Origin of the sequence: Planctopirus hydrillae (genome assembly GCF_001707835.1) — a bacterium.
Lineage (GTDB): Bacteria > Planctomycetota > Planctomycetia > Planctomycetales > Planctomycetaceae > Planctopirus > Planctopirus hydrillae.
The window spans coordinates 1-115,343 of the sequence record NZ_LYDR01000158.1; the positions used below are offsets into that span (position 1 = coordinate 1).

Below are 115,343 nucleotides of genomic sequence, written 5' to 3' on the forward strand. Positions count from 1 at the left end.
AGTGGCTTTTCATCAGCATCCTGAATGCCATTTCCATTGAGATCATTTTCGGCCACGACGGGAATGTTGCCCAGCGAAGAATCGCCTCCCCTCACTGGTGGTGGTTCCGAAATCGCTGATGTTTAACTGGAAGCAGGAAGCCGAGCGATTTACTCCTCAACTTAAAGTGCTTGAATACTCAGGTCTTGACCGGGCGAAACAACGAGAGGCGTTTACCAAATCAGATCTGGTGCTGGCGACTTACGGAACGTTACGCCGGGATATTCACATCCTGAAAGATGTTGATTTCGATTACGTGATTCTCGATGAAGCGCAGGCGATCAAAAACAACACGTCTCAAGTAGCTAAGGCGACACGACTGTTGAAATCTGTCCGCCGAGTCGCGTTGAGCGGTACACCGATCGAGAATCATCTCGGTGATTTGTGCTCGATCTTCGATTTTCTCAATCCCGGTATGCTCGGAAGAAGCAGTCTCTTCAAACTGCATGCTGCAGACCCCAATGATCGAGAAACCCGGAAGGTGCTGGCCCATGGTTTGAGGCCTTTCATTCTGCGCCGCACAAAACAGGCGGTTGCTAATGAACTGCCCGATAAAATCGAACAGACGATCTACTGTGAAATGGGCGAGGAACAGCAGCGTCTCTATGACGAGCTGCGCGACCACTTCCGAGATTCTCTACTGGGTTTGATCGAATCTCAGGGGCTGGCTAAGACCAAAATGCACGTGCTCGAAGCTTTGCTTCGATTGCGACAGGCCTCCTGCCACCCCGCGTTACTGCATAAATCTTCTGACGAAGAAGGGAGTGCCAAGCTCGATGTGCTGATCCCTCATCTCGAAGAACTGGTTGGGGAAGGGCATAAAACGCTGGTCTTCTCGCAGTTTACCAGCATGCTGGCGATTGTTCGCAAGCATCTGGATCGGGCCGGTATTACTTACGAATATCTGGATGGTCAGACCCGTGACCGCAAGGAATGTGTCGAGAGATTCCAGAGCGACAAAGATTGTGGTGTCTTCCTCATCAGCTTGAAGGCGGGTGGGCTGGGTCTGAATCTCACCGCAGCCGACTATGTCTTCATTCTTGATCCGTGGTGGAACCCTGCGGTGGAAACACAGGCGATTGACCGTGCCCATCGTGTCGGTCAAACCCGTCAGGTCTTTGCCTATCGGCTCATCTGCAAAAATACCGTTGAAGAAAAGATCGCTGAACTCCAGAAGCAGAAACGCGAACTGGCCGACGCCATCCTTGAACAGGACAACTCCGTCATGACCAATCTGACGGCTGATGATCTGCGGATGCTCCTCTCCTGATCGTTGGGTATTCCTTCGATCTCGCGCCTTGTCTGTCGATCATTGCCGCACGACCGCCATGAGTCTCAGGCTCCAGGTGGTCGTGCGGCAAGTCATTCTGGACTTGATCGATACGAGTGGATTTTCCTGTTTGAAAGCGATGATTTCGTTTTGAAGAGAGTGGAAATCTCTCAGGACACTCGTAAACTTGTTCAAACAAGTGTTATTCTCTTCTGCCATCGTCTTTCTGGAATAAACTTCATGATTCTGGCTGTAGACCACGTCAATCAGGTCGAAGCACTCATGTTGATCGTGCTCCTCCAGTTGGTCGTCATGATTGCGGCTGCCAGATTAGGTGGCTGGATTTTTCGAAAAGTGGGGCAACCAACAGTCGTGGGTGAAATTGGTGCCGGGCTGATTCTGGGGCCTTCTGTGGTGGGCAGGCTCTTTCCCGACTTCATCCCGACATTCTTCCCGGCCAGCGTCACTCCCATCTTTCAGACATTAGGGCAGTTGGGCCTCATTTTTCTGATGTTTCTGATCGGTATGGAGTTCGACTTCAGCCACCTGAAAAAAATGGGACGAACTGCCGGCATGATTGGTGTGGCCGGGATTGTGCTTCCATTTGCCGGGGGACTTGCTTTAGGTCTCTGGATGCATCCCTACGTTGCGATCGATGTGCCGCTCCTGGGTTTTGCACTCTTCATGGCGACCGCCTGCTCAGTGACAGCCATTCCTATTCTGGGCCGGATCATGATTGAGTTCGGCATCAATCGCTCTCGACTGGGAGCACTCACAATCAGTGCCGCTGCCATGGTCGATGCTTTGATCTGGATCATGCTGGCCACTGTGGCAGCGATTGTTCGCGGAAATCTCCAGTGGAGTTCGGTGCTCGGCATGCTCCTGTTGACGTTAGCTCTCGTCGCCATCGTGATCTTCGTGGTGAGGCCGTTACTGATCCGCTGGATTGAGAAGCTGCTCCCGACCGCAGAATCTCGACTGAATGTGACTTCACTGGCTCTCTGGATCCTGTTGATTTTCGCGATGGCCATGATCACCAACTGGATCGGCATCTTTTCGATCATCGGGCCTTTTCTGCTCGGTGCCATATTGCATGACCAGCATCGATTTCGCGAAGCGTTTGCCAGCAAAACACAGGATTTCGTTTACAGCCTGCTCTTGCCTGTTTTCTTCACTTATACAGGGTTGAAGACCGATATCGGCACTCTCGATTCGCCCTTACTTTGGGTGATGTGTGGCCTCGTCTGCCTCGTCGCGATCAGTGGCAAAATCGTGGGCTGCGGACTGGCAGCCCGTCTTGGTGGCTTATCGTGGCCGGAAAGCGGGTGTGTGGCCATCATGATGAATACGAGAGCATTGATGGGGCTGATTGCCATCAATGTGGGCCGTGAAATGGGAGTGATTCCTCCCAGCGTCTTCTGCATGCTGATCATAATGGCGGTCATCACGACCTTTATGACCAGCCCGATTCTGCGACGACTGCTCCCGCACGTGGATACGAGCGTCGCTTGAACATCCCGCGGATCTACGACTTTTACGTTCGTTGAGATGCCGTTAAAGCGACATCGGGACTCATGGCGCAGCAAGAGAGCCCTGCGACTCTGCCAGGGCTCGATCTATGCACCGTTAAGAAAGAACGGCATAAAAAGCAGCAAAAAATTCAGCTTGAAATGCCTGCGGCGTGCCCAGCTACATTGAGTACGCCTGACAGCGAGTACGCCTGACAGCATGCTGCAATTAGATACCGTATTTTGCTTTACGGATTTTTTTTCGCTTGGCCTTCCAGCGGTTATTAATCTTCTGCTTGGTCGTCAGACTGACCTTGGGGCGGCTGGTTTTGGGGCGATGACGCATGACTCGCGTCCCTTCGAAAACAGAGTGCAGATACGGATATTCTCAACAACAATTGTCTGAGAGATTAACAGAGAAACCATTCGCTGAAAAGTGAATGGATGACAGTTCCTGAGGTTGGTGATATCTTATTTCTCATGAACGATTTACGTCTACATCCCAGCCGTCCGGAACAAAGTGAGCGTGTCCGCACAAGGCTACGGATGTGTACTGGCGTATCGTACGGGCCGCTGCTTTTACCTTTTCGGACACTTCTTTCACCCCTTGCGGGTTTTACCAATCTTCCCTTTCGCAGAGTTGTTCATGAGTTGGGTGGCCTTGGATTAGGTACGACGGATCTCGTCAATGCCCGTGGGCTTTTGGCGGGTTCCGAAAAGACCTTGCGGCTGATTGCGACGCATCCCATCGATCGGCCCTTTGCTGTGCAGATTTTTGGTGGCGAAGCCTCCATCATGCGGGATGCTGCACAGCTTCTGGAGGCTCGTGGTGTCGATTCCATCGATATCAATATGGGATGTCCCGTTCCCAAAGTCGTTAAGACGGGGGCCGGTGCCAGTCTGATGTGTCATGCCGATGCAGCGACTGAACTGGTCAAAGCTGTTGTTGAAGCCGTCCAGGTCCCTGTCACTGTCAAAATGCGTCTGGGCTGGGACGCCAGTCAGTTAACAGCCCCCCGCTTTGCACGTGAGTTTGAACAAGTCGGTGTGGCAGCGGTTGCGATTCATGGCCGCACGAGAGCCCAGGGGTTCAGTGGAAGTGTCAATCGCGATGGAATTCGACAGGTTGTCGAAGCGGTGGATTCCATTCCTGTGATTGCGAATGGCGATATCCGCAGTGTAGATGACGCGATTTTGATGTACGATGAAACCGGCTGTCAGGCGATTTCGATTGGTCGTGGCGCACTGGCGAATCCCTGGATCTTCCGTCAACTGGCCGAGTGGGAATCAACGGGAGATTGGTCGCCCGCAGGAAGCTTTAATGACCGTCTGCTTTTGATGCGCATACAGTTTCGATATTTGCAGGAATGGGTGGGTGAAGAAACAGCCGTCAGTGCGTTCCGAAAAATGTCCCACTGGTACACCAAAGCCATGCGTGTGGGGCCTGCACTCCGGCATGCTGTTCAGTCGGCCAAAACGGGAGAAGAGTTTGAACAGGTTCTCCAGGAGATTGCTTTAGCGGGGCCTCGAGGCGCAACAAAAGATGGTCTGCTCCCTGATTTTGAGATCCCGGTCCCATCCGGGCCCAATGAGCACTGGTAGTTGATCCCGGGACGACAAAGACGAGATTGCCCCGTGCAATTCACTCGATGGCAATTCCAATTCAGTGAACATGAGATTTTACGACGATGAATGATCTCTCCAGGACAGGCCAGACCGAGAATCTGCTCACCTGCCTGGGCTGTAATCTGCTCTGCGACGACCTGGATCTCTCCAGTGGCGTCGCTGCCCTGCAGTCGAACCTCAAGCAGATCTGCCCACGAGGTGCCGATTGGCTGATAAGATCGCAGGAACCGATTGATATTCCTGAGAAATCATTGAAACGCCAGATTCTGGAGGCCATCACCTGCCTTCAGGCGGCCCATGCTCCACTCTGGATTGTCGACGATCAACAATCGCTGGCTGCCAGCCAATCGATTATGGCAACTGCCGAAAAAAGTCGAGGCATTCTGGTCTTGCCCGCATCTCAAATCGCTGAAGGAGCCCATCGGGCAGCCAGCCATGTTGGACAAGTCGTCTGCTCCCTGGGCGATGTTCGTTCCCGGGCCGATACGATCATTCTCTGGGGCTGTGATCCTGCAAGTTCACATCCGCGACTGATTGAGCGTCTTGGTCATCATGATCACCAGGAAACTGGTTCGAATCGATCATTTCAATGGATTTTCGTTGGAGATGTTTCGCCAGCCTCGATCCAGCAACTGACAGCCAGCGGCCAGACGGTTCGCCGTTTCCCGTGGGATAAAGCTCTCACGTTTTCGAAGCTACAACATTTGAGAAGCATGATTTGTCGAAAGAATCAGCAAGTCGCAACTTCATTCGCAGATGCCAGTGTGGCCGAATTTGCAGAACTTCTGTCCTCGACCCGGTATGGATGTCTCTTTTTCGGAGAAGCTTTCTGCCAGCCCGAAATGGCCGCATTGGCCACGGAGTCTTTGCAGCGACTGGTCATCGAACTCAATGATGGCCGGGCATTCCATTCGCAGTATCTGGCCAACCATGGCGATTTCGGAATGGGTACTGTCATTTGCACGTGGCAGACCGGCTATACCGGGGCCATCAGCTTCCAGCAGGGGCAAATTGATCATGATGGCAACCGTTTTTCTGTAGACCGGTTGCTGCAAGAGTCGTGTGCTGACTGTCTCGTGCTGGTCGGTGACCATGCCCTCGACCATCTTTCTCAGCAAACGATCGGCCAGATGGCAGAACAACCCGTCATCTGGTTTCGATCATGCTCCACCGAGTGCAGTTTTTCTCAGCTCGTTGATCTACGCGTCAAGCGCGATGGCGTTGACCAGCGGGCTGTGTTTCACCGGTTGGATCAGCTCACAATTCCCGCCAGAGCCTGGAACGATTCGTCTCTGCCTGATCTTGCAATGGTTCTCGATGCGATCAGGAATGGATTGTCGCGCTGATCCCCGATGATCTTCGAAAATCGTTATCGATTCCCACTGGAAAACCACGTTTTCGGATTCCAACTGACGTTCCGAATACCGCGCTCAGACGATGATGTACTGGCTGATTCGGAAGCCGGGGCCGGCGGTGGTGAAGGGGGTAGCATCAGTTCCCCCGATCCGTCCGATGGTGGGATCGGCTGGAGGAGTGGCATGGGTTCGCCTGTCGCTGGATACTCGGTATAGGGTGGCGTTGGTGGAGCTGTTTGCTCAGTCACTTGAGCGGCTCGACAACCTGTCCAGGTCAGCATCACTCCGCAGAGTGCAACGTGTGCGATTTGAGTGAAGCGATTTGCCCGCATGTGATCTACCTTCCGATGGCTTGGGGATGTACCTGAAGACCATCGTGGGACACGTCATGCTTGACTGCCCTCCGTGGCCGCCCCGATTCCATTCGGCAGCTTTCGATCCTTCACAGAGAGCATCGACAGCCTCCGGGCATCATCTACGGCGAAGTCCGCCGATTCTTTTCTTCCTGGTAGAAAAAGTTCGGCCAATTCCGCCTGAGTAAACTTTGCGGGTCATGACCTGTCACCATGAAAAATGCCCTGCTGAAGATCAACTCCAGCAGGGCGATAGTCATCTCGCTATCTCACAATTCCCACACGCAAACTTAGCTCAGCTTGCGTTCGCGAATCCAATCCGTGTGGAAGAACTCACCACGTGGCTTATCGGTGCGCTCATAAGTATGGGCACCGAAGTAGTCACGCTGGGCCTGGAGCAGATTCGCAGGGAGTCGGCCCTGTCGATAGCCGTCGTAGTAGCTCAAGGCGGCACTGAAGACCGGTGTCGGCAGGCCCAATTGGACGGCTGTGGAAATAACCCGTCGCCAACTGGGTTGTGCTTTGGCAACAGCCGACTTGAAGAAGTCATCCAGCAGCAGGTTTTCCAGAGTGGGCGACTTATCAAAAGCGGTCTTGATATCACCGAGGAAGGCACTGCGAATAATGCAGCCACCGCGCCAGAGCAGGGCGATATTGCCGTTGTTCAGCTTCCAGCCAAATTCCTTGGCGGCAGCATCGAGCTGAACATACCCTTGAGCGTAGCTGCAAAGTTTGGAGGCATAAAGCGCCTGGCGGACATCATCAATGAACTGCTGCTTGTCACCAGTGAATTTCGCATCCTTGGGCCCTTCGAGGATTTGCGAAGCGCGGACGCGGGCATCTTTCTGAGCTGACAGGCAGCGGGCGTAGACTGCTTCCGTGATGAGTGTGGTTGGCACACCCAGGTCGAGAGCATGCTGGCTCATCCACTTGCCAGTTCCCTTCTGGGCGGCAGTATCGAGAATCTTGTCAACCAGGTATTCACCCGTGTTGCCGTCTTTGACCGTGAAAATGTCGCGAGTGATTTCAATGAGGTAACTTTCCAGTTCCCCTTCATTCCAGGACTTGAAGACCTGATAAAGCTCCTCGTTCGACAGCCCCAGAGCATGTTTCAAAATGAAGTAGGCTTCGCAGATGAGCTGCATATCGCCGTACTCAATCCCGTTATGGACCATCTTGACGTAATGGCCGGCACCAGCGTCTCCGACCCATTCACAGCAGGGGATATCGTTATTCGGGCCGACTTTGGCGGAAATGGCCTGGAAAATGTCCTTCACAAATGGCCAGGCATCGGCATGACCGCCCGGCATGATGCTCGGGCCCTTGAGAGCACCTTCCTCACCACCGGAAACCCCGGTTCCAATAAATCGCAAACCCTTTTCACGCAGGTCTTTGTCGCGGCGATTGGTATCGACAAAATCGCTGTTGCCACCGTCGATGATAATGTCGCCTTTGTCGAGCAATGGCTCCAGTTGATCGATCACGGCGTCAACCGGCTTCCCGGCCTTCACCATGATCATGATACGACGGGGAGCCTTGAGGCTTTTCACAAAGTCTTCGAGGGTGTGATACCCCTTCACACGATCAATCGTCCCGGCATGCACTTTGTCTGCGGGCTCGTTCTTCAGCCCACCCACGAATTCATCGGTCGTGGCGGTGGTGCGGTTGTAAACACCGACTGAAAAGCCGTGGTTCGCCATGTTAAGAACGAGATTCTGGCCCATCACCGCGAGGCCAATCAGGCCAATGTCATGCTGAGACATGAAAGAAATTCCCGACTATAAGTGAGTGTCTGATTCCGGAATGCTCACGCAGCAACATGTGGTCTTGTGTTCACAGGTGTGGCTGAACGCGTCATAGCAAGGGGAGTTTATGCCAGAATGTGTATCTGGAGCAAATGAACGCCCGTTTTGGCGACTCAGTCTGACTGAAGAAACTGGAGTGCGAGAGCTTCGAAGCCGGGCTCACGCTGGATGCATGTCAGCAGATCTACTGTTGGCGGGCAGAGTGGAAATCTGTTTTGCGGGCACATTGCGCTTCTCGCGCCAATCGACAACCCATTGGATCACTTCGTAGAAAATGGGGGTCAGGAAAATTCCAAAGAGTGTCACTCCCAGCATGCCCCAGAAAACAGCCGTTCCCAGAGCACGGCGCATTTCGGCACCAGCTCCTTCGCCAATCATCAGGGGGACCACACCCAGAATAAAAGCCAGCGACGTCATGATGATTGGACGCAGACGCAACTGGCACGCTTCCAGTACTGCCTGTTGACGGGGAACACCAGCGGCTCGCCGTGCTCTGGCGAATTCGACAATCAGAATGGCGTTTTTGCATGCCAGACCCACCAGCACGACAAAGCCAATCTGTGTGAAAATGTTGACATCCAGGCCCGTGAGCAGCACTCCCAGAATCGAGCACAACAGGCACATGGGCACCACCAGAATCACCGCCAGCGGCAAAGCCCAGCTCTCGTATTGAGCGGCGAGCACCAGAAACACGAGCACGACCGCCAGAAGAAACGCATAGATTGCGGTGTTCCCGGCCTGCTGTTGCAGATAGGCCAGTTCCGTCCATTCCGCCCGCATATTTTCAAAGAGTTCGCGATCCGCAATGCCCTTCATCGTTTCGATCGTCTCGCCGGAACTGGCACCCTGAACAGAATCGAGGTTGACGGTGGAGGAAGGATAAAGGTTATGCCTGATGATCATCGAAGGGCCGCTGGCCTCTCGTGTGGTGGCCACGGCAGCCAGAGGTACGACTTCGCCATGTGAGTTATGGATCTTCAAGTGCTTGATGTCGTCAGGAGAAAGCCGGAAGTCACCATCGGCTTGAACATTCACCTGCCACGTCCGGCCAAAACGATTGAAATCATTGACGTACAACGAGCCAAAATGTGTTTGAATCGCACTGAACAGATCGTCAATTGAGACACCCATGGCCTTGGCCGCATCGCGGTTCACATCAATATACAGCCAGGGTGTATTGGCACTGAAGCTGGAAAACACGCGGTCAAAAATGGGGTTTGTTTGTGCCTTTTCGATGAGAAGTTTCGATTGGGATTCGAGCGCCGTCAACCCGTTATCGCCACGATCTTCGATCATCAGGCGAAAGCCGCCGGCGTTTCCTAATCCGTCGATCGCGGGTGCACCGAGAATGTTGATCCGCGCTTCAGGGATCGTTCTGGCAAGTTTTTCCTCCAGTTGCGTCGCCAGTGCTTTCGCCATGAGGCCAGGTTCATGCCGATGTTCGAAATCGTCGAGCATGAAATAGAACGTCCCGAAGTTGGGTGCATTGGCTCCCAGTAAAAGCGACTGACCGGCAATGCCCACGGTATGCCGAATTCCTTTGGTTTCTTTGGCAATCTCGTGAATGCTGGCCAGGGTGGCTTCTGTACGATCCAGCGAAGCGGCATCTGGAAGTTGAACATTCACAAGCAGGTAGCCTTTATCCTGAGCTGGAATGAATCCCGCGGGGGCGCGATTGAAAACTTCAACTGTCGCGTACAGCAAGCCCGCGTAAACGAGCATCATCAAAAGATTGACTCGTAATAGACTCGATACCAGCGAAATGTAACCCGCAGTTAAGGCATTGAACACTTGCTGAAAGCCGCGGAAGAACAGGCTCAATAATCGATTGATCCAGCCCGCCAGAGGAACTGCCAGGATCAATGCCAGAATTGCGATTATGGATTTGAAATAAGGCGTTTCGGCGATCGGATAGTCGGCCAGCAGCCGTGGGCCGAACAGATAAGCCCCCAGGACAGCCACCAGCACAATTCCTACGCGGGGGAGCGGTTCAGGGGCATGACCATGCGCGCGGGGCTTGAGGAGCAACACCGCCAGGGCAGGGCTGAGTGTCAACGAGTTGAATGCTGAGATCACTGTCGAAATGGCAATCGTCAGTGCGAACTGCTGGAAGAATTGGCCGACAATCCCGGTGATAAACACACACGGGAGAAAAACCGCACTCAGTACCAGCCCGACGGCGATGACGGGGCCCGCAACTTCATCCATGGCACGAATGGCGGCTTCGCGCGGAGACAATCCCTGTTCAATGTGATGCTCGATCGCTTCGACGACGACAATAGCGTCGTCCACCACGATCCCGATGGCCAGCACCAGGCCGAAAAGTGTCAGTGTGTTGAGACTGAAACCAAAAGCTGCCATGGCCGCAAAGGTTCCTACAATCGCCACGGGAACAGCCACCAGAGGAATCACTGCAGCCCGCCAGCCCTGCAGGAAAATCAGCACCACAATCGCGACGAGGATGACTGCGTCGCGCAGGGCCGTAAAAACTTCACTGACCGATTCTTCGATGAACGGTGTGGTGTCGTACACAATTGAATAGTCGACTCCCGGCTTGAATCGGGTTTTGAGCTGCTCCATTTTCTTGCGGACACTCTCGGCGACTTCGAGGGCATTGGATCCAGGAAGCTGATAGACCGAAAGTGCCACCGACGGTTTTCCATCCAGTGTGCAAACCTGATCGTAGGCCAGGGCCCCTAACTCGGTGCGGGCAACATCACGCAGGCGAATGATTCGGCCGTCGGCATCTGTTTTTACAATGATTTCGCCGAACTGCTGGTCATCGGCCAGTCGTCCGACAGTCGTCATTGTGAATTGAAAAACCTGATCACTTGGCGCTGGTGGCTGGCCAATCTGGCCTGCTGCAACCTGCACGTTCTGCTGTTCAATCGCATGCACGACATCGCTGGAGGATAGCCCCAGGGAAGAGAGCTTATCAGGATCCAGCCAAACTCGCATGCTGTAATCGCGACGTCCCAGATAAGTGATATCACCCACTCCCGGCAAACGGGAAAGTTCATCGCGCAATTGAATCGTCGCATAATTGCTGAGGTAAAGGTTGTCGCGTGAATTGTCGGGCGAGTACAGATTGACGATCATTAATACCGACGGCGATTTCTTCTTGACCAGAATCCCGCGGCGGTTGACGAGGTCAGGGAGCACTGGTTCGGCCAGATCCACACGATTCTGCACCAGCACCTGGGCGATGTTCAGATTGCTACCCGGAGCGAATGTCACTGTGAGTGTGTAGCTGCCATCGTTGGCACATTGCGAGGTCATGTAGAGCATGCCCTCAACACCATTGACCTGTTGTTCAATAGGTGATGCCACGGTATCAGCCACGACCTGAGCATTGGCTCCCGGGTAGATGGCCGAGACTTCGACTGTCGGTGGTGTGATCTCAGGGTATTGAGTAATCGGCAGTGTAAAAACGGCGATTCCACCAGCGAGTGTGATCACAATCGAAAGTACACTGGCAAAGATCGGTCGATCAATAAAGAAGCGTGAAAACATGAAAACAACCTGCCGATATCTGTGCTCGAACCATTGACTGGAACTGAATTGGACAATCCTGCCGGCACTTCAATCTTTGAAATGGTCTGAAGAGAACTTATGTATGGCCTGATGACGAACTTCCAGGGTCATGGGGGCGAAATCTTTCTTCAATCTTGTCGGATATCGAAATCAGGTTCCGGCCAGACCATTGGGCCCATCGAAAGAATGGTTTGAGACGAATCACATCGAGTACCCACTGGGCTGGCTCGCGGATCTTTGATGATCGGAAGAACTCTGCCTCACTCAAATGTTCAATTACGTAAAAGAAGACCGGCGTCAACAGAATGCCAAAGCAGGTCACTCCCAACATGCCACTGAAGACAGCCACGCCCAAGGTTCGACGCATTTCGGCTCCCGCACCAGAGGCCAGAATTAAAGGGATCACTCCCAGAATAAAGGCGCACGAGGTCATCAGAATGGGGCGTAACCGCAAGTGGCAGGCTTCGAGCGTAGCCTCTCGAATTGTGGCTCCTTCATGGCGTCGTGAACGTGCGAATTCGACAATCAGGATTGCGTTTTTGCAGGCCAGGCCAATCAGCACCACAAATCCAATCTGAGTGAAAACATTGATATCCATCGCGGCATAAGCCACACCTGTGATCGAACTCAGAATGCACATGGGGACGACCAGAATGACTGCCAGTGGCAAGGCCCAGCTTTCGTAGAGTGCAGCCAGTACCAGAAACACGAAGGCAATTGCCATGTAGAAGACGAACATGCCCGTGTTACCGGCTTGCCGCTCCATGTAAGAAAGTTCGGACCACTCCGTTGCCAGCCCGATCGGCAGCTCTCGGGCAGCCAGTTGTTCGACCATATCGAGCGTCTCGCCGGTACTGAATCCCGGGGCCACATTTCCGTTGACAGTCGCAGCCGGATACATGTTGTAGCGCGAGATCACGAGAGGATTGCTGACTTCCTTCAGAGTGCAGACAGCGGCCAAAGGGACCATCTCTCCGTGACTGTTACGAACTTTGATACGTTTCAAGTCCGCCACGTCATTTCGGAAATCCGTATCGGCCTGAACAACCACCTGCCAGGTACGCCCAAATCGATTGAAGTCGTTGACGTATCGCGAGCCCATGGTGGCCTGAAGGGCAGCAAAGGCTTCCTGCAGGGGGACATTCAGTTGCAGACACGCCTGGCGGTCAATATCGGCAAAGATCTGTGGCGAGTTCGTTTTGAAGACGGTAAATGCTCCTTGAACTTTCCCGGTGGCATTCATCTTCGCAATCAGTTCGTCGGTCCCTTTCTGCAGCTCTTTAAGCCCCAGATCTTCGCGATCTTCAACCATCAGTCGAAAACCGCCAGCTCTCCCCAATCCACGGACGGCTGGTGGAGGAAAGACACTTACGAGGGCTTCGGGGACATCTTTGGCAAAACTTTTTCTCAGTGATGCGGCAATCTCTTCCGCAGATTGTCCGGTGTGACCTGTCCGATGATGAAACGAATCGAGAATGATGAACATCGAGCCAAAATTTGAACCATAAGAACTCAAGATAAAGGAGTTCCCGGCAATCGAATTGACGTTCTTGACTCCCGGTGTTTTGAGTGTGATCTCTTCAATGCGAGCCACAGTATCACGAGTTCGCCCGGCTGCAGCGGAATCGGGAAGCTGAATGCTGGCAATCAGGTACCCCATGTCCTGCGAGGGAATAAACCCTTTGGGTAACTGGTTGAATCCCCAGCCTGTCAGGAAGAGCAATCCTCCGTAAACGATGAGTACGAGTACTGGAACTCGCAGCAGTTGCCCGACGAAGCGAGTGTAGAGCGAAGTGGATGTTCGAAATGACCAGTCGAAAGCTGCAAAGAACCAGCCGAACAGGAAGTTAATAATGCGGGTGAGAATGTCTGGTCGGTCGTCTTTGCCTTGCAGAAGAATGGCCGCCAGAGCCGGGCTGAGTGTCAGCGAATTGAGCATGGAAAGGATGGTCGAGATAGCAATTGTCAGAGCAAATTGCCGGAAGAACTCTCCCACAATTCCAGTAATAAACGCACACGGAATAAACACTGAGCTGAGAACCAGTCCCACAGCCACCACAGGCCCAGCGACTTCGTCCATGGCACGGATCGCCGCTTCCCGAGGATTCAGTCCTTGCGAGATATGATGCTGGACCGCTTCGACGACGACGATTGCATCGTCCACTACAATCCCAATTGCCAGCACAAGTCCGAACAAGGTGAGGTTGTTAATACTGAAACCCACCACGGCCATCGCGGCAAATGTACCAACAATCGCCACGGGGACAGCAATGAGCGGGATAATGGCCGGACGCCAGCCCTGCAGGAAGACCAGAACCACCAAGGCGACTAGAATGGTGGCATCTCGTAACGCTTTGAAAACTTCATCGATTGATTCGCGGATGAACGGTGTCGTGTCGTAGCCGATTTCGTAAGCGAGACCTTCGGGAAAATCCTTCGAGAGCTCTTCGATTTTCGCCTTGATCAAATCAGCCGTTGTCAGGGCATTTGCGTCTGATAGCTGAAAAATCGCGAGGCCAACTGTCGGCTTCCCATCAAACCGGTTGTTGATATCCTGACTGCGGGCACCCAGTTCGACGCGTCCAATATCACGAATGCGAATCAGTTGATCATGATCGGCACGGACGATGATGTCTTCGAAGGCGGTCTCATTGGTTAATCGTCCCACTACTGCCAGAGGAATCTGCCGAGTCGATGAGCCTGAATGAGGGGGTTGACCAATAGAACCCGCTGCGACCTGGAAATTCTGTTCACGGATGGCGTTAACGACATCATTCGCAGTGAGGTTGCGGGTGGAAAGCTGTTCGGGATCGATCCAGACTCGCATGCTGTAATCGCGCTGGCCAAACAGGAGCACCTCGCTGATCCCTGGAATTCGCGCGATTTCGTCGCGCAAGTGGAGGAGGGCGTAATTGCTGATATAGAGCTGGTCATAGCGATTATCGGGCGAGTTAATGCTGATAGTCAGGAGAATATCCGGGGCACGTTTTTTTGTGGTGACACCTGTGGCACGCACGACATCGGGAAGCTGTGGCCTCGCCAATGAGACCCGGTTCTGCACCAGTACCTGCGCCAGGTTAAGATCGACGCCGGGCTTGAAAGTCACTGTGAGCGTATAGGAGCCGTCACTGGTGCTTTGCGACGACATGTAGAGCATTTCTTCGACACCGTTCACCTGCTGCTCAATAGGAGCAGCGATGGTCTGTGCCACAACCAGCGAACTGGCTCCGGGATAATTGCAATCAACCTGGACAGTGGGGGGGGCGACTGCCGGGAACTGAGCAATCGGCAGGCGGAACAATGCGATCGCCCCCGCCAATGTCACAAGAATTGACAGGACGGCTGCAAAAATCGGGCGATCAATAAAGTAACGGCAAAACGGCAAAGGTGGGACTTCCCGTGAGGCTTATTCCATTTTTTGGAATTCGAAGGATCTCTTTCCTGACCGATCAGGAATCATTCAATCTGTTGAAACGACAAACAAAAAATGACGGTCCGTCTGGCCCCCCGTGATGCGTTAATCAGTCGCTCGATGATCTGCCGTTTTCACTGGTCAATCATGTGAACTGTTCGATCATTTGTACTGGTCAAGCATCTGCATTGGTCAAGCATTAAGGAGTAGGTAGAGCTTCAGGCTGGCCCACAAGAACTTCAGCGCGGACCGGAGGGCTGTCAGTGATCTTTTCTGAGGCATCAACGTAAGGTTTGGGTGTGACGACACTCCCGTTTTTCACACGCTGCAGGCCAGTCACGATGACTCGTTCTCCTGGCTTCAATCCCGATTCGAGGACTCGGAATTTGCCTTCCAGTTTCCCCGTGACAACAGGTCGGGCTTCGACGCGATTGTCGCTGGTGACAACATAGACAAATCGTTCTCCCTGATCAGACGCTAACGATTCCTCTCGAACCAGCAGTGCTGGATGTGGGATACCGATGGGAACGCGAACTCGCACAAACATGCCGGGAGAGAGCAGTTTTTTGGGATTATCAACGATCGCGCGGATCCGCAATGTCCCTGTGGTGGCGGTGACCTGATTATCAACAAAATCAATCGTACCAGTCAGTGAGAATTGCCGATCGTCGGCAAGTGCGATCTGGACTTGAATGGTTTCGTCTCGGGCAGAGCGTATTTTTCCTTCGGCAATCAGCCGGCGGACCTGAAGTACCGTGCGTTCGTCGGCATCAAAATAGGCATAGAGTGGATCCAGACTGACGATTGTCGCCAGAGGTGTGATGTCGGCCTGAACGAGGTTACCAGGGTCGACCAGTCGCCGGCTGATTCGGCCATCAATCGGAGAACGAATCGTCGTGAACTCCAGATTGAGTTTCGCGATATCGAGGTTCGCACGAGCGGCTTCAAGCTCGGACTTTGTTTCCAGTGCCTGATACTTGGCGACTTCGTAATCTTCTGTCGTGGTCACCTTTTGTTCGATGAGTCGAAACGCCCGATCTTCCGTTCGGCGAAGACGTTCAAGCCGAGCTTCCAGTTGAGAAACCGTCGATTGTGCCTGAGAAACAGCGGCGCGAAAGGGGCGGTCATCGATCTGAAACAGAAGGGCATCTTTGGGAAGATCCGCGCCATCTTCAAACTGGACTTTATCGAGGTAGCCACTCACTCGGGCGCGAAGTTCCACCGTCTTAACGGCGGCCATACGGCCTGTATACTCTTCGTAATTGGTAATCGTTCGTTCAATCGGTTGATCGACATAAACTTCGGGTGGAGGTGGCGCTTTAGCGGCGACAGGTTTTTTGCTGCATCCAGAAACCAGGCAAAAGCCAATCAGGATGGCCCAGCCGGCACAATGGCAGCGCTGTGAAAAGTTCAGGAGCATGATGCAATTCGATCTGGAGACATAACGTCTATTGTGGGGCAGGGAGGAATTGGCGTCTTGTCGATCAACCATCAACTTTTTCATCCATGATCCGGAAGACCGACGTGTCCATGGAAACTGTCCATTACGCATACTGCTGTGGGCGCTGGTGATCTTGCCACTTTTGCGAAGTCTGCTGCTTGATTCATTGCAGTTTATTCATACCGGACAATCGCTTAAAATTGTATAGCGCGTGCAATCAATTTCAAGAGGTTGATGGTTCGGCATGTCTGGATGTGTCGATTCGCAGCATCGGACAAAACTTTGTGATTTTATCAGCATGGTCTGGCGATCATGATGGCATGATGCAGGTGATCACGAGAGCCAGTCAGCGGGCAACTGGTATGAACGGAGTGTCTGAAAAACAAGACGATGAGACGAATTCAGGAAGTGGATTCGTTATTCAGGAGAGCTGGTGGAAGTGCTGCCGAGGTAAGAACAGGACTCTGTGCCGATTTGTTGGTTCAAAAAGTGAAATTCAGCCGATTTTCGGGAGGTGATTGATCTCCGGGTGAGGTTAAACAAGGAGACCCCCATTGGGCTTAACTCATCAGGCATTCAGCAATTGATGTCAGTTTCAATTCATCAAACCGCAGATCGCTCCCGAGGCAGATGTTGGCAAAAAAGCCCTTAGAGGGCTCCCAGAAAGGTAGATCGATTTTATGCAACGACTTTGGCCAGTCTGGGCAATTTGTCTTGCGATCTTTCCATCCATGAACCTGATTCTGGCAAGCGAGAAGCCAGTTGCGACCAGTCCTGCCCTTACAGCTTCTCCAACCCATCCGCATATCATAGTGATTGTCGTTGATGATATGGGGTTGGGAGATCTCGGATGCTATGGCGGCAAGATTCAACCCACACCGGCACTCGATCAGCTTGCCAGCGAAGGGAAGAGGTGGACTCAGTTTTACTCTGCCTCCTGCATCTGTTCTCCCTCTCGTGCGGCTCTTGTCACTGGCCGGTATCCCGGTCGGCATAAGATTACCAGTTATCTGCAGACAAGAGCCGGAAATAAGGCTTGTGGGCAAGCCGATTTTTTGAGCCCTACAGCTCCTTCCATGGCGAGAATTTTCAAATCGATCGGGTATCGAACCTGCCATCTGGGAAAATGGCATTTAGGTGGTGGTCGAGATGTGACCAATGCCCCCAAGTTTGCGGCTTATGGCTATGACCATGCGCAAGGAACATGGGAAAGCCCGGAACCTGCCACTCCTCTGGGAAAACAGTATCCACCCTGGTCAGAACAGTTAGAGCCGGGTCAGGTGCACCGTTCCCGACGAACACACTGGCTGGTTGATCAGACTATGGAGTTTCTGCAAAAAGATCCTCAGCAGCCGGCTCTCATTACACTTTGGCTGGATGATGTCCATGTTCCTTTCAGGCCCAGCCAGGAGCAGTTATCTGCTCTCCAGCCAGACTTGGCTCCTCCAGCCAAGGATGTGACGGAGCGTGATCGCTATCGAGCAGTGATGGCAAATCTCGACACGCAGATGGGAAGATTAATCGAAGCGATACGCCAGAAATCCATGGCGGAAAAGACGGTGGTGGTCTTTATGGGTGACAATGGACCGCTGCCCACCTTCGATCAGGAACGGACCAGAGGGCTACGCGGCTCCAAACTCAGTTTGTACGAAGGTGGAATTCGAGTCCCCCTAATTGTCTGGCAGCCTGGAAGAATTCCTGCCGGTGCAGTGGATGATCGAACGGTTCTAACCAGTCTCGATCTGCTTCCCACGTTGCTTGCCTATGCTGGAGGAAGCACTGGCGAGCAGTTGTTGGCCACCAATTCCTGGAAGCTCGATGGCCACAATTGCTCAGGGTGTTTCACACAGGCGACGATAACGCCAGTGATTGAAGAGCAGCAGCCACGAGCAGATTTCTGGGAATATGGACGTAAGTCCGAAGCGTTCGCCTTCCCGAAAGATGCGGCTAATCGCAGTCCCTTTCTGGCGATGCGAGAAGGCCCATGGAAACTTCTGGTCGATCATGAGGGGCAGCATGCGGAACTGTATCAGCTTGAACTTGATCCGCAGGAAACAACCAACCGGTCATCAGCAGAGCAGGCCCGTGTGGCAGCGATGACTCGCCGATTGCTGACGTGGTACAAAGATGTCTACCAGGTACCAACTCCCTGATAGCAAAGTCAAAAACGGCGAAAGCCGAGCATTCAAGCATCTTCTGCAGAAAACGACGAGCCCGTCGTGTTTTTCGACAGGCGATGGAAAAGTTCCAGACAGGCCTGATACTCACTGGTTTCTGGCGGAAGGCCTTGGGCATCGTGAGATTGCAACACCAGATGCTCTGCCCGCTCATAGTTGACCTGTCTGGAGTAACGATCGATCAGTGATTGAACAGACTCCAGGTTGAGCGAATTGGCAATTGGTAAGGGTGAGTTCAACGGATGCCTGGGATTTGACGCAATCAATAACTGCCGTGCCTTGTCGGCCAGATCCAGCCAGCCGGCTCGCGCTGCAGTGATTGAAACCATGAGCAAGAGGCGATTGCGAGGCAGCCATTGCCCCTTCTGGTCTGCCACACTGGCCAGCTTCAGATAATTCCAGCACGCCTGTTCGTGGTTCATCGGGCGGCCTGTTTGCGGTACTGGAGGAAGTCATTCACACTGGAGGTGAACTTCCCAAGATCCCGATCTCAGGTCAAGGGGATTCGCAACCCATCATAGGCCAGTTCCACATGGGGCGGGAGTCGCTTGTTGGTCGTTTCGTAATCGAGATGATGCGAAACGTGCGTCAAAAACGCCCGTTGAGGCTGTGTCAAACGGATGATCTCCAGTGCTTGCGGAATACCAAAATGCGTGGCATGAGGTGTGTCCCGGAGGGCGTCGATAATGAGCACATCCAGGCCCATAAGTCGCTCCAAGCTTTCCTCGGGGATAAAACTGACATCAGTGCAGAAAGCCACATTCCCAATCCGGAAACCCAGAACGGGAAGTTTGCCATGCATCAAACGGATGGGAAGGATATTCAGCCCTAAAAGTTGAAAGGGCTCCAGAGAGAGTCGCTCGAATTTGAGCATGGGGACGGCACCCATGTGCAAATCGGGCGGGGGAGGTACAAACGCGTATGAGAAAGCGGCTCTTAGCTGCTGCTCGACAATTTCTTCGCAGTAGAGGGGAATGGGTCGATTGAGTCGGTAACCAAAGAGCCTGAGGTCATCGAGCCCGAAAATATGATCGGCATGGGAATGCGTGTAGATTGCCGCATGGACGAGATCGATCTTTTCTCTAATGAGCTGAATTCGCAGCTCGGGCGATGTGTCGATCAGAAAAAGACCTTCGGGTGCTTCGACCGCAACGCCTGAGCGTGTCCGGCGATTTCTAGGGTTTTCTGACAGGCAGATCGGACAGTGACACCCAATGATTGGAACGCCATGACTGGTTCCCGTCCCTAGAAGAATCATCGAGCGTTCCACAAACATTTCCCTTGGCACTTAAGCATGGATTTCAACGAGGCAATTGGCAATTCACCGTCATTGTTTGATGAAGTTCAGCGTGCGATTCAATGGATCATACGTATATTCAACTTGAAATCGCGAATTCAGACATATTCGCTGACACCATCCGCCGTAATCAGCAGCAGTCGCGAAGTGAGTGGATGAGTCATCTGGTGATGATCTACAGTCACTCGTTCACGAATCTGTTCAACAGTCTCTTCGCAGGAAAGGCTGACAGCGACGAAAAAATCTCGATTCGGGACACCGACAACACACGACCCACCCAGAAGGAGACGTAATCGCTCGCGGAAAGATTCACTCGCCAGCCGTGCTGCATTATAAGCATCAGGTTTGGTCGGCATGGCGACCGCCGGTCCGTGCTCACTCTCGATAACGGTCATTTCCATCGGGTGGGCTTCAAAATGTCGATCGAGATTTTCCAGCGCAATCGATCGCAGCTCCTCGTAAGTCATCTCCCAGTCTTCAAGCTGTGCTGGCTGCACATACCAGTACGCCTGCTCTTCATCGACAACGTATGTCATCGCCAGATCTGCTGCGAACCCTTCACAGACGAAACCCAGTTCGTTGGCTTCGCGAGTTGCCAGTTGCAAAGGGCCACCTTCCCAGTGATCCGTATCAAACAATCCTGGCCCGACGGCATTTCGAATCGATTTTTGAGGGTAAAGCATGGGAATCAGCCGATGAACCACGCTTTCTCGTCTGGGACGAAAGTTGCCGGAGGTCTCTTTTTGCAGGTTGACCAGAGTTCCCACGGCGTTTTCAAGAATCGCTTCAAAGTAGTTGGGGCGATGCAGGTACTCGCGGTAAAAATTCACAAGGCTGACTGTGCTCCCTCCCAGATGAATCTGCAGATCACCAGCCTGCTGGCAATTCAAATCGGGATGAGCCTGCCGAATAAAGTCGACAGCTCTGGCAATAAAGACATTCGGTGGATCGCAGGGTGCAGGATTCAGCTTCAGAGTCTGGATCACGACTTGTGCTAACGTCTGAAACTCATGATCAACATCAGTCCCCTGTAACAGTTCTGCGACCAGCAGCAGGTGCCCTTCAGCAACAACTGTGACTTGAAACTTCTGCCAGTTCCCGCGCTCCCACAAACGTTTCCAGAAACTCGCAGGTGGCTGAAGAAGCGTCTCGCCGCAATGCCAGCCAGTATTGTTTCCAGGGTGTGCCGAGCCTCGCACCTGCATGCGGCGGCGGTGCGCGTACTTATCGATGAGCAGCTTTTTAAGTGCTGATTGTGGTTCGGCTGGCTGATTGGACCACGAGACGGTTAACGAGAGTGTCGCCTGGCCTTCTGCAGGGCGGAGCAGGACGTGTCCTTGCCGTTCGATGAGACTCCAACTGGGGGGAAAAGCCAGTTTGTACCACCCGAAAAGGCCGATGTGGGATGTCCAATGTTCTAATGGTTCAGCGTTATCCACGCCTGCTGATCCTTAGCTCAACTTCCAGAAAACGGATGCTACCTTGATTGTACTAATCCGACTGGCTGTCGTCGCAAGAAAATCCGAAATGCGGGAAATGAAGGAGTGTTTCGCATGGCCATGGGGTCACGCAATTCCAGGGGTGGCAGTGTTTTTTTGTATATTTTTGTGATTGCATGAAAGTTAAGCGAAGAACCAGCCCATTTGCTTAAGAGATCAGCCATTCCGCATCGGCCGTAGATGCTGCCGTGAGAAATTGAAGAGGGCAAACGTGCGAAAACAAGTTCAATTCTTGCATTTCGCGGGTGTTGTGCCGTTTGTTCAACGAATGGCGCATAAATTGCCCACTGATTAGACAGCCTGCACAGGGGTGAAAGGCTGGCAGTGTAGCCGGGTGTGGTCGTTTGGCTTTACTCGGGCGAGCGCCTACACTGCCAGTCTTTCACCCCTGTTGGCGTTTTGATCTCTCGTTCTCCCGAGAGTTCGAGCTGAGGATGTCTCAGTTTTGATGGAATTTATCTGCCATCAGCTTTCCGGGTGATGTCCAGCGGACGTAACCTCACATGTTTGATACACTTCAGTGGGCAATCTGGTCATTCAGAGACTGCTGAATCAGGTGACATGTTGGGGACGGCGAACGTGCAGAGTTCATCTCATCCAGTCAGTCGTGACGATACTGACAGCCTGAAAATTTGCTCTTTTGAGAGCCGCCGTGGCGAGGAGATGGCTTCGCTGATTGAGCGAATGGGCGGGCTCGCCACCATTGCACCGTCGATGCGTGAGATTCCTCTCGGAGAGAACCCTGAGGCGTTCCGATTTGGGGAACGATTACTCAACCACGAATTCCGCCTGATGGTATTTCTCACCGGTGTGGGGGCGCGAGCTTTACTTGAAGTCCTAGAAACGCGATTTCCCAGAGAAGAGATCCTGGCTGCCTGGGATCGCTGCGTGACGATTGTCCGCGGGCCTAAACCTCATGCCGTGCTGAGAGAGTGGGGTGTGCATGTCGATGCGCGTGCCCCCGAACCAAACACCTGGCGAGAACTTCTTTCAATCCTCGATGATTGGGGTGCACTTCAATCTGTTTCAATGGCTGTGCAGGAGTATGGTCAACCCAACGAACTGTTGTACAAAGAACTGCAGCAGCGCGGTGCCATGGTGACCAGGGTTCCCGTCTATCGATGGGCTTTACCAGAAGATTTGAATCCACTCGAACATGCAATTCGTACCTGTGTGCAAGGTGAGTTTGACGCTCTCTTGTGGACCAGTGCTCAGCAGGTACATCATGTGCTGGAAGTCGCCGATCGAATGGGGTTGAAAACCCCGTTTCTTCAGGCGGCCAACCGGTGTGTGATTGGTTCGATTGGCCCTACAGCGACAGAAACGCTCATCGAGCAGGGGCTTGCTCCTGACTTAGAACCAGAGCATCCCAAAATGGGCCCACTGGTCAAGCTGGTTTGTGAAGCTGGTTTGCCGATCGTGGCCCGAAAACAGCTAATTTCCAAAGACTGATGGATGAACTTTATGCCTGGGTACTGCTGAAATTCTCGGCCTGATTCGTCTATGTTGGTTGTTGAGGGCATTCCTGAAGTTGATCTGAAAACTCGATGGGCTGATGCCAAAAATCTTCCTGTGAAAGTAACTCCTCTGATGATGACAACGGAATTGGCTGACAGTCGCTTTATGCGAGCCGTTCGCCGTGAAGCGACTGATACCACTCCCATCTGGATCATGCGTCAGGCAGGGCGATATCTGCCCGAATACATGGCTGTTCGCAGCAAAGTAACCTTCCTCGAACTTTGCGAAACCCCCGCCCTGGCGGCCGAAGTCACGCTGACTGCGCGAGAAGTGCTTGATGTCGATGCGGCGATTCTGTTTGCCGATCTGTTGCCCATGCTTCGTCCCATGGGCATTGATCTGGAATACGCCAAAGGGGAAGGGCCTGTGATTCATAATCCCTTGCGGGCTCCTGCAGATTTGCAGCGATTTCGCGAACTCGAAGATTTGAGTTCCTTAGGATTTGTTTACGATGCGATTCGCCTTATTCGCAAAGATCTTCCCGGAAACATCCCTTTGCTGGGTTTTGCCGGGGCGCCATTCACATTGGCTTCATACGTTCTGGAAGGGGGGGGATCTCGCAATTATCTGCATACCAAACGATGGATGTATAACCATCCGGAAGAATGGCACGAACTGATGGGGAGACTTGCGCGGACGATTGTCAGATACCTGCTGGCTCAGGCGGCTGCGGGTTGTCAGGCTGTGCAGATCTTCGATAGCTGGGCGGGCTGCTTGTCTCCCTGGGATTATCGGGAATTTGTCCTGCCTCACACAAAAGCCGTCATTCAGGAGTTGATGCCGCATGTGGCAGTCATCAATTTCATGACGGGAAATCCGGCACTCCTGACGATGCAGAATGAAGCGGGAGGAAGCCTCCTCGGCATCGATTGGCGGCACGATATTGGTGATGTCTGGAAGCTTGTCGGTGACTCCAAGGGGATCCAGGGCAATCTCGATCCACTGATCCTTGAGGCGGATCTTCCTATTTTGAAGGCGAAGGCCGATGCAATTCTGGAGGCCAGTCGAGGTCATCGTGGACACGTCTTTAATCTCGGGCATGGTGTGTATCCGGAAGTCGATCCTGAGAAAGTGAAAGAGTTGGTACGCCACGTTCATGAGTCAGGTGCTCGTTAAAGTCGCAATGATTCCTGCCAGAAGACCTCTATTCGTGGACGAATTATGAATGCTCCTGGCGGATCTGGTGAGGGCGGGTTTAAAAGAAGTTCTCCCGGAAGATCTTCTTCGCCCTTGCGCATCGCCGTTGTGGGTGGTGGCCTGAGTGGGCTGGCTGCTGCACATCGCCTGGTCGAAATTGCTGCTGAGCAGAACCGACGATTTGAGATCACGTTGTTTGAATCGCAGTCTCGGCTGGGTGGACTCGTTGGGACTGAATCAATTGCCGGCTACCAGATTGATCTGGGGGGCGATTCCTTCATCACCGATAAACCAGCGGCATTGAATCTTTGTCTTCGCCTCGGGCTGAAAGATTCTCTGGTTGGTATGAGTAAAAACTTCCGAGGGGCCTACATCCTTCGTGGAAAGAAGTTATGCCTTGTGCCAGAAGGGGTCAACCTGATGACTCCTTCCAAGGCTTTGCCCATCCTGACGACATCCCTGTTATCTGTCTCAGGCAAACTGCGCATGCTCGGCGAACGTTTTGTTCCACCCAGGCAAGATGAGAGCGATGAGTCGTTGGAAGCGTTCGTTGTGCGAAGGTTCGGCCGGGAAGCTTTTGATCGACTGGTGCAACCCCTGGTGAGCGGCATTTATACAGCCGACCCGTCCAAGCTGAGTATTCAGGCGGCACTTCCTCGTTTTCCAGCGGATGAAAAACAATATGGCAGTTTGATTCGTGCAGCGACCGTTCGTGCTTTGCGGAAGCGGGGCTCTCCCCAACAGCAGGCCACAGGAGCACGTTATGGATTGTTTCTCGGCTTAAAAGGTGGCATGCAGGAACTGGTGGACTGGTTACTTTCAAGAATCGTTGGCCAAATTTCCTTAAGACTGAGTACTGAAGTCACTCGAGTCGAACATAAAACTCAAAATGAAGATGCTGCTCATCAAGGTGAGGTCGTACTGCATACCAAAGGTCGACGACCGGAAACTTTCGATACGGTGATCCTGGCTCTCCCCGCCTGGAAATCGGCAGAAGTTCTGGCTACAGATCACGCGGGTCTTTCCCAGGAGCTTTCCCGAATTGAATTTGCTTCGAGTGCGATCGTTGTCACGGGGCATCAGGAATCGCAGATCAAAAAACCTCTGGGAGCTTTCGGTTTAGTGATGCCGCGGGTCGAGCGTCGCAAAATTCTGGCGGTCTCATTTTCGCATCGGAAGTTCCCCGATCGCGTTCCTCCGGGTTGTGCTTTGTTGCGAACATTTGTCGGCGGAGCGCTACAGCCAGAGTTGTGCGAACTGGACGATCAACAGTTGCAGAAACTCGTGCATGAGGAGTTGCAGGAGATATTGGGAGTTGAAGGAGAACCGGTAGTTTCGCGGATCGTGCGATATCCTCGGGCGATGCCACAATTTCATCTGGGCCATCGGGAACTCGTTGCAAGGATTCGCGGACAGCTTTCACTGACACCTCGAATCGTACTGGCCGGTAACTCTTACGATGGTGTGGGAATTCCCGATACCATTGCCAGTGGCGAACAGGCCGCCGAACGCATTGCGGACTTCGACACAAAAACAGAAAGCCCCCAGCCGTAAGGCAAGGGGCTTTCCAGTAACCTCATGTCGACAGCCAGGAAAATCGAGTGGCTGTTGAGGCACTTAACCAGGATTACTCGGCTGCGAGCTGCCTCAAGACCTTATGGAGAATTCCGCCATTGCGGTAATACTCCACTTCCACAGGCGTATCGATTCGGCAGGTGCAGACGAACGAAATCATCGTGCCGTCGGCCTTGTGGGCCATCACTTCCACGGGTTGCAATGGCTTGAGAGAATCATCGAGTTGAACATCGAAGACCTCAGTTCCATCCAGTCCCAGGTGTTCTCTCGATTCTCCCTCGCGGAATTGCAGGGGCAACACACCCATGCCAACCAGATTCGAACGGTGGATACGTTCAAATGAGGTGGCGATGACAACCTTGATGCCCAGAAGGTAAGTTCCCTTGGCTGCCCAGTCGCGCGATGAGCCAGTTCCGTATTCGGCTCCAGCGAGTACAACCAGCGGTGTTCCTTCAGCCTTATACTTGATGGAGGCATCGTAGACGGACATCTGTTCGCCCGTACCAAAGTGAACCGTCACGCCACCTTCAGTGCCGGGGCAGAGCAGGTTCTTCAGGCGAATGTTGGCAAATGTCCCGCGAGTCATGACGCGATCATTGCCACGCCTTGCACCATAGCTGTTAAAGTCGATGGGCTTGACGCCTTCTGACTGCAGGAACAGACCTGCAGGAGAAGTCGCCTTGATGTTACCCGCTGGGCTGATGTGATCGGTCGTGACGGAGTCTCCGACTGAGAGAAGACAGCGGGCATTATGGATCGAGGTGATCGGGGACGGAGTTGCGGGCATATCGACGAAGAAGGGCGGTTCCTGCACATAAGTGCTCTTCGTATCCCACTGGTACAGGTCGCCACCTGCGCCGCCGATCTTCTGCCACTCTTCAGGACCCTTGGTCGCAGCTCCATACTCGCGCTGGAAGACGTCGGGAGTGATGGCGGCTTCGATGGCGGCTTCGATTTCTTTTGAGGAGGGCCAGATATCCTTCAGGTAAACGGCTTCTCCCGATGAGCCTGTCCCAATGGGATCTTTGGTCAGATCGATATCGGTCGTTCCAGCGATGGCATAAGCGACCACCAGCGGCGGGCTGGCGAGATAGTTGGCTTTGACGTCGGCATTGATTCGACCTTCGAAGTTTCGGTTCCCCGAAAGGACAGCCGCAGCGACCAGATTTCCATCTCGAATTGCCTTGGAAACTTCGTCTGGCAATGGTCCGCTGTTCCCAATGCAGGTCGTACACCCATAACCCACGGTGTTGAAGCCCAGTTGATCCAGTGGCTGATCCAGCCCGGTCTTGGCCAGATAGTCAGTCACCACCCGGCTGCCTGGAGCCAGACTGGTTTTTACCCATGGTTTTCTCGTCAGTCCCTTCTTGACCGCATTTCGGGCGAGCAGGCCTGCGCCAATCATTACCGAGGGATTGCTGGTGTTGGTACAACTGGTAATCGCCGCAATCACTACGGCGCCATCACCAATTTCGTAAGACGATCCATTCTGTCCAACCTTAACTGGTTGCGCCGGTTCGGTCTTTCCAAAGGCCTTGGCCAGATCGTTGTGCCATTGCGACTTCATGTCTGTCAGCAGGACACGATCCTGAGGACGCTTGGGGCCAGCCATTGAGGGAACGACGGTTGAAAGATCGAGCGACAAGGTGCTTGTAAATTTGGGATCCGGTGTTTCATCCGTACGGAAGAGACCCTGGGCCTTGTAATACGTTTCAACCAGTTCGACTTCAGCGTCTGTGCGACCAGTGCGGCGCATGTAGCGCAGAGTTTCAGCGTCAACGGGGAAGAAGCCAATTGTGGCGCCATACTCAGGAGCCATGTTGGCAATCGTCGCCCGGTCGGCCAACGACATACTCGAAAGTCCGGTGCCAAAGAACTCGACAAACTTCCCAACCACGCCATGCTTACGCAGCATTTGTGTGACGGTCAGAACGAGGTCTGTGGCTGTGGCACCTTCGGGAAGCTTGCCTGTCAGCTTAAAGCCGACGACTTCAGGCATCAGCATGTAGATCGGCTGGCCGAGCATGACGGCTTCTGCCTCAATACCACCAACACCCCAGCCCACGACACCCAGGCCGTTGATCATCGTCGTATGGCTGTCGGTCCCCACAAGGCTGTCAGGGAAGGCAAAGCCGTCTTTTGTGAGCACACCTTTGGCGAGATATTCCAGGTTGACCTGATGGACAATGCCGGTCGCTGGTGGAACCACGCCAAAATTGCTGAAGGCCTGCTGCGCCCAGCGGAGCAATTGGTATCGTTCCAGATTGCGTTCGAACTCAAGATCAATGTTCTTTTGTAATGACTGTTCGGTGCCGAAGTAATCGACCTGAACTGAGTGATCGATCACCAGATCGCACTGCACCAGCGGATTGATTTTGCGGGGATCTTTGGACATTCGCTGCATGGCAGAGCGCAACGCTGCCAGATCGACAACCGCAGGAACCCCGGTGAAGTCTTGCAAGACCACTCGACCTGGGAAGAAAGGAATTTCGATCTGTGCTGGTGCCGCTGCATTCCAGCCAGCCACTTGACGCACATGCTCGCTTGTGACAACAAACTCATCGACCTTACGAAGGCATGCTTCCAGCAGCACGCGGATCGAGAAGGGAAGTTCACTCAGCTTCGCCAGGCCCGCTTTTTCCAGCGCCGGGAGGCTGGCGATGTTATATTCGCCAGATGATGTACGGATTTGACAGATTGAATGAAACGGATCGGCAGCAGCCATAAATGAAACGGCTCCGGAAAAAGTTATAAGTCGAGGTTCAGCCCATCACCTTGAAGGTCTCTGGAACCTGTCTGTGGATGGTATCATTGCGAAATGGGGTAAGGAAAGCCTTACGTCGATTCCGCCGAAAATTGTGCCAACTGCCCGCAGAATGCTCCGCTGCTGATCTGTCGAAGTTTAGGGATTTCGCGATCGGTGTGTCAGACTTTGCGGGTTGCGCAGATCGCATTGTCTCATTTGGAATTGAGCAAGTTCTGTGCATCAGGACTGCGGGTTGGCTGCTGGGGGCTTGGGTTCCGATGAACCGACAGGATCCGAATCAACTTTCGTCGGTGGTTTGTCAGTTTCCCCAGTCGCAGACTTCTCCACAGTTACAGATTTCTCCAGAGTGGCAGTATTCTCTTTGGGGGCAGGATTCAGCCAGAAGCGGCGAAAATGCACGACGGCCCCTTCGCTCTGGAGAGCAAGTCGGCCACTGGTTTGATCTGTTGCCAGAACTTCCCCGACTCGAGTTCCATTCACAACGACAGCCAGACGGCCACTCCGACTGCTCACTTGTAAAGAATTCCACTCACCGAGAGGGCGGGAGAGACCCTTCACGTTGATGGTCGTATTCGAAGTTGCGGCTCCAGCCGGGAAGATGCTTCCGGCTGCGGGGGCATGCAACTGGATCTGTATGGAATCCGGCCAGATTCTCTCTTCCTTGTCGGTATAGACCAACAGGCCACTGTTTCCATTCGGGTCGTCGGGATACTTCCACTCAAACCCCATGTCAAAGTCAGCGAATTTTTCGGGTGATTGGAGATATCCAAAAGGTTTACCTAGACAAATGAGTTCGGAATCTTCCTCGGTAGCGGCTTTCTGCACTTTCCAGACATCGTCTCGCCCTGTTTTTTCAACCGAAAAAATCAGCCAGTTTTTCTTGATGTCCGAGACAGACAGTAACTGCCTTTGTGGTGAGTCCGCCGTGATTGCAGCCGCTCCAGTTGTGGGAGGAACGGGAGGCTGCTGGGGTTGAGGTCGTTGACTGGGTTCCTGAATCCCTGCACCTTGAATCCCTGCGCCTTGACTGATATTCGATGCTGATTTGGTTTCATCCCCCATAGAAGGGGTGATCACGGCACAAAGACTCACACAAATCCAAAGTCCAATCGTTCGACGAAAAGTCTGACACGAAAGGCTTATGACGATCGAACGATCATGCCGGGGTCGGCTCTCAAGTTGGAGCGTATTCACATTGAACCTGATGTGATGACGAGCGCGTGCTCAATTCTTTTGATGAACTCTCTCAATAGCACGATACCAAAGAAACATCTCGACGGAACTAACTATTCATTTGAGAATGGGGCATCGATTCAGGAATTTCCACTTTTCAGGGCATCGAGAGCCTTTGTGACCAGACTCTTCACCAATTGAGGATCAGCACCCCGGGCTTCGCGCATCACCTGGCCCAGGAGTGAGCCTGCGGCAGCCTGTTTACCGCCGAGATAATCGGCCACAGGTTTGGGGTTCTTTTGAATGACCTGCTGAATAATGTTCAGGAGCAACTCATCATTCTGAACAATGGCCAGCCCGCGTTCCTGGATGACTTTCTCCAGTGTTTCGTGGCTGACTGTGTTTTCTTCGCTGTATGATACCAGTGCGTCAAGAGCTTCCCGAGCCGCCTTGAGTGTGAGTTGCTTGTCGCTCACTTTCTTAAGGATTGTCCCCACAAGTTCAGCGGATACCGGGAATTCCCCAATCGAACATTTGCGTTCATTGAGAATGCGCTGGATCTCCTGAGTGATCCAGTTGGAGGCTTGTTTGGGTTCAGCCCCATGCGTGACAATCTGTTCGAAGAAATCGGCGAAAGCACGCCCTTGTTCGATGATCACGCCGGCGTCATACGGGCTCAATCCCAATTGCGTCTGATAGCGTTGACGGCGATCCTGTGGACGCTCCGGGAGATCAGCTTGCCACAATTGGATCTGATCTGCTGTCACAATCACCGGAACCAGATCAGGGTCGGGAAAGTAGCGGTAGTCAGCAGCTTCTTCTTTGCTGCGTTGTTCAATGGTAACGCCACGCTGTGGATCATAGCCAAAGGTTCGTTTGGTTCGATCGGCGATTTCCTCAAGGTGGCCATAAGTTTTCAGTTGTCGGGAAACTTCGTACTCACAGGCCTGCTCGAGAAAGCGAAAGCTGTTGAGGTTCTTGATTTCGACAATCGGGGTTTTGGTCGTTATGCCCGAATCATGATGAAGATGCAGGTTGATATTCGCATCGCAGCGCAGATTTCCTTCCTGCATATTGCAGTCGGAAACCCCTAAGTAGAGTAGCAGCAGCCGGATTTCTTCCAGCAGCATGCGAGCTTCCTTTGGTGATCGAAGATCTGGCTCTGTAACAATCTCAACCAGAGGTGTTCCCGCGCGGTTCAAATCGACCTGACTCTCTGATCCCCGGCCCGATTCATCGTGCACGTTCTTGCCTGCATCATCTTCCAGGTGAGCCCGGATGATACGCACTTTACGAGTCAAACCTTCTGCGCCGGCCACTTCTGGATCGGCGGGAATCTCCATCAGGCCCGAATGACTGAATGGCAAATCGTACTGGCTGATCTGATAGCCTTTGGGCAGATCCGGATAGAAATACTGTTTGCGATCCCATTTGGTGAAATGAGCGATCTGGCAGCGGAGACCCATGGCAGCCTTGACGGCCATTTCGAAGGCCCGTTTGTTCAAAACTGGCAAGGCACCCGGAAGCCCCAGACAGACAGGGCAGGTGCGGATGTTGGGCGCATCGGGTGTGAAGTCGGTCGCACAACCACAGAAGATTTTCGTTCTCGTCTGAAGCTGAGCGTGAACTTCAAGACCGATAATGACATCGTATTTCATGCCATGGCTCTCAGACAGAATTCAAAAACAGACGGAGGGGAAACAGTGGAAAGATCATCGGACGACTGGTTGTCCATTGGCCATTACCCGCCTGCAACTGGCGGCAAACGATCAATCCAGGGGCGGTCGATTTCAAGCATTCGAGCGGCACGCAAGAGGCGGCTTTCGGTAAAGACCGGCCCTTGCAACTGCAATCCCACTGGCAGGCCACTGGCCGTCCAACCGGCAGGTATCGAAATTGCCGGAATCCCGGCCAGATTCGCAGCGATGGTATAGATGTCTGACAGATACATGGCCAAGGGGTCGTCTGCCAGTTCACCCAGCTTGAAGGCGGGTGTGGGTGTCACCGGGCCGGCAATCACATCGCACTGCTGGAATGCTGCATCAAAATCCTGGCGGATCAAACGCCGGATCTGCAGGGCTTTGACGTAGTATTTGTCGGCATATCCGGCTGACAAAGCATAAGTTCCCAGCATGATGCGACGTTTGACTTCCGAGCCAAAGCCTTCTCCCCGACTGGCCGCATACAGAGATTCCAGATCTGCAAAGTTTGGACTGCGATAGCCATAGTGGATGCCATCAAATCGGGCGAGGTTACTCGATGCTTCCGATGGGGCGATAATGTAATAAGTGGCTACCGAATACTTGCTGTGAGGAAGCTCGACAGGAATAAGCTTCGCACCGCGACTTGCGTAAACTGCCAAAGCCTCTTCGACGATTTTCTGAACCTCGGGATCGAGCCCTTCACCAAAATACTCTTTAGGAACTCCAATCCGGAGATCAGTGAGTGGAGTATCGAGTGTTTGCAGATAATCTTCGGTCGGTGTGTTCACACAGGTGGAGTCGTGCGGGTCGTGGCCGGCAATGGTCTGCAGTAAAGCCGCGGCACCGAAAACATCGAGTGAGAAGGGACCAATCTGCTCCAGAGAACTGGCAAAAGCCACCAGTCCGTAACGTGAAACTCGGCCATAGGTCGGCTTGAGACCTACAACTCCACAAAGGGAAGCGGGCTGACGAATCGATCCACCTGTATCACTCCCCAGTGAGCCCGGGACCATGCGTGCTGCCACGCTTGCGGCAGAACCACTGCTGGAACCACCCGGCGTGCGTGTGAGGTCCCAGGGATTATGGGTTAACTGGTATGCGGAGTTTTCACTCGACGATCCCATGGCAAATTCATCGAGATTGACGCGCCCCAGAGGAATGGCCCCTGCGGCATTGAGGCGATCGATGACCGTTGCTGAGTAAGGCGAAACATAACCTTTGAGGATGCGACTGGCACACGTGGCTGGTTGACCTGCTTCGCAGATGGCATCTTTGATGGAAATGGGAAGACCATCAAGGGGGCCTCGAACTTCCCCGGTTGATCTCCGAAGATCACTGGCTTCTGCTGCCTGAAGTGCCCGTTCACGGTCGATGTGCAGGAAGGCTCCAATCGAGCCATCTCTTTTATCGATCGCGTTAAGGCAGGACTCGACGATTTGGCGGCTCGTGGTTGTTCCTGAATTCAATGCCTTGAAAAGAGATCCAAGTGAAGAAGTTCCAGTGCCACTACCTGTTTTCAGGGAACCGCCGGCTTCAAGAGTCACCAAAATTCTCCTTCAGGACACTGTCTCTCAATCGAAATAAGTCAGACCATTTCAGCAAGCAAGACATTCTGTGTGATGGGACCCGTTCTGAGCTTAGCCAAGAATATTGGGAACCAGAAACGACTTGCCATCTGTTTTCGGGGCATTTGCGAGAGCCAGCTTTCGAGGAAGAGATTCCACAATAAGATCGTCTCGAAACACATTCTCGCAGGGAACGGCGGAAATCATGGGTTCGATGCCTGTCGTATCCACTTCGCGGAGGACCGTCATGAATTCGAGAATCTTGCCAAGCTGATTCGCGTAGATCGCGAGTTCATTCTCGGTGAGCTTCAGTCGCGCCAGGCGAGCAATTCTCGCCACATCGGAAAGTGGGAGAGCAGGGCTGGTTTCCGTTGCCTGTTGTGGTTGAGTCATCAAGCGGTGATCTCCCAAAAGGTTGGGTAGTACAAGTATGGCCAAGCTCATCATGAAGTTTGGCCCACTCATGATGAAATCAGGACAACATGGAATACAAGCGAGGATGAAATACAGAAGCCCGACCAATCTTCCTCAATCGTATGAGGAGAATCGTCGGGCTCATAAACTAATCGTCAGGGGCTTGACTGTAAACTCGCTGATAGATTCAACAGCGATCAACCGACACCGCGTGAGTGAGTCATCGCCAGAAATTGATCACTCGTTGGGTTCTTCAGGCAAACCCGAGAGAAAAATCGACGAGAAATTCAGATGCGACTATACCGGTCAATCCAGCACACTCGCACTATCAAACATTCGGGCTAAGCAGTGGGAAGTGTGAATGGCTTGCGGACAACCTTCTTGGCCACAACCCCTGAGCGGATGCACTTCACGCAGACCATCATCTTCTGGCTGCTTTCGCCAACCTGAACGTTGACAGATTGCAGATTGGGGCGGAAGACACGACGGGAAATCCCCGTAGTCTTGCGACCGTTACCACCCAGGTACTTCGCCTTACCACGCTGTTGAAGCGTGTTGCCGAAAGTCACTGATTTGTTACAGAGATCACATTGAGCCCCCATGGGGTCATCCTCTCGTCTGCGGAAGTCCAATTCGCCGAAATGCGAGTTTTCAGTCCGAAAACACGCAAGAAAGATTTTCAAGTATAACTGCTCAGAGTCAGCTTGCAATCGAGCCGCCACGATTTGCTGGCCTTTCCGGCGACAGCATGACAAATGGGCATGGATCACCCGGAGGTCATCATGTGGTCACCAGTCCGCTTCGAACGGGAATCGGCTTTAGCAAAAAGTTTTACGACTTTCTGGATCTTGCGGTTTGTCGCGGTTTACACAGGTTTCTGGCTACTGGTTTGTAAAAAAGTGCTGGGAACCACAGTCGGCAGATTTTGCCGAAGATTCGCTGGTGAATTGCAAGTGTCTGATTCGTAGAGAGTTGTGTTGAATTGCACGCGGAGATTTCTTTGGATTTTCATCATGGCATGCAGATCGCATAGAGATTCTACCATGCCAGGCAGGCACCCATGACAACCAGGTTTGTTGTCGGGTGAGTCACAAGGAGGAGTGACAATTGTCCACTGGAGCGTAGAGAACGGAGTCGATCATGCTGGTGTTGACACGCAAGAAATCGGAATCAATTCACCTCGGAAATGATATCGTCATTAAGGTCGTTCAGACGGGGAAAGGAGCTGTCAAAATTGGCATTGAAGCTCCCGCTCATCTCCGGATCGTGAGAGGTGAACTGGCAGAAAATGGATCAGCCATGCTGGATGCCGCCTTTGCCGCATTCAAAGCCAATTTTGATGCAGCACAACCGGAGGACGACCATTCTCAAGAGCTGGCCGAAGTCGTTGAGTGCTGATTTCAGGTCAATGGGGTGGGTTCTCATGGGGAGAGGATTGAACCACAATTTCGGCAGGTAACAGATGCCCCATTTTGTCTCGTTTAGTTGCCATATAATGGCGACGATTTTCATCATCCGGGGCGATAATAGGAACCTGCTCAACCACATCGAGATCGAAGGCTGGAAAGGCCTGCATTTTCTTAGGATTGTTCGTCAGTAATCGAATACTCGATAACCCGAGGTCTTTAAGAATCTGCAGGCCGATCATGTAATCCCGGCTGTCGGATTTGAAGCCGAGTTTGTGGTTGGCTTCGACCGTGTCATAGCCTTCATCTTGAAGCATGTAGGCTTTCAGTTTCGCAGTCAGACCAATTCCACGCCCTTCCTGCGGCAGATAAATCACAGCGCCGGCACCGGCGCTGTTGATCATTCTCATTGCCAGGTGAAGCTGGTCGCCGCAATCGCAGCGAAGAGAGTCCAGAACGTCACCTGTAAAGCAGGAGGAGTGGACGCGCACGAGAGGGTTAGTGGCTGATGCCAGGTCTCCCCATACGAGCGCGAGTGGCTGTTGATCATCGTGTTCGACACGATAAGCAATCACTTTGAATTGACCATACTCCCGGGTATTCAGGGGGACTTCCGCTTCTCTGGACACCAGTTGCTCCCGCAACCGGCGATAGCGGATGAGCTGCTCGATGGAAATAATTGGCATTGAGTGTCTGACAGCGAGTTGTCTCAATTCAGGGAGTGCGGCCATACCCTGGCCAGATTCGCTCAGGATTTCAATCAGCACACCCACTGGCTCCAGCCCGGCAATCTTCATCAGATCGACAGTAGCTTCGGTGTGTCCAGAACGCCTTAAGACACCACCCTCCTTGGCCAGTAGAGGATTGATATGGCCAGGCCGGACAAAGTCATGCCGCGAGGACTTCGGGTCGGCCATTGCCCTGATCGTCATGGCCCGGTTTTCACTGGAAACACCAGAACCTGCATGACGATGGTCCACGGGCGTCAGAAACAAGGTGTGATTCGGAGCATCATTCTGTGAGCTGTCCACAATCGGAACCAGACCTTGTCGATCGGCCGCTTCTTTCGTCAGGGGAACACACAGAACACCGGCTCCGTACCTGAGCATGAAGGTGACCATTTCTGGCGTGATCGATTCGGCAGCACAAACGAAATCCCCTTCGTTTTCCCGCTCTTCGTCATCGATCACAATAATGATTCGACCATTTTTGAGAGCCGCAATGGCTTCATCAATCGTGCTCAGTCCTTCGATTGGCTGACCTGTATCCATAGGAACCTGTGTCGTGGCAAATATCCTCGCACTACTCGCATAGATGGACAATCTTCTATGGAATGTTTGCGAAAGTCTGTCTGAAGCGGGCAATGGCACTGATGCGGGGAACCAGATTTCTGCTTTGCAATTGCTTTGTTTTCGAAAGCTAAGCAGAGATCTGGCGGGACTCCCTATTGTATCATAGCAGTGCCATCGATCCGTTGGCACCCAGGCGCAGTCAGATTGGATGCAGCGGTCACAGCTCCGGGAAATGGCGGGCCGTCGAAGACTCGAAAGCCGCTTATCTGGGACGAGACAGCGTTAAACTGCCAATGACTGGAAAAGGTTCGTCATCCAGATCGAGTTTGACAGTAATCTCTTCACCATCGATATCGAGAATAGTCATGACACAGTTTTCGAGGCGAATGACATCGCCAACTGCGACTTCCATTTCGCAATAGTGCACCACGAGTTCTCCGAAGAGCGGGACTCTGCCCATGCCGCTGGCGGGTTCGAAATTCTCCAGCTCTGTGAGAATATAGCCACGAGGTGATTTTTCACCAATCCCTCTTCTCAATCTCTGGAATTGCGAGCCATTAACCAGCATGGACTCACTAATTCATGAGAAAAACGTGATTCCCTCGGGAAGTGAGATCAACAAGTCTTGTCAAACATAATTGACTCGTGAAATACACTCGTGGAGCAGCAACTCCAGCTTCTGCAATCGTTCGGGATCACTGATCTTCTGATGACGCTTGTCGGTGATATAAAACACATCGACCACCTGATCCAGATGCGTGGAAATTTTGGCCAGCACAATCGAGAGTTCAAGCTCAAAAAGCTGGCGACTGATCGAGTAGAGCAGCCCGGGGCGATCATGAGCGAAGATATCTACAATCGTACATCGCTCAGACGATTCATTATCGATTAACACCTGCTCAGGAAGATCAGAAAACTGGCCCGCGATCAGTGGTCTGGAAAAAATCGTGCGCCGCCGACGTTCAACAAGCTGATTCACATTGGTTTCACCCGTCAGCACACTCCGGATTGTGCGGCAGACTTCATCAAGGCGGAACTGGGGAACTTCATTTGAGTGATCGATATCGTTCACCCTGAAGCTGTCGATGATCACGCCTTCGGTTGTCGTCGAGATCTGGGCAGAAAGAATTTCCATTCGCTGGGAAGTCAAGGCCCCCGCAATCTTATGGAAACATCCTTCCGCAACACTTTCCCGAGTGATAATTCGATACTCGACGGAGTTGGTTTCGGGTTCATAACGGCCTGAAATATGAATTTCGTCTGGTCTGCGTTCCATGACAATTCGCAGATCCGATGAGATTCTCTCGACCGAATTTCCCTGCAGGTAATGGCGCGGAAGTGTGGTAAAGAGTTGCTTGACCACTTTGGCAATTCTCTCTTTTTCTTCCCCGGTTGTCGGACGGGAAAGTTCATCCACCACCGCTGAGAGAACTCTCGACTGGAGATCAATCATCTGTGGCATGTCGCTGTTGCCAGAAAGTGCCTGCATCGCACCACTGAAAAGGTTATCCAGCAGTTCGGCCTTCCACTCGTTCCAGACTCCAGGGCCAACTCCCGTGATATCTGCCGCCGTTAAGACATAGAGCATTCTCAGACGATCAACAGTACCCACTTCATGAGTGAAACGGAGCAGAACATCAGGGTCAGTCGTGTCCCGGCGAAAGGCCAGATGGGCCATCATCAGATGCTTGTGGACGAGAAAGACAACAGTATCCCGGTGATACGATGCCATGCGAAACCGCTGAGCCGCTTCAATGGCCAGTCGTCTGCCAACTTCTGAGTGATCTTCTTCGTATCCTTTGCCGGCATCATGCAGCAGCAGTGCGAGAAACAGGACATCACGATGTCGAATTTCACGGAAGGCTTCTCCGAGTGGCGATTGTAACTCGGCAAAGGACTCTGCTGCTTCGATGGCCCTCAACGTGTGTTCATCAACCGTAAACTGGTGATACTGATTGAACTGTAAAAGACACCTGACATGCCGGAAGCAGGGGAGTACCAGTTCCAGCACGCCGGTTCGGTACATGCTTCGCAGAATTCGGCTCACGCAGCGGGAGCGGCTTAAGATGTCGAGGAAAATCCTTCCCGCTTCGACTGTCAACGTTTCGGGGAGTTCGCGCGTTCTGGTACTGACAAATTCTTCAAGATCGTCGGCGAAAGGTACCTTGTACATTGCGGCCGACCAGTAGAGCCTGAGAAGGTCTTCCAGCGATGCCAACTGGTTGCGAAAACGCCGGGGAACATCGATCTGGTCCGGGCTGATTCGATAAATCGTATCGACCCGGTGAGTGACGACAGGTCTCCAGAGGACATCCTGCCAGCGCGAGGGCAAATGCTTTCTCACCAGTCGTGTGGCCAGTTCAGAGACAGTACTCGTGTGTCGGAAATACTCCTGCATGAATTTTTCGACGGCGAGCTGCCCACCACTGGCCTCGATGCCGCGATCCTGGGCAATTCGTACCTGTTCACTGCGGGTGAGGATATCGTTGGCCCGCCCTGCAGCTAAATGCAGTGTCAGTCGAATCGAGAGCAGATAGTCATAGGCCGTCACGAGTCTTAACAGTTCATCTCGCGTCATTAAACCAGCCAGACGCAAAGCTTCCGGGTCACTTGAACCAGTTCTCAACTGGCTGAGCCAGCGAATGAGATGGATATCCCTCAGACCACCGGGAGAGCGTTTCACATCAGGTTCGAGTTCCTGGTTGGTGGCACCATGGGCAGCTTGTTCCTTGTCTCTTTCGGCAATCGATGAAGAGAGTATGGTGTGCAGTCGACCTCGAACGACATTCCATTGGAATTTCCGCATCAGATCATCGAAGAGTGGTTTGTGGCCGACAAGCAATCGGGCTTCCAGCAGCGAGGTGGCAAACTGAGTGTCGTCCCGGGCCATGCGAATGGCATCGGGGATCGAGCGGGTGCTGTGCCCCAGTTTGAGTCCGGCATCCCAGCAATCTCTCACAAACTGTGCGGCAAATTCATGCCACCTCTCACCTCCGGCAGTCCGATGCACAATCAGCAAATCGATATCCGAATAGGGGGCCAGATCGCCGCGTCCGGTTCCTCCCACAGCAATCAGGGCAATTGCGGAGGATAATTCCGCGCGAAACTCGGCCGGGTATTCTGTGAGGATGCCGTTCCAGAGCTGGTTGAGAAGATCATCCACCTGTTCGGAAAACCAACTGGTGATCTGCAGGCCCGTGGAGTGCTGGGCAATTCGAATGGAGATCTGCTGTCTGAGTTCGTCCAATCGTTGCCGGGCGGCCGGCAGACGAAGTGCACGCTCAGTGGGCAGAGTTTTGCAGGAGGCTGTAGTCATGAAGCGTCAGTGGCAGCAGTTGTTTCGTCAAAGTTGATGTTCAGGAGAAACCTGATAATCGTTAAGGCAGAACCAAATCGTATTCTCGACAATAGGGAATTTAGCACAAGTGAAGATCACTCTGACGAAATCGGCCGATTTCAATGCGAGAAAAATAGAAATTGAAGGACGACGAATCGCTGGAATCGATACTGTCCAGAAGGCGGAGCTTGAAGAGCGAATGAAAACAGCGGCGCAATGATTGTCAATTCAATCATTCGCCGCTGTTGACGGTGATCAATGCATGATCGCGGATAGCTCGACCGGAGGTTAGATCGCTTCCGGTCCGGTTTCGCCAGTACGAATTCGAACCACTTCGGCCAGCGAGGTCACAAAGATTTTTCCATCACCAATTTGCCCGGTTCGAGCCACATTGGTGATGGTCTCAATGGCCTTGGCAACTTCAGTGTCAGAAACGACCACTTCGAGTTTGACCTTGGGGAGGAAATCGACGGTGTACTCGGCGCCGCGGTAAGTTTCCTTGTGGCCGCGCTGACGACCGAAGCCTCGAACTTCAGTCACGGTCATCCCCTGGATTCCGATCTGAGTGAGGGCGTTCTTGACGTCTTCAAGCTTGTAGTGACGCAGCACTGCTTCAATCTTCTTCATGCGACCAATGCCTTCCTCTGAAAGAACGGAAGCCGGCAAATCCACCCGCACTGGTGGAGTGCCCCGGCGTTTCGGACAATAAGTCCGAATGTGACGACTGCTCAGCGACTGATAGCCATTTTTGCGGTGAGCAGCCAACGTCCGCAAAACTGGCAGGTATCAGCGAGATTCGTCACTCCCGCCGACTATACACACAACTCAGCAGGTTTTGTGCCCGATTTTGCCCTAAATTTTGGAAGAGGGCAGAACTTGATGGCGATCCGGAGGGCATCGCATCAACCGGCTGCCCTGCGAGGATTGACTCTCAACGAATGAGTGGAAGGCTTGTCAGACCGCCTCGTCACCCATTTCCCCAGTGCGAATCCGAATCATTTCGTCGATGTTGGTGACGAAAATCTTCCCATCGCCAATCTGGCCCGTTTGTGCTGCAGCAATAATCGTACTGATCACCTTGGGCTCTTGATCATCCGAAACCACAATCTCCAGTTTGACTTTCGGCAGAAAATCGACGGTGTATTCCGCTCCACGAAACGTTTCCCGATGACCTTTCTGTCGCCCGAAGCCACGAACTTCACTGGCAGTGATGCCCTTCACACCCGCTTCTGTCAATGCTTCCTTGATCTCCTCGACTTTGAAATGGCGAACGATGGCTTCAATTTTTTTCACAAGACCATTCCTTCACGTGGAAATCAGGGCGTAGAGATCGGCAAACCGCCAATCGAATTCGGCAGCGTGAGGCTGTCGAATTCCCGGGATCACTGCACGAACAACCAATAATCGCATTTTTCCTGGAGGGATTTCGACAGGGATCAAATCAGGATTGATCCACTTCGAATCCTCGATTGTTGTTACGTACTGAAAAATGCGTGCCGCTGAATCAGAGGGTCTTGTTTTGATACGGATCACCGTACCAAATGTGGCTTAGTGGTGGTGAGGTTCAGTGGAAGATGTAGCCTTCTTCGCCATGCTCTGCGATATCCAACCCCTGGAGTTCTGCCTGCTGAGAGACGCGTAACCCCAAGCTGGAATCGATGATTTTCAGTAAAATGACCGAAATGAATGCGGCGTAAAGGGCTGTGACCAGGGCCGCGATCACCTGATAGAGAATCTGCTCGGGATGTCCATCAATTAATCCCAGCGGTTCAGTCCCTCCTTTCATCATGCGAGTCGCAAATACACCCGTCAGAATGGCACCCAGCAAACCACCCACACCATGAATTCCGAAAGCGTCCAGCGAGTCATCGTACTGGAAGGCATTTTTCAGGCGGGTACAGGCGAGGTAACAAACCGCTCCTCCCATGATTCCCATTAGTAATGCACTTAATGGTGAGCAGGTCCCACAGGCCGGAGTAATCACGACCAACCCAGCGACAGCACCTGAGCATGCTCCCAGCAAAGTCACTCGGCCATGGCTCAACCATTCCATCAAAGACCACCCGAGAAGACCGGAAGCAGCGGCCATGTGAGTCGCCGTAAATGCTGCAACAGCAAGGGGATTCGCTGCCAGGGCACTCCCGGCATTAAAGCCAAACCAACCGAGCCATAACAACATCGCACCCAGGGCGGTGTATGTCAGATTATGGGGAGGCATGGGTTCCTGACGAAACCCTAACCGGTTGCCAATAATAATGGCACAGATGAGTGCTGAGACCCCGGAAGTGATATGCACTACGGTTCCACCCGCAAAATCGAAAGCTTTGCACCATGGGTTCGTGGTATTGAACTCGCTGAACCAGCCAGTATCTGACCAGATCCAATGGGCAACGGGGCAATAGACGAATGTGCCCCATAACACAGAGAACCAGCAGACCGATGCAAATCGCAATCTTTCGGCAAAAGCACCACAAATCAGCGTGGGTGTAATGATGAAAAACATCATTTGAAACATGAAATGAGACATCCGCGGGATGGTTCCGACGGCAGGAATCGTCTGGCCAGATTCACCATTTGTCGGCAGAACTCCATTCATGGCGACGAAATCGAAACCCCCGACGAATCCGAACGAGTAGGGGAGATCGGGGGCAAAAACGAGACTGTAGCCATAGAGCAGCCAGATCACTGACATCAGTCCGGTCAGACTGACGCATTGCATCATGATGCTGAGAATGTTCTTCCGGCGAACCAGACCTCCGTAAAAGAGAGCCAATCCGGGAATGGCCATTGCCAGGACCATGGCCGTGGCAATCAGTACAAACGCAATGTCTGCTGGGACAAATGGTTGCGTCGCTTGTGCAGTTGTGACATCATTTGCGGGCACACTTCGGGAACCCCCGATTATCAAGGCCAGAATTGTGATTATTGTTAATCGTGCTGACCATGGGCCCTTTTTTTGTGCAGTCATCGACACAACAACCCTTCTAGCGAGATTTTTTTGAGGTTTTTCAGCGAAACGCAAAGCCAACATTTGATGAGTTTAACCTGTTGCTTTGATTTTGGGCAGCGAGTGCCACACTTTCAGTCATGGAGAAGCACGACCCAGGATGTTGTTCAGTTGGCAGCGGATCTGCTGGAGTGACAGTAACGACCTAACGACAGATCGACCGAGAAACTTTTGATGACTTCGTTGGCACTCATTCCCGTCGCAATCCTGGTGAGTTTCATTTCCAGCCAACTTGCTTTACGGGAAGCGGCACTCTGGGGGATTTCCCTAGCGAAACCGATATCGAAGCCGTCAGCTTTCCTGTGGGGGTTGCTCTTCTGGGTGGGTGCGGCCGGATTATGTATCAGCGAAACCTGGGGAGCCGGCATTAGTAGATCTCCCCGGCAGTTCACTGTCGAAGGGCGTGGGAATATCGAGGGCGCCGAACTCGCCAGCAGTGATTTCGAAGCGGATGTAAAAAGAGGATTTTCAGACAGAGTTCACCGGTTCCTGACTGGGGGAATCACTCCTGCCGATGTGATCGCGATCGTCTTTGTGACTCTCATTGTGACGGCCATGCGTGTCGATCTGGCAACGATGACGATCCCGGATCTGATCACTCTGCCGGGACTGATTGCCGGACTTGTCTTCTCACTTTTGTTCCCACTGCATGAGCTTGTTCCTGTCTGGGGAGTGTCGTCTCTCGATTCAACTTCGGTCTCATTTGATGCATTAGCAAGTCAGCGTTCATTCTTCGCCGAACAGGGAAGGGCGGTATTACGATGGTTTGCTGGAGTCGTTTGCGGTGCTGGTGTGATCTGGCTGATACGACTGGGAGCTGGTTGGTCTCTGCGAACAGAGGCTCTGGGATTTGGTGATGTCACTTTGATGGCGGCAGTGGGCGGGTTTTTAGGGTGGCAGGCTACTTTATTATCACTGATGCTTTCCCCCGTCATCGGCATCGGGCATGCCGGGATCGCCCGCTGTTTTGGAAAAGCTGTGCTGATTCCCTTTGGCCCCAGCCTGGGAATCGCGGCTTTTGTGATCGCCTGGAATTGGAGTTGGGTCTGGTCTTGGGCCTCGACTTATCTGAATGACCCAGTGATGGTACTTGTCCTGGGAGGTCTGTCTCTGGGGGGATTTGCTGCCGGTATGCTGTTGCTGAGAGTCGAAAAAACGCCTCTCGAACAGCCGGAAAAGTCGCGCGATAAATCGAAAAAGTCAAAGCGCCGCCGAAAGTGAGCCTGGATCTGGCTTTGGTGAAACCGGCATGACTCCAATACACGGTCACTTAGTGCTGCCGGAAGTCGGGATCATCGATCCAGTTTTTGACCCGCTGAGGATCATCGAGCAGATCCTGAAGTTCATCGACTTCTTGCTCCCATCGAGTTCGTTCGTGGGCCGGATCAATTTCGAAATTGGCAGGCGTCACAGGTGCAGAGGTTCCCGACTTTTCTTCGGGAGGAAGAAACCTGCTCTCAGAGATCTCTTTGGGCAACTCGCGGAGAATCTGGCGTGGATCGACGTTTTCAAACTCATCGAGCCAGAATTCAAGATCTTTCTGCTGACTGATTGTGGCTGGAGGTGATTGATCGTCCGCATGTGGCTCATGCTCGCGCATCATTTCACGCTGGGTATAGACACGCAGAAACTCTTCACTATCAATCGAGCGTCCATGACGTCGTTTGACAGCCCGCTGCAAACGGTGATCACTCGAAACCAGCAGCAGTTGTCGGCTGGCCGAATGATTGGAAATCAAAATCTCAATATGGTCATCGGCTTCGGTTCCAGGTTCAGCAAATTCGACATTCATACCACGATAAATGTGGCGTTGAATGCTTCCCGGCGGTGCTTCCCGGGCATCGAATACAACGGTCGCTCGTTGCCGTTCGTCTTCGGTGAGGAGTTCACTGAGTTTGAGCAGCAAGCGGTTGCGGCAGCGTTCGAGATCACCTCTGGCATACCGGACGCGCGCAATTCCTGCGGCGTGCATCAGGTTATAGCCATCGATCAGATGGTAGTATCGTGCCATGACAAATCATCCGCGTGCTCACAAACTCTCTGGCACGCAATTCTTATTGAATCGGGGCACTTAGAGCCTGCCGATGAATTATTGGCGTGAGAATCGAACTTCACCACCAACGATTGTCATCATGACGCGACTTCTGAGAGTTTTTCCCTGAAAAGGAGTGTTATGACCTCGTGAATAGAATTGTCTGGTATCGACAATCCAGTGAGCTGCCGGGTCAATCAGTGCCAGGTCTGCTGGCCGACCGATATCGAGCGTCCCCGCATCAATCCCGAGGATTTTTGCAGGATTCACAGTCAACAGTCGTAAAAGATCTGGCCAGTCAAGGAGTCCCCCATCCACTAGAACCGTGGCCACCACAGCCAGTGCCGTCTCGATTGAACTGACGCCAAATGGCACCTGATCAAATTCGCGACTCTTCTTTTCAGAAGCAAACGGTCGATGATCGGAGCTGATTGAATCGATGGTTCCATCCCGCAAGCCTTCCATTAACGCATCGACATGTTCCTGGCTGCGCAGTGGAGGAAGAACTTTCAGATTCGTATCGTAGTTCACCAGCGAAGCATCGGTCATGGCCAGATGGTGAGGTGTCACATCGGCTGTGACTCGAATTCCCATCCCTTTCGCCCGTTTGAGTTCTTCGACACTGTTTCGTGTCGAGATGTTCATGAGATGGACGTGTCCGCCAGTCAGTTCAGCTAAAGCGATATCCCGGCCCACCATAATCTCTTCGGCAGCGGCAGGAATTCCACGTAAGCCAAGGACCGTGGAGAAATAACCTTCATGCATCAGGCCACCAGCCGAAAGCGTGGCATCCTGGGGGACAGCAAAGATCGGACGATTCAACATGCGGGCATATTCCAGAGCCCGCCGCATAATCTCGGCACTTTGAACAGCTCGATTGGCGTCCGTAAAGCCGCCAGCACCGCCTGCTGCGAGTTGTCCCAGATCAGCGAGTTCTTCTCCTTGATGATTACGGGTAATTGCACCTAAGGGGACCACCCGGCAATAGCCCGCTCGTTCGGCCTGGAGAATGACAAACTCAGCACTGGCCCGGTTATCAACGACCGGGTTCGTATCGGGAAGGGCCGCAATCGTCGTAAAACCACCAGCCAGGGCGGCTTTTGTTCCTGATGCCGTTCCCTCGTCTTCTTCACCACCGGGATCTCTCAAGGCCACATGCAGGTCGACCAGTCCTGGCGAGACAATCATCCCTTGAGCCATGATGACTTCATCAGTCCTGGGGTTCCCTGTTGTGATCTCTGCAATCGCACCATTTTCGATCACAAGATTCAGCAACTGATCAAGTTGATTGGCGGGGTCGATCACGCGGCCCCCTTGAATCAGCATTGTGGCCATGAATGACTCCGGGGATCTCTTACCAACAGGCTCAAAACTCAGTGATCGCACGATTCAGGGTGATTCATTTCCGCGTGGCTCATTTCTCGATGCCACCCGGCATTTTTATGGAGAAGTCAGGGCCTGTTCTCTTGCGAGTTGCATCAGATACAAAGTGGCCATACGCACAAACAGGCCATTTGTCACCTGATCGAGAATCACACTGTGCGGGCCATCGGCGACATCAGGCGTCAGTTCGACGCCACGGTTGATGGGGCCGGGAGCCAGGATGAGAACATCGCTTTTTGCGCGGGCAATTCGCTCCGATGTCATCCCATAGAACTGGGCGTATTCATAAATCGAAGGAAAAAACGCGCCACGCTGTCTTTCAAATTGAATTCGTAACAGATTGATCACGTCAGTCTGTTCCAGGATCTCATCGAGCCGATAACTCACCTCGACTCCCAGTTTCCGGATTTCGGCTGGGATCAAGGTGGCTGGGCCGCAAACGATGACTTTAGCACCGAGTTTTTTCAGCCCCCAGATGTTCGATCGGGCCACTCGACTGTGCAGAATGTCTCCCACCAGTGCGACCGTTAAACCTTCGATACGGCCCCGCTGTTCGCGAATCGTGAACAGATCCAGCAGACCTTGTGTCGGGTGCTCGTGTGTGCCATCTCCAGCATTGACCACACCTGTGCCAAGATGTTTGGTCAACAGAAAGGGTGTGCCTGAAGTGCTGTGGCGAACCACCATGTGGTCAACACCCATGGCTTCGATGTTTCGAGCCGTGTCAATAAAGGTTTCGCCCTTCGAGAGACTGCTCGCTGCTGCCGTAAAGTCCACAGTATCGGCACCCAGCCGACGCGCTGCCAGGTTAAAACTCGTTTTCGTGCGAGTGGATGGCTCGAAGAAGAGATTACAGATGGTCACTCCCTTCAGCAGGGAATGCCGTGCTTCTCCGTGACGGGCCATCTCTTTAAAACGAGCCGCTTCGTCGAGAATTGTTGTAATCTCGGCTGCGGAAAGATCTTCCAGCCCCAGCACATGACGCCGCGACCAAGTTGATTTCATGAGGTTTCAACTATCCTGTGTGACTGGAAACTGGAAGCAGAACGCAGCCCAAACCGCAGAAAACTATTCGCTGGAATCAGTTGTTTGCTCATCTCCGGGAGTCGATGTTTCGGATGGGTTGGCCTGATCGGCCGGTCTGTCGTCGACCTGTGCTTTCGGTTCGATATCCAGCTTCTCTTCGATGGTTTCCTGGCAGAGATCGGCCGGAATCCGCGCCATCGATGCGACGCGATCGCCTTCTGTCAGCTTAATGACTCGCACTCCCTGAGTGTTGCGCCCGATTTCGCTGATTTCCGCTGCCCGCACGCGTTGAATTTTGCCACCCGCGGTCACGATCAGCACGTGATCACCTTCCCGGACAGCGAGAATCTTAACGACTTTTCCATTGCGTGGGATGACTCGAATATCCCGGACACCCAGACCGCCACGTCGTTGACGTCGATACGACCGGGATGAAGAGCTTGATTCTTCGCCCTCGTCGCCACCTCCCTCTTCGCTAATGGCCTCTTCAGCATCGGTCTCTTCAGGCAAGGCCTCCGCGATTTCGTCATCGGCCACAACGCTATCTTCTGAGGGGATCGCGTCTTCGACGACGGGAGCTGATTCGATAAAGCCGAAGGGAGTTCTCTTTCCGTAGCCTTTTTCACACATCGTCAGGAGAGTCATGGCCGGATCAGCGACCACCATCCCGATCACTTCGTCGTCTTTTCGGAGTTTGATACCGCGAACGCCACTCGTGTTGCGACCCATGGCCCGGGCATCCGCCTGAGAAAACCGGATGGCCATCCCGTTGGCTGTGGATAGCAGAATATCTTCCTGAGCAGAGACGATACGGGCTTCGATCAGTGCATCGCCATCTTTCAGGTTGATCGCAATGATCCCCCCCTTGGTGGGACGCTTGTAAGCATCCAGCGAGGTCTTTTTGACAATCCCCGCCCGGGTGGCCATCACGAGGTAACGATTTTCTTCAAACGTCCGCGTGTTAACACATGTCGCGACCTGCTCACCTTCCTGAAGTGAAAGCAGGTTGACCAGTGCGCGGCCTTTACTTGTCCGGCTCTGCAGGGGCAGATCATAGACTTTCTGCCAGAGGACGCGTCCTTTATCAGTAAAGAACAGCAGCCAGTCATGAGTGCTGGAAATGAACAGATCCTGGATGGCATCTTCATCATCAGCTTTCGCGCCCATGATTCCGCGTCCACCACGGTTCTGCGCCTGGTAGGTATGAATGGGCAAGCGCTTGATATAGCCGCGCTGCGACAATGTGACGACCATCATCTCTTCCGGGATGAGATCTTCCTTATCGACATCGCTGAGTTCATCTTCAGAAATTTCAGTCCTGCGGGCGTTCCCGTACTTGTCACCAAGTTTCTGCATTTCCTCACGAATGACAGCTCGAATATGAGCTTCATCACTCAGCAGATGGAGATAGCCAAAAATGTCTTCGATAAGCCTTTGGTGTTCGCCGCGCAGCTTCTCCTGCTCCAGATTGGCAAGCGATCCAAGCTGCATCGAAACAATGGCTTCCGTCTGGTTTGCGGAGAGTGAATAGGTTTCACGCACTCCCTGTTCAGACTGAAATTCCATAAAACCGGCATCGCCCAGAGCACGGGCGACCATGGCGGATGGAACAAGTATGGCTTGCAATCGCTCTTTCGCTTCAGCCCGCGAACCAGAAGATCGAATCGTCTGGATCACTTCATCGATGTTCAACTGGGCGATGAGTAAGCCTTCGATCGTGTGCTTACGCTTGCGGGCTTCTGCCAGTTGAAACTCGGTCTTACGGCGAATGACGGTGATTCGATGCCGGATAAATTCTCCAATGAGTTCCTTGATGTTCATCGTCTTGGGACGATTTCCCGACAAGGCCAGGAGAATCACGCTGAAAGTCGATTGCAGTGGAGAATACTGGAAGAGCTGATTGAGAATCACCTCTTTGTCAGCATCCCGCTTGAGCACAATATGCAGACAAACCTGCCAAGCCGGTGTGGTGCGGTCTGTCAGATCGACAATGCGGGAGATCCCTTTGATTTTGTCGTCACGCACGAGCTGTTCGAGTTTCTCTCGAATACGGTCGCGGGTTTCGAGATAAGGGATCTCGGTCACTTCAATAATGTCGGTATTTTTCTCTGTAAGAAAGCGGGTTTTTGCCCGGAGTGTCAGTGTGCTGCGACCTGTCAGATATCCCTGACGAATGCCGTACCTGCCACAGATGATCCCTCCTGTGGGGAAATCCGGGCCGGGGAGGACTTCCATCAGTTCATCAATGGAGGTCTCAGGGTCTTCGAGCAGGCGAATGACGGCCTGAGAAACCTCGGCCAGATTATGGGGTGGAATGCTCGTGGCCATACCCACAGCAATACCGCTGGAACCGTTCACCAGCAGATTCGGAAATCTCGAAGGAAGGACCACTGGCTCGCGGTTGCGCTGATCGTATGTCAGCACGTAGTCCACGGTGTCTCGCTTCAGGTCGTCCAGCATCTCGGAGGCCACAGCCGAGAGCCTGGCTTCGGTGTATCGCATGGCGGCAGGTGGCAGGCCAGCCAGCGAACCAAAGTTCCCCTGCTTATCAATCAGCGTTTCCCGCATGTTCCAGTTCTGTGCCAGACGAACCAGTGTCGGGTAGATGGAGCCATCACCGTGGGGGTGATAGTTGCCGCTGGTATCACCACAGATTTTTGCGCATTTGACTCGCCCGGAGTTTGGCCCCAGATTCAAGTCGTTCATGGCCACCAGAATGCGGCGCTGAGAGGGCTTGAGTCCATCACGGGCATCAGGAAGTGCCCGGCTAATGATCACGCTCATCGCGTAAGTGACATAGCTGGTTCGCATTTCTCCCTCGATGGGTACCGGGAGAATTCGATCCGGTTGCGGCGTAAAACTGGCCGACGGCACGTCCCCGTTTGACAATGCAAACACTCCTGAAATGAGCACAGTGATGCCGAACTCTGTTCGGCGCTTTCGGTGTTATCGTAACTCTATACAGGATCCTTAGTTATGGAATCCTGCAGAAGAGGTGACTACACTGCATCAATGAACCTTAAAGGATACCATGTCGGGACTTTCGTCACAATTAACTCAGCAGTTCAAAAAGCGAATGTTTCATCGATCGACTGCGGAGAGAATATGAGAGCCTTATGGCTAAGGCAGGTTGACCAAAGCCATCACTGAGGCTTTTTTTTAGAAAGCCGGAATGTCAGTCTGATAAGACGTGATTTCAGGCATTCATCCTGATGGTAGAAACGTCGACTTCAACTCAGTGCTTGAAGAACGAGTCTTAAGTGGGAACCAACAACTTCCTGATTACTCCATTGGTGTTCGGTCAACCTGATCACTCACCAGGATGTCTTGTGGATGGAATCACATGTCGAATCAATCCGAAGGAACTTCAGCGCCTCGATCAGATTCGACGAACTCACCGTCTGACGAGAATCACTTGAGCAAGACTTCCTCACGATCTGTCAACGTGGAGGAGTTGGGTGAGACTCTTGTACAGAATTCAGAACTGCTTCAGAAAAGCTGCTGGTTGAGCGAACAACTCATTGATGCTCAGGCGGTGATCGCTCCTGCTGCAGTACCGGGTTTTCGGATTCTCGAAAAGCTCGGAGAAGGGAAGTTCGGCTCGGTCTGGCTGGCCAGAGAGACCAATACAGGCAAGCAAGTTGCCATCAAGTTCTACACGAATCGTCGAAACATCGATTGGGCACTCCTCTCGCGAGAAGTCGAAAAGCTGGCGGTTCTCTACACATCCCGGCAGATTGTCGGATTACTGGAAGTCGGGTGGGATTATGATCCGCCTTACTATGTGATGGAGTATTTGCCAAACGGTTCATTGGCCATGTTGCTCGAAGAGGGGCCACTCCGGCCGACAGAAGCCGTTCACATGGCGAAGCAGATTGCCAGGGGGCTCGTGCATGCTCACGGCAGTGGAATTCTGCATTGCGATCTCAAGCCCGCCAATATTCTGCTCGATCAGGATCTCGAACCAAGACTTTGCGATTTTGGACAATCGCGACTGGTTGAAGAACAAAGCCATGCCCTGGGAACACTCTTCTACATGGCTCCCGAACAGGCAGACCTCAAGGCCATTCCCGATGCGCGCTGGGATGTCTATGCCCTGGGGGCGATGTTTTATCATATGCTGGTTGGTGAGCCCCCTTATCGATCGGACGAATTTGAGAGCCTGCTCAAGCAACAAACGTCACTTGAGGGACGGCTGGCAGCATACCGGCAATTTGTGAGGGAACATCCGGCCCCCAATCGACATCGGACAGTTTCCGGTGTTGATCGCCCATTGGCTGATATCATCGATCGATCTCTGGCCATCGATCCCGCACGTCGATTTCCGAATGCTCAGGCGTTTCTTGATCAACTCCAGATCCGCGAGACGCATCGCTCTCGACGACCTTTGTTTCTGCTGGGAATTTTGCTGCCAGTCATTCTCTTACTATGTATGGCTCCTTTGGCCGTTGAAGCCATTCGGGTCTCTGTCACCACCGCCCGGGTTCGACTGACTGATCGCGCCCTCGAAAGTGATGTGGTTTCCGCCAATCTGCTTTCTCGTTCCATCGAACGGGAGATCCTGGATCGTTTTGATGAACTGCTGAGAATTGCCCAGTATCCACGGGTCCAGAGAACCGTGGCGTTACTGGCCGACAGGCCCCCGGCAGAAAGAGGGGAACTCAATGAATTGATGACATCGCTGAAAATGGAAGTTGATGATCGTCATCGGGCGGAAGGTCGCCAGTTGGACGATAGCTGGTTTCTGCAGAATACCACAGGAGTTCAGATCTGGAGGGAACCTGCCAGTGAAATCAGCCTCGACGAAAACTTCGCTCATCGAGATTACTTTCACGGTCTGGGCGAAGAGTTTTCTCCCGGGCAACTACCGGATGATCTTCAGCCAATCTCGAAACCCCATCTTTCGATGGTCTACACCAGTGCAACGACGGGCCGGTACAAGGTCGCACTCTCAGTACCGATCTTCGATTATGACAAACCCGATCAAGTGATAGGCGTATTGGCCCGCTCGATTTATCTGGGAGAGTTACTTGTCGAATACGATGATCTCTTGCGGGATCAGTACGCCAATGGTGTCAGTCGAGTGATTGCCCTCGTCGATCATCGTGAATGGAAATTGCTGGCTCACCCGTGGATGGATGACGAGCATCTTTCGAAACTGACACTCCAGCAGTTCTTATCGCTCTCGCTCGATCCTGATGCGAGAAATCGGCTTCAATCATTACTCAAGCTGAATCCCGGCTCGATTGAAGCAGCTCAGTTTGATCGCACACAGCATTATGTCGATCCTGTTTCTCAGTTTGATCCTGAGCAGTATGGCGGTGACTGGCTGGCAGCTTTCAGTCCTGTCGCCAGTACGAACTGGATCGCCATAGTTCAGGAACGAAAAACCGATGTGAATGCTCCTGTTGAGGAAATGCGTACCCGACTGTTTCAACTGGCGTACTGGGGAGTGGTGCTCGTTTTCGGAATTGTCGTGACCACCTGGTTGACGCTCATCATGGCGCTATCTGAAAGACCTGCCAAACGCCGCCGATTATCAAAGTTCGGATTGCCTGGACTGAGCTTCCATTCATCGAACTCGTTAACCGCTGAAAGTTCAAAGGATTCGAAATCATCCGGGCCTGTCTCTGGATGACGTCAATTCCAATGGAAACTCATCGCGGTCTTTCTACGAATTGTTGTCTGAGGTTGATGGAGTTGGTGCACGCGAGGTTGGCAAGTTGAGGTTGGGTTGAATTTTGAGGGCAGGGATGTACGAAGTCATCGCAACGAATGCTGAAGGTCACCTGTGGGGGCGATTTCCTTTGCTGGCGAACAGGCCGCTGACTGTTGGGCGGGCTCCGGAATGTGACATATCCATCCCACATGATCCTTACGTTTCTCGGAAGCAGGCCACACTCCAGTTACAGAGTGATCATCTCGTTGTCAGTCGGCTTACGGAAGCCACCAATCCGGTTTTTTTTCAAGGTAAGGAGATCGATGTCTGCCGGGTTGAGATCGGTCAATCTGTTGTCGTAGGCAGTACGATCCTGCAGGTTGTTGCACTGCACGAGAACGACGCGGTTCAAGGGTTCACACCCTCAGCCGCAGAACCGGCTGTCTCGCAAGTCAACTTCAGTTCACAGGCACTGAAGAAAGTACGTTACCCGGACGCGGAAAATCGAATTGAAGTGTTGACGCATTTGCCTGAAGTGATTGCCGGTGCACGGACAGAAGCCGAACTTTTTGTCAGGCTGTGCAAACTGCTGCTGCGAGGGATTGTCAATGCCGAAGCCGCAGGGATTGTTGAGTTGACGAGAGATGATACGGTGCGTTTGTTGCACTGGGATCGTCGTCGTGAAACGGCCGGTGAGTTTCGACCCAGCCGTCGTCTGGTGCAGGAGGCCCTGGCTTCGAACCAGCCCCATAGTGTGCTCCAGGTGTGGGATCCCCAGCAGACGACTCAATTGGATCATACTTTTACTGTGGATTTCGATTGGGCAAGTTGTACTCCGGTCGAAGGGCTCTCACTGCAGAAGACCGGGTTTTATCTGGCAGGCCAGCGAAATCTCCCAGTCAATGAAACGGCATTCGATCTGGATCGCACTCATCTCGATGCCGACGTCAAGTTCACAGAACTTGTCTCACAGATCATTGGTGCCGTTCTGAAATCGAGGCGTTGGGAGCGACAGCGATCTGGACTGAGACAGTTTTTCGCTCCTCCGATTCTGGCAGCCTTGGGCGATGATCTTGATACCGCGCTCCTTGAACCGTGCGAATGTGATGTCACGGTGATGTTCTGTGATCTAAGAGGCTTTTCACAAAAGGCGGAAGGTGCCAGTGATGATCTTCTCGGGTTACTTGATCGTGTCAGTCGTGCACTGGGAGTGATGACACAGCAGATTCTCTCGCATGGCGGAGTGACGGGTGATTTTCAGGGAGATGCCACCTTGGGATTTTGGGGATGGCCATTTCCTTCGACCGATCTGGCTGTGAATGCCTGCCGGGCCGCACTGGCCATTCGCTGCGAATTTGACAGCAAACGGGGCCGAAAAGACCACCCGCTCTCAGACTTTGCCATGGGAATTGGCCTGGCTCATGGGCGGGCGGTGGCAGGAAAAATCGGGACACTCGAACAGGTGAAGGTGACTGTTTTCGGGCCCGTGGTCAATCTGGCCAGCCGGCTCGAAGGGCTGACGAAACAGCTCAGAGTTCCGATTTTGCTCGACGATGCGACAGCACAACTGATCAGACAACGATTACCTCCGGAAATCGGGCGGCTGCGCAAGCTGGCTCGTGTGTTGCCCTATGGCATGGATCGACCTGTGGACGTCCATGAGCTGTTACCTGGAGAAAAGGATTATCCACTCCTTTCTGACAGCCAGATTCAGACTTACGAACTCGGCGTCGAAAAGTTTATCGAAGGGGATTGGGAGGAGGCGTACCGGTGCCTGCATTCCATGCCCAGCAGTGACCGGGCACAGGATTTTCTGATTCATCAGATCGCGATGAATAATCGTCAACCTCCCAAAGATTGGGATGGAACCATTCGGTTCCCCGGAAAGTGATGAGGGAAAAGACGTTGTCGTCGATTGTTGTCTGCACGCTCGCTCAGCCATTGTGCGATTGAGGCTCAATTCCACTTATAAGTGATTTGTTTTGAACCTGAATTTTTTTTAAGTCAGCTATACTGGGGACCACCAGACTGGCCAGCAGAATCGATACAGATCGTCAACTGGCGATGTTGCACCGCGGAGACATCCCGGGAATTGTAGAAAAAAGTCAACTCAAGGCCGGACGCTGGCCGTTCGTGTTGTAGGATTACACAAGCACTTCCTGATCCTGTCGTGCAGAGTGTCTGTCGTCATGGGTGATACGCCTGACTGATAGCCATTCGAATTGAGTTGAACTTCCTCATTCCATCATTTTTTGGGTGTATTGTTTTCGATGAATGAGCTCCCATCGAACGACCGCCCGCGCGTTCTGGTGATCGATGACGATCCGCTGTTTCGCAGTCTGATTACGACTTTACTGCGTAAAGAGTATTTCGTGGCTGTGGCGGCTGATGGGGCCGAAGGTTTCTACAAGGCGGCCGAACATCCACCTGATATCGTCCTGATCGATGTGCAGATGCCCGGTTGGGATGGAATCAAAACGCTTAAGCATTTCAAAGGGCACCCCAGCCTGTCCCATGTCTCACTGGTCATGCTGACTTCGGATAGTACGCGCGACACAGTGATGGCCGCCATACAGGCCGGAGCTCAGGATTACATCGTTAAAACCAGTTTTTCAAAAGAAGATCTTTTCAATAAGCTGGCCAGGCTCGACCCGCGGCGAAAAATGGTCATGCAGAGAGTTGAAGCTCAGGCTGCGGCTGCTCTCGGTGTTTCCCGCGCGACAACAGCCTCACCGGCCACAGGCTTTGCAACTCAAAGGCCAATCACACCGGTCTCTCATGCTGCAAATACTCCCGTTTCGCCGCTCTCAGCAGTTGCTCCAGTGGTGACGCAGACAGCGGTCAATACGCGAACAGTTCCCCCTCCCAATCATCGCGAGGCCTTCGGTGTCACAGCCCGAATGTCTGAATCTCAGGCTTCACGACCTGAGGTCACCAGCGGGGCCTCGGCTCTGGTCACTGCTCATTCAGAGGTGGGAGCAGCGACTCGATCGGGCGATCAATCGGGTGCTGTTGCCGCTTCTGCAAAGCCGGCTGCTGAAGACCAGAATCGAGAAACGCTGCTTCGAGATCTGATCGATAACTGGGAATAACATCGCCAGCTCTTTATCCCACGCGGGATGATTGTGTGGATTGGCCGGGCACCATCGTGTCTTGTCGCTCATGCGAGAGCATGCACGTTCTTCGATCGGCTTAATCAGCCTCGCTGCATCGCTCAGCTCCCTTTCCCTGATGAATTTCATTACCATCGAGCGCTGGCTTTCGCATACGATGCTTTGCCGTCTTCAGGCATTTCTGCTTGTCAGAGTGGAATCGCAGAGCGACGGTCACCCTGTGTGATCTTCCGAAACGGACGGATCACCCAAAATGACTTCTTTTAGTATGGTTCAGATCGTGGGAACGAGCATGAATTTGTCGGATCAGTCTGTCTCAAACAGCCGTTGCCATTTCTGGCTTCTGGGATCCCTGGGAGCTTTATTGCTCACCATTTCGGGCTGTGGTGCGGCCGCTTATGAAAATCGAGTGGAAGAAACCGCCAAGTATTTCCGTTACCTGGAAATTCTCGATCAGAACCTCGGGCCTCTCTGGCGCGATTCCGGCATTGAGCTCAGGGTTCCCAAGCAGTTTCAACTCATGCCGAAACCACAAGTCCCTAAGGCCGAAGAGGGCAAACCTGCACCCGTCGTGATAGATCATCGACAACCGGATTACATGAACTTTGAGTTTCCAGGATTGATCGGTGCCTGGCAGACAAAAGTGAATGCCACCGTGAATGGGGCTGCTGCTGAGCGCAAAGCCTACATTTATGTGATCAGCAATTACTCGATGTTTTCACAGGCCAACCAGATTGCAAAGGCTCCTGAATTCTCGCAGAGTTTTCTGGATCGATTCTGGCAGTCATTATCGATTCCAGAAGATCAAAGACGTGCCCTTCAGGAAAAATATCCGAAGGTGCAGGGCTATCAGCCTGAGAAAAACTTCACGGTTATCAACCTCCGGCCCAGCCAGCCAATTGATGGTGTTCAGTACCTGTTTGATGTGTACCTGATTCAGCAGCAGGACGTTCAAGTGGCTGTGATTGTGGCGACACCTGCGGATTCGGATGCCAATATCTTCCTCGGCAAAGGCATACCCCTCATGCTGGAAACGATGGCCCTGACTGGTGAAAAGCCACGTGCTGGTGGTAAACCGGCAGCACCACAATCGAACGCTTTTTAGATCGATGGAAAAGACCACGATTTCACTGGGAAATCATGGTCTCTGGTCGGGCGAGAATTCTGTCTAAGAGCGAACGACGGCCCCGTGGTGCTCCAGGCAGGAATTCATCACGTTCTTCTGGATTTCATCGACCTCTTCGCTGGTCAATGTCCGTTCGTAAGAGCGATAAACCAGTGTTGCCAGGTAGGACTTTTGTCCTTCGCCCAGTTGTTTACCACGGTATTGACCACTGAAGCGGACAGCTTCCAACAGTGGCCCGGCCGCAAGCTGGATGGTCTTTTCAAGATCAATCCATTGAACTTCTTCGGCCAGCGAGAAATTCAGATCACGAATCATGGACTGATATTGTGGGATCGGACGGAACTGCGGAGCGGCCTGAAACAGGGCCTCCAAAAGTGCCATATCGACTTCTGCAACAGTCACCTGATCTTTCATCCCTGCCTGCTGGACAATTTCCGGGTGCAGTTCTCCGCACCAGCCCCATTGCTTTCCATTCAGCCACAATTCAGCACCCCGATAGGGAGCAAATGCCGGCAATGATGATTCGGTCGTCTCCAGGCGAATATCTGATCGGCAGGCCATCGCGACTGCTGCCAGAATCCCCTTGAGATCCAGAAATGACAGACCACTGACACAGCCTAAAACCGCGGGTTGCTGAGCACAATCCGCGGTGATTTCGCTTCCCAGATAGACACGGGCAATTTCGAAGAGATTCGCGTCATGATTTCCACGGCGGATGTTCTCCCGCCGGACGTTGAGGAGCGAGGGGACGAGACTTTGCCGCAATAAATTCTCATTGCGCCGCCGCGAGTGATCGACCATTAACGATGTGGTCACACTCCGGGGAGCAAACCAGTTCTGCTGAGATTCGCTGGTAAAGGCCACCGTCATGGCTTCGAAAAAACCAGACCCCACCAATGACTGACGAACCTTCTCTGCCACTCGATCGGCTGTTGTCTTCCGGCTGGAGCATAGAGGAACAGGCACATTTTCGGGGATGTTTTCGTAACCGTGAATCCGGGCGACTTCTTCAATCAGATCGATTTCTCGAACCAGATCCCGGCGGAACGACGGCGCCAGCACAGTGATTGTCTGGGGCGTAGTGGAACTGATCTGGCAACCCAGTCGCTGCAGAATTTGCGAAACTTCCGTGGATGGAACTTCGATCCCTAAAATTTCTGGAATACGGGAGAATCTCAGCTCAATCGGCTTTCCAAATGCAGGAGCAAGTTCACCCGCAATGACCTCTCCAGAAAGAACTTCGCCACCAGCCAGTTTCTGGATCAGCGAGGCACAGCGCGCATTGGCCCAGGCAACCCCGTGCTGATCAAGTGCTCTTTCGAATCGATAGGACGAAGGACTGAAGAGTTCGAGAGAACGAGAGGTGTTTCGCACACTCAAAGAGTTGAAACTGGCGGATTCCAGCAGAATTGTGGTCGTTTCGTCAGATATTTCGCTCTCAAAGCCACCCATGACTCCTGCCACAGCGACGGGGCCTCGCTGGTCGGCAATCACACCCATTGTGGAAGTCAGCCGGTACTCGCGCTGATCAATGGCTTTCATCGTTTCACCATCGCGAGCCTTGCGGACTGTCACTTGTGAACCAGCCAGTTTCTGGAAATCGAAGGCATGCAATGGCTGGGCACACTCGAACATCACATAGTTCGTGGCATCGACCACGTTGTTGATGGTGGCGATCCCGAGACTTTTCAAACGATCAACCAGCCATGCGGGACTGGGCCCGACTTTGACGCCACGAATCACTCGGGCGACGTAGACGGGGCAAAACTGTTTGTCCTCGATTGAGACTTGAATATGGTCGGCGGCTTGATCAGCACATTCCTGCAGCTTGATTTCGGGCTGGCACATCCCTTGCTTCGTAATGGCCGCAATTTCGCGAGCCACACCGAGGTGTCCCAGGCAATCGGGCCGATTGCTGGTGACTTCCAGATCGATCACCGTCTGAGAATCACGCTGCTCAACAAACTCGAGGTTAAGCCCGGCATGTGTCAGGCGATCCCCGAGTTCTTCAGGTGAAAGGCTGATATTCACGTAGTCTTTGAGCCAATCCAGATTCACCAGCATCCAATTCGCCTCTCGCAGATGTCGATCACTCGATGAACAACTCGATCCACTCACAGCCAGTTCGAGTCGTCATATTGTGTGTAGACTTCCGTAGAGTCTAGCTTTTGATCGTCTGGCTGCCCAGCTTGCAGGATCAAGAGGGGCTCGCTTCGTCTTCAGGCTTTGTTGTGGCAACGCTTGCCGCTGGATTTTCTGGCCGTTGAGAAGCGAGCAGATTCCGAGCCTCGATTTTTCGTTCGGATTCTGTCACGCAGGCGGCGATCACCAGATCGCCAGCGACGTTCACTGTCGTGCGGGACATATCGAGAATTCGATCGACGCCCATGATAATGCCAATCGCTGAGCCCGGGATGCCGACCGATTGCATGACCACCACGATTAAAGGGAGCGAACCGCCGGGAACACCCGCAGTGCCAATTCCTGCAAGGACCGACATCAAGACGACTTGAATCTGCTGTGCCAGGCTGAGTTCCACACCCATCACCTGGGCCAGAAACAAGACGACGACCCCTTCAAAAAGTGCGGTTCCATTCTGGTTTCCTGTGGCCCCCACGGTCAGCACGAAGTTCGACACTCGCGGAGGAAAACCCAGATCATCGGTCGCGACTCGCATGGCCGTTGGTAGAGTGGCGCTGGAAGAAGAGGTTCCGAAAGCTGTCAATAAAGCTTCTGCTGAGCCTCGGAAAAATGTCATCGGTGACATCCGGGCAAAGACAATCAGCACAATCGAATACGTCACAAAAAGATGCAGAGCCAGACCAGCGATCGCTGTCAGCACAAAGCTGGCCAGCACTCGGAGAATATCGAAACCTAAGGTCGAGGTGATCGCAAAGACGAGGCATCCTGCACCGACGGGAGCCAGCTTCATGGCAAAATTGATGACGACCGAACTGACCAGTTGAAGCCCTTCGAGCCAGCCGATAAAGCCTGCTGCCTGTTGGGGATTGGTCGTAAAGGCCATGCCACAAACGAGTGCAAACACCATGACGGCCAGCATGCCGTCCCCTTTGGACGAACCATCCACAGCTCCTACCATTTCCTGAAGCGGATTTTCCGGAAACAGATCAATCAGGACGTCTCGGATGGGCTTGGTCTGCTGGGATTGTTTCACTCGCTTCTCAGCGTCAGTCGAATACTTTTCAGAGAGTGCGATTCTCTGCTCTTCGCTGATGGCTTTGCCTGGTTGGAATGTGTTGACCAGAGTCAGGCCAATCAGCACTGCTGAGACCGAAAGAATGGCAGTAAATCCGAGTGTTCTCAGCCCCATACTGCCCAGCTTTTTCAGATCGCCAATTTCCACAACGGCGAGAGTCAGGGCCGAGAAAACCAGCGGGAGCACAATCATGAACATCAGGCGGAGAAAGAGTTTCCCGAAACCTTCGGCCCAATAGACAGCCGCCTGGCTCCAGAAGAGCACTCTCGATTGAAACAGGTTAGGGGCGGCTCGATCGGCAGCGGGAACCAGAACCAGTGTTGCGTAGTAGAGCAGCAACCCTGCCACAATCCCGACCAATAACCCAATCAGAATCCGCCAATGGGATCCGCTTTCTGAGTGGTGTTCCGGTTTGGCAGCATTCACGGACTCTGCGGGAGACGTCAAGAAATCACCTTCGATTCTGTATGGACGGATTTCGAGCCGTCGTTAACAAAAATGTTCAGTTGGGCTTGAGCGCGCCTTCGGAGAAATAGGGAGTCTCCATGACCATCGACCATTTGGAGCGTACCAAAAAATGGTGTCATGGACGCCAAACTAAACTCAGGAATGGGAGATGTAAATTCGCGGCAGGCAACAAAGTTTCAAAAAACTGATTCCAGTGCGAATCTGGGCTGGTGGCGAAGAGTTGTCTTTGTAAGGATGCAGCATAAGTCAGTAAGACATTGCCGTGAGAATTGTGGCTCTTAGAAACACTGCACGAAGTCAAGGCGTGAGTTCGTTTCTTGGAAACAGATTCTTGAACAGTCATTCAGGGAAGATTTACGTCATGGTTGACGTTCGTTCACAATGGTCTGTTGTTGGGGATTTCGTGCCGACCCATGCCAATTCTCTCAAGGATGGTCTGGCCTCCGGAACACTCATGGAGTTCCCTGCCGATCCAATTGCCTGCATGCAGAGGTTGTTCCGAGAGCAGGGCGATTATGCGACTTTGCATGGCGATGGGCAGAAGCTGAGTTTTGTCTTTTGTGCCGAGGGGAATCACCAGGTCTTGAGTGATCCCGTCAACTTCCATTCCCGATTCTTTGCTTTGCGAGGTGGCCGCAACTCTCCACAGCGCCGACTTTCGAGCGGTTTGTTGAGCATGAATGGCGAAGAGCATCGTCGGAATCGCCGCCTGGTAATGGACGCTTTCAGTAAACGGGCAGTACCGCTTTATGCCTCGACGATTGTCAATCTGACAGAAGAACTGCTTTCAAAATGGGAACCCGGTCAAACGGTTGATATCAATCACGAAATGACGGAGTTCATGCTGCGTGTGACTTCGTCGATTCTGTTTGGTGTCGACAATCCGGAAATGGCATACCGGATTGGTCGTATGACGGATCAATGGGTTCGTATGAATCACGAAGCCGGGATTGGAGCGATGATTTCCAGCCCGGAAACAGCCGAGCGCTACAATGAACTCCTCGGTTTTGCTGCCGAATTGGATGCTGAAATTGCGGCGATGATCGATCTCCGTCGCCATAAAAAGACCTCCAGCCATGATGCACTCTCGATGTTACTGGCGGCTCATGACGGCGAAGGCTCCATCACCGATGAGCAGTTGATTGGCCATACCGCCTTGTTGTTTGCCGCTTCCCATTTAACGACCGCCCACACCTTTGCCTGGACGATTTTTCTGCTTTCGCAACATCCTCGGGTCATGACAGACCTTCATCACGAACTGGAAACGTTAGAAGGTGCCGCTCCACTCGGGGCAGCACTTGATCGGCTCGACCTGACAGAGCGGGTGATTAAGGAAAGCATGCGGTGCCTGCCCGCTTCGGCCTATTCTCAGAGGTTCTCGACGTGCCAGCAGAAGCTCGGGAATCTGGATCTCTGCACGGGTGAGACAGTCATTTTCAGTCAGTTCATGACTCATCATCGAAGTGATCTGTATGTTGATCCCTACGCTTTTCAGCCCGAGCGATGGAAGACGATCAGCCCGAGTCCTTATGCCTATCTTCCTTTTGGTGCCGGCCCCCGCATGTGTATCGGAGCCGCACTCGGCATGTTGATTCTGAAAACCGTCATGCCCATGCTCTTGTCGCGATTCAAATTCCAGCTTCAGCCCTATGCGGAAATCAGTGGCAAAGTCATTTCGACAATGCTCGGGCCGATTACTCCAGTCCCCATGACTATTGAAGCACAGGACGGAAAGTTTGAATCTGTCCCTGTGCGAGGAAACATTGGTGAACTCGTCGATCTCGATGAGTGTGTATCAAACCAGAGTCAGGCCGCGTAGACGTCCTGTCGACGATGAGCCTGCGGTTTAGAAGTATGCTCGAAGTGCTGACTGGCCAAAACAAAAAAATCTCCGGGAGCAATTGCTCCCGGAGATTTTTTTGTGCATCAACCTTCCATGGATGAGGAAACTCTTCCCTCGGAAATCGCCTGGTAGTTTTCATCGAACAGTTGCTTGAGCTTCCTGGCGGCGGTTTCGTAGGCCGCCTCATCGTTCCAGACCCGCCGGGGTGTCAGCAGTTCGTCAGGCAGTCCTTCAATGTGCGTGACAGCCTGGATCCCAAAGAATGGATCTGCAGCAGTGGGGGCATTGTTCAATCTGCCATCATGAATCGAATCAATGATTTTTCGAGTGTATGCCAGCTTGATTCTTTTACCGACGCCATAGCCTCCACCGGCCCATCCTGTGTTGACGAGCCAGACTTTCACGGAATGCTTGCGGATTTTATCAGCCAGAAGTTCTGCATAACGAGCAGGCTTCCAGACGAGGAAAGGCCCGCCAAAGCAAGGCGAGAATGTCGCCTGGGGTTCTTTGACACCCATTTCAGTCCCAGCCACCTTGGCCGTGTAGCCGCTGATAAAATGGTACATCGCCTCTTCTGTGGTCAGCTTGCTGACAGGAGGCATGACACCAAAGGCGTCACAGGTCAGGAAGATGACGTGCTCGGGATGCCCACTCATCGCGGGAATCTTGGCCCCTTCAATGTATTCGAGAGGGTAGGCACCGCGGGTGTTCTGAGTAATGCTGGCATTGTCGAAATCGACGTGCCGGTGCGCATCGTCGTAAACGACGTTTTCGAGCACTGCTCCAAAGCGTAAGGCCTGGAAGATTTCGGGTTCACTCTCTTTCGAAAGGTAGATCGCTTTCGCGTAGCACCCACCCTCGATATTGAAAATCCCCTTGTCGCCCCAGCCATGTTCATCATCGCCAATCAGCAGACGCTTGGGGTCTGCGGAGAGAGTTGTTTTTCCCGTGCCAGAGAGACCGAACAGGACAGAGGAACTCCCTGTCTTTTTGTCTTCAGTGGCTGAGCAATGCATCGAAAGCACTCCCCGCCGGGGGAGCAGATAGTTCATGACTGTGAAAACGCCTTTTTTCATCTCACCGGCGTATTCCGTACCGAGAATGACGATTTCGCCCCGTTCGAGGCTCAGGTCAACGCTTGTCCGACTGGTCATGCCGGTGGTGAAGCGATTGGCAGGGAATCGCCCGGAGTTGTAGATCACGAAATCGGGCGTCCCAAAGGTCTCCAGCTCTTCGTCAGTCGGCCGAATGAGCATGGTGTGCATGAATAAGGCATGGTAGGGCCGCGAACAGATGACGCGAATTTTCAGTCGTTGCCGGGGATCCCAGCCCGCATAAGCATCGACAACATAAAGCCTCGACTGGGTGTTCAGATAATCGATGGCTCGCTCTCGATTGATCAGGTAGGCCCGCTCTTCCAGAGCAAAATTGACCGGGCCCCACCAGACATCGGCTTCCGATTGCGGGTGCTTGACAATTCGCTTGTCTTGCGGAGACCGACCGGTTTTATCTCCGGAGTAAGCCATCAGCGCGCCAGTGCTGCTGATGGATGTTCCCGGGTCAAAGCGTATGGCCTCTTCGTACAAGCGAGATGGACTGGCATTTCGGATCACCGTTTTGACAGTAATCCCATGGTGTGAAAGATCCATGTTCTCAATGGTCATCGAAGACATATCGAATCCTGAAAAGGCCGATGAATTAAGCGTTTTCGTCTGTAGACAAAGGCTTTTGTTCCATCGGTAGATCGCCTGAAGCTAACTGGGGCGCCACAGCGGCCAGGCCAACAACGGGGTAAGTTTCTCGTGGCTTCAGCCCACGGTCAAAGACCTCCGGGCTGTCTGCAGGCATGGCGTCGACAAACTGACGGACGGAAAGCGTCCATCCAGTTAATATTGTCCAGAACACAGCGAGAAAGATCGCGTGATTGACAATCAGCAATCCGAATGACAACGTCTGCTCCCAGGTGGTCGAGACGGAATTCGGTGTTACGGGTGTTGCCCAGGCCATGCCTGCAGTCATTGCGCTGGCGATTAACAACTGGACGCAAAACATCACGGTCCAGGCCATGATGACAGCGAGCAGGCCAATGAGTACTGCCGGGAAAAAACCCGTTGTCAGATAACTGACAGAGCGGCTGATTGCTCCAAATCCGTCACAATCATCAGTAGCCCAGCATGTTGCCAGAATTGGCCAGGCATAAGCGACGAGGAGCAGGACACCACCGGCAATCAGGCTGACAGCAATAGTTAAAGGCGATTCCAGAGCAGAAATCGTGGCTCCCGCCACTGGAATTCTGGTCATGACAGCCAGGACTGATAGTCCCAGTTGGCAGGCGAAGTACGTCAGCAAGAGCAGGCTGATCGCCGCAAAGAGCGTCCACCAGCCCCGGGCCGCTTCCTGTAAGAGCGGGATGAATCCGACGTCACGTAGTGCCAGCTTTCGAGAGGTCGATCTGGCAATCATCAGTCCTGTGAAACCGGAGATCCCCCAGTTCAAAAAGACTTCCACCCACGCCAACCATGAGGAGGAATTGGGCCACAAGAGTGGATAGGCCAGGGGAGGGAATGCGATTTCGAAGAGGTTTATGGCCAGGAAATGCGACGTAACCGGCGAATTGCCATTGTTTTGAAGTTTCGTAACATCCTCTCGGAATACTGCAGGCTCAGGAAAGCCTCCTCGAAAATTGGGCGCAGGAATCAGGGGTCGCTGTTGCCGACTCTCCAGGGACAACGATCCCGGGGTCTTTTGTTGCCAAGGAACGGACAGGTTGAGTGAGAAACCTTGCAAGATCAGGCTTGCAACGAGCGCAATGGCCAGGATGTTGGGATGAAACGCAATTCCAGCCACAGAGGGGAGGAAGCGAATTGCAAACACAACCCGATCAATCCAATCTCCGGAACTTTGAAAATTTCGCGTTGCCAATCGTCCTGATTCCAATGGCCCCATGAGGCCCTCGCGAGATTTTGAGTCTTCAAGTAAAACTCTGCTGGTTTTTGAAAAGCAATTCTCCGGAAGGTACTGAAAAACCGGCAGCAATACAAAGCTGGACCAAACTCAATTTCAAAGCGGGAAGCAACTTGTTGAAATTCGAGATTCAGACTGCCGATTTGTTACAATGAAGTTCTTTCCTTGGTAAATTTGAATTCGATTGACGTTCGCGGGATGAGTGTCTCAGTCGATGAGATTGGTACTGGTCACAAGGTAGACTCCCTGTCGGAACGATTTGATGATGAGTTATTCACATCAATTGTTATTTGCGAAATCTCTGCAGGGTTGAGGCGGGAAGAATGTCGGAACATCCATCAATTGCCCAGAGTGTTGTCCAATTTTCTGCACAGGAAGTGGCTCAATTGGCACAAGAGGACCAGGCCGCAGGTCGGCTTGTCGGCCAACTGCTGGGAGGTTTCTTTGTGATTCTGGTGGCCATGATGGTGGGCTGCGCCTGGTGGACTGCATGGCATTTGCCCCCCTCTTCTGACCCACAGTCGGGGTTACGAGAGGTCGTGATGCCTGCCGCTGGAAACTGAGTTTTTCATCAGAAAACATCCTGAAACGCAGCCTCAGCAGGCTGCTGTTGACGAATTCTGCAAACTCGCCGACGATCGTGGCTCCATGAAGAGTGGGTATGTAGCGTCAGTTGGTTTGATGGATTCAAGAGCGGGGTCAGGGATGATTCGGCCTCACAGGCTCGCCTGCTATACCTGCCTGGTCTGCTGGCTGGCAGGCTTATTTCCCATGGTGCTGCGCGGCGATGATTGGAAATCTCGTCATGAAGCCGGGAATCTCTCCATTTTCGCCGAATTTGCCTTAAAAGATGTGCAGGGGCTCGTGGATGAATTGGCTGCACTCCAGGGAGAGATCGAAGCGACGTTAAGGCTCAAGGCCAATAATCAGCCGATCGAAATCTATCTTTTTGCCAGTCGCGGGTCGTACGTGAATCACGTTTCGGTCCGCGTACCCAATGCCGTCAATCGGCAGGCACTGTATGTGCAAGGAAAAGACGCCGGGCGCATCTATGCCTATCGTCATCGAAATATGGATATCGATGTGAGGCATGAGGCGACCCACGCGATTTTGCACAATTGCCTGCCATTCGTGCCACTCTGGCTGGATGAGGGATTTGCCGAGTATTTTGAAGTCAGGCAAGCGGAGCGTAAGTCGCAGAATCCACACCATTCATCGATCAAATGGATTCGCCGATTTGGTGGTCGTCCTGATCTGGCCGCTCTGGAAAAGAAGAGAAATCTCTCCGAGTTTGATGGGGGGGATTATCGAGATGCATGGTCTGTTGTGCACTTCATGCTCCATGGGCCACCGGCAGCCCGCAAGATTCTCGATGATTACTTTGAGACCATCAGTGATGGGGGCGTCCCCCAGCCTTTCAGTCAGGCATTTCCAGCTCAGCTTGGCAACTGGGGCAGCTTGTATGCACAACATTTCCGTTGATTACCCATCATTGCCAGGCCATGGCCATCTGGTCTATTCGCGACTGGTCGATGCAAAAATTGCATTTCGGGCAGGCGATGATGCCTTGTTCGAGTTGAACAACTTCATTTTGCAGCAAGCTTCATCGAAACTTCGATTGCCCAAAATCCTCTGAGCGTATAACGTGCCAATAGGACTGATATTGTGGAAATTGCAAGGCAGCAATTTCCACCACGGAGGGATTGGCATGTGGTTGGATATCGATAGACCGTCAAACGCTCGTTTTGTCAGGGCCAGTCTGCTGGCTGGCTGTGCGGGATTACTTTTGCTGGCAGTTTCAGGTCGCACTCTGGCACAGCAAGCCCCGGCGGCAGTCAATCCCCCGACAGAAATCAGTGAAGCCCACCCTCTGGCACCTGCCTTAAAGCTGGCTTATGAGTCCCGCGAAGCGCTGAAGGATGTGGTCGATTACGACGCGACATTCAGCAAGCGGGAATTGATTAACGGAAAACTGAAACCACAAGTCTGCTATGTTCGCATTCGCAAGCAGCCTTTCAGTGTCTACATGAAGTTCATCAAGCCCAATGAAGGGCGTGAGGTGATCTTCGTCGAGGGGCAGAACAAAAACATGCTGCAAGGCCATGAAACGGGCGTCCTGTCGATGATCGGGACGGTTTCACTCCCGATTGATGGTCCCGACGCCATGGCTGAAAATCGCTATCCGATTACCATGCTCGGCATTCACAGCCTGCTGGATCAGGTCATCAAACAGTGGGAGAGTGAAGCCCGGTACGGTGAGGTCGAAGTCAATTTTTATCGGAATGCCAAACTGGGCAAAGACATTAATGTGGAAGTCATTGAGTCAACTCATCCCAAGCCGCGGAATCAGTTTCGATTTCACATGACCAGGCTGTTTCTCGATAAAGCCACCAGGCTGCCACTTCGTGTTGAGCAGTACGGCTTTCCTCAGTCGGGAGATCAGTCTCCACCGTTGGTTGAAGAGTACTCCTATGTTTCGTTGAGAACGAATCTGGGTCTGAAAAACATCGATTTCTCGGTGGATAATCCTCAGTACAAATTCAAGTAACCTCTCGTTTGAACCATCCCGAGAGTTCATGGATTTGCCAATCAGTATGCTGCGCAAGCAGCTCTCGTCGAATGGAAACATCGACGAGTAAAGTTCAGGAAGGCGATCAGTGAGGGTTGTCGAGACGATTGCCGAATGTCGCAAGGAGTTGTCAAAGCTGCGGCAATTTGGAGGACGAACCGGGTTCGTACCCACCATGGGGGCGCTCCATGCCGGTCATGTCAGCTTGATGGAGATCTGTCGCCCGCAGGTGGAGATTTCAGTCGCCAGTATCTTTGTCAATCCGACTCAGTTTGCACCCACGGAAGATTTGAGTCGTTATCCGCGACCGCTGGAACATGATCTGGAATTGTGTCGAGCGAGTGGTGTGGATCTGGTCTTTGTGCCGACTGTCGCTGAAATGTATCCGCCGCTTTCTCAGACCACGGTGTCGGTCTCTTCTTTGACGACGCTCTGGGAGGGGCGATTGCGGCCCACACATTTTCAGGGTGTGACCACGGTCGTGACGAAACTTTTCAATATCGTTCAGCCCCAATTCGCTTTTTTTGGCCAGAAGGATTATCAGCAGCAGGCGATTCTCCGGAGGATGGTGCAGGATCTGGATCAGCCTGTCAGAATCCGAACCTGCAGCACGATTCGAGAATCTGATGGCCTGGCAATGAGCAGTCGCAACGCTTACCTGACCAGCGAGCAGCGATCTCAGGCAACTCAGATTTATCGTGGTCTCGCGAAATCCGAAAACCTCTGGCAGGCTGGTGAACGATCCCCAGCCGTCCTGGAAAATGCCATTAAAACAACAATCGCCGAAGTCCCGGCTCTCGACATCGATTATGTCGCTATTGTCGATCCCGAAACATTAAAACCACTGGAGACGATTGATACGGGAGCTGTTGCCCTGGTGGCCTGCCGGTTAGGAACCACCCGGCTGATTGATAATCTGCTCCTGGGGAATGCGAAACAGATCGTTGAGAGTGATTGATACACTTTCTCCGCTTCATTCGATTCTGCTAAGAACGTCCAGGCCTTCTGAAAGATGAACCATGCTCCAGGTCTTGTTCCGTATCCCCTGGGATCATCTGACGATTGGGGGCGTGGAGATTCCCACCTTTGGGTTGGGGATTGTGCTCTTCGTCTGGGCCTTATTGGGAGCGGTTATTGTTGGCCATATGGCGTGGCAAGGCCGGGTCTCTGACCTGCTTCGAGATCCACTGGCCGTGGGAATCTGGGGAGCTGCGGGAGTGGCGATCTGGATGGCTCCCACGATTGGGCCAAGATTTGCGCCCGAGGGGATCCCGTTTTTTGGTTATGGCCTGATGCTGTTTATCGGCTTTACGACGGCCGTGTTCCTGGCCACCAGGCGAGCGGCAGAGCAGGGGTTACCACCTGAAAAAATCTGGGATCTGGCGGTGGCGATTTTTATTCCCGGGTTAATTGGCGCCCGTCTTTTCTTTGCCGTGCAGTATCCCGGGAAAGTCTTCACGGGGAACACACTGCTGGAAAATGTGCTGTCGTTTGTGAATTTATCCCAGGGAGGAATTGTCCTCTTTGGCGGGTTACTGATGGGAACAGTCGCCTATTTTGTGTTCTGCTACTGGAACCGGATTAATCCACTTCAACTGGCTGACATCATCACACCATCGATCTTTGTGGGCGTCGGTTTTGGCCGGATTGGTTGTCTGCTCAATGGTTGCTGTTACGGAGACGTCTGTCATCTCCCCTTTGGAATTCAGTTTCCAGGCTCGAGTGTGACCTACAGCGAATTCTTGTACCGGGGTGTCATCAGTCCTGTTGAATTGGCTACTCCCTGGCTGCAACCAACACAAATCTACAGTGCGATCGATGGATTTATCATCGCTTTGGCAGCGTATTTGTACTACCCGTACCGCACCCGGCATGGCGCTGTGTTTGGCCTGGCGGTGCTGACGTATTCCATCACACGCTATCTGATTGAACTCCTGAGAAGCGACGAAGAGGGGCAATTTTCGACCTCGCTGACGATTTCGCAATGGGTGAGTTTAGGTGTAGGAATTTGTGTTTGCGCACTTTTAGTGTATGTGTTCTTCTGTGCACAAAAGTTGCAGCGAAAAAGACTCACAGAGTCAGTTCCCAGTTGAGTTTTTATCAAGTTGACTAAATCGTACGGCCACGAGTGGTTTCTCTGGAACTTCTCTGGGGAATCTCAAGACTCACATTCCAGACACGCTGAATTCACGGCTGTGTCGTGATCGGTAATGACGACTGCTCCAGTTCCTTTCTGGATTGATTGAGTTCCGTGCAGACGCTCACTGACGAAGAATTGATTCAAGCCGCACAAACCGGTCATACGGAGGGCTTTACCCTCCTTGTGAGACGGTACGAGCAGCGTCTTTTCCGGTCGATGACGCGAATTTCGGGCTCTCCGGAGGATGCTGAAGATATTTGCCAGGAAGCGTTTACGCGCGCCTGGCGAGCGATCTCCAAATTCCGTGGCGAATCGCAGTTTTATTCGTGGGTGTTTCGAATTGCCTTGAATCTGTTGCGCTCATCCAAAAGGCAATTGAAGGCTTCGGTCTCACTGGATGCCGTGCGGGACGCGATCGGCGATGATCTGGAAGATCAACGTGCCGATGTCGATCCCAGTCACAGCCTGCAGGTGCGAGATCAGCAACGGGTCGTGCAGGCAGCCATGGACGCCATGGAAGAGTCGTTTCGAACAGTGCTGGTGCTCACCGATCTGGAAGAGATGAGTTATGAAGAAATCGCTCGTGTCGTGGATTGCCCGGTCGGGACAGTCCGCAGCCGGATTCATCGGGCAAGACAAGAATTTCGAGGTCGAATGGAGCGACTGTTAAGGCAGGAACAAAGAGCCTGTTAAAACTGGCAGTTGGGTTGGAAACAGAAGCATGTTGAGACCGGAAGAAACTGAAGCAATCTCCGCCTGGGTGGATGGTGAATCCTCCTCCATGGAGTCGTTGGAAGTCGAGAAGCTGTTGAGCAGTTCGGCCGAAGCCCGCGACCTGGCTGAGGTCTTTCGTCACCAGAAGTCACTCCTCAAGGACGATGCGATCCTTCAGGGCAAAAAATTTCAATGGAAGCCGCAATTCTCGACAGTATCGTGGAAGCAGTCGGGTTGGTCGCGCGAAGCGTGGGCGGCCTTGTGTGCGTCGCTGGCAACTGCGGCTGTGTTTGCAATTGGATTTCGGCCAAACACTCCGGGGTCTTCATTTTTTGCCGAAGGCGTGATTGCCGATAACCAGGTTTCTCCTGCGTCTTCCGGCTTTTTGGATAGACTTGAAGGTCAATGGATCAAAGGTGATTCAGAGTCGTTGGCCCGTGGCGGGGTGGGAAGACTGGAATCATTCTCCGTAGAAGTCGGGTCGGCCAAGCCTGCCGAGCAGGATGCTCCCGCTGCCAGTCGAAAGCAGGATCAAGTCGCCCATTCCCTGGCAGCTTCACGTCATGCGATAAAGCCGCCTTCGGTTGTTACCAAGGATTCGACCAGTGCATCTAACTCATTTTTCATGGATCAGCAGACTGCTCGAAAAGCGGGAGAATCCAATCAGGTATTAACGCAAAATCAGCAGGATCGTGTCCCGGTCAATCGGGTTTCCATTGGTGATCTGGTCCCCTATCTGGCGGCAGCTCCCCGGATGGTGGCAGTGCTGGAAGTTGATGCCAGGCAACCGGAAGCCATGTCGCTAAAAGTTTTGGATCGGCTGGCTGAGAACTCGATTGTTGTTGGCGATTCTGCTGCAGAGATCAGGCAGAATCAGATGATCATGCATCAACCGGTGCATGCCTCAGATGTCGACCATCAGTCAGCGTTTGGTAGTAGCGAGAATTTTGCAGCGAATGCAGTTTCAAGCATGGCAGCAGATGCGAATGTGCTCGACAAGCCGTTGCCGAATGCGCGCCCCTACCGAGTTCTTGTTGAATCTCCGGAAGTTTCGCCAGTCAATGAAAAATCGAGTGCGATCGTGGCCATTTATCTCGATGTGACCAAATCGAGCCTGGCTCGAGTGTTGACTGAACTCGAACAGGACGGATTACTCGCCGAGGCTCGACTCCGCTCACCTTTAGAGTTGGAGCCAACCTTGGAACTGACCAGGAGCGTGCGAACACCGGTTGACAACGATTTTGTTGCTGATTTGAAGCCGGCAACACCCGTTGCACCAAGTGAATCCAACCCTCAGATTGTTGCTGAAGCTGCGATTGCCATGGGAGCTCCTGCAAGAGCAGGGCAGCCCCTTGAAACCGAGAATGTCCAGAAGTCACTGAGTGAGATGCAACCTGCTCAAGAAGAGCATTTTCAAGCAGGTCTTCTGAATCTGACGGAGCGCTGGTTTACTCAGCAAATTAGTGGATCTCCAGAGCATGGTCTCGCTCTGGCAGTTACCGAGAATCAATCCGCACAAACAACCAATTCCATGAAGTCTGCAAATTCTCCAGAGCGCATGTTGAGACATGTTCAGAACGACATCACGGAAGATCAGAAACCTGAGCAAGAACGCGTTCATGCTCCTCTGTTGGTTGAGGCCGTACCGATCCCGCTTCCCCAATTGAATTACTCGACTGGGCCAGAGTCTGGGATTGCTTCAGAAAGCCACGCCGGGTTGCCTCGTCAAATCGCTGGAATGGCGACGCCAAATCAGCCATCGCTGGCGAAGAGGAATGATCCCCAACATCTGGCTGAAAGCCCGGTGGCTGCTAAAGAACAATCTCCATCTGAAGCGAATCTGAACACCTCTTCGAATGGAGTTTGGAACGATCAGACGACGCGGCAATCTTTTGCTCTACCAAAGTTACCACAATTGGATTCAGGGTATGCGTATCGGCAAGCTGTTGAATTTCGCATGCCAGAACCCAGGTCGGACGCGTATCGGGCTTTATCAGAGAACCACACCCAGCGTTCAAGAAACTCTGCAACGATGAGTTTTCACGCTGAGCCTTCAGCAGGTCAATTACCTGGGTCAAATGCCCCGATGGCAGCGGCATTGCCTGTCCCTTTAGCGACACCGCTGGCTGCGGGGAGCATTTCCGAGACCATCAGTGCGCTGGCTCCCGAGAACCGCATCTTCACGGCAGACCAGTCTGGAGAAAATTCGCGTTCGAGATGGATCGAGACGACATTGCCTCCGGAGGTTTCTGATACCGATCGTGTCCGTTTACTGCTCATTCTCAAGAATCAATCGGCCAAACCATAAAAGGCCAGGGCGTTGTCATGGAACAAGCGTCGTTGCTGTTCGATGGAGCGATGAGTGACAATTTCCTTAAGGGCTGATATCCAACGCCCAAGCGATGATCTGGTCGTACAGACGGGCCAGTCACTGGCAAACATGACCCGATGAATTCCAAAAGTTTCAATTGTGGTCTCAATGACTGGCTTCAGGTCGGCGGGTCTCCAGTTTTCATCTTGAGTACTCGCGACGATTCCTGAGATCTTGCAGACGACGTTTTCCTGATCGGCAAGAGCTTTAAGGCCATCCTGCCAGAGGTTTCGCAACTCGGGGCTGGCTCCGTGGACGGGCATGTTGCCACAATGATCAAGGATAAAACGAGTCTCTGGACAGGCTTTGGCGACCAGCGCCGCATCCTTCAATTCACCGGGTCGAATACAAAAGTCGAAGCTCAGGTTGTGCTGACCCAGTTGCTGCATGCTGCGAATAAACTCAGGCTGAGTGCAGGTGCCTCGGGGTGTGTCATCAGCATGCAGGACTCGGCGCACCCCCTTGATCCAGCGGTTTTTGCTCAAATAGGTCACCCATTTTTCAAAGCCCGGTGTGCCTGGGCAACCTGAGACGACGGCACCACACATCAGGTTTTGCGGGTCTTTGCACAGCGCTGTGACATACTCGACCTCCTGGGTCTGCTGCTCAAAGACGACATCTACTTCCATGTAGATGCTTTTGACGATCCCTAAGCCTTTGGCTGCTGCCTCATAATCGTGTGGTCGATGGCTCTTCCCGAGAGGTTGTGCTGCGGCTAAAGCCTGAGGATCCTTTTTCAGCCATCGCAGTTCGAATAAATCGAGATCCCACAGATGCTGGTGCGTATCGATGATCGGGAAATCAGTGTCGGACGAAGTTGAGTTCGCAACCATCATTTCAAGAACTCCCTGAAGAGGCTCTGGCCGAGGTGATGCTGTTCTGATCCGAGGTGTGGAAAAAGTTTAAGGCAAGGAAAGAAAATCCTTTCCGAAGCATCAAAATACTCAGCACCAACGATTGTTGCAGCCATAAGGCGTTGCTTCGGATCTCCCGGGATCATGAAAACGGCAGTTTTTGCTGCCAGAGATCAGGTCTGGGAGCTGGCTTTTCCCGTGTGACGTTCCGGTTAGGTAAACTTTAACGGTCACTCTTCAAATTCTCTTCGTAACGGTTGTGACTTCAGCAATCAGTTGTTGGTCTGCGTGCCGATTCCCCTCTCAGGCAACGAGGAGGACTTTATGACGGCTGCGACGACAACACTTCAATCTTCGGTGGATATCACTGTTCAGCCACCGGTTCCCGTGCCCACCATCCGGCTGGCTCTGATGGCTTTTCTCGTGCTAGGTGCGGGAGCAACGCTGACTGCCGGTTTAGATCTGATGGAGTCAAAGCATTGCCAGGGGGCGCTTGAAGCGCAGATTTCGGTCGTACGTGCCGAACGTTCTGCACAGATTTCGCAAGTACACGTCACGCCGGGGGCTGTCGTTGCCGTTGGTCAACCATTGATCACTGTGCTTGATCCGAATGTGATTGAGCGAATTGCAACACTTGAGCAGCAACTGACTGAGGCCAAAGCCGAAGTGGAACGCTCCAGGGCCGAAGCGGCTGTCGATCTCGAATGGCGCCGAAGAGAACTCAAAGCTGCCGAGTTCGATGCTCAATTGCGAGCCGCCGAGCTGCTGCAATCTCAGTTCCAAAAGCAGGTGGAGCATGTGGCGTGGCAGGATTACCTGAAGCGATTGAATCCGGTGACGACGTTAGTCAGTCTGAAGGCCGAAGCCGGGTCGATCATTTTTGACAAATCGCTTCCTGATGAAGAACGTCTCCGGGCACTGGTGGCTCAGGATGCCGCAGCGACCACTGTGGAGGCCATTTCTGTTCAATTGCAGATCTGTGAGAAGCGTTTAATCGATCTCAAAGAGCTGGATAAAGATCTGGTTCAGTTAATCCAAAAAGCTCATGGTGTAGAAGTCGCGAAGGCTAAAGTTCAGCGAATTGAGTTTGAATTGTCTGACCTCACTGCGAAAAAGCAGGGAGTCACCATTCTCAGTGAGAATTATGGAACAGTCAGTGATTTGAATCTCAAAGCAGGAGATATCGTGACTGCGGGCCAGAAACTGCTGGATCTTGTTGATCAGGATCGCAGATACCTGCTGGCGTCGATTCCATCAAAGGATATCTCACAGGTTTCGAAGGGGAGCAAAGTCGAGCTGATTTTCCCCGGCAATCAGATACGACAAGGAACGGTTGTCGATATTCCTTTAAGGGCTGAAAGCGTCGTGGCCAGCTCTGTGCATGATGTGCCGATCGATGTACGGGTGGAAGCGAGTGGACGCGAATGGCCCGACCTTCCCCTGGGGACACGAGTGCGTGTGAACTTTGGTCGGAAGCTGTAGCGATCCGGAATACTCGAACTGGCGTTCCTGTGGTGAACATGCCATTGAACGAGAATGCAAGGAGAGAAGGATCGCCTTTAGAAAATCCGTCTGCATTCGATCTCAACTGACTGCGAATGGCCCGGGAGAAATCTCGGGCTTTTTCATTTTTGATAAACTGTCTTTACAGAAAAGCAAGATTTGTTTTTTATCTTCAAAGATCGAGCTCGAAGGTGGAGTAAGGCCTGAATCTGCATTTTTGTAGCGTGGGCCCCGGGAGTCAGGAATGCAGATATCTAACCAGGTCGTACTGGTCACGGGTGGAGGAAAAGGGATTGGTGAGGCTCTGGCGATCAAAGCCTCCCAGCAATCCCCTCGTGTGGTGATTGTGGCAGATCGAGACCAGAGTTTTGCAGAATCTGTTTCTGCACGTTGCGAGTCTGCCGCTGAAGCGATCTGCTGTGATGTCTGCGTATCCTCAGAATTAGCAAAACTGACAGATCACATCATCGAGAAGTACGGTTCGATTGATATTGTTTTTTCCAATGCCGGTGCAACAGCCAAGGGTGGACTTGAAACCTCTCTGGACGACTGGAACAAGCTCTGGCAGATCAATGTGCTCTCGCATGTCGAGCTGGCGCGATTGACCATTCCTCACATGGCTCAAAAGGGGAGTGGTGCTTTTGTTGTGACAGCATCAGCGGCTGGAGTTCTGACGGAAATTGGTTCCTTGGCGTACTCTGTCACCAAACATGGGAGCATTGCCATTGCCGAATGGCTGTCTGTTCATTACCGACGACAAGGGGTACAGCTTCACTGCCTTTGTCCCGCAGGAGTCGCGACTGACTTTCTGGACCTGGATGATCCGATTCATCAGTTCCTGCACATGAGTGCTTTGACGGCTGAGCAGGTCGCTGAGGCCGCTTTTGAAGCGATTGAGCTCAATCGCTTTCTTGTATTGCCGCACAAGGAAGTTCTGGAGTTCTTCCAGTTCAAAACGCAGGATTATGACCGCTGGCTGCATAACTTCTCGCGAGTGCAGGAGCGGCTAGCCAAACTGGCCTCTAAAAATCAGAGTTGAGTGACTGCTGAAGAGAGGGGTTTGCGGCCGCCAAAAGCAGCAAACGAGACGTTCTTGTGCAGAATTTCCAGTGATTCAAAGCCGACAGCACTCAGCTTGAAAAGCTGATCGACAACGGGTTTGGGCGTATCTTCTTTGGCGATGTAATCGAAAACATGCTGGCAATAGGCAGCATCTTTTAGTTGGGTGAGATAGTCGCCGTAGATCGACCTCATGACGAGTTCGATTTCATGCGTCGAACTGTCGACCAGATCAAAAATCCAGTACCATCCGCCTGGCTGCATCGCGTTATAGATTTTTCGGAAGACGAGGGCCCACTCGTCCTCAGTTCGTAAATGATGCAGGACGGCCGCAGCGACCACGAGATCAAATTTCTGTGGAGGAAGCTCCAGCTCTCGAATATCACCCTGAATCGAAGAGATCGTTTGAGCGGTGGAGGTTTCCAGTCGAGAGCATGCCCGGTGGAGCATCGGTTCACTCAGGTCGATTAGGGTCACGTTCATCCTGGGGATCGTCTGGAGCAACTTCAAAGAAAAGTTGCCAGCCCCACAGCCAATATCGAGCAGCTCTTGCGCATGGGGTGTCGTCACCTGAGCGACGCGTGCAATCAGATCGAGGCAATACGCCGCATCGATCGTCGACGTCTGGCCTGTCTCAAGGTTCGAGAATCGCTCGACATCCTGATCGAAGCGATTCCGGATCTCTTCAACGGAGGATTTGCTGGTTGCAGGATGCATGGCTTAATCCTGTTCATCATGTGCGCTGGCAGGGCCTGCATCAAAATCGAGTTCGCCATCATAGAGCGTTTCTTCATCCTCGAAATCGTCGATTTCGGAATCAAAAACTTCCTGCATTTCGTTGCGGTCATCCTGGTTTTGCGGCTTAAGTCGACCTGCAGAGTCTGTCTCTCGACTGCGGAAATACAGCTTGATAGGAACTTCCTTGAAGGGAAGTTCTTCTCGAAAGACGCCCAGCAGGTAACGCTTCCAACTGTCATCCAGCAGGTTAGCGTCATTACATTTTAAGACGATGGTGGGGGGCTCAGCAGCCACTTGAGTCGCATAGTACAGCTTAACGTTACGATTCTGCCGCATCGGTGGCGGCCAGTTCTTGACCGCTTTTTTGACCAGCCGATTGAGTTCGCCTGTGCCAATACGCATCAATGCCTGCTTGAAGATTGACTGTGCAAGATTGATCAGCTTTTTGACGTTCTTCCCGGTCATCCCGGTAATGAAGGCCAGAGGGACATGCCGCATGCTGGCAAAGTTCTGCAGCAGGTACTCATTCCAGGCTTCCATTTCCTGGTCGCCATGCAGATCCCATTTATTGACCACAAAAATACAGGGTTTGTGATACTCGTAGATCTCATGCACCAGTTGTTTATCGACGCGTGAGATGGGCTGTGTGCAATCGAAGAACATGAGCACGACATTCGCACGGCGGATACTGCGTTTGGCTCTGGCAAGGCCATACCACTCGATATCGTTCGCCAGAGACTTTCGCTTGCGAACGCCGGGTGTATCAATTGCGACGAACGATTTCCCATCGAGTTCAAATCGCACATCGACACTGTCGCGCGTCGTACCGGGAATCTCACTGACGATCATTCGCTCCGTCTCAGCCAGCGAATTCACAAACGTGCTCTTGCCCACATTCCGGCGACCAACAATCGCCAGTTTCAGCTCGGGTTCGGCGGTATCCTGCTCTCCCTCCTGCTGTTCGTCGGCATTGGCATCCGGAAGATTCTCCAGGATGGCAGCCATCAGGTCATTGCGATTTCGATTTCCTTTAACACTCGTGACCACAATCGGGCCGTCGGCCAGAGCGTAGAAGGGCCCCAACTCAAGATCGAGCTTCGGCGAATCGCACTTGTTAACGACCACCAGCTTGCGTGTTGAAATCGGCCGCAGCCGTCGTGACACTTCGAGATCGAGTGCCGTTAAACCGGCTGAACCATCGACGACAAACAGGATCAGATCCGCTTCCTGAATCCCCACGTTGATCTGATAGTCGATCTCGTTACTGAGGTCGTCCACATCGACAATTCCAATTCCGCCGGTATCCACCAGTTCGAAATAACGATCCCCTTCATGCATCAGATACATGACGCGATCACGTGTGACACCGGCGGTAGGGTCAACCACCGAGATTCTCTTCTGGGCCAGCCAATTGAGAATTGAGCTTTTGCCGACATTGGGTCGACCGACGATAGCAACTTTGGGAATCGACATAAAACAGTTTCACTTCGAGCACTAAAGCAGACAAATTCTGGAAATCGCGCGAGCACTTTCCGCAGGAGTCGGTTCTCGACAAACCAATCGTTGACTCTTTAAGCGGCCATCTGATTTCGTGGCCGCTTTCGTAACGATTTGTGCATTATCGTCTGATCCAACGGGAGAAGATGCAATCAATGCAAAGGTGAATCAGACAACTCATATTCGTGAAGAATAACGAATCGATACGAATTTCGCATCTGCCGGGCTGATTTGTGATTCGGTCCGATCGAAGTCAGAATCTCGTCTGGGCTTGCGAATCTGCCAGGCATTCGTGCAATTCTGTCAACCCGGATCGAATCAGCGAGAGCGGTTGGTGGAAAACTCAGCGAACAGGTTGAAGAGCGAATTTTCCTTTTGGGTGGACGATTTATGCCTGAGAGTCGGGAACGGTGGCGATCTTTCGACGAAGAGATCAGGGAGTGGGGACCTCAAGGTTCTCGAAACGCCTGTTCTCTGGCAGAGGCGGAGAGCTATTGTCGAAAGCTGGCCACGGGACATTACGAGAATTTCCCACTTGTTTCGCTGCTTTTGCCTAAAAAACTGCATCAGCCATTTTTTAATGTTTATGCCTTTTGCCGCTGGTCGGATGATCTCGGAGACGAAATCAACAATCCCGTTCGATCATTGCAGCTTCTCCAGTGGTGGCGCGAGCAGATGGTCTTATGCCACCAGGTAGCCAGCGGCCAGGAGTTATCCGGGGAAATCTCTCTCACTCATCCAGTGATGATTGCTCTACAAAAGACCATTCAAGAATTCGAAATTCCGTTACAGCCGTTTGTTGATCTGATATCTGCGTTCGAGCAGGATCAGTGCCAGACGAGATATGAGACATTTGAGGATCTGCTGAACTATTGTGAGAGAAGTGCGAACCCTGTCGGGAGACTCGTGTTGTATCTGGGCCGGGATGTTTCGGAGCAGAATTTCATCTGGTCAGATGCGATTTGTACGGGATTGCAACTGGCAAACTTCTGGCAGGATGTTGCGCGAGACTATCAGATTGGCAGGATCTACCTTCCGGTGGCAGAGATGAAAGAGTTTGGTGTTTCTGAGGAGACGATTCGAGAGCGAGTTTCGACGGAAGCATTCCAAAAGTTGATGACTTTTCAAGTGGAGCGAACGCGTCTCTTTTTTGAAAAGGGAAAGCCGCTTGTGAACCATGTCACCAACGACTTGCGGTTGGACGTCGATTTGTTTGTTCGCGGCGGAGAATGCATTCTCGATAAGATTACCAGGATCGACTATCGGGTTCTGGAAACCAGGCCCAAAGTCACCAAGTGGGATGGTGGACGATTGCTGATCATGGCGCTGGGGCGAAGTTTTTTGAATCGGTTATTCAGGCGTGATTTCAAATCAGGGTAGGGACTTGTGCGTTCATTCTCCTGAACAGCTCTCATCCCAGGAAGCCAGCACGCAACCATCAAGAAGCAGTTTAGATTCCAGGGGGTCATCCTCAGCAGAGAAACAAATTTTCATTTGTACTCCTGCGCGATTATCGTTTTGATTTGGGAAACAGTCTGCGGAAATCCAGAGGTTTTATGGCTCCTGCCCCTGCATCCGAGAGTTTACCGCAGTCTGCCCGCCCGCTCAGTTTGGCGGAATCTTTCCATTGGGCTGAAGAGGTCACCAGGCGATCCCGATCCAATTTTCGCTGGTCGTTTTTCACACTGGATCGTCAGCGGCGACAGGCCATGGAAGCCTTATACAGCTTCATGCGGCTGACTGATGACCTGGGGGATGACGAGGGGCTATCGATCTCTGAGCGAACTGAGCAACTGATCGCCTGGCGAAAAATGCTGGACGCTGCCCTTGCTGGCGAGAGTCAGCCACATCCTTTAATGCCGGCTCTGGTGGACACGATTTCCAGGTACAAAATCCCGGCCAGTTATCTGCATGATGTGATCACTGGAGTCGAGATGGATTTACATCCAGTACAACTCAAAAGCTGGGCCGAGCTGGAAAAGTATGCCTATCATGTCGCGGGAGCTGTGGGGCTGTGCTGTATTCACATCTGGGGATTCAAAGGGGATCAAGCACACGCCCGGGCGCTCGCCTGTGGCCGAGCCATGCAGTACACCAACATTCTGCGCGATGTGAACAGTGATCTCGCTCTGGGGAGAGTTTACCTGCCAGAAGAATTACTGCGTCAGCATCAATATTCTCTCGATGATTTGAAACAGAGGGCGTACACGGCACCGTTTGTCAGTGCGATGCGGGAGTTTGCCAAGGTGACCAGGGCTAACTACATGGAGGCCGCACTGCTGGTGAGTGAACTGGAGCCACCGGGGAGGCCGATTCTTCGAGTGATGCTCGATACTTACCAGACTTTGCTGGAACGGATTGAACATGCCGAATTCCGTGTTTTCGAACAGCGAATTCGAGTACCCGTCTGGCAGAAACTCTGGTTTGTAGGCCGCACTTTCCTGCCAGGTCGATTTCGCAGGATGTAAGGGGGGATCGACGATTGAACCTCACTTTGTGTGCGATACTTGCGACTATCATTTCCAGCCAACTTTGAAGGCTTGCTGATTAGAAGTGTCGCTGGGAAATGGCTGGTTGGAGATGGGGTGGCAGGCGTTGAATGTCTTTATCTGGCCCTTGCGATCCGGTGGATGGTCAACCAGGCGATAGTTTTTATCCGTATAAAGTCTGTGTGCGGTAGCTGTTCCTGCAGGATGTCCGCCGCCATGCCAATGACCGCCCCCAGAACGACGACATCACGCTGATGGTCTTCAGCCGACTTGGTTGAAATGGTTACTGAATGTGAATAGTGTCGGAAAGATGATTTGAACATCATCCCTCCGACGCTGTTTTCGTTAGCAAATATCTCACGTCAACTTTTTAAGCTATGGGCATCCCCGAGATTAATAATGCGTGAAGGAGAAGAGTCGCATGCTTGCTCAGAGCCGCAAGCATGGCACACAAATCAACCTGAATTCTGAAATTCGTATCACAGCCGAGGTGCTGCCGGTTTGATGGGTGTCTGCCAGGCATTGGCCCCTGAGACTTTGATCTTCCGCTTGTAAACCCGATCACCTGCCGTGATGAACAGCGTATCAAACTCGGGGCCGCCAAAAGTCAGATTGGAGACTTTCCCATTGGGTGAAGGAATGATGCAATTCACCCGACCCGCCTGATCGCAGACCTGTAGCCCCATGCGAGTGGCGACCCACAATCGGCCGTTCTTATCGGTTCTCATGCCATCTGCACCACTGTCGTCAGCAGTATCTGGCATGTGCAGATGGTAGTACTTCTGTTTGTACGAGAGTGTTCCATCCGGCTGGATCTGGTAGCTGTACACCCAGTGTGATTTGGAGTCCGAGACATACAGCAGGCCCTGATCCGGTGAGACGGTAATTCCATTGGAGAATTTGAGTCCGGTATCAACCACTTTGGCTTCACCTGACTTGGGAATGAACCAGATCTTGCTCGGCTCAGTCCCTGACCAGCCCGGCTCTGTCACATAGATATTGCCACTATTCAGGACTACCAGATCGTTGCCGCGGAATCCTTTGGCGATCTCTGTCACCTTCCCATCAGGACTGGTCGCCACAATCTGCTGAGATTTTCCAGCGACGGTATAGAGTCGGCCATCAGGGCCAAAGGCCTGTCCGTCTCCGTTATTGGTCTCTTTGCGAAAGACTTCAACACCCTGGCTGCCAACTTTGTAGGTCGTCGAGTTCGGGACATCATTGAAAAAGACTTCGCCCTGGGCATTGACTGCCGGACCTTCAGTGAACTTGTAGCCTTCGCCCACCAGTTCCCACTCTTCGCCGGGAATGAGAATCTCCTGCAATTGCGGAGAGCCCTTGCCAACTTTGATACCTGCGGTGTGATCCTTCCAGAGCCATTTCATTGCCTCGGGAAAAATCTCGGTCGCGTGCTTGCCATTGTGGCCGCCATCACCCCAGGAGTGGTTCACTTCATACCCGGCGAAAACGAGTGATCGCTCCATGGCCTGATTGGCGATCCACCAGTCGCCGCCATAAATGTTCAGATCGTTTGTGCCGTCTTCGAGAAAGACTCTCAAAGGTTTCGGTTCGTACTTGCGAATCAATGTCGGATAGTTCTGGCCTCCGCGCAGACCGACATAAGTTCCAATGGCACTGAAGACCCGGCGGAAGGAGTCGGGGCGTTCCCAGGCGACTGTCCAGGCGCAAATGGCCCCACTGCTGGAACCACCAATCGCACGATCATGTGGGTCTTTCGAAAGCTTGATCGGCCGACCATCACTGGTTTTCAGTTTTTCGACTTCGGGCAACAGTTCGTCGATCAGGAATCGAGCATAACCATCACCGAGGCCATCATATTCAAAGCTGCGATTGAAGCGATCGAGTTGTGTTTCCCCGTTGACTGCGGGAACCTTCCCGTGCATGACGAAGACACCAATCGTGACTGGCATGTCGCCCGAAGCAATCAGTTGATCAAACACCGCCGGTGCGTTGTATTGAATTCCATCCTGATTCACGTAGAGTGCGGCGGGCTTTTCGCCCGTATACTGCTGAGGAACGTAGACCCAGAAATCCCGTACAGTTCCCGGAAAGATTCTGCTGGAACGAAACTGGTGCTTCGTCACCTCGCCTTTAGGAACATCGGCAGCAGATGCTGCATGAGAAACCAGACTTTCAAGCAGTACGAAACCTGCAAATACCGCGCACGCGGTTTTCATCCATCGGCTCAACACGACACCCATCATCTTTGGACTCCTCGCAACACATCAGTCATTCACGATGCGTCCAAAGTCTAGCAGGATTGCGATTTCAATTCCTCATGATCGATGTGCAATCCGCTGATCCCCATCGATCTTCCGAAGAACAGTGGCCGAGCATTGCGAGAGGAATCAATTCCTGGTGGCGAACTGCCATTGATCGGCCTGTTCGAGAACGGCTTTCGCTCCGTCACCCTGGAGCCATTTTTTGGCCTGCTCATCATCTCTCAAGTAATAATCCCAGAAAGCGGTCGTCAGCGAGAGAATGACCATGTGATGATTGGGATTCCGCCCCGTCCCTCTCAAAGTACGAACTCGCAGCTCTCGCTCACTGAAGACCGAATGTTCTGCTCCCTCGAGAACGAGTTCATAGCGGTCGATGGTCTCGGGCAGGGCAGGGTAGACCTTCCGACGGGATTCGGGCGTCTGCCCACCCACCGGAGAATCATCTTTGGTTCCCGTCATCAGGAGCATTGGACGATCAACTCGCCGGAAGGCCTCCTGGGGTGAACCTGCCAGAGGGATCGACGGGCTGTAGGCAATCCCGCCTGTGATTTCAGGCACTTTGAATTGATTTCCCACCCGTGCATTCCCTTGTCCCAGAACTCCCTGCGTGGTCTGTGCCCCGAAGGAATGCCCCGACATCCCAATTCGCCCCAGATCCATGCGCCCTTTCAGGGGATGCCCAGTCATTTTGTTCCACTGAGCTAACGAATCGACCAGGGCTTTGACATCCTCACAGCGAAGTTTGAGATTCTCATAATTGGCGGCCTGCTGCATGGCGGGCATGATTTCGGCTGGCTTCTTTCCCTTCCAGACCGATTCATCACTTCCGGGATGCTGCAGAAATATGCAGACATAACCGCGCCCAGCCAGATGTTCCCCGAGGTAGCGATTGTTATCACACGAGCCGCCCAATCCATGACTGAAGAGTACAACTGGTTGAGGCTCGATCTTTTCCGGCAGATAAAAGCGCAAGGGAATCGTTCTTGAACGCGTCTTATCAACGAGCGAATAAGTTTCGGTCGAAACTTTTCCACTTGTTGTCAGTGGCGAATAATCAGCACCTGACGCAGCCGGTAAAGTGAGTGTGGTCGAGGAAATCGAACACAAGACAGCGATCATCAAGAAAAGTTGATGGGTAATGCTCACGAGACTCCGCCTGTTCCAGAAAGGAATTGGATTCATAGCTGGCAGCAGTGCGAGCGCAACCTGCTGAGCAACTCGTAGTCATTCAATTCCTATCTTTGAACGCGGTTTCGCACCAAATGCATGCTTTTGAAAAAGAACCGGTTCAAATTGCAGCATCAACACATTGATGGGCGAAACTGTTTACCGGCGCAAATCATCAGGCGATCAAATCTTTGACGACGGTTCCATGAACATCCGTCAGTCGGAAATCTCGCCCGGCATAGCGGTAAGTCAGCTTTTCGTGGTCAAACCCTAGTAGGGCCAGGATTGTGGCCTGAAGATCATGGACGTGAACCTTCTTCTCAACCGCCTGAAATCCGAAGGGGTCGGTGGCTCCATAAACCTGACCACCTTTGACTCCACCACCTGCCATCCAGACAGTAAAGCCCCAGTGATTATGGTCCCGGCCATTGATCTTACCGGCATTTGAGCCAGCCGTCGGCATCTCGACGACCGGGGTGCGTCCAAACTCACCACCCCAGATCACCAGTGTTTCGTCAAACAAACCACGCTCTTTCAGATCAGTCAACAACTGGGCGATCCCGCCATCAATCTGCCCTGCCAGACGACGATGCCCCTCTTCGAGATCATCATGATTATCCCAGGGCTGCCCTTCGCCATGCCAGAGTTGAATAAATCGCACACCCCGTTCCACCAGGCGTCTGGCAATCAACAATTGACGCCCCTGCACAGAATCCCCATAAGCTTCGAGAATGTGCTTGGGTTCATTCTGAATATCGAAGGCATCCGTCGCCTCCATCTGCATACGATACGCCAGCTCAAAGGAATGAATGCGTGCATCCAGAGCGGCATCTTCCGCTCGCTTCGCCTGATGCAATTGATTCAGCTTCTGCAGCAAATCGAGTTGCCGGCGCTGTTCAGGCAGTGAAGCGACATGACTTTTAATGTTCTCAATGAGCTTCTCAATATCGCGATGACGCGTATCGATGTGAGTTCCCTGATAGACACCCGGTAAAAAGGCCGATCGCCAGTTTTGTGTGCCGGTGATCGGTAGACCATTGGGGCACATCGCAATAAAGCCCGGCAGATTCTGATTTTCACTCCCCATGCCGTAGGTCACCCAGGCTCCCAGACTGGGGCGGGGCAGGCGGGCATCGCCACAATTCATCAGCATCAATGATGGCTCATGATTGGGAACATCTGCATGCATCGAGTGAATGATGGCCATATCGTCAATGTGTTTGGCCGTCTTGGCGAACAGTTCGCTGACATAGACCCCGTTCTGGCCGTACTGCTGAAACTTGAACGGCGAGGCAAGGGCAGCGCCTGTTTTGCGCTCTGTCTTTAACGTCTCGACGGGGAGTGGCTTGCCACCATATTTCTGTAGCTCAGGCTTATAGTCGAACGTGTCCACATGAGATGGCCCGCCATTGCAGAAAATGTGGATAACGTGCTTGGCTTTCGCAGGGAAATGGGCAGGGCGGGGCTGCATGGGGGATGAAAACTGCTTAGGCCCGGCAGAAATTTCCGCCATGGCCTGCTCCGTCGTCATTCCTGCCAGAGCCAGTGCACCAAAGCCACAACCCGATCGAGCCAGAAACTCTCGGCGTGATGAATAAATCATGGTTAACCTGCCTTATCGATCAAGGGCTGCGAAATTACTTCTCGCCACTTCTGATACGTAAATTCTCAATTCATTGACTGGGCGACATACCAGTTGAGAGCTTTTGAACACCACGATTTTTCAATCGACAAACACGTACTCATTGGTCATCAGTAGTACTTGAGCCAATTGCTGCCACGGCGTGAGATGCTGATCTTTTTTCTCTGCGTTCTCGGCAGGTTTTCCAGTGGAACCTGTCATCACAAACTCAACGGCCAGTTTCTTTTCTTCAGGTGTAGGGACCCGGCTGAGAACCCGCTTGTAAAGCTCGGTGACCGCTTTATCTCCATCGTTGGCGGGGACCTTGATTGAAGCGGCCAGCAATCGGGTCTGATCGGCCACAAACTCGGAATTCAGGAAGAATAACGCCTGCTGAGGAACCGTCGTTTGCGGGCGAGCGGGAGCACTGGCATCAGGATCGGCAAAATCAAAAGCCCGGAAAGTGCCCGGTAGATCATTACGGTTAATCAGTGCATAGACCGTTCTTCGATGCTCTTTGGGGTCTGTCAGGCTGCCAAAGGGCCGCCCTCCACGAGATTCATCCAGGGTTTGTGAAACAAACAGCATCGAGTCGCGCATGGCCTCCAGGCTGAGTCTTTGGCGGGGCATGTAGCTGAGCAGTCGATTCTCGGGATCAACTGTCAGCGACTTTTCTGAAGGTGTACTCGCCTGTCGATAAACGGCTGACTTTAAAATCAGACGATGCAGTTTCTTTACAGACCATCCCGAACGAATGAACTCGCGGGCCAGATAATCGAGCAATTCCGGATGGGAAGGGGGTTCCCCGCGAATTCCGAAATCACTCGCTGTACGCACCAGTCCATTACCAAAATGCTGCTGCCAGACACGGTTCACCATCACTCGAGCTGCCAGATGCTGAGCAGAACCTGTGATCGCTTCTGCCAATTCCAGGCGTCCGCTCCCTTTTGTGAAGGGTGCGCCCGCAGGATTCAAAACCTTCAGGAACTGCCGCTGAACTTCATTTCCCTGTCGGCCCGGATTACCTCGCTGGAAGACACGCTGGCCACCGATTTTCTCGCGATCCAGCAATACCATCGCTCTGGGCGGAGCACCGGGGGAAGTGACCTTGAGTTCTTCCACCTTGCGGCGTTTGGCCCGCAGGTCGTCGTTCATCGCACGGTCAAAAGCCTGTCGAGCTTCGTTAATTGTCCATTTGGTCGGTGAGGCATCTCCATAGAGCACCACCCGCAATTGCTCTTGAGATCCATCCACGAAGGCCTTGGAATCAGGATTCTGCTTGAGATTTTCCTGCCACGCTCCGTCAATCTCCCGGAACAATTCGCCATACAGGCGAGCCAGATCGTATAGGTTGGCCGGCTTTTTCTCTTCGAGTTTTTTGAGCAGTAGAGGATGAACTGGCTTGCTTTCTTCACCCGAGGCTTTCGCCTTTGTGATCAGCTCATCGAGCCTGGAAGAAAACTCGCCGGCCTTGAGCCCGAAGGTGTCGTACCAGACACCGAACACCAGTTGATTTCGGTCACGATGATTGTTCAACCAGTCGCGCCACTGATTCACCATGCGCGGCTGCGGTTCCTCGCCTTCAATCTTCATCTGAGCGTCATCACGTGCAGGGGATGACTGCTTGATCAACAATTGCAGAATCTCTCCCACTCGATGCCTCATCGAGTGCTGGACTTTCTCAAAGTACCTCTGCTCGGCCTCATCGACAACTTTTTCCCGCTTTGCCAGTTCTTCGAGAAATTCCTTATAGACCTGCGAATCCCCTGGCTTGCCAATCTCGGGAAGCTCTTCCGGCTCATAAGAGGCCTGGAAAATGCCGTAGAACCCGTAGTACTCATCGATCGAGACCGGATCGAACTTATGATCGTGGCACCGGGCACATTGCACTGTCATGCCCAGAAAACCACGCATGGTCACATCAATGCGGTCATCGATAATGTCATGCGTATTGTTGAGATAACGCCTGCCGGTCGTTAGAAAGCCCAATGCGGCCAGATGCATCTTGTCCGGCCCGGCATCCACCTGATCGGCTGCCAACTGGTACTTAACGAATTCGTTGTACGGCATGTCGCTGTTGAACGCCTGAATGACCCAGTCGCGGTAGGTATAGGCGTATGGGTAACGATGCTCATCTGTGAAAACATACCCTTTAGTATCGGCATATCGAGCCACGTCGAGCCAGTGGCGCCCCCACCGCTCGCCATAACGTGGAGAATCGAGCAAGCGATTGATGACCGTCTCTTCGGCACTCGGCGAACGATCTGCCATGAAGGCCTGAACTTCCGCAAAAGTCGGTGGCAGACCATGCAGATCAAAGGTCACTCGACGAATCCATTTCGCTTTATCGGCAGCGGATGACAGATCGAGCCCCGCTCTCTCCAGCTTATGAAGAATGTACTGGTCGACAGGTGTTTTGACCTTGGAACGATTTTTTACTGAGGGAGGAGGGGATTCATTGAGTGGTTGAAATGCCCAGTGCTTTTCACGAGCCACTTGAGGATCGCGGAGATTATCACCAGAGGGCGCCCCATCCTGTTCTGATTTCGGCCAGACAGCACCCGCGTCAATCCAGCGCTTCAAGTCGGCAATCGCGACTTCGGATAACTTCCCTTTCGGAGGCATCTGAATGTCATCGTCGCGGTATTCGATCACCTTGAAGAGTCGGCTCTCGGCACTCTTACCGGGAAGGATTACATGGCCGGAAGAAATTTTGGCTCGCGATGAAACGATGGAATCGAGGCGGACATCGCCTTCCTGTTTTTTGGGGCCGTGACAATCCAGACAATGCTCGACAAGGAGCGGACGAACACGGTTTTCAAAAAACGCCACCTGGGCGGGATCAGCCGCGTCATCGGCTTGAACGAAGGCAGGTATCGAATGAGCAACGAGCATCAGGAGGAGCAGGACTGCGGACTGCACGAAATGGCGGCCCCTGGAATTGCTTCCAGTCGTGCCTGGTTCGATCAGACGAAGCTCTCGGAGTGTCAACATGAAGTATCACCGTCGGCAGGGCAGGGGAGAGTCAAAGCCAGGAGGGCAAATCATCGGCAGGAGTTTCATGCGAATATTATCACATCAAACTTTCTTTACTTATTGTGTCGGTCATTTCGCCGATCATCAAGGGAAAATTATGTCCGGCCGATGCAATCCTCATGATGTCACAAGGTCAACAGCCATAAAGCAACGAGCCCACCAGAATCTCTCCTGATGGGCTCGCTTGAGGCCTCAATTCATTTCGAAGGAGCCGTTACGCCTTTGCCAGACGTTCGGCTTTTTCCTTCTTGCGTTTTTCGACCACTTCGTCGACCAAGTTACGTGGCAACATGGAGTAGCGGCTGAATTCCATGGTGAACGTGCCCTTACCCTGCGTCATCGAACGGAGTTCGTTGGCGTAGTCGAACATCATGGACAGAGGAACTTCAGCACTGATGACGGCAGTTCCCAGGTTGGTATCCGAGGAATTGATCACACCACGCTTGCTGGAGAGCTGCCCTGTCACTGAACCCTGGAATTCTTCGGGAACTTCCACTTCGAGCTTCATGATCGGCTCGAGCAGACCGATATCGGCCTTCTTGAGCGTATCACGCATACAATCGAAACCGCAGATGTCGAACGCCATTTCCGAAGAATCGACGTCGTGGTAGCTGCCGTCCTGCAGAACCATACGGACATTCACCACTTCGCACTCGCAGAGAGGCCCCTTGACGATCCCGCGCTGGAAGCCCTTATCTGTCGGAGCGATGTATTCCTTAGGAATACGACCACCGGAAACTTCGTTCACAAATTCATATGGCAGCACGCTGTCCTCAGGCAATGGTTCCAGGTAACCCACAATGTGAGCGAACTGGCCCGAACCACCGGTCTGCTTCTTGTGCTTCCAGTTGAATTCCACCTTCTTGGTCGGTGTTTCGCGGTAAGCCACACGTGGCTGACCAACGATACATTCGACGCCATATTCTCGCTTGATGCGCTCTACATAAATATCGAGGTGCAACTGCCCCATACCGGCAATCAGCGTCTGACCGGTTTCTTCGTCAGTCAAAACGCGGAAAGTCGGATCTTCACGGCGGAAGCGTTCCAGAGCTTTGCCGAGCTTGTCTGCCCCATCGCGCTTCACTGGCTCGATCGAGAGACGGATCACGGCGTCAGGCACGAAGATGCTTTCCAGCGAATAGTTCGTACCTTCTGCGCAGAACGTATCCCCCGATGCACAATCGACACCCACCAGAGCCACAATGTCACCGGCTTCACCCGATTCAATATCTTCACGGCTGTTGGCGTGCATGCGCACCAGTCGGCCAAAGCGCACTCGCTTGCCCGTGCGGGTGTTAACATAGCTATCGCCCTTAATAATCTTGCCCTGATAGATACGGGTGTAAGTCAACTGACCAAACTGCTCGACCACGGTCTTAAAGGCCATGCAGACGAGTGGCTTTGAAGGATCCGACGAGAGCGGTACCCGGTTCCAACCTGGCTGAAGGGCCGAAGTATCCGCAGGCGGCTTCATGTCGTTATCCATGGCCGACAGTTCGCGATCGAGCGGGCTGGGCAGGTAGTATGTCACTGCATCGAGCAATTCCTGCACACCCTTGTTCTTGTAAGCCGACCCCATCATGACGGGAACGATCTTATGTGACAGCGTGCAATCGCGAATGATCGGACGGAGCTGTTCAGCGGAGAGTGGCTGCTCTTCGAGAATCGCCATCGCCACGTCATCATTGAACATCGAGAGTGTCTCGAGCATGAACAAACGAGCTTCGGCAGCTTTCTCAGCGTATTGAGCAGGAATTTCTTCATAGCGAACAACTTCGCCGTCTTCTCCATCGAAGAACGCGGCGCGCATTTCCACAAGATCGATGACGCCTTCGAAAGCGGCTTCACGACCCATGGGAATCTGCAGAGGGCAGGGGTTGACCATGAGTTTATCGCGGACCATCCCGATGACCTTATCAGGATTGGCACCAGTGCGGTCCATCTTGTTGATAAATGCAATACGGGGCACCTTGTATCGCTTCATCTGGCGGTCGACAGTCAGCGACTGACTCTGCACACCACCGACGGAGCAGAGCACAAGAATCGCGCCATCGAGCACGCGCAGACTGCGTTCCACTTCCACGGTGAAGTCCACGTGGCCAGGAGTATCGATCAGATTGACGGTGTAATCCTTCCACGTGACTTGCGTCGCTGCGGAAGTGATCGTGATCCCTTTTTCGCGTTCGAGTTCCATGTGATCCATGGTCGCTCCGACGCCGTCCTTACCTTTCACTTCGTGAATCGAGTGAATACGGCCGGAGTAAAACAGAATGCGCTCGGAGAGCGTCGTTTTGCCGGAGTCAATGTGGGCCGAAACACCAATGTTGCGGTAACGGGATAGATCCATGATTTCAAAAATCCGTGAAAGGGACAGAAAACAACCAGATAATCCGAAACCCTGGTATGCCTTGGCAGATCAGCCGCCAGAGGAACTTCAGGAAACAAACCATCTGATCGACAGAAAGTGAGTGAAAAACCATTCCTGCAATCACTGGGTCTGAGGATAAAACCCTGATGCAGAAAGAACTTAGGGTTCGGGCATTGTTAGAATAAACAATGCGGTGCGGGGCAGCATTCAGTGGAATCGCAGTGATCAGTCAGACCACTGTCGTGATGCACGAGAGAGAAGGGCTCCTCAAAATGACCCCGACACTCGCGCACCACGGAAACTACATGGGTGGAGGAACTTCCCAAATCAGCATTCTCGATTTTCCCAACTGAATTCCCACTTCAAAAAAACAGACTTCTCGAACATCCCCTGAATCATCAGGCAAAAACCTGTTGAGGAGAGAAGCATGAATCCTGAAGTGCACAATAGTACATCGCTGTCTGAGATAAACCAGACTGCGGATATTTACGAGTACAATATCTTTCCTGCGATCTTTCGTGAAGTCTCGATGGGCTTGCGGTAGAAAACTTGTTCAAAAATTCCCAACTCTCTCTGGCAAAAGGATATCCAGCCGCTATTCAGCGGACATTTCCTTCCCCTCGGGAGCCTGATCGGCATGTCCTGTGTTAATCGCGAGAGCTTGCTGCCACCGTTTGAAACGCCTCCACGACTCGTGGCAAACAATCGCCGGGGATATCCAGATGTGTGCACAAACGAATTTTCTGGCGGCCAAAGGCCAGCACAAGGACACCTTCCCGCTGCAAAAGTTCGACGAATCGATCAGCAGGGCCCCACTCCCTGGCAATTTCGATGATCACTATGTTCGTCGCGACAGTCTTCAGATCGATCGAGAGGTGGGGAATCCTGGCGATCTGTTCCGCTAACCAGCGTGCCTGCGCATGGTCGTCTTTCAATCGCTCAACATGATGATCGAGAGCGTACAACGCGGAAGCAGCCATCATTCCGCCTTGCCTGATTGCTCCTCCAAAGAGCTTTCGGGCACGCCTGGCCCTGGCCATCATTGGCCGGCTTCCCACAAGCATGGAACCCATCGGGCAGCCTAAGCCTTTAGAAAAACAGATCGAGACGGTATCGGCGAACTCGCAAAACTCCCGTGGGCTGTAACCCGCAGCCTGACACGCATTGAACAAACGCGCGCCATCGACATGCACTGCCAGTTGACGGGCATGGGCCCAGTCGGCGACTTCACGAAAAACCTCAAGTGGCCAGGGTCTGCCGCCACCCCGATTTGTTGTATTCTCAACGCAGACCACTTTGGTGATCGATTCATGCTGATCGTGGCCGTGAATCATCCCCTCCAGTTGTTCTGCACGAAAGATACCCCCTTCGCCATCAATCAATCGACAGGTCACACCATGCAGGGCAGCAGGGGCTCCCTGTTCGTAATAAAAAATGTGTGAGGATCCATCGAGCAGGATTTCGTCGCCACTCGAGCAATGTGCCCGCAAAGCCATCTGATTGGATTGAATTCCTGAGCAGGCATAAACGGCTGCTTCCTTACCCAGCATTTCCGCCACACGCTGTTCGAGCCGATTGATGGTCGGATCTTCGCCGAACATATCATCGCCCACTTCAGCTTCCGCAATCACCCGTCGCATCTCGGGAGTCGGCCGTGTCACTGTATCGCTGCGTAAATCGATTCTTCTGACATTCACTTCGACGAACCCTTAGATTTCGAATCACCTGTCATCGAGCACAATCCAATCTCTGGAGAGACAATTCACTCAGAAGTTGGGCTCTCGTGGACTTCAAGAGACGCTTTACCTACCATACATTACGCATTCTCGATTCGCTGATCGGTCAAGACAGAGATCACATATGACAGAGATCAGGCAGGACAGAGATCGGATCACACCGAAGAGAATGCCAGTCATTGCCCGAAAGCGAAAGCTCAGGCAGATGACTTCCTGCGATGATTGAAATTTAACCTCGGAATCACCTCCCATGACCGCTGGCCCTGGCGCCGATTGGCTTCCCGTTTATGAATATGGTACGGAGTCAGCAGAAGAGGCTTTACTGACTCTCCGAAAAAAATTGAGCCCGCGTGGAGATATTGTCTCCGATGCAGGTCGTGCAAGAACCATCGAACTCTTCGGTGCCCCTCTTTCGCCCCGTGAAGTGGCAACTCGCATTCTCTCTGAAATCAAAGAGCAGGGGAGAGCAGCTCTGCTGAAGTATGCCCGCTTACTCGATAAGCCGGATCTTCAAGACGGCGATCTGCGTGTTCCTCAAGCAGAGATTGAAGCTGCTCACGCTGCGGTCGATCGACAATTCCTGTCCACGATTCGCCGCATTCGCGAAAATGTTTCTGAGTTCCAGTCGCGGATTCTTCACGAGGATGTCCGTCTCGTCAGACAGGACGGCCTGGCCCGGGTCGAGCTGACTCAAAGGTATCTGCCACTCAAAAGGGTCGGCATCTGCGTTCCTGGCGGTGCCGCAGCTTATCCCTCGACAATTCTCATGACGGCTATCCCTGCCCAGGCCGCAGGAGTTCAAGAACTGGCAGTCGTGACGCCTCCCACAAAATTTGGTGCTTACAATACCCACGTTCTGGCCACCTGCGCTGAACTGGGAATCACAGAAGTTTATCGTGTGGGAGGAGCACAGGCGGTTGCCGCACTGGCTTACGGCGTCGAAGGGATTCCCCGGGTCGATAAAATCGTAGGCCCGGGCAATATGTTCGTCGCACTGGCCAAACAACTTGTTTTTGGCGATGTCGATATCGACAGTATTGCAGGCCCCAGTGAAGTTGTCGTGATTGCCGATGATTCCGCCACAGCCAGCTTTGTTGCCAGCGATCTGCTCTCTCAGGCCGAACACAGCCCCGGATCGAGTATTCTGATCACTTGGCATCGCCCGCTGATCGAAGAAGTACAAGCGGAGATTCATCGTCAACTGGCTGATTTGCCCAGGTCTGAACTGGCCTCATCGAGCCTGCGGGATTATGGCGCGATTGTTCTGGTCGATTCGCTCGAAACGGCCTGCCGGTTGACCGATGAACTTGCCCCCGAGCACCTTCATCTGTCAACGAAATCGCCTGATCAGTTACTGGAGCGGATTCAAAATGCCGGCGCGATTTTTTGCGGGCATTATACTCCCGTGGCTCTGGGAGATTACTTTGCCGGGCCATCGCATGTCCTACCCACAGGGGGAACGGCCCGATTCGCAAATGGGCTCTGTTCGAATGACTTCCTCAAGCGATCATCGGTGATTCGCTTCAATCGTGACGCACTGGATGATGCTGCACAGGATGTTCGCACAATCGCGACTGTTGAAGGACTGACAGCTCACAGTCAAAGTGTCGATATTCGCTTGAAAGACGAGTAAGCCCTTGTTGCCACCGAACGGATTCGTACTCAGGGATGATGATCCCGAGAATCAGTCATTAGGATCCAATGTGTCTGCCACCGATTTGAAAGACTGGCCCCACCTGCTCAAAGCCTTCGACGAGGGTGTAGCGACCGGCCTGCATCGTGGCCTGCAGATTTACATCTCTCAACATGGACAGCCACTCCTGGAAGCAGCACTGGGAGAGGCTGAACCGGGCCTGCCACTCAGCTCCGAACACCGTATGCTCTGGCTTTCTTCCGGTAAGCCGCTGCTTGTTTTAATCTTTGCCAGACTCTGGGAACGTGGCCTGGTAAGAATCGATGAACCGATTTGCCACTGGATTGAAGAATTCGGTACTCATGGAAAAGAAACCATCACCTTCCGGCATGTTTTAACTCATACGGGCGGCTTTCGAGTTCTCGACCTGGGCTGGGAAACAAAGTCGTGGCAGGACGTGATCGAGTTAATCTGCCGGACATCGCTCGAAGCCAACTGGGTGGTCGGTGTCACGGCTGGATATCACACCATCAGCAGCTGGTTCATCCTGGCTGAAGCACTCTCACGGGCAACTGGGCTCTCAGTGAGAGATTTGTTCGATCAGGAACTTCGCTATCCCCTCGGCTTGCCCGAGTTGTCTATCGGCTTATCCGAGGAATGGTACATCGAGAACCAGTCGTCGGTGCCGCCGATGTATGCTCGTATCAAAGGGGAATTGCAAGTTCTCGATTGGCATCAACCTCCAAGAGCCATCTGTATTTCGCCGGGGAGTAACACCCGTGGACGAGCACGAGATCTGGGTGCCGTCTATGAAATGATTCTTAAAGAAGGGGAGGCGGCTGATGGTTCGCGTTACCTCCAACCCACGACGATCGCTGCTCTGACAGCCAGGCATCGAGTCGGCCTGTTTGATTTGACGCTTCAGCACATCGTCGATTTTGGACTGGGTTTCATCATCAACTCGAAGGCCTATGGTCCTGAAACAGTACCGTACAGTTATGGACTCTGGACTTCCCCTCGAACGTTTGGTCATGGTGGTTCTCAATCATCGATTGGGTTCTGTGATCCGGAATCCGGGATTGTTGTCACCTGGGCCACAAATGGAATGCCGGGAGAAGGGTGGCATCAGCGACGAAATCGAGCATTACAGCATGCCATCGGACTCGACCTGTTTGAGAGATTTCCGCAGCTCAATACGGGAGCCAGCATTTGAAAGGATTGAGTTGTGACATCGTGATTCTTGGTGCCGGAGTCGTGGGCTTATCGATGGCTCTCGAGCTTCGTCGTCAGGGTCTGGGTGTCATTGTTCTTGAAAAATCGCTGCCTGGACAAGAAGCGTCCTGGGCAGGCGCGGGCATGCTCCCACCAGGCTATCGACTGGATCACTCTTCCTCTGAAGCTCGACTGAGAGCCATGTCTCATCAGCTCTGGAATTCCTGGGCTGATCAACTCTCCTCGGAAACTGGGATTGATATTGGCTATCGCAGGCAAGGTGCTGTGGGTCTGATACCAAGTGGGGATTCGCAGCGTCAACTCTTTGATGATTATGCCCAAGAGGGGGTAATCGTTGAAAAACTCTCCTGCGAAGAACTGAGGTTTCGATTTGGCTGCCAGTCCTCGACCGAGGAAACAGGTTTTTTCATTCGAGAGTTTGGTCAGGTACGAAATCCCAGATATCTCCGCGCATTGCAGACAGCCTTTCTGCAGGCCGGTGGCATCATCAAATCTCAGACGACGGTCGCTCAGTGGAATATCAGCACTTCTGAAGGGATTCGCTTAACCACTACCAATGGCGAAGTGATTTGCGGCGACAAACTGATTCTGGCCACAGGAGCCTGGACGCAACATCTTCTGCGGCGTTCCTCTGATGTCACGAACCCGGGCATTCGCCCCATTCGCGGACAGATTGCCTTACTCAAGGAAAGCATCCCCACGCTTTCTACGATTATTGAACGTGGCAAGCAGTACGTGGTTCCCAGGGGTGATGGTTATGTGCTGATTGGTTCCACCGAAGATGACTGTGGATTTGATCGATCCACTCAGCCGGAATCGATTCAGCAACTGGTTGCATTTGGCACTCGACTTGTCCCGTCTTTGCGTGATGCCCAACTGGAAAAATCCTGGGCTGGACTGAGGCCATGGAATGGTTCTACAACTCCCTGGATCGGCTGGATGAGTGAAGCAGGGTGCGGAGCCCATGAACGGGTTTTGATCGCTGCCGGACATTTTCGTCATGGCCTGCAGATGTCTCCGGCCACCGCCCAACTGGCCCGACAGTTGATCCTGCAGCAACCGACAGCGATCAGTTTACCTCCCATCTCTCCGGAACTGGCCTTAGCACAGCCGGCATAGTCTAGCCATCGAGGATGCGGCATGAGAGCAGTCGTTCAACGAGTGACAGAAGCCCGTGTCAAAGTGGCGGGCAAGATCGTGGGCGAGATTGGCCGAGGTCTAATGGTGCTGATTGGTGTCAGCACGCATGATACAGAGGTCGATGCAGCATGGTTGGCGGACAAGTTGGCGGGTCTCCGCATCTTTGAAGACGAGGACGGAAAAATGAACCTTGCCTGCGCTGAGATCGGGGGAAGTGTTCTGGCTGTCTCTCAATTCACACTTCTGGGAGATGCTCGTCAGGGCCGGCGTCCCAGCTTCACTATGGCCGCCAGACCAGAACTGGCAGAGCCACTTTACGAGCAGGTCGTTTCCATTCTCCGTGATCGGGGGCTTAACGTGCAGACAGGTCAGTTCCGTACGGAAATGAAAGTCGAACTGGTCAACGATGGGCCAGTCACCATGCTTCTCGACAGCCAGAAACCCTTTTAAGTTTTGCCGGGCAAGTTCTTCCTGGTCAGCCGCCCGAGTCCTCATCGATCTTTCGCTTCAACGAGCGATCAAGAGGGGAGCATCTCCTAGGAGCCACTCGACTGGTTCAAACCCAACGGCAAATTCAGCACAACGATTTCCAACTGGATTTCGGGGTCGAAAAGCAACATAACGGACATTATCGGACGTTGCAGTTGGGGGTGTTTTTTGCGATACGGAATGGACTGGCTGGCCTGCTCATGAAAAAAGACAGCCCGGTGGCGGCTTGCCTTCCGGGCTGTCTTTTCGTGCGGCTTGAAGCTGATCCTGTCTATCAAACAGATTCGCCTCTTACTTGCAAACTTGCCTCTTATTTGGAGTGACCCACCAGAGTCTGCTCTGCCGTGGGCGTTTCCTGGCTGATCTTGGCCTGGACCACTTCGTCAAACTCGCCGATCTTGCGGAACTTCTGATATCGCTGTTCCAGAAGTTCGGGCCCGCTCAACGGCAAGAGTGCTCTCAGTTGTCGAACGATTGTCGCCTTCAAGTTGGTGGCCATGGCGCGATGATCACGATGGGCTCCACCTAATGGTTCAGGGATCACTTCATCGACGATCCCGAAACGGAGCAAATCTTTCCCGGTGAACTTGAGTGCCCGGGCGGCCTTGTCAGCAAACTTCACATGCTTCCACAAAATCCCCGCACAGCCCTCGGGACTGATCACGGAGTAATAAGCAAACTGAAGAACTGAAACCGTGTTCCCAATTCCAATCCCCAGAGCACCACCAGACCCCCCTTCACCAATCACCACGGAAATGATCGGAACGGGCAATCGGGCCATCTCGCGAAGATTGTAGGCGATCGTGTAAGCCTGGCCCCGCTCTTCGGCACCAACGCCTGGATAGGCGCCTGGCGTATCAATGAGGCACACAATCGGCAGACCGTACTTGGCGGCCATCTGCATCTTCAAAAGAGCCTTACGATATCCTTCGGGATGAGCACAGCCATAGAAGCATTCATTTCGCTCTTTGAGTGTGCGACCTTTCTGCTGGCCGATGAACATTACCTTGTAATCATCCAGCTTGGCGAAACCAGTGATAATGGCCCGGTCGTCGCCAAATGTCCGGTCTCCGTGCAGTTCGATGAACTCATCACAGATCAGTTCGATGTAATCGAGAGTTTGTGGTCTCTCAGGATGGCGGGCGACCTTGACAACATCCCAGGCGTCAAGATTCTCAAAGACTTCTCGCTTCATCCTCGCCAGCTCAAGTCGGACAGTACGGATGGATTCAAGAATCGCCGGCGTGGGATTCGACTGCGATTCCAGTTGCGAGAGTTGATCCTCGAGCTGAAAGATCGGGCGTTCAAACGGGAGCTGAAATTGCGGTGACATAAAACTTCCATGGCATGACAGACACGGCAATTGCTCCGCTGCTGCCAGTCAGCGGGTTGCTCCGCATGACCGGCCAATCGCAATCACTGGGTGAAAGTCAATGGTCGTCAAAAATTCACAGGGATGCCGAGGTCTCCCAATGACGGAGAATTCAGCGAATCTCCCAATTTGGGATTACCGTTAAGTTAATCAGTTAGATCACATCCGGCAATTCCGTCATGACTTCAAGATCATCATCGCTGGAACCCGAACCTCGAGCTGTGGGATGGGGAGCGCTTGGCCGCGGAGGCACCTGCCCTGGCCCGGGTGGCTTTGGCGGCATGGCCTGAGGAGGTCGTCCAGCCATTGGCGGATTCTGGGAAGGCATGGAAACCCCTGCCGGTGGCGCATTCGGAATGGGTGCTGCCGATCCTGCTGGTCGCGGCATCTGGGCTGGGAAACCCGGTTGTGCCGGGCGGGGGGCTCCTTGAGGAGGAATTCCCGGTTGTGGCATTGACCCAGGTGGCATTGACCCAGGTGGCATCGACCCGGGTGGCATCGACCCGGGTGGCAGCATACCAGGTGGTACAGAACCTGGCGGCATCATGCCTGGTGGAACCATTCCGGGAGGTACCATTCCCGGGGGAACCATGGCCGCAGGGGTCATCCCGGGTGGATAAGCATTGGGAGGCAAGTTACCGGGTGGTCCATAAGGTGATGGTGCATAAGGGTTTTGAGGCATCGCACCGGGTGGCATCATGCCGGGCGGTAAACTCTGTGGAGGCATCCCGCCCGCTGGCTGTGGCCGCTGAGCTGTGGGCGGTGGACTCCCGGGCCTTGTTTGTGGAGCTTGTGCGGCAGCCGCTTTTTTTGCCTTAGCCTGTTTACGACGTTCAAGTTCGGCCGCGTGACGAGCCCCCAGTTCGGGGTTATCGCGGATCATCTGCTGGCGTAAGACATCGGCGCGGCTATCGACCTGCACTTCCCCGAGCGTCTCAATAATTTTGGCTTCTTCACTCAGCTTTTCATTATCGAGAGCCTTAGGAACGACATCTTCCTTAAAGATGCGAATTCGTCTGAGCTCAGAATTGATTTCCTGGAAATCCTTGTATCGATTCTGTGGTTTCTTAGCCATCAGCTTCTGAATCACACGATCCATCTCGGGTGTGACATTCGGATTGAGCGACGAGGCCATGGGTGGTTCCATGGCAATATGCTTCTGCAGCAATTCCTGAGGTGTGGAACCTTGGAATGGCATTTTTCCACCAGTCACGATTTCAAAGAGCGTCACCCCATAGCTGTACATGTCTGTCTGGAATGAGAGTGTACGCTTCAGAATGGTTTCCGGGGCGAGATACATACGCGTCCCTTGAATGACCTTCACACTACCGCCACCCATGAGTTTTGAAAGTGCACCAGGCGGATGCATGGCCAGAGAGAAGTCGATCAGCTTCACTTCACCGGCCCGATTCATCAGTACGTTTTCCGGCTTGAAATCTCGATGAATCCAGCCTTTCTGGTGCAGGTGAGCCATCGCCTGGCAAGTCCCTTCAATGTACTTGGCAATTCGCGATTGCAGAGCGGCCGGCTCCCCCTTGATCTGCAGCTTCACGTTGACGGCGCGAAAGTATTCCATCAGCAGATAGGAGTGATCCCGCCCGATGACGAGTTTCTCGTTGCGAATGATATTCGGGTGATCGAGCGTCTTGCCGACGGCGGCTTCCATCCGCAAAGTGGCTTTGGCAGCAGCTTTGTCAGGGACGTTAGCGAGCATGAGCTTCATGGCCAGAGTGCGGCCCCCCGGGCCACCTTCCTGAACTTCCCATACTTGAGTCGTACTTCCTGTCGCGATGGGACTGATCAGTTGGTACTCATCGATCATATTGCTGTCGTCGTCACTCAAGGGTCTGCTCACTGAATGGAAGATTGGTCGGGAAATACAACAGCGACAGGTCAACCTGAGGAATAGGCGATCACGGCCTCCTCTGGTGAAACAGACTCAGGCACCAGAACATGCCGTCAATCCATTCCATCCAGCATAGGCCAATTGCCACTCCGCGGAAAATTCCACATAGGTAAGTTCCTCCACTTAGAATAATTATGCTGATCAGCAGATTTCCAGCAGGTTATTGCCTGCTGGGAAAAATGATGACCAAGTTCAAAGAAAAGGGCTCGCAGAGAATCTCTCTGCGAGCCCTTCCAGCGACCACAACTCTGGCCATGAAATACTTGTCAAAAAACCTGAGCACCTTGGAACTTCAATTCGGGCTGACTGACATACCTCGCTTTGAAAAAACGCTGAAAGGGTCAGCATTGCTGACACACGAAGTCGCACCTGGAAATGGGATTAAAAGCCGACGTCAGAATTTCCTGGTGGTGGGGTGCGGCCAGGAGTGGCAGGTGTCGCCCCTGGTTTGGTCGTCAACTGGCTGGGTTGAATCTGGAATCCATCACCGAGAGCGTGAGAAGATTCATAAACCACCTCGTCACCTGCCAGGAATGCTCCACTGACAAACAGACGACCAGTGCCAACCGATGCCAGCAGATTGACAGGGATATCACGAATGACATTCAGCCTCACAACCTGAACTTTGCGGCCACCATCACCGGAATTGAGTATTGCGGCTGCCGGAACTTCGACCACATTCTGCCTTGGAATCATCGGGGGATAGACAGTCATCCCGGATTTCAACTTTCCATCAGTGTTTTCGAAAATCACAATCGCACTTGTGACTGTCTCGAATAGATCTCGCAGGTTGTCAAACCTGGGATTCAATGGGAGGACAGATTCGATCTTCCCTTCGAGTTCATTCCCTTCAATTCTCAGCTTTACAGTTTTCCCGACTTCCGCCGCGGCCCGTTCGACAGGAACTTCCACCACAACCTGGGAAGAATCGGCCACAATTACGACTGGTTGCCCTGCCCTGACAAACTCGCCTGTCGCGACGAGATATCGCTCGATCTCGCCATCAAATGGTGCTCGAATCGAAGTCTGATCAAATACGAGTTGTGCGAGATCGAGTTCTGCCCTGGCAGCTTCGAGCCTGGCATCGCTGATGGCCTTGGCTGATTCTGAGCCATCTCCCGATTTCTGCTCAAGTGTCGCGACTTTGAAAAGTGCTTTGGCACGATCCAACTGCAATTTCGCCCGTGTATTCTCCAGACGGAGAATTTCGGATTGTCCAGCGACTTTAGCGCCAGGCTTTTGTGTGATCGATCGAATCACGCCATCGGCGGGAGCAACCAGTTCGACTCGTGATTTCGGTACGAGAGAAAAGTTGATGCGGTACTTCTGGGGGTCGATCAACTGCACCCCTTCCCGCTTGATCACAATCTGATCACCAGGGCTGGCAATGGGCTTTGCCTCACCTGTTTCAGCTGCTGGAGCAGCGGGAGGCTGGGCGAGACCTGGTGCGGGATCAGTCAGGAGGAATGTTGCCCCCATCATCGACAGCGAAACACTCTGCCTGAGTGCTCTTAAATCAAACGCCATGAAGACGGCCTTTCAAACGGTGGCGCTCACAAATCAATTCTCCAACTGGCAGAACATGAAGTTCTCCATCTGGTAACGCTACGTTGACTCGTTCCATAAAGTCAATTCGCAGGTCGATTTGAATCGAGGAGATGAAGGAATCTTTGCAATAAACACTCTTGCAAAAATTCCTGGAGCGAATGGATCGTTGTGAAAGTCTGCCCAGAATCAAGGACCAACAAAGCCTCTATTCTTCATAAAGCTTCGGTTTGCGGCGGCGAGGCTTGGCGGAGCGGTACTCTTCGTACTCAGGTGCAGTTGCCGGCACCTTCCCACTCATGGATTTCGTCGCTTTGACGATCGAGTAGCCGCGAATCAGATCGCTGGTCACATTTTCAAACAGTAACGGCAGCGATTCGACATACCAGGCGGGTGCTTTGGTAACGATATAGATTCGACCACCCGGAATGAGAATGCGGAACGCCGTCTCAACAAAAATCCCGGCAATTTTGTAGTTTGAGAAATAAGGTGGGTTCGCGTAGACGACATCGACGCTGTTGGATTCGAGTGATTTCCCGGTGGCATCCAATCGAGTCTGGACTCGGCTGGTTCCATTTTCCTGAGCGGCCCACTGAGTGCATTCAATGGCCCGTGGATTCGAATCCACTGCCAACACGTCCAGCTCCGGATGTCGCAAGGCGGCAGCAACAGCCACTCCTCCACTGCCGCAACCCAGATCCACAATCTGTCCCTTTTCCATCGGTTCAATCACCGAGATCAGCGTGCGTGCTCCCACATCCAGCTTTCTGTGGGCAAAAACGCCGGGGCGACTTTTCATGCGAATCAGTCGCTCACCGTCTCGAAACATGAATTCACAGTCATGGTTTTTGAGTTTCTTCGGGGACTCTGTCTTGATTGCCAGATAGGTCACACCTTTACGAGTGGGCCTTCGAGTCACCTTAGGGAAGAATCGCTGAATCTCCGTATGCAACCACTGATCATCTCTCATATCAGTTGTCGCAATGAGAGTTCCCCCATCGACCAGTCGAACACATGCCTGCTGTAACAGATCTCTGGTCAGTTCCGCTTCACCTGTTTTCGGTAGCACCAGACAGATGGTCTGGTACTCGACTCCCGGAAAATCGGGTTCGCAAACGAGCTGCAAATTGGCAGGCACACCCGCTGGTGCCAAAGCGGCCTGATCACGCAAATGAACATCCAGAAACCAGCAGGTGACCTGACTTTGTGGCCTTGCAATTGCGAGTGCAAAAGCAAATTGTGCCCGCCCAGAACTGTTGCACAGGATTTTTTCACCCTGAACATCAGCCATTGCATCGACCATTAATTGTTCGGCTGGTCGAACCTTCGGGACATACTGGGGAGCCACCTCCCCTCTTCGTAAACGGCGCGGCGAATTCATGACGAAGTTCTTTCCTATCGGGCCCATCGGGAGTCAGCCCGCTGTATTCATTGATTCCAGGTTGTTGGATCGGAATCGAGTCTGCAGCCGGAACCTGTTGATCGTTTGAGATTTTTTGGTACGGATGCTTTAGATTCCCGTGCCGCTTAGCGCCAAAAATTCAGGCTCAGGCGGTCGTAATGTAACACTTCAGGTAATTGGATTCCGGACATTGCAATGATTGCGGATGATCTGGCGAGGGGCCGCGCGCCTCTAAAATTTTCAGTTCACGCCGAGCCTGCCAGGCCGCTTCACGAAGAACCTGCTGAAACAGGTCATGAGTTACCAATCCGCTGCAACTGCAGGTCACCAGCGTTCCCTGTGGCTCAAGAACATCCAGTGCCAGTCGATTCAGTGAGTGATAGCCTTTGAGACCCGAATCCAATGTTGACCGGCTTTTCACCAGTTTGGGTGGATCCAGGACGATGGTTTGAAACCGGACCCCCTGATTACGAAACTCAGTTAATACTTCAAAAGCATCGCCATGGCGGACTTCGTATCGGTCGGCAAGACCATTTCGTAAAACGTTTGCGGTAGCATTCTCAACAGCGATCTTCGATGTATCCACACCAATGACATGTGTGACCCGCCCATGTCTCAGGGCGTTCATGCCAAAGCCCGCCGAGTAACAGCACAGGTCAAGCATCTGACCACTGGCAAACTGAGCGGCTCTGAATCTGTTCTCTCGCTGATCCAGATAGAACCCCGTTTTTTGCCCGTCGACCAGATCCACATGGTAAACCAGCCCATGCTCTTCGACAGGTATGAACGCTGGAGGGGTTTCGCCTCGAAACAATCCATCAATCAGAGGCATGCCCTCGGCTTGACGAATCCCCTTCTCTGTCCTGAGCCAGCAACCACTGGCTTGTGTCTGCTGCATCAGTTCATCAACCAGCAATTCCATGCGGGATTGAAGAGCGTGCGAGCCCAGTTGAGCCAGCAACCAGCCTCCGTAGCGATCCACAGTGAGCCCCGAAAGAAAATCGGCCTCGCTGGAGATCAACCGTGCACCATTCATAGCCGTTGGAGCTGGCATGAATTTCCGGCGCAGGTCACACGCCATGCGGACTCTCGACCGCCAGAAATCTTCGGTGAGAGGTTGATCTTCATTCCATGAATAGATGCGAACTCGAATTCGACTGGAACTGTTGTAAAGGCCATAGCCCAGAAATTTTTCATTGGCCCCAACCACGAGAACTTCATCACCAACTTGTGGCTGACCTTCCACGCGGTCGATGGCAGAATCAAACAGCCAGGGATGCCGGGAGGCTCCTCGCGAAAATTGACGACTGGTGACAACCCGAATCAAACGCCCCGCCCTTCTCCACTCACGAATATCAGAAGACTTCCAATTGACGAATCAGGTCGCTGTTTCGGATTGTTTTCACAGTGCAGCCAATGGCCGTTTCAGAAAGTTACCGAGAACGCAGTGCCGCCTGCTGCTGGTCAACTTCTTCAACATAGGCCAGCAGACGATCGCGTTCATTAGTGAGATGCCTCACACGCAGCAAAGACTTGACCCGGGTCGTCAGTTCGAGTCGATTGATGGGTTTGGTCAGGAAATCATCGGCCCCTGCCTGAATGGCCTTTTCGATATCCCCCATCTCATTCAGAGCTGTCACCATTAGCACGGGGAGAGACTTTGTTGAGGGTTCACTGCGCAGCTTGGCACAGACCTCAAAACCACTGAGTTTGGGCATCATAATATCCAGCAGTACCAGATCGGGCTGCCACTCCCGGACTTTTTCCAGCGTCTGTTGCCCGTCATAGGCCATGGCGATTTCGTATTCATCGCTGGCAAGATAGGCATCGAGCAACTCGCAATTCTGCAAATTGTCATCAGCAATCAGGATTCGAGAAACAATTGTCATCACTTTAATCCGCAATTATCAGTTCGTAAGTCGGCATGAGTATTGCGATGCTGCCCATCGAGCTGCAAGGTTTCACAAGGCCGCTGGTGTGCGAGTGAGCTCACAATTCACACCCTGAAATTCCGCAAGATCATAGATTCTAACGACTTTGCCCTATCTTCGAAATGCAGTGAGCCTGCCTGAGCAGGGAGTCGGAACGAGTCACTCGGATGGATGCTCGTCATCTTCATCGCCGACTGAAACAGTACTGAGGGTGTACAGGCCTCCCCCGGCCATCAGGATGGCAATCATCCACCAGAGAGTGCGATTCATGAACCAGATCGAAGGCATCCAATCTAAGGACTCCACGGATTCCAGTGCATTAAGAAGCAACAAAACACTTCCAGCCAGCAGCAAAAACCAGCCCATGCTTCGCCACGAATTCAAAGAAGTCTCTGTCGTTAATGTCTGGCTCTCCTGAGATGCATCTTCCATAAAGCGGTTCCTGATCGTCGAAAAGTCACGCACTGACAATAATGCCGAAGGCCCCTTGATCCACTTCCATCGAGCAATTCTTCAGCAGAAGCTGTTCGACCCTAGAACTGGATGAGTCAGAGTGTTAGCTTAATTTTTGCACAAATCACATCCGTATTTTTCCACCCTCTCACATTTGACCTGCGTGCCTGGTGGGGACACTTCTCCGCCAGTCATGGCCATCGTAGTTTTCTGTCAGTAGGTGATGACGTTTTCTCGTGAAAGACCAGCGGATCAGTCAATGCCCGCCAAACTGTCAAGTGAATCATTCCTTGCAACTATTCGCCGTAGCGGTCTCATTGAGGACGACCGACTTAACGTTTTGTATGCGGAATACACGGAACGATTGAATGGTGAAGCGGATTCCACAGATCTGGCTCAATTTCTTGTCAACCGGAATGCGGTGACTGCCTGGCAGGGTGAAAAGCTGCTTCAGGGAAAACATAAGGGTTTTTTCCTGGGGAAGTATCGCCTGCTGTCACTCCTCGGCCGGGGAGGCATGAGTTCGGTCTATCTCGCTGAACATATCGTGATGCGCCGCCGGTGTGCGATTAAAGTGCTCCCGCAAAAACGAGTCTCTGACACGTCGTATCTCGGAAGATTTCACCGAGAAGCTCAGGCGGTGGCTTCACTGGATCATCCCAATATCGTCCGCGCTTACGATGTCGATCATCAGGCCGATCGCGATACGGATATCCACTTCCTTGTGATGGAATTTGTTGACGGACAGAGCCTGCAGGAACTGGTATTAAAATCTGGTCAGGTGCCATTTGCCGATGCCGCAGACTACATCCGTCAGGCGGCTCTGGGATTATCCCATGCCCATGGTGCCGGTCTTGTCCATCGGGACATCAAGCCCGGGAATCTGCTCGTCGATCACACGGGCGTCGTGAAAGTTCTCGACCTGGGACTCGCCAGGTTCTTCAGTGATACTGGCGACGATGCCCTCACGATTCAGCATGATGAGAAAGTTCTCGGGACAGCCGACTACCTCGCACCAGAGCAAGCGCTCGACAGCCACTCTGTTGACGCACGTGCTGACATCTACAGCCTGGGCTGCACACTTTATTTTCTGCTCACGGGCTCCCCTCCATTTACCGAAGGGACTCTGGCGCAGCGATTGATGGCTCATCAGACCAAAGAACCGCCATCGATAGAGAGCAAGCGACCAGATGTTCCTGCCGACCTTGCTGCCATTGTCCGCAAGATGATGGCCAAATCTCCAGCCGACCGGCCTGCTTCGGCCAAGGCGGTGGCAGAGATCCTGGAAAACTGGCTGAAGCAGTATCGCTCTGGTGGAGTCGCATCTGGTGGAGTCTTTTCTGGCGAAGTCTTTTCTGGCGGAGTCTCTGCCGAAAGCGATGTTGCACAGCCGGACAATGTTCATCCCGTCGCTATGGCAGGCCTGGAATTCAGTCCTCAGGCACCTCTCCCGACCGATATGAGTATGGCTCCTGCCGGGGATGAACTCTCAGCGTTCCTGACCTCGTTATCGGGTGGAGTTTCTACACCCCTCGCTGAACCGGTACCACAGCGAAAAACGCCAGAGGTCGCGAAGCCCTCGACGGATTCGGCCAAAGGAAAAAAATCATCCAGCAGCACAAGTCAGCCAGTCCATGATTTTCAGTTTCTTGAGCCACTGAGCCACTCGCCTGACGAGGGGAATTCTTCAAAATCCAGCTCGGTTTTTGGGAATGAGGCTGCATCGACTGCCCCATCAAAGGCTCCATCGTCGATCAAGCTTCCCTCATCGAAGACTTTGCCAGCGAATCAGATCCCAGTCGATGCCACAGTCGCAAAATCTCCCACAGATCACGTGGGTTCGAAGAGTCTCGAAACTCCAGTTCCCCCAAAATCAGCCTCCGGGATACAGCGAGCTGCGGGCAGTTCGAAAGCCGCATTGGAACCTCCAGAAGCCAAGCCTGTCGCAACCCCTCCACAGATTCTGGCGACCAGCGAAGCTCCCATTCTCGAAGCGATCCCTCTTCGTGAAGGTTCTGGCAATTCCATACCTGAAGCCATTCCTGTTCGACGTACTGCGAAAGTGATTCGGCCAGCGGCAACAACTCCCTCCCCCGCAAAAGTCATTTTGGAAGCCATCCCGATTTCCCCTACCGATCTGGAGAGCGAACCCTCACAGATCATGGCGGATGTCGAGCAGCCGATCCGAGATACGTCCACTTCGAACCGCAACAGCAGTTCACGCTCACAATCCAGTCGTCACAAAGGAACCGCGAAGAAACTTCCCGCCTGGGCAATGCCGGCTGGCATCGCTGTTTGCCTCGTCCTGGTCATCGGCGCGGGCTATGCGATCTACAGTAGTAGTAATGCTCCTGTAAAAGCGGTTGATTACAGCCGCCCCGACCCCACATGGATTGATCGACGTGAAGCGACAGTGGGGCCTCAAGGTGAGTTCAAAAGAATCTCTGACGCGCTGGCCAAGGTGCGAGCCAACTTTAAACCTGGTGGAGAGAAAGACAGATTCCGAATTGAGGTCGCTGCGGGGATCTATCCCGAGCGAATTGTGCTCGATTCACGAGGAAGTGGCCGAAAATGGCCTGAGAATATCACTGTGGCTGGGGCAGAAAATGCAAAAGTTGTGATTCAGGGTGGGACACAAACTGGCGATCCCATCGTGAAGATTCGCGATGTCCAAGGTTTTCAACTTGAAAACATCACAATCAATGCTGAGAAGCACGAAACCGCCATCGAAGTCGGAGATTACCTTTATGGGACACGCCTGACCAATCTGAGCATTCTGGATTTTTCAAACGCTGGCATCATTGGGAAGGATGTTTCCGGTCTTCTGGATAAGGAATTCACAATCAATGATTGCCTGATTTCGACGAAGTCGGAGAAGGCCGTCGGTGTGCGGCTGGAAGCTAAAGAAACGTTAGCCGACGTGAGTTTGCTTAAAAATCGATTCCGTGGCCCGATGGCTGCCGGTGTGCTGATTGAAGCCTCCAGTTTTGCTTCGAAAATCCAGATTCGCGAGAATCGTTTTTTCGAATGCGAAAACTCGATCGAGTTTGCCGGCGAAGCTTCATGGCTGGGGATTGCCGTCAGCAATAATACGATTGCCGCTGGTAATCAGGGAGTTGTCTTTGCCGAACAACCCGGCTCAGACAGCGTGACACTTTCGATCAGACGAAATCTGTTTGCGGGTCTGAAAGGCGCCGAGATTCGTATTCAATCGAATTTCAGTGCGGATGGCTGGAAGAAAGCGACTGAAGGGAGAACTCAAGGGAATGTGACTGACCGCCTCCCGCCCTCACCTGCCCCAGGTGTGATTGATCTGGCAGCGTCGGGTGGCAGCCGTGTCGGCAGTAAAATCAGCTTCAAATCGATGGAACCCGCTGATCCCGGTTTCCTTCTTCCAGCGACTCCATCGATCCCCAAGCCAACAGATAAAGCATTGGAACGAGAACTGGATCACACCGGCGCTATTGGGCAGTAAATCCTTACCCTGTAAAGAACTACGGTAAATCTCTTCTCCTCGTTACTGACCCTGGTTGCGGACAGGTGAACAGGCCTTCCGCCTCATGGTCATTCTCGCAAACCACTTTGCCGCAACGTGTTACGCCAAGAAAAACATGTCTACGCGGTCCTGGATGCGGTCTCCGATTCGGCAGACTCGTCGTAAATTCCATTGAGCTGGTCACTTAAAGTGTACACTTGCGACGTGTCTTCTCAGCCCTGAGGATAGAGGGAGTGGCTGGGAAAAGTTTCCGGCCTTTCCGAGAGCAGGCAGGAGGCCAGCGAGAACGCTCAGCGAGGAGCGACAGAACCTAAGGGCAAGAAAACAGCCCAGAAGTTGACTGTCTATGAGATTCTCTAATCATCATCAATCTGCTCGCAAGGCAGTCCCTCAGGCACGAGAACGTGCAGAGCGACATCAGCCAATGGGTCGTAAGGCCAGATCGGTCGTGAGGCCAACCGCAGCCCATCGCAGTCGATCGACTGGCCGCATGGATCGAGCCGGACAATTCTCTGCCCCGGAGACCTGGCATGATCCGGTGGAACAACAGCAGTTTCGATGTGTCATCGAACCAGCCGGAGATTCCTTTCGTCATGTGGTGACGGAACAGGAAATTCGTGATCGACTCGCCGAGCTGCCCGAACACTTTGTCACCGATCTGCAGGTGGTGCAGTTGAGCCGCATGACGCGCAAACGAGCGATCTTCCCGCTCTACGGCATGCAATGGGGCCCGAATGTCTATCTCTATCCGTTAGAAGAGAGTCTGATTGAGCGTTACGCACGTATGCCCAAGCCACAGTTTCGCATCGACTCAGAAATGTACGGCGGGAAATGGGAAGAAGTCGGCGGTATCTGGCAACTCACGTGGACAGAACAGACGATTAAGGATTTCTATCTGAATAACGTTCTGATTCACGAAATTGGTCATATGAACGACCATCGCAATCGTTCATATATCGACCGCGAACGTTATGCCAACTGGTTCGCCATTGAGTTTGGCTACCGTGCTTCGCGTGGGCGAAGGGTCTGACAAGCATCGATTCGTCGCATCAAGCGACTGGAACTATGCCACAATCACTTTTTCTTCGCTTTGCGATTTCCCGGGGCTGCACCCTGGGTACTCAGGAAACTGGCACCCATTGTCCGGGCATCCTGCCGATAGACGGCCTGCAGTGCGGCGGCTGGAGTATCTCCACCCTGAATTCGTTTCACGAAACTCCCGAAGTTCGATGCGCCACCATTTCGCATGAGGAACTCAACAATCGCATAGCCCGCAGGCCCGACATCCGCTGGCGAGAACGTACCATCCTGGAACACATCCTGTGGTTGCTGAATGCTGTATTGCATCGCTTCGGCTGCCCTTGGCTTGAGGGCAACCACATACGGGTTGCCTTTACCAATCGGGCCGGACGCTGCCAACGATAGGCCGGTTCCTCTGATGAGCCAGTCAGGAAGATCTCCGCCCCCCTTGAGTAATGCAGCAGCCGCTAACTGCTCGGCCAGATTGAGTACTGCCCCTGGAGATTTTTCTGTGGGATCGTCGCCCACATCGTAAATGGCCACAAGTGCCGTTTCGAGTGTCGGTGAGACATCGGCATGACCAATGATTTCCTTTGGTACTTCTCGTCGGTTGATCGTCTGATTGAATTCTTCGTAGCCAAAGCGTTCTTTGAAGACGAACACCGCCAGCTTACCCTTCCAGACAGGTGTCTCTTTAAAGCCAAAGGTTGCTTTGAGAACCTTGAGAAACTCACTTCCCGACTCCGCCAGCTCTTTCAGACGAGCCGTATCGACATCCCCAATCATGATGAACTCGTCCGTCTCATGGAGATTCGGTTGAGTCGAACTGAGTGCCATCTCCCATTTCTCGTTAGTATCCTTGCGTCTCCGTTCAAGGAGCTGTTCGGGAGTCATCTTGGCCAGTTCCCGAGCTCGAATTTCCTCTGGAGTGGGGACCAGTTGCATCAGTGGTCGTTTGGCATCGGGGCCATCGAATTTGGCGCCTTCTGTGATCCACGTGCGCAAATCTGCATGCCACTTTCTGGTAATGCGGCCCTGCCCTGCCGGCATGACGGGAGCTTCGTCAGCATTGACCAGTCGCCACAACCGGCTCCCTTCGAGGCTGCCAGGGACAATCACGCGGCCACTTTCACCACCTTGCATCATGCGTTCAAACGTCGCGACACTGAAGCCACCTCGCGGATTGTTCCCTAAATGGCACTGTCCGCAGGTGGTGACGAGAGTCGGGGCGACATCGTTGATGAACGAGACTTTTTCGTTGCCAGTTGGCTTGGCGACTTCAACGGGGACCGGCGCTGGCTTTGGTTTCCCGTCTGCCATGGCGGCCAGAGACCCCAGCGACGCGGTTTTGTCCATTGCGTCGTACTTGGCACCTTCTGAAATCCACTTGGCAATCACCTGTATCTCGGCAGTTTTGAGTGCCTCTTCATTCTTGGGCATTCTCAAGCGGTTGTCCGTGGTGGTCAGCCTCAGGACGAGAGGACTGCGGAGCGGATTGCCAGCGACAACCAGGGCGCCATTCGTGCCGCCTCGTTCCATCCCGGCGAAATTATCCATCCGCAAACCACCCCGCGGATTGTCTTCTCCGTGGCAGGAGACGCAGTTGGCCTCAAGAATCGGAGCCACTTCTTTCGAGAAACTGGTCGGAATTTTGGCTGCTACCAGGGCCTGCTGTTTCGCGAGAATCCCTCGTTGTGTCTCGACCTGTTTTCGAAGAGCTTTGACGAGCGTCTCGGTCTCTGGAATCCCGTCCTTGACCAGTGTGTTGAGTTTTTCTTCCACGGAAGTGACGGCTGCCGTCGCCTCGTCGAGTTTCTTCTTTGAGAGCAGTGCGGGGACCTTGCCAATTTCCGTCTTGAGATCATTGAGCTGTTGCCGCTGCTCAGGCGTGATGGCAGCCATCAGCGATGCCGCCTGAATCAGGACTGTTGCCATGACGAGGCTGAAACAGATTTGACGAAGCATAGAAACCTGACATCCAAACATTGTGATCATCGCCTATTGCCTGACGTTGTTTTGGATTTTGTACTTCGATTCGACCAATAGCCGACTTAATTTCATATTGACCGCGAGAAGCCAAGACCTGCCACAGATCGAGCCGCAGTTTTGTCTTACACCTGTACTCTTCCGAGATTGTCAACTCTCGGTAGTGTATCCTGTTTACGGCAATCGGGGCAAACCCCGTTTCGGTTGTGAGTTACGAATTGCTGCGACATTCTATCGCCAGATGTTCGGGTAACCTGTCTTTCATGCCCAGAGTTCGCCCGGAAGTTTTCGCAGAGACCGATTTTTCACAAATGACTGGCTCATGAACCCGCAACCACCTCCACAAACATCCATCAATGCCATGAATTCCCCCCAGCTTGAGGAAAATGATTCATCGAAAAGTCTTGGAGCGACTCGATCTTTGACCGAGAAACAACTCGACCAGCTCGTGGAATGGTTTCGCCCGTGGCCATCTGTGATCGTGGCTTACTCGGGCGGAGTTGACAGTGCTTTAGTCGGTTGGGGAGCGGTTCAGGCACTGGGAAATTCGGCACTGGCCGTGACAGCCCTGAGCCCGAGTGTTTCTGAGAATGACCGGGAACTCTCCGCAGCAGTCGCCCATGAAATGGGAATTCAGCATCAGACGATTCACACGCAAGAAATTGAGCTGGCTGAGTATCGGGCCAATTCGCCAACTCGCTGTTATTTCTGCAAATCCACCCTTTACAGCACGATTCGATCAAAGTACCCAGCCAGCGAATTCCCCTTGATTGTGAATGGTACAAACCTCGACGACCTGGGAAATCATCGCCCCGGACTGGCGGCTGCCAAAGAATTTCAGATCCGCAGCCCTCTCGTCGAACTGGGCTACAACAAGCAGATCGTCAGGAGCCTGGCTCATCTCGCTGGTTTAACTGTCCATGATCGACCTGCCAGTCCCTGTCTGGCCAGCAGAATCGCTTATGGCGTCGAAGTCACTTCCGATCGATTATTGAGAGTCGAACGGGCCGAAAAATATCTGCGATCACTCGGCTTTCAGGAATTCCGAGTCAGGATTGAACCCGGGGAACTGGCCCGCATCGAATTGCATCCCGAGGATTTAACGCAACTTGTCAGTTCGCCAATGCGTGAAGCATGCGTGCGAGTCCTGCGCGAACTTGGATTTCGCCAGATCTGCCTCGATCTTGCCGGCTTTCGCTCGGGCAGCCACAACGAACTCATCCAATTCAATGCAGCCTCGAAGTGACCTGGAATTCACCCGGTGTGGCTCACTCGTCGTTTCGTGAGCTTGCAGCGAGTTTGATTCCGCTATCAGCGCCGGAGTTTCAGATTTCGACAGGTAAATCAATCTCGGGGGCGAAGGTCTGCCACCATCTTTCCGCCTGATCGCTATTCCACTTGCCCGAAACACTGCATCGACAAAGTGCCAGTTCCAACTCACGAGCCGAGCCAAATCGCAATTCCTGATTTTTTGCCAGACAACGGAGAACAATGGCCTCCACATCGGCAGGAATATCGGCTCTCAGATCTCGCAGCGGCACAACTCGATCTCGCGCATGTTTGATCATTACCTGCACGGGAGTTTTGCCCTCAAATGGCGGGCGCCCCGTGAGCAGAAAATACGCGGTGGCTCCCAGTGCATAGATATCACTCCGGGCGTCAGGCACACTCTCGTATGTCGCCTGTTCTGGCGACATGAATAGCGGCGAGCCAGCCACGCTCGTCTGCCGGCTGCTGTCACTATAACCTCGAACACGCACACCTCGGGAATCGAGCACGAGACCAAAATCGAGCAGTTTCGCCACATCGTACTCACCGCCCCGCTTCGCAGCATAGACGTTGGCAGGCTTCAAATCGCGATGGATCATGCCCAGTTGATGGGCCTCGTGCAGTGCCCGGCACGTCTGAATCAGAAAATGAACCGTACGCTCCGGAGAAAGCGGCCCGAAACGAGCCACCAGTTCTCCCAGATTCATCCCCGGGAGATACTCCATCACGTAGTAGAACGTGCCATCTTCTGTATGACCGTAATCGTAAATTTCAACAGTGTTCCAATGCGAAAGTTGCGCCATACTGCGAACTTCCTGCTCGAACCGCATGAGGGCTATGGGATCAGTGCCATACTGAGGATGAATCAGCTTGACCGCACATGGACGAGTCAACAGCCGATGTTCGGCCAGAAAAACCTGTCCCATCCCCCCTGCTCCCAGTCTCCGGGCCAGTCGATACTGGCCCAACTGACGGGCTCGGCTGACTTCCTGTCTCAAGGCAGAAATCGTGAATGTTCCCCAGATCGAAGCGAAGAGCGAAACAGCCAGTGTCGTGGCCAGTTCGAGGCACACCTGGAGAGTGAGAACTTCCTGAGTCCAGGGGATCGACATTCGCAGATAAGCAATTGTCGCCAGTGGTGCCAGAGCTAAAGGCGATAAAAGGACCGCAGCCCTCTTCCAGCCATTAGGAATCAACATCGCATAGGACATCATCACAATGATGAGGCCCAGGGTTCCATTATGCAGCAGATCGCTTAAAAGCATGCTGTTCTGCAGAACACCCGCTTCGCGCATCTGGAGCAACTGTGTTAACACGATCTG

79 protein-coding genes (1 of these 79 running past the window's edge) are annotated in these 115,343 nt (G+C 52.9%); 33 read left to right on the forward strand and 46 right to left on the reverse strand.

What is annotated here, in order from left to right:
* Positions 1-100: 100 nt before the first annotated feature.
* From A6X21_RS21795 to A6X21_RS21815, 4 genes are all read left to right on the forward strand, one after another.
* Positions 101-1,309, forward strand: a complete 1,209-nt coding sequence (locus tag A6X21_RS21795) for a DEAD/DEAH box helicase (protein WP_261340655.1) — start codon at positions 101-103, stop codon at positions 1,307-1,309.
* 240 nt (positions 1,310-1,549) lie between these two features.
* On the forward strand, positions 1,550-2,821 hold the full coding sequence (locus A6X21_RS21805) for a cation:proton antiporter (protein ID WP_068852816.1): 1,272 nt from the start codon (positions 1,550-1,552) through the stop codon (positions 2,819-2,821).
* 476 nt (positions 2,822-3,297) lie between these two features.
* Positions 3,298-4,419 (forward strand): tRNA dihydrouridine synthase DusB, encoded by a 1,122-nt coding sequence (gene dusB, locus A6X21_RS21810; protein WP_240490363.1) that lies wholly within the window; start codon positions 3,298-3,300, stop codon positions 4,417-4,419.
* 86 nt (positions 4,420-4,505) lie between these two features.
* Positions 4,506-5,789: a molybdopterin-binding domain-containing protein gene (locus A6X21_RS21815; protein WP_068852819.1), complete on the forward strand. Its 1,284-nt coding sequence runs from the start codon at positions 4,506-4,508 to the stop codon at positions 5,787-5,789.
* A gap of 23 nt (positions 5,790-5,812) precedes the next feature.
* Here the strand turns inward: A6X21_RS21815 and A6X21_RS21820 are convergent, their stop codons facing one another.
* From A6X21_RS21820 to A6X21_RS21840, 5 genes are all read right to left on the reverse strand, one after another.
* Positions 5,813-6,130: a hypothetical protein gene (locus A6X21_RS21820; protein WP_068852822.1), complete on the reverse strand. Its 318-nt coding sequence runs from the start codon at positions 6,128-6,130 to the stop codon at positions 5,813-5,815.
* Between the two features lie 311 nt (positions 6,131-6,441).
* Positions 6,442-7,914, reverse strand: coding sequence for a decarboxylating NADP(+)-dependent phosphogluconate dehydrogenase (gene gnd / locus A6X21_RS21825; protein ID WP_013110554.1), 1,473 nt, complete (start codon positions 7,912-7,914; stop codon positions 6,442-6,444).
* A 201-nt stretch (positions 7,915-8,115) separates the two neighbouring features.
* Positions 8,116-11,469 (reverse strand): efflux RND transporter permease subunit, encoded by a 3,354-nt coding sequence (locus tag A6X21_RS21830; RefSeq protein ID WP_068852825.1) that lies wholly within the window; start codon positions 11,467-11,469, stop codon positions 8,116-8,118.
* Positions 11,470-11,566: 97 nt separating this feature from the next.
* A complete protein-coding gene (locus A6X21_RS21835; protein ID WP_068852827.1) occupies positions 11,567-14,875 on the reverse strand; it encodes an efflux RND transporter permease subunit in 3,309 nt (1,102 codons plus the stop codon).
* A gap of 226 nt (positions 14,876-15,101) precedes the next feature.
* Positions 15,102-16,322, reverse strand: coding sequence for an efflux RND transporter periplasmic adaptor subunit (locus A6X21_RS21840; RefSeq protein WP_068852831.1), 1,221 nt, complete (start codon positions 16,320-16,322; stop codon positions 15,102-15,104).
* A 701-nt stretch (positions 16,323-17,023) separates the two neighbouring features.
* Between A6X21_RS21840 and A6X21_RS21850 the strand changes: the two genes are divergently transcribed.
* Positions 17,024-18,496 (forward strand): sulfatase-like hydrolase/transferase, encoded by a 1,473-nt coding sequence (locus tag A6X21_RS21850; RefSeq protein ID WP_068852837.1) that lies wholly within the window; start codon positions 17,024-17,026, stop codon positions 18,494-18,496.
* 32 nt (positions 18,497-18,528) lie between these two features.
* On the opposite strand, the gene A6X21_RS21855 is transcribed toward A6X21_RS21850, so the two are convergent.
* The 3 genes from A6X21_RS21855 to A6X21_RS21865 all read right to left on the reverse strand — a co-directional run bounded on the left by A6X21_RS21855 (position 18,529) and on the right by A6X21_RS21865 (position 21,256).
* Positions 18,529-18,942 (reverse strand): hypothetical protein, encoded by a 414-nt coding sequence (locus A6X21_RS21855; protein ID WP_068852839.1) that lies wholly within the window; start codon positions 18,940-18,942, stop codon positions 18,529-18,531.
* Positions 18,943-19,010: 68 nt separating this feature from the next.
* Positions 19,011-19,790 carry an MBL fold metallo-hydrolase gene (locus tag A6X21_RS21860; RefSeq protein ID WP_240490364.1) on the reverse strand — a complete coding sequence of 260 codons (780 nt, stop codon included), beginning with the start codon at positions 19,788-19,790 and terminating at the stop codon, positions 19,011-19,013.
* A 125-nt stretch (positions 19,791-19,915) separates the two neighbouring features.
* Entirely contained in the window at positions 19,916-21,256 is a 1,341-nt protein-coding gene (locus A6X21_RS21865) for a DUF1444 family protein (RefSeq protein WP_068852842.1), read from the reverse strand.
* A 723-nt stretch (positions 21,257-21,979) separates the two neighbouring features.
* Between A6X21_RS21865 and A6X21_RS21870 the strand changes: the two genes are divergently transcribed.
* The 3 genes from A6X21_RS21870 (at position 21,980) to hemG (ending at position 25,525) form a co-directional block, all read left to right on the forward strand.
* On the forward strand, positions 21,980-22,768 hold the full coding sequence (locus A6X21_RS21870) for a uroporphyrinogen-III synthase (protein ID WP_240490365.1): 789 nt from the start codon (positions 21,980-21,982) through the stop codon (positions 22,766-22,768).
* 51 nt (positions 22,769-22,819) lie between these two features.
* The gene (gene hemE / locus A6X21_RS21875) at positions 22,820-23,950 is read left to right on the forward strand and encodes a uroporphyrinogen decarboxylase (protein WP_240490366.1); all 1,131 of its coding nucleotides are present in this window, start codon (positions 22,820-22,822) and stop codon (positions 23,948-23,950) included.
* A 114-nt stretch (positions 23,951-24,064) separates the two neighbouring features.
* Entirely contained in the window at positions 24,065-25,525 is a 1,461-nt protein-coding gene (gene hemG / locus A6X21_RS21880; protein WP_240490367.1) for a protoporphyrinogen oxidase, read from the forward strand.
* Positions 25,526-25,598: 73 nt separating this feature from the next.
* Here hemG and acnA read toward each other — a convergent pair whose 3' ends face one another.
* The 6 genes from acnA to A6X21_RS21910 form a co-directional block, all read right to left on the reverse strand.
* Entirely contained in the window at positions 25,599-28,271 is a 2,673-nt protein-coding gene (gene acnA / locus A6X21_RS21885; protein ID WP_068852847.1) for an aconitate hydratase AcnA, read from the reverse strand.
* A 261-nt stretch (positions 28,272-28,532) separates the two neighbouring features.
* Positions 28,533-29,375: a 3-keto-disaccharide hydrolase gene (locus tag A6X21_RS21890; protein WP_068852850.1), complete on the reverse strand. Its 843-nt coding sequence runs from the start codon at positions 29,373-29,375 to the stop codon at positions 28,533-28,535.
* Between the two features lie 251 nt (positions 29,376-29,626).
* Positions 29,627-31,144, reverse strand: a complete 1,518-nt coding sequence (gene gatB / locus A6X21_RS21895) for an Asp-tRNA(Asn)/Glu-tRNA(Gln) amidotransferase subunit GatB (protein WP_068852853.1) — start codon at positions 31,142-31,144, stop codon at positions 29,627-29,629.
* Positions 31,145-31,227: 83 nt separating this feature from the next.
* Complete coding sequence (gene gatA, locus A6X21_RS21900) at positions 31,228-32,733, reverse strand: Asp-tRNA(Asn)/Glu-tRNA(Gln) amidotransferase subunit GatA (RefSeq protein WP_205847508.1); 1,506 nt, start codon at positions 32,731-32,733, stop codon at positions 31,228-31,230.
* A 93-nt stretch (positions 32,734-32,826) separates the two neighbouring features.
* Positions 32,827-33,147 carry an Asp-tRNA(Asn)/Glu-tRNA(Gln) amidotransferase subunit GatC gene (gene gatC / locus A6X21_RS21905; RefSeq protein WP_068852856.1) on the reverse strand — a complete coding sequence of 107 codons (321 nt, stop codon included), beginning with the start codon at positions 33,145-33,147 and terminating at the stop codon, positions 32,827-32,829.
* 362 nt (positions 33,148-33,509) lie between these two features.
* Positions 33,510-33,770, reverse strand: a complete 261-nt coding sequence (locus tag A6X21_RS21910; RefSeq protein WP_068853390.1) for a large ribosomal subunit protein bL28 — start codon at positions 33,768-33,770, stop codon at positions 33,510-33,512.
* Between the two features lie 538 nt (positions 33,771-34,308).
* Between A6X21_RS21910 and A6X21_RS21920 the strand changes: the two genes are divergently transcribed.
* The gene (locus A6X21_RS21920; protein WP_068852862.1) at positions 34,309-34,566 is read left to right on the forward strand and encodes a carbon storage regulator; all 258 of its coding nucleotides are present in this window, start codon (positions 34,309-34,311) and stop codon (positions 34,564-34,566) included.
* A gap of 7 nt (positions 34,567-34,573) precedes the next feature.
* On the opposite strand, the gene A6X21_RS21925 is transcribed toward A6X21_RS21920, so the two are convergent.
* From A6X21_RS21925 to A6X21_RS21955, 6 genes are all read right to left on the reverse strand, one after another.
* Positions 34,574-35,845, reverse strand: coding sequence for a bifunctional 3,4-dihydroxy-2-butanone-4-phosphate synthase/GTP cyclohydrolase II (locus A6X21_RS21925; RefSeq protein ID WP_068852866.1), 1,272 nt, complete (start codon positions 35,843-35,845; stop codon positions 34,574-34,576).
* A 283-nt stretch (positions 35,846-36,128) separates the two neighbouring features.
* Positions 36,129-36,434 (reverse strand): hypothetical protein, encoded by a 306-nt coding sequence (locus A6X21_RS21930; RefSeq protein WP_068852869.1) that lies wholly within the window; start codon positions 36,432-36,434, stop codon positions 36,129-36,131.
* Between the two features lie 60 nt (positions 36,435-36,494).
* Complete coding sequence (gene glnD, locus A6X21_RS21935; protein ID WP_068852872.1) at positions 36,495-39,182, reverse strand: [protein-PII] uridylyltransferase; 2,688 nt, start codon at positions 39,180-39,182, stop codon at positions 36,495-36,497.
* Positions 39,183-39,491: 309 nt separating this feature from the next.
* Positions 39,492-39,830, reverse strand: coding sequence for a P-II family nitrogen regulator (locus A6X21_RS21940; RefSeq protein ID WP_013110531.1), 339 nt, complete (start codon positions 39,828-39,830; stop codon positions 39,492-39,494).
* A gap of 327 nt (positions 39,831-40,157) precedes the next feature.
* A complete protein-coding gene (locus tag A6X21_RS21945) occupies positions 40,158-40,496 on the reverse strand; it encodes a P-II family nitrogen regulator (RefSeq protein WP_068852874.1) in 339 nt (112 codons plus the stop codon).
* Positions 40,497-40,767: 271 nt separating this feature from the next.
* The gene (locus A6X21_RS21955; RefSeq protein ID WP_240490368.1) at positions 40,768-42,087 is read right to left on the reverse strand and encodes an ammonium transporter; all 1,320 of its coding nucleotides are present in this window, start codon (positions 42,085-42,087) and stop codon (positions 40,768-40,770) included.
* Positions 42,088-42,384: 297 nt separating this feature from the next.
* On the opposite strand from A6X21_RS21955, the gene A6X21_RS21960 reads away from it, so the two are divergent.
* Positions 42,385-43,431, forward strand: a complete 1,047-nt coding sequence (locus A6X21_RS21960; RefSeq protein WP_068852883.1) for a prepilin peptidase — start codon at positions 42,385-42,387, stop codon at positions 43,429-43,431.
* A gap of 49 nt (positions 43,432-43,480) precedes the next feature.
* Here A6X21_RS21960 and A6X21_RS21965 read toward each other — a convergent pair whose 3' ends face one another.
* From A6X21_RS21965 to gyrA, 4 genes are all read right to left on the reverse strand, one after another.
* Positions 43,481-44,221: an NYN domain-containing protein gene (locus A6X21_RS21965; protein ID WP_068852886.1), complete on the reverse strand. Its 741-nt coding sequence runs from the start codon at positions 44,219-44,221 to the stop codon at positions 43,481-43,483.
* Between the two features lie 78 nt (positions 44,222-44,299).
* On the reverse strand, positions 44,300-45,577 hold the full coding sequence (locus A6X21_RS21970) for a dihydroorotase (protein ID WP_068852888.1): 1,278 nt from the start codon (positions 45,575-45,577) through the stop codon (positions 44,300-44,302).
* Between the two features lie 105 nt (positions 45,578-45,682).
* Complete coding sequence (locus tag A6X21_RS21975; RefSeq protein WP_068852891.1) at positions 45,683-46,630, reverse strand: aspartate carbamoyltransferase catalytic subunit; 948 nt, start codon at positions 46,628-46,630, stop codon at positions 45,683-45,685.
* A gap of 63 nt (positions 46,631-46,693) precedes the next feature.
* Positions 46,694-49,540: a DNA gyrase subunit A gene (gene gyrA / locus A6X21_RS21980; protein ID WP_240490369.1), complete on the reverse strand. Its 2,847-nt coding sequence runs from the start codon at positions 49,538-49,540 to the stop codon at positions 46,694-46,696.
* A 454-nt stretch (positions 49,541-49,994) separates the two neighbouring features.
* Here gyrA and A6X21_RS21985 point away from each other — a divergent pair, with 454 nt between their 5' ends.
* From A6X21_RS21985 to A6X21_RS22005, 4 genes are all read left to right on the forward strand, one after another.
* Positions 49,995-52,289 (forward strand): serine/threonine protein kinase, encoded by a 2,295-nt coding sequence (locus tag A6X21_RS21985; RefSeq protein ID WP_068852894.1) that lies wholly within the window; start codon positions 49,995-49,997, stop codon positions 52,287-52,289.
* A gap of 115 nt (positions 52,290-52,404) precedes the next feature.
* Entirely contained in the window at positions 52,405-54,201 is a 1,797-nt protein-coding gene (locus tag A6X21_RS21990; RefSeq protein ID WP_068852897.1) for an adenylate/guanylate cyclase domain-containing protein, read from the forward strand.
* A gap of 379 nt (positions 54,202-54,580) precedes the next feature.
* Positions 54,581-55,402 (forward strand): response regulator, encoded by an 822-nt coding sequence (locus tag A6X21_RS21995; RefSeq protein ID WP_131818494.1) that lies wholly within the window; start codon positions 54,581-54,583, stop codon positions 55,400-55,402.
* A gap of 313 nt (positions 55,403-55,715) precedes the next feature.
* Positions 55,716-56,528, forward strand: a complete 813-nt coding sequence (locus A6X21_RS22005) for a hypothetical protein (protein WP_131818495.1) — start codon at positions 55,716-55,718, stop codon at positions 56,526-56,528.
* Between the two features lie 63 nt (positions 56,529-56,591).
* On the opposite strand, the gene pheT is transcribed toward A6X21_RS22005, so the two are convergent.
* Positions 56,592-58,613 carry a phenylalanine--tRNA ligase subunit beta gene (gene pheT, locus A6X21_RS22010; protein ID WP_068852908.1) on the reverse strand — a complete coding sequence of 674 codons (2,022 nt, stop codon included), beginning with the start codon at positions 58,611-58,613 and terminating at the stop codon, positions 56,592-56,594.
* Positions 58,614-58,746: 133 nt separating this feature from the next.
* Positions 58,747-60,213, reverse strand: a complete 1,467-nt coding sequence (locus tag A6X21_RS22015; protein ID WP_068852911.1) for a dicarboxylate/amino acid:cation symporter — start codon at positions 60,211-60,213, stop codon at positions 58,747-58,749.
* Positions 60,214-60,595: 382 nt separating this feature from the next.
* On the opposite strand from A6X21_RS22015, the gene A6X21_RS22020 reads away from it, so the two are divergent.
* Positions 60,596-62,053 (forward strand): cytochrome P450, encoded by a 1,458-nt coding sequence (locus A6X21_RS22020; RefSeq protein WP_068852914.1) that lies wholly within the window; start codon positions 60,596-60,598, stop codon positions 62,051-62,053.
* Positions 62,054-62,160: 107 nt separating this feature from the next.
* Here the strand turns inward: A6X21_RS22020 and pckA are convergent, their stop codons facing one another.
* Together pckA and A6X21_RS24465 are read right to left on the reverse strand one after the other, a co-directional pair.
* Positions 62,161-63,750, reverse strand: coding sequence for a phosphoenolpyruvate carboxykinase (ATP) (gene pckA, locus A6X21_RS22025; RefSeq protein WP_068852917.1), 1,590 nt, complete (start codon positions 63,748-63,750; stop codon positions 62,161-62,163).
* A 25-nt stretch (positions 63,751-63,775) separates the two neighbouring features.
* Entirely contained in the window at positions 63,776-64,585 is an 810-nt protein-coding gene (locus A6X21_RS24465) for a hypothetical protein (RefSeq protein ID WP_131818496.1), read from the reverse strand.
* A 779-nt stretch (positions 64,586-65,364) separates the two neighbouring features.
* On the opposite strand from A6X21_RS24465, the gene A6X21_RS22035 reads away from it, so the two are divergent.
* From A6X21_RS22035 to A6X21_RS22065, 7 genes are all read left to right on the forward strand, one after another.
* On the forward strand, positions 65,365-65,604 hold the full coding sequence (locus tag A6X21_RS22035; RefSeq protein ID WP_068852923.1) for a hypothetical protein: 240 nt from the start codon (positions 65,365-65,367) through the stop codon (positions 65,602-65,604).
* A gap of 142 nt (positions 65,605-65,746) precedes the next feature.
* Positions 65,747-66,523 (forward strand): DUF1570 domain-containing protein, encoded by a 777-nt coding sequence (locus A6X21_RS22040; RefSeq protein WP_068852925.1) that lies wholly within the window; start codon positions 65,747-65,749, stop codon positions 66,521-66,523.
* Positions 66,524-66,749: 226 nt separating this feature from the next.
* Complete coding sequence (locus A6X21_RS22045) at positions 66,750-67,589, forward strand: DUF1571 domain-containing protein (protein WP_068852928.1); 840 nt, start codon at positions 66,750-66,752, stop codon at positions 67,587-67,589.
* 109 nt (positions 67,590-67,698) lie between these two features.
* Entirely contained in the window at positions 67,699-68,568 is an 870-nt protein-coding gene (panC, locus tag A6X21_RS22050) for a pantoate--beta-alanine ligase (protein ID WP_068852930.1), read from the forward strand.
* A 61-nt stretch (positions 68,569-68,629) separates the two neighbouring features.
* Positions 68,630-69,703 (forward strand): prolipoprotein diacylglyceryl transferase, encoded by a 1,074-nt coding sequence (locus A6X21_RS22055; RefSeq protein WP_068852933.1) that lies wholly within the window; start codon positions 68,630-68,632, stop codon positions 69,701-69,703.
* 158 nt (positions 69,704-69,861) lie between these two features.
* Positions 69,862-70,443, forward strand: coding sequence for a sigma-70 family RNA polymerase sigma factor (locus tag A6X21_RS22060; RefSeq protein ID WP_068852936.1), 582 nt, complete (start codon positions 69,862-69,864; stop codon positions 70,441-70,443).
* Positions 70,444-70,471: 28 nt separating this feature from the next.
* Complete coding sequence (locus A6X21_RS22065) at positions 70,472-72,772, forward strand: hypothetical protein (RefSeq protein ID WP_068852939.1); 2,301 nt, start codon at positions 70,472-70,474, stop codon at positions 72,770-72,772.
* Here the strand turns inward: A6X21_RS22065 and A6X21_RS22070 are convergent.
* Positions 72,754-73,671: an amidohydrolase family protein gene (locus A6X21_RS22070; RefSeq protein ID WP_240490370.1), complete on the reverse strand. Its 918-nt coding sequence runs from the start codon at positions 73,669-73,671 to the stop codon at positions 72,754-72,756. The two genes, A6X21_RS22065 and A6X21_RS22070, sit on opposite strands and share 19 nt — an antisense overlap.
* Before the next feature lie 342 nt (positions 73,672-74,013).
* Here A6X21_RS22070 and A6X21_RS22075 point away from each other — a divergent pair, with 342 nt between their 5' ends.
* Both A6X21_RS22075 and A6X21_RS22085 read left to right on the forward strand, forming a co-directional pair.
* The gene (locus tag A6X21_RS22075) at positions 74,014-75,171 is read left to right on the forward strand and encodes an HlyD family secretion protein (RefSeq protein WP_068852945.1); all 1,158 of its coding nucleotides are present in this window, start codon (positions 74,014-74,016) and stop codon (positions 75,169-75,171) included.
* Positions 75,172-75,436: 265 nt separating this feature from the next.
* Entirely contained in the window at positions 75,437-76,231 is a 795-nt protein-coding gene (locus A6X21_RS22085) for an SDR family NAD(P)-dependent oxidoreductase (protein WP_068852951.1), read from the forward strand.
* Here the strand turns inward: A6X21_RS22085 and A6X21_RS22090 are convergent.
* Positions 76,222-76,968 carry a class I SAM-dependent methyltransferase gene (locus tag A6X21_RS22090; RefSeq protein ID WP_068852954.1) on the reverse strand — a complete coding sequence of 249 codons (747 nt, stop codon included), beginning with the start codon at positions 76,966-76,968 and terminating at the stop codon, positions 76,222-76,224. The genes A6X21_RS22085 and A6X21_RS22090 overlap by 10 nt on opposite strands.
* A 3-nt stretch (positions 76,969-76,971) precedes the next feature.
* Entirely contained in the window at positions 76,972-78,462 is a 1,491-nt protein-coding gene (gene der, locus A6X21_RS22095) for a ribosome biogenesis GTPase Der (RefSeq protein ID WP_068852957.1), read from the reverse strand.
* A gap of 414 nt (positions 78,463-78,876) precedes the next feature.
* Here der and hpnC point away from each other — a divergent pair, with 414 nt between their 5' ends.
* Together hpnC and A6X21_RS22105 are read left to right on the forward strand one after the other, a co-directional pair.
* Entirely contained in the window at positions 78,877-79,866 is a 990-nt protein-coding gene (gene hpnC / locus A6X21_RS22100) for a squalene synthase HpnC (protein WP_068852959.1), read from the forward strand.
* A 176-nt stretch (positions 79,867-80,042) separates the two neighbouring features.
* Complete coding sequence (locus tag A6X21_RS22105) at positions 80,043-80,954, forward strand: phytoene/squalene synthase family protein (RefSeq protein ID WP_068852962.1); 912 nt, start codon at positions 80,043-80,045, stop codon at positions 80,952-80,954.
* Positions 80,955-81,454: 500 nt separating this feature from the next.
* Here the strand turns inward: A6X21_RS22105 and A6X21_RS22115 are convergent, their stop codons facing one another.
* The 6 genes from A6X21_RS22115 to A6X21_RS22140 form a co-directional block, all read right to left on the reverse strand.
* The gene (locus A6X21_RS22115; protein ID WP_068853394.1) at positions 81,455-83,173 is read right to left on the reverse strand and encodes an SMP-30/gluconolactonase/LRE family protein; all 1,719 of its coding nucleotides are present in this window, start codon (positions 83,171-83,173) and stop codon (positions 81,455-81,457) included.
* Positions 83,174-83,344: 171 nt separating this feature from the next.
* Positions 83,345-84,364 (reverse strand): alpha/beta hydrolase family protein, encoded by a 1,020-nt coding sequence (locus tag A6X21_RS22120; RefSeq protein WP_240490371.1) that lies wholly within the window; start codon positions 84,362-84,364, stop codon positions 83,345-83,347.
* 196 nt (positions 84,365-84,560) lie between these two features.
* Positions 84,561-85,988: a DUF1501 domain-containing protein gene (locus tag A6X21_RS22125; RefSeq protein ID WP_068852968.1), complete on the reverse strand. Its 1,428-nt coding sequence runs from the start codon at positions 85,986-85,988 to the stop codon at positions 84,561-84,563.
* Positions 85,989-86,108: 120 nt separating this feature from the next.
* Complete coding sequence (locus A6X21_RS22130) at positions 86,109-88,928, reverse strand: PSD1 and planctomycete cytochrome C domain-containing protein (RefSeq protein WP_165603904.1); 2,820 nt, start codon at positions 88,926-88,928, stop codon at positions 86,109-86,111.
* A gap of 328 nt (positions 88,929-89,256) precedes the next feature.
* Positions 89,257-91,389 carry an elongation factor G gene (fusA, locus tag A6X21_RS22135; RefSeq protein WP_068852971.1) on the reverse strand — a complete coding sequence of 711 codons (2,133 nt, stop codon included), beginning with the start codon at positions 91,387-91,389 and terminating at the stop codon, positions 89,257-89,259.
* Positions 91,390-92,057: 668 nt separating this feature from the next.
* On the reverse strand, positions 92,058-93,107 hold the full coding sequence (locus A6X21_RS22140; RefSeq protein ID WP_068852973.1) for a threonine aldolase family protein: 1,050 nt from the start codon (positions 93,105-93,107) through the stop codon (positions 92,058-92,060).
* A gap of 289 nt (positions 93,108-93,396) precedes the next feature.
* Here A6X21_RS22140 and hisD point away from each other — a divergent pair, with 289 nt between their 5' ends.
* The 4 genes from hisD to dtd all read left to right on the forward strand — a co-directional run bounded on the left by hisD (position 93,397) and on the right by dtd (position 97,602).
* Positions 93,397-94,779 carry a histidinol dehydrogenase gene (hisD, locus tag A6X21_RS22145; protein ID WP_068852976.1) on the forward strand — a complete coding sequence of 461 codons (1,383 nt, stop codon included), beginning with the start codon at positions 93,397-93,399 and terminating at the stop codon, positions 94,777-94,779.
* Between the two features lie 70 nt (positions 94,780-94,849).
* A complete protein-coding gene (locus A6X21_RS22150) occupies positions 94,850-95,992 on the forward strand; it encodes a serine hydrolase domain-containing protein (protein WP_165603905.1) in 1,143 nt (380 codons plus the stop codon).
* Positions 95,989-97,131, forward strand: a complete 1,143-nt coding sequence (locus A6X21_RS22155; protein ID WP_068852979.1) for an NAD(P)/FAD-dependent oxidoreductase — start codon at positions 95,989-95,991, stop codon at positions 97,129-97,131. The genes A6X21_RS22150 and A6X21_RS22155 overlap by 4 nt, the downstream gene beginning before the upstream one ends.
* A 21-nt stretch (positions 97,132-97,152) precedes the next feature.
* Positions 97,153-97,602 carry a D-aminoacyl-tRNA deacylase gene (dtd, locus tag A6X21_RS22160; protein WP_068852982.1) on the forward strand — a complete coding sequence of 150 codons (450 nt, stop codon included), beginning with the start codon at positions 97,153-97,155 and terminating at the stop codon, positions 97,600-97,602.
* Between the two features lie 349 nt (positions 97,603-97,951).
* Here the strand turns inward: dtd and A6X21_RS22170 are convergent, their stop codons facing one another.
* From A6X21_RS22170 to A6X21_RS22200, 7 genes are all read right to left on the reverse strand, one after another.
* Positions 97,952-98,974: an acetyl-CoA carboxylase carboxyltransferase subunit alpha gene (locus A6X21_RS22170; protein WP_068852988.1), complete on the reverse strand. Its 1,023-nt coding sequence runs from the start codon at positions 98,972-98,974 to the stop codon at positions 97,952-97,954.
* Between the two features lie 193 nt (positions 98,975-99,167).
* Entirely contained in the window at positions 99,168-100,856 is a 1,689-nt protein-coding gene (locus tag A6X21_RS22175; RefSeq protein WP_131818497.1) for a serine/threonine protein kinase, read from the reverse strand.
* Between the two features lie 444 nt (positions 100,857-101,300).
* A complete protein-coding gene (locus A6X21_RS22180; protein WP_068852993.1) occupies positions 101,301-102,446 on the reverse strand; it encodes an efflux RND transporter periplasmic adaptor subunit in 1,146 nt (381 codons plus the stop codon).
* A 226-nt stretch (positions 102,447-102,672) separates the two neighbouring features.
* Positions 102,673-103,845: a class I SAM-dependent methyltransferase gene (locus A6X21_RS22185; RefSeq protein WP_068852996.1), complete on the reverse strand. Its 1,173-nt coding sequence runs from the start codon at positions 103,843-103,845 to the stop codon at positions 102,673-102,675.
* A gap of 166 nt (positions 103,846-104,011) precedes the next feature.
* Entirely contained in the window at positions 104,012-105,193 is a 1,182-nt protein-coding gene (locus tag A6X21_RS22190; RefSeq protein ID WP_068852999.1) for a class I SAM-dependent rRNA methyltransferase, read from the reverse strand.
* Positions 105,194-105,299: 106 nt separating this feature from the next.
* Positions 105,300-105,755, reverse strand: coding sequence for a response regulator (locus A6X21_RS22195; RefSeq protein WP_013110437.1), 456 nt, complete (start codon positions 105,753-105,755; stop codon positions 105,300-105,302).
* A gap of 201 nt (positions 105,756-105,956) precedes the next feature.
* Positions 105,957-106,229 carry a hypothetical protein gene (locus A6X21_RS22200; RefSeq protein WP_068853003.1) on the reverse strand — a complete coding sequence of 91 codons (273 nt, stop codon included), beginning with the start codon at positions 106,227-106,229 and terminating at the stop codon, positions 105,957-105,959.
* A gap of 280 nt (positions 106,230-106,509) precedes the next feature.
* Between A6X21_RS22200 and A6X21_RS22205 the strand changes: the two genes are divergently transcribed.
* Positions 106,510-109,725, forward strand: coding sequence for a serine/threonine protein kinase (locus tag A6X21_RS22205; protein ID WP_068853005.1), 3,216 nt, complete (start codon positions 106,510-106,512; stop codon positions 109,723-109,725).
* A gap of 367 nt (positions 109,726-110,092) precedes the next feature.
* Positions 110,093-110,776: a hypothetical protein gene (locus A6X21_RS22210; protein ID WP_068853008.1), complete on the forward strand. Its 684-nt coding sequence runs from the start codon at positions 110,093-110,095 to the stop codon at positions 110,774-110,776.
* A 44-nt stretch (positions 110,777-110,820) separates the two neighbouring features.
* Here A6X21_RS22210 and A6X21_RS22215 read toward each other — a convergent pair whose 3' ends face one another.
* Complete coding sequence (locus tag A6X21_RS22215; RefSeq protein WP_068853011.1) at positions 110,821-112,731, reverse strand: c-type cytochrome domain-containing protein; 1,911 nt, start codon at positions 112,729-112,731, stop codon at positions 110,821-110,823.
* Between the two features lie 343 nt (positions 112,732-113,074).
* On the opposite strand from A6X21_RS22215, the gene larE reads away from it, so the two are divergent.
* Positions 113,075-113,998, forward strand: coding sequence for an ATP-dependent sacrificial sulfur transferase LarE (larE, locus tag A6X21_RS22220; protein WP_083233839.1), 924 nt, complete (start codon positions 113,075-113,077; stop codon positions 113,996-113,998).
* 79 nt (positions 113,999-114,077) lie between these two features.
* Here the strand turns inward: larE and A6X21_RS22225 are convergent, their stop codons facing one another.
* Positions 114,078-115,343: the 3' portion of a serine/threonine-protein kinase gene (locus tag A6X21_RS22225; RefSeq protein WP_068853013.1), read on the reverse strand. 567 nt of this gene lie beyond the right edge of the window; the window shows 1,266 of its 1,833 coding nt (coding positions 568-1,833); its start codon lies off the right edge, out of view; it ends in the stop codon at positions 114,078-114,080.

Bases quoted from the DNA above. Each gene is read 5' to 3' on its own strand.
- der (WP_068852957.1), bottom strand. From the start codon at position 78,462: ATGTCGATTCCCAAAGTTGCTATCGTCGGTCGACCCAATGTCGGCAAA.
- hpnC (WP_068852959.1), top strand. From the start codon at position 78,877: ATGCCTGAGAGTCGGGAACGGTGGCGATCTTTCGACGAAGAGATCAGG.
- gatC (WP_068852856.1), bottom strand. From the start codon at position 33,147: ATGACTCAACCACAACAGGCAACGGAAACCAGCCCTGCTCTCCCACTT.
- A6X21_RS21890 (WP_068852850.1), bottom strand. From the start codon at position 29,375: ATGGGGGATGAAACCAAATCAGCATCGAATATCAGTCAAGGCGCAGGG.
- A6X21_RS22125 (WP_068852968.1), bottom strand. From the start codon at position 85,988: ATGATTTATTCATCACGCCGAGAGTTTCTGGCTCGATCGGGTTGTGGC.
- larE (WP_083233839.1), top strand. From the start codon at position 113,075: ATGAACCCGCAACCACCTCCACAAACATCCATCAATGCCATGAATTCC.
- A6X21_RS21965 (WP_068852886.1), bottom strand. From the start codon at position 44,221: ATGGCACGATACTACCATCTGATCGATGGCTATAACCTGATGCACGCC.
- A6X21_RS22055 (WP_068852933.1), top strand. From the start codon at position 68,630: ATGCTCCAGGTCTTGTTCCGTATCCCCTGGGATCATCTGACGATTGGG.
- A6X21_RS21925 (WP_068852866.1), bottom strand. From the start codon at position 35,845: ATGGATACAGGTCAGCCAATCGAAGGACTGAGCACGATTGATGAAGCC.
- A6X21_RS22005 (WP_131818495.1), top strand. From the start codon at position 55,716: ATGAATTTGTCGGATCAGTCTGTCTCAAACAGCCGTTGCCATTTCTGG.
- dusB (WP_240490363.1), top strand. From the start codon at position 3,298: ATGAACGATTTACGTCTACATCCCAGCCGTCCGGAACAAAGTGAGCGT.
- dtd (WP_068852982.1), top strand. From the start codon at position 97,153: ATGAGAGCAGTCGTTCAACGAGTGACAGAAGCCCGTGTCAAAGTGGCG.
- A6X21_RS22170 (WP_068852988.1), bottom strand. From the start codon at position 98,974: ATGTCACCGCAATTTCAGCTCCCGTTTGAACGCCCGATCTTTCAGCTC.
- A6X21_RS22205 (WP_068853005.1), top strand. From the start codon at position 106,510: ATGCCCGCCAAACTGTCAAGTGAATCATTCCTTGCAACTATTCGCCGT.
- A6X21_RS22215 (WP_068853011.1), bottom strand. From the start codon at position 112,731: ATGCTTCGTCAAATCTGTTTCAGCCTCGTCATGGCAACAGTCCTGATT.
- fusA (WP_068852971.1), bottom strand. From the start codon at position 91,389: ATGGATCTATCCCGTTACCGCAACATTGGTGTTTCGGCCCACATTGAC.
- hisD (WP_068852976.1), top strand. From the start codon at position 93,397: ATGACCGCTGGCCCTGGCGCCGATTGGCTTCCCGTTTATGAATATGGT.
- A6X21_RS21805 (WP_068852816.1), top strand. From the start codon at position 1,550: ATGATTCTGGCTGTAGACCACGTCAATCAGGTCGAAGCACTCATGTTG.
- A6X21_RS21960 (WP_068852883.1), top strand. From the start codon at position 42,385: ATGACTTCGTTGGCACTCATTCCCGTCGCAATCCTGGTGAGTTTCATT.
- A6X21_RS21920 (WP_068852862.1), top strand. From the start codon at position 34,309: ATGCTGGTGTTGACACGCAAGAAATCGGAATCAATTCACCTCGGAAAT.
- A6X21_RS21985 (WP_068852894.1), top strand. From the start codon at position 49,995: ATGTCGAATCAATCCGAAGGAACTTCAGCGCCTCGATCAGATTCGACG.
- A6X21_RS22180 (WP_068852993.1), bottom strand. From the start codon at position 102,446: ATGGCGTTTGATTTAAGAGCACTCAGGCAGAGTGTTTCGCTGTCGATG.
- pheT (WP_068852908.1), bottom strand. From the start codon at position 58,613: ATGCTGGTGAATCTGGATTGGCTCAAAGACTACGTGAATATCAGCCTT.
- A6X21_RS22045 (WP_068852928.1), top strand. From the start codon at position 66,750: ATGTGGTTGGATATCGATAGACCGTCAAACGCTCGTTTTGTCAGGGCC.
- A6X21_RS22185 (WP_068852996.1), bottom strand. From the start codon at position 103,845: ATGAATTCGCCGCGCCGTTTACGAAGAGGGGAGGTGGCTCCCCAGTAT.
- A6X21_RS21855 (WP_068852839.1), bottom strand. From the start codon at position 18,942: ATGAACCACGAACAGGCGTGCTGGAATTATCTGAAGCTGGCCAGTGTG.
- A6X21_RS21870 (WP_240490365.1), top strand. From the start codon at position 21,980: ATGGCTTCGCTGATTGAGCGAATGGGCGGGCTCGCCACCATTGCACCG.
- A6X21_RS21815 (WP_068852819.1), top strand. From the start codon at position 4,506: ATGAATGATCTCTCCAGGACAGGCCAGACCGAGAATCTGCTCACCTGC.
- gatB (WP_068852853.1), bottom strand. From the start codon at position 31,144: ATGAAATACGATGTCATTATCGGTCTTGAAGTTCACGCTCAGCTTCAG.
- A6X21_RS22065 (WP_068852939.1), top strand. From the start codon at position 70,472: ATGTTGAGACCGGAAGAAACTGAAGCAATCTCCGCCTGGGTGGATGGT.
- A6X21_RS22200 (WP_068853003.1), bottom strand. From the start codon at position 106,229: ATGGAAGATGCATCTCAGGAGAGCCAGACATTAACGACAGAGACTTCT.
- A6X21_RS21910 (WP_068853390.1), bottom strand. From the start codon at position 33,770: ATGGGGGCTCAATGTGATCTCTGTAACAAATCAGTGACTTTCGGCAAC.
- A6X21_RS22035 (WP_068852923.1), top strand. From the start codon at position 65,365: ATGTCGGAACATCCATCAATTGCCCAGAGTGTTGTCCAATTTTCTGCA.
- A6X21_RS21940 (WP_013110531.1), bottom strand. From the start codon at position 39,830: ATGAAGAAGATTGAAGCAGTGCTGCGTCACTACAAGCTTGAAGACGTC.
- A6X21_RS21830 (WP_068852825.1), bottom strand. From the start codon at position 11,469: ATGTTTTCACGCTTCTTTATTGATCGACCGATCTTTGCCAGTGTACTT.
- A6X21_RS21995 (WP_131818494.1), top strand. From the start codon at position 54,581: ATGAATGAGCTCCCATCGAACGACCGCCCGCGCGTTCTGGTGATCGAT.
- acnA (WP_068852847.1), bottom strand. From the start codon at position 28,271: ATGGCTGCTGCCGATCCGTTTCATTCAATCTGTCAAATCCGTACATCA.
- A6X21_RS22070 (WP_240490370.1), bottom strand. From the start codon at position 73,671: ATGATGGTTGCGAACTCAACTTCGTCCGACACTGATTTCCCGATCATC.
- A6X21_RS21840 (WP_068852831.1), bottom strand. From the start codon at position 16,322: ATGCTCCTGAACTTTTCACAGCGCTGCCATTGTGCCGGCTGGGCCATC.
- A6X21_RS22210 (WP_068853008.1), top strand. From the start codon at position 110,093: ATGAGATTCTCTAATCATCATCAATCTGCTCGCAAGGCAGTCCCTCAG.
- A6X21_RS21990 (WP_068852897.1), top strand. From the start codon at position 52,405: ATGTACGAAGTCATCGCAACGAATGCTGAAGGTCACCTGTGGGGGCGA.
- A6X21_RS21850 (WP_068852837.1), top strand. From the start codon at position 17,024: ATGCAACGACTTTGGCCAGTCTGGGCAATTTGTCTTGCGATCTTTCCA.
- A6X21_RS22020 (WP_068852914.1), top strand. From the start codon at position 60,596: ATGGTTGACGTTCGTTCACAATGGTCTGTTGTTGGGGATTTCGTGCCG.
- A6X21_RS22090 (WP_068852954.1), bottom strand. From the start codon at position 76,968: ATGCATCCTGCAACCAGCAAATCCTCCGTTGAAGAGATCCGGAATCGC.
- A6X21_RS22105 (WP_068852962.1), top strand. From the start codon at position 80,043: ATGGCTCCTGCCCCTGCATCCGAGAGTTTACCGCAGTCTGCCCGCCCG.
- gnd (WP_013110554.1), bottom strand. From the start codon at position 7,914: ATGTCTCAGCATGACATTGGCCTGATTGGCCTCGCGGTGATGGGCCAG.
- pckA (WP_068852917.1), bottom strand. From the start codon at position 63,750: ATGTCTTCGATGACCATTGAGAACATGGATCTTTCACACCATGGGATT.
- A6X21_RS22040 (WP_068852925.1), top strand. From the start codon at position 65,747: ATGATTCGGCCTCACAGGCTCGCCTGCTATACCTGCCTGGTCTGCTGG.
- A6X21_RS22195 (WP_013110437.1), bottom strand. From the start codon at position 105,755: ATGACAATTGTTTCTCGAATCCTGATTGCTGATGACAATTTGCAGAAT.
- A6X21_RS21820 (WP_068852822.1), bottom strand. From the start codon at position 6,130: ATGCGGGCAAATCGCTTCACTCAAATCGCACACGTTGCACTCTGCGGA.
- glnD (WP_068852872.1), bottom strand. From the start codon at position 39,182: ATGACTACAGCCTCCTGCAAAACTCTGCCCACTGAGCGTGCACTTCGT.
- A6X21_RS21975 (WP_068852891.1), bottom strand. From the start codon at position 46,630: ATGAAATCAACTTGGTCGCGGCGTCATGTGCTGGGGCTGGAAGATCTT.
- hemE (WP_240490366.1), top strand. From the start codon at position 22,820: ATGTTGGTTGTTGAGGGCATTCCTGAAGTTGATCTGAAAACTCGATGG.
- A6X21_RS21970 (WP_068852888.1), bottom strand. From the start codon at position 45,577: ATGGCCACAATGCTGATTCAAGGGGGCCGCGTGATCGACCCCGCCAAT.
- A6X21_RS22085 (WP_068852951.1), top strand. From the start codon at position 75,437: ATGCAGATATCTAACCAGGTCGTACTGGTCACGGGTGGAGGAAAAGGG.
- A6X21_RS22075 (WP_068852945.1), top strand. From the start codon at position 74,014: ATGACGGCTGCGACGACAACACTTCAATCTTCGGTGGATATCACTGTT.
- A6X21_RS22115 (WP_068853394.1), bottom strand. From the start codon at position 83,173: ATGAAAACCGCGTGCGCGGTATTTGCAGGTTTCGTACTGCTTGAAAGT.
- A6X21_RS21930 (WP_068852869.1), bottom strand. From the start codon at position 36,434: ATGCTGGTTAATGGCTCGCAATTCCAGAGATTGAGAAGAGGGATTGGT.